Origin of the sequence: Marinobacter sp. MBR-99, assembly GCF_040547575.1 — a bacterium.
Classification (GTDB): domain Bacteria; phylum Pseudomonadota; class Gammaproteobacteria; order Pseudomonadales; family Oleiphilaceae; genus Marinobacter.
Window position 1 is genome coordinate 1 of the sequence record NZ_JBEPPY010000022.1, and the last position, 81,813, is coordinate 81,813.

73 protein-coding genes and 2 tRNA genes are annotated in these 81,813 nt (G+C 57.2%); 35 read left to right on the plus strand and 40 right to left on the minus strand.

Annotation, left to right across the window (positions count from 1 at the left end; all coding sequences use genetic code 11):
• Positions 1-209: 209 nt before the first annotated feature.
• The 3 genes from bla (at position 210) to ABIE59_RS16580 (ending at position 2,966) form a co-directional block, all read left to right on the plus strand.
• A complete protein-coding gene (bla, locus tag ABIE59_RS16570) occupies positions 210-1,103 on the plus strand; it encodes a class A beta-lactamase (protein WP_502915381.1) in 894 nt (297 codons plus the stop codon).
• Positions 1,104-1,178: 75 nt separating this feature from the next.
• Positions 1,179-2,081 (plus strand): glycosyltransferase family 2 protein, encoded by a 903-nt coding sequence (locus tag ABIE59_RS16575; protein WP_354448586.1) that lies wholly within the window; start codon positions 1,179-1,181, stop codon positions 2,079-2,081.
• A gap of 141 nt (positions 2,082-2,222) precedes the next feature.
• A complete protein-coding gene (locus ABIE59_RS16580; RefSeq protein WP_354448588.1) occupies positions 2,223-2,966 on the plus strand; it encodes a hypothetical protein in 744 nt (247 codons plus the stop codon).
• Positions 2,967-3,112: 146 nt separating this feature from the next.
• Here ABIE59_RS16580 and ABIE59_RS16585 read toward each other — a convergent pair whose 3' ends face one another.
• A complete protein-coding gene (locus tag ABIE59_RS16585; protein WP_354448590.1) occupies positions 3,113-4,495 on the minus strand; it encodes a PepSY-associated TM helix domain-containing protein in 1,383 nt (460 codons plus the stop codon).
• 40 nt (positions 4,496-4,535) lie between these two features.
• Positions 4,536-4,919, minus strand: coding sequence for a DUF2946 domain-containing protein (locus ABIE59_RS16590; protein WP_354448592.1), 384 nt, complete (start codon positions 4,917-4,919; stop codon positions 4,536-4,538).
• A gap of 201 nt (positions 4,920-5,120) precedes the next feature.
• On the opposite strand from ABIE59_RS16590, the gene ABIE59_RS16595 reads away from it, so the two are divergent.
• From ABIE59_RS16595 to ABIE59_RS16630, 8 genes are all read left to right on the plus strand, one after another.
• Positions 5,121-5,804 (plus strand): DUF899 domain-containing protein, encoded by a 684-nt coding sequence (locus ABIE59_RS16595; RefSeq protein WP_354448594.1) that lies wholly within the window; start codon positions 5,121-5,123, stop codon positions 5,802-5,804.
• A gap of 17 nt (positions 5,805-5,821) precedes the next feature.
• The gene (locus tag ABIE59_RS16600; RefSeq protein WP_354448596.1) at positions 5,822-6,433 is read left to right on the plus strand and encodes an HD domain-containing protein; all 612 of its coding nucleotides are present in this window, start codon (positions 5,822-5,824) and stop codon (positions 6,431-6,433) included.
• A gap of 196 nt (positions 6,434-6,629) precedes the next feature.
• Positions 6,630-7,073 (plus strand): hypothetical protein, encoded by a 444-nt coding sequence (locus tag ABIE59_RS16605; RefSeq protein WP_354448598.1) that lies wholly within the window; start codon positions 6,630-6,632, stop codon positions 7,071-7,073.
• Positions 7,074-7,228: 155 nt separating this feature from the next.
• On the plus strand, positions 7,229-8,227 hold the full coding sequence (locus ABIE59_RS16610; protein ID WP_354448600.1) for a serine hydrolase domain-containing protein: 999 nt from the start codon (positions 7,229-7,231) through the stop codon (positions 8,225-8,227).
• Positions 8,228-8,230: 3 nt separating this feature from the next.
• Positions 8,231-9,142: a histone deacetylase family protein gene (locus ABIE59_RS16615; protein ID WP_354448602.1), complete on the plus strand. Its 912-nt coding sequence runs from the start codon at positions 8,231-8,233 to the stop codon at positions 9,140-9,142.
• 139 nt (positions 9,143-9,281) lie between these two features.
• Positions 9,282-10,619 (plus strand): NTP/NDP exchange transporter, encoded by a 1,338-nt coding sequence (locus ABIE59_RS16620; RefSeq protein ID WP_354448604.1) that lies wholly within the window; start codon positions 9,282-9,284, stop codon positions 10,617-10,619.
• Positions 10,606-11,553 (plus strand): aldo/keto reductase, encoded by a 948-nt coding sequence (locus ABIE59_RS16625; protein ID WP_354448606.1) that lies wholly within the window; start codon positions 10,606-10,608, stop codon positions 11,551-11,553. Before ABIE59_RS16620 ends, ABIE59_RS16625 begins: the two co-directional genes overlap by 14 nt.
• A 123-nt stretch (positions 11,554-11,676) precedes the next feature.
• Positions 11,677-12,162 (plus strand): GNAT family N-acetyltransferase, encoded by a 486-nt coding sequence (locus tag ABIE59_RS16630; protein WP_354448608.1) that lies wholly within the window; start codon positions 11,677-11,679, stop codon positions 12,160-12,162.
• Positions 12,163-12,210: 48 nt separating this feature from the next.
• On the opposite strand, the gene ABIE59_RS16635 is transcribed toward ABIE59_RS16630, so the two are convergent.
• Positions 12,211-13,089: a metal-dependent hydrolase gene (locus ABIE59_RS16635; RefSeq protein ID WP_354448610.1), complete on the minus strand. Its 879-nt coding sequence runs from the start codon at positions 13,087-13,089 to the stop codon at positions 12,211-12,213.
• Positions 13,090-13,215: 126 nt separating this feature from the next.
• Positions 13,216-15,270, minus strand: coding sequence for a DUF8754 domain-containing protein (locus ABIE59_RS16640; RefSeq protein ID WP_354448612.1), 2,055 nt, complete (start codon positions 15,268-15,270; stop codon positions 13,216-13,218).
• A 147-nt stretch (positions 15,271-15,417) separates the two neighbouring features.
• Here ABIE59_RS16640 and ABIE59_RS16645 point away from each other — a divergent pair, with 147 nt between their 5' ends.
• Complete coding sequence (locus ABIE59_RS16645; protein ID WP_354448614.1) at positions 15,418-16,437, plus strand: class I fructose-bisphosphate aldolase; 1,020 nt, start codon at positions 15,418-15,420, stop codon at positions 16,435-16,437.
• Between the two features lie 6 nt (positions 16,438-16,443).
• On the opposite strand, the gene ABIE59_RS16650 is transcribed toward ABIE59_RS16645, so the two are convergent.
• From ABIE59_RS16650 to ABIE59_RS16685, 8 genes are all read right to left on the minus strand, one after another.
• The gene (locus tag ABIE59_RS16650; protein ID WP_354448616.1) at positions 16,444-17,427 is read right to left on the minus strand and encodes an MBL fold metallo-hydrolase; all 984 of its coding nucleotides are present in this window, start codon (positions 17,425-17,427) and stop codon (positions 16,444-16,446) included.
• Between the two features lie 94 nt (positions 17,428-17,521).
• Complete coding sequence (locus ABIE59_RS16655; protein ID WP_354448618.1) at positions 17,522-18,499, minus strand: tRNA dihydrouridine synthase; 978 nt, start codon at positions 18,497-18,499, stop codon at positions 17,522-17,524.
• A 132-nt stretch (positions 18,500-18,631) separates the two neighbouring features.
• On the minus strand, positions 18,632-20,803 hold the full coding sequence (katG, locus tag ABIE59_RS16660) for a catalase/peroxidase HPI (protein WP_354448620.1): 2,172 nt from the start codon (positions 20,801-20,803) through the stop codon (positions 18,632-18,634).
• A 387-nt stretch (positions 20,804-21,190) separates the two neighbouring features.
• Entirely contained in the window at positions 21,191-21,409 is a 219-nt protein-coding gene (locus ABIE59_RS16665) for a DUF2835 domain-containing protein (protein WP_061332772.1), read from the minus strand.
• Between the two features lie 13 nt (positions 21,410-21,422).
• Positions 21,423-23,315 carry a molecular chaperone HtpG gene (htpG, locus tag ABIE59_RS16670; protein ID WP_354448622.1) on the minus strand — a complete coding sequence of 631 codons (1,893 nt, stop codon included), beginning with the start codon at positions 23,313-23,315 and terminating at the stop codon, positions 21,423-21,425.
• 463 nt (positions 23,316-23,778) lie between these two features.
• The gene (locus tag ABIE59_RS16675) at positions 23,779-24,213 is read right to left on the minus strand and encodes a PaaI family thioesterase (protein ID WP_354448624.1); all 435 of its coding nucleotides are present in this window, start codon (positions 24,211-24,213) and stop codon (positions 23,779-23,781) included.
• A complete protein-coding gene (locus ABIE59_RS16680) occupies positions 24,210-24,680 on the minus strand; it encodes a PaaI family thioesterase (RefSeq protein ID WP_354448626.1) in 471 nt (156 codons plus the stop codon). Before ABIE59_RS16680 ends, ABIE59_RS16675 begins: the two co-directional genes overlap by 4 nt.
• Before the next feature lie 18 nt (positions 24,681-24,698).
• A complete protein-coding gene (locus ABIE59_RS16685) occupies positions 24,699-25,439 on the minus strand; it encodes a DUF599 domain-containing protein (RefSeq protein ID WP_354448628.1) in 741 nt (246 codons plus the stop codon).
• A gap of 187 nt (positions 25,440-25,626) precedes the next feature.
• On the opposite strand from ABIE59_RS16685, the gene ABIE59_RS16690 reads away from it, so the two are divergent.
• The 4 genes from ABIE59_RS16690 to ABIE59_RS16705 all read left to right on the plus strand — a co-directional run bounded on the left by ABIE59_RS16690 (position 25,627) and on the right by ABIE59_RS16705 (position 29,752).
• Entirely contained in the window at positions 25,627-26,904 is a 1,278-nt protein-coding gene (locus ABIE59_RS16690) for a M48 family metalloprotease (protein WP_354448630.1), read from the plus strand.
• Between the two features lie 161 nt (positions 26,905-27,065).
• Positions 27,066-27,611 (plus strand): hypothetical protein, encoded by a 546-nt coding sequence (locus ABIE59_RS16695; RefSeq protein WP_058090560.1) that lies wholly within the window; start codon positions 27,066-27,068, stop codon positions 27,609-27,611.
• Positions 27,611-28,798, plus strand: coding sequence for an iron-containing alcohol dehydrogenase (locus ABIE59_RS16700; RefSeq protein WP_354448632.1), 1,188 nt, complete (start codon positions 27,611-27,613; stop codon positions 28,796-28,798). The genes ABIE59_RS16695 and ABIE59_RS16700 overlap by 1 nt, the downstream gene beginning before the upstream one ends.
• A 174-nt stretch (positions 28,799-28,972) precedes the next feature.
• Positions 28,973-29,752 carry a substrate-binding periplasmic protein gene (locus tag ABIE59_RS16705; protein ID WP_354448634.1) on the plus strand — a complete coding sequence of 260 codons (780 nt, stop codon included), beginning with the start codon at positions 28,973-28,975 and terminating at the stop codon, positions 29,750-29,752.
• 4 nt (positions 29,753-29,756) lie between these two features.
• On the opposite strand, the gene ABIE59_RS16710 is transcribed toward ABIE59_RS16705, so the two are convergent.
• Positions 29,757-32,243: an ABC transporter permease gene (locus ABIE59_RS16710; RefSeq protein WP_354448636.1), complete on the minus strand. Its 2,487-nt coding sequence runs from the start codon at positions 32,241-32,243 to the stop codon at positions 29,757-29,759.
• Positions 32,243-32,962 carry an ABC transporter ATP-binding protein gene (locus ABIE59_RS16715; RefSeq protein WP_354448690.1) on the minus strand — a complete coding sequence of 240 codons (720 nt, stop codon included), beginning with the start codon at positions 32,960-32,962 and terminating at the stop codon, positions 32,243-32,245. Before ABIE59_RS16715 ends, ABIE59_RS16710 begins: the two co-directional genes overlap by 1 nt.
• A 68-nt stretch (positions 32,963-33,030) precedes the next feature.
• Between ABIE59_RS16715 and ABIE59_RS16720 the strand changes: the two genes are divergently transcribed.
• Complete coding sequence (locus ABIE59_RS16720; protein ID WP_354448638.1) at positions 33,031-33,690, plus strand: arylesterase; 660 nt, start codon at positions 33,031-33,033, stop codon at positions 33,688-33,690.
• On the opposite strand, the gene ABIE59_RS16725 is transcribed toward ABIE59_RS16720, so the two are convergent.
• Entirely contained in the window at positions 33,633-34,511 is an 879-nt protein-coding gene (locus ABIE59_RS16725; protein WP_354448640.1) for a YheT family hydrolase, read from the minus strand. The genes ABIE59_RS16720 and ABIE59_RS16725 overlap by 58 nt on opposite strands.
• A gap of 168 nt (positions 34,512-34,679) precedes the next feature.
• Between ABIE59_RS16725 and ABIE59_RS16730 the strand changes: the two genes are divergently transcribed.
• Positions 34,680-34,755 (plus strand) — tRNA-Asn (locus tag ABIE59_RS16730).
• Between the two features lie 52 nt (positions 34,756-34,807).
• On the opposite strand, the gene ABIE59_RS16735 is transcribed toward ABIE59_RS16730, so the two are convergent.
• The gene (locus ABIE59_RS16735; RefSeq protein WP_354448642.1) at positions 34,808-36,097 is read right to left on the minus strand and encodes a M18 family aminopeptidase; all 1,290 of its coding nucleotides are present in this window, start codon (positions 36,095-36,097) and stop codon (positions 34,808-34,810) included.
• A 115-nt stretch (positions 36,098-36,212) separates the two neighbouring features.
• On the opposite strand from ABIE59_RS16735, the gene ABIE59_RS16740 reads away from it, so the two are divergent.
• Together ABIE59_RS16740 and ABIE59_RS16745 are read left to right on the plus strand one after the other, a co-directional pair.
• A complete protein-coding gene (locus ABIE59_RS16740; RefSeq protein WP_354448644.1) occupies positions 36,213-36,698 on the plus strand; it encodes a hypothetical protein in 486 nt (161 codons plus the stop codon).
• Between the two features lie 105 nt (positions 36,699-36,803).
• Positions 36,804-37,409: an outer membrane beta-barrel protein gene (locus ABIE59_RS16745; protein ID WP_354448646.1), complete on the plus strand. Its 606-nt coding sequence runs from the start codon at positions 36,804-36,806 to the stop codon at positions 37,407-37,409.
• Positions 37,410-37,571: 162 nt separating this feature from the next.
• Here ABIE59_RS16745 and rlmKL read toward each other — a convergent pair whose 3' ends face one another.
• Positions 37,572-39,749, minus strand: coding sequence for a bifunctional 23S rRNA (guanine(2069)-N(7))-methyltransferase RlmK/23S rRNA (guanine(2445)-N(2))-methyltransferase RlmL (rlmKL, locus tag ABIE59_RS16750; protein WP_502915383.1), 2,178 nt, complete (start codon positions 39,747-39,749; stop codon positions 37,572-37,574).
• Positions 39,750-40,071: 322 nt separating this feature from the next.
• Here rlmKL and rmf point away from each other — a divergent pair, with 322 nt between their 5' ends.
• Positions 40,072-40,284, plus strand: coding sequence for a ribosome modulation factor (gene rmf / locus ABIE59_RS16755; RefSeq protein ID WP_058090550.1), 213 nt, complete (start codon positions 40,072-40,074; stop codon positions 40,282-40,284).
• 179 nt (positions 40,285-40,463) lie between these two features.
• Here the strand turns inward: rmf and ABIE59_RS16760 are convergent, their stop codons facing one another.
• A complete protein-coding gene (locus ABIE59_RS16760) occupies positions 40,464-41,489 on the minus strand; it encodes a quinone-dependent dihydroorotate dehydrogenase (RefSeq protein WP_354448650.1) in 1,026 nt (341 codons plus the stop codon).
• Positions 41,490-41,892: 403 nt separating this feature from the next.
• Here ABIE59_RS16760 and ABIE59_RS16765 point away from each other — a divergent pair, with 403 nt between their 5' ends.
• Positions 41,893-43,056 carry a cation diffusion facilitator family transporter gene (locus tag ABIE59_RS16765; RefSeq protein WP_286922091.1) on the plus strand — a complete coding sequence of 388 codons (1,164 nt, stop codon included), beginning with the start codon at positions 41,893-41,895 and terminating at the stop codon, positions 43,054-43,056.
• Positions 43,057-43,069: 13 nt separating this feature from the next.
• Here the strand turns inward: ABIE59_RS16765 and ABIE59_RS16770 are convergent, their stop codons facing one another.
• On the minus strand, positions 43,070-44,569 hold the full coding sequence (locus ABIE59_RS16770) for a RimK family ATP-grasp domain-containing protein (protein ID WP_138437592.1): 1,500 nt from the start codon (positions 44,567-44,569) through the stop codon (positions 43,070-43,072).
• A gap of 198 nt (positions 44,570-44,767) precedes the next feature.
• Here ABIE59_RS16770 and rimI point away from each other — a divergent pair, with 198 nt between their 5' ends.
• On the plus strand, positions 44,768-45,883 hold the full coding sequence (rimI, locus tag ABIE59_RS16775; protein ID WP_286250254.1) for a ribosomal protein S18-alanine N-acetyltransferase: 1,116 nt from the start codon (positions 44,768-44,770) through the stop codon (positions 45,881-45,883).
• On the opposite strand, the gene uvrB is transcribed toward rimI, so the two are convergent.
• Positions 45,884-47,941: an excinuclease ABC subunit UvrB gene (gene uvrB, locus ABIE59_RS16780; protein WP_058090546.1), complete on the minus strand. Its 2,058-nt coding sequence runs from the start codon at positions 47,939-47,941 to the stop codon at positions 45,884-45,886.
• A 191-nt stretch (positions 47,942-48,132) separates the two neighbouring features.
• On the opposite strand from uvrB, the gene ABIE59_RS16785 reads away from it, so the two are divergent.
• Positions 48,133-49,317 (plus strand): pyridoxal phosphate-dependent aminotransferase, encoded by a 1,185-nt coding sequence (locus ABIE59_RS16785; protein ID WP_286250257.1) that lies wholly within the window; start codon positions 48,133-48,135, stop codon positions 49,315-49,317.
• A 71-nt stretch (positions 49,318-49,388) separates the two neighbouring features.
• Positions 49,389-49,464: transfer RNA gene (locus ABIE59_RS16790), tRNA-Asn, on the plus strand.
• A 514-nt stretch (positions 49,465-49,978) separates the two neighbouring features.
• On the opposite strand, the gene pyrF is transcribed toward ABIE59_RS16790, so the two are convergent.
• The 12 genes from pyrF to purU form a co-directional block, all read right to left on the minus strand.
• The gene (gene pyrF, locus ABIE59_RS16795) at positions 49,979-50,689 is read right to left on the minus strand and encodes an orotidine-5'-phosphate decarboxylase (RefSeq protein ID WP_354448654.1); all 711 of its coding nucleotides are present in this window, start codon (positions 50,687-50,689) and stop codon (positions 49,979-49,981) included.
• A gap of 30 nt (positions 50,690-50,719) precedes the next feature.
• Entirely contained in the window at positions 50,720-51,889 is a 1,170-nt protein-coding gene (lapB, locus tag ABIE59_RS16800) for a lipopolysaccharide assembly protein LapB (protein WP_061332744.1), read from the minus strand.
• On the minus strand, positions 51,889-52,191 hold the full coding sequence (locus ABIE59_RS16805; RefSeq protein ID WP_061332743.1) for a LapA family protein: 303 nt from the start codon (positions 52,189-52,191) through the stop codon (positions 51,889-51,891). Before ABIE59_RS16805 ends, lapB begins: the two co-directional genes overlap by 1 nt.
• 70 nt (positions 52,192-52,261) lie before the next feature.
• Positions 52,262-52,558, minus strand: coding sequence for an integration host factor subunit beta (locus ABIE59_RS16810; protein WP_058090541.1), 297 nt, complete (start codon positions 52,556-52,558; stop codon positions 52,262-52,264).
• Positions 52,559-52,690: 132 nt separating this feature from the next.
• A complete protein-coding gene (gene rpsA / locus ABIE59_RS16815; protein WP_058090540.1) occupies positions 52,691-54,382 on the minus strand; it encodes a 30S ribosomal protein S1 in 1,692 nt (563 codons plus the stop codon).
• A 131-nt stretch (positions 54,383-54,513) separates the two neighbouring features.
• Positions 54,514-55,194: a (d)CMP kinase gene (gene cmk, locus ABIE59_RS16820; RefSeq protein WP_061332741.1), complete on the minus strand. Its 681-nt coding sequence runs from the start codon at positions 55,192-55,194 to the stop codon at positions 54,514-54,516.
• Positions 55,194-57,422 (minus strand): bifunctional prephenate dehydrogenase/3-phosphoshikimate 1-carboxyvinyltransferase, encoded by a 2,229-nt coding sequence (locus tag ABIE59_RS16825; RefSeq protein ID WP_286250267.1) that lies wholly within the window; start codon positions 57,420-57,422, stop codon positions 55,194-55,196. Before ABIE59_RS16825 ends, cmk begins: the two co-directional genes overlap by 1 nt.
• A 1-nt stretch (position 57,423) precedes the next feature.
• A complete protein-coding gene (gene hisC / locus ABIE59_RS16830; protein ID WP_286250269.1) occupies positions 57,424-58,548 on the minus strand; it encodes a histidinol-phosphate transaminase in 1,125 nt (374 codons plus the stop codon).
• Positions 58,549-58,581: 33 nt separating this feature from the next.
• Positions 58,582-59,679 (minus strand): prephenate dehydratase, encoded by a 1,098-nt coding sequence (gene pheA / locus ABIE59_RS16835; RefSeq protein ID WP_354448658.1) that lies wholly within the window; start codon positions 59,677-59,679, stop codon positions 58,582-58,584.
• A 2-nt stretch (positions 59,680-59,681) separates the two neighbouring features.
• Complete coding sequence (gene serC, locus ABIE59_RS16840; RefSeq protein ID WP_354448660.1) at positions 59,682-60,764, minus strand: 3-phosphoserine/phosphohydroxythreonine transaminase; 1,083 nt, start codon at positions 60,762-60,764, stop codon at positions 59,682-59,684.
• Positions 60,761-63,334, minus strand: a complete 2,574-nt coding sequence (gyrA, locus tag ABIE59_RS16845; protein WP_138437600.1) for a DNA gyrase subunit A — start codon at positions 63,332-63,334, stop codon at positions 60,761-60,763. Before gyrA ends, serC begins: the two co-directional genes overlap by 4 nt.
• 126 nt (positions 63,335-63,460) lie before the next feature.
• Entirely contained in the window at positions 63,461-64,315 is an 855-nt protein-coding gene (gene purU / locus ABIE59_RS16850; RefSeq protein WP_058090533.1) for a formyltetrahydrofolate deformylase, read from the minus strand.
• A 140-nt stretch (positions 64,316-64,455) separates the two neighbouring features.
• On the opposite strand from purU, the gene ggt reads away from it, so the two are divergent.
• From ggt to ftsH, 3 genes are read left to right on the plus strand one after another with little or no spacing between them, the layout of a single operon-like run.
• Complete coding sequence (gene ggt / locus ABIE59_RS16855) at positions 64,456-66,219, plus strand: gamma-glutamyltransferase (protein WP_354448663.1); 1,764 nt, start codon at positions 64,456-64,458, stop codon at positions 66,217-66,219.
• 44 nt (positions 66,220-66,263) lie between these two features.
• Positions 66,264-66,512: a YkoF family thiamine/hydroxymethylpyrimidine-binding protein gene (locus ABIE59_RS16860; protein ID WP_058090531.1), complete on the plus strand. Its 249-nt coding sequence runs from the start codon at positions 66,264-66,266 to the stop codon at positions 66,510-66,512.
• Positions 66,509-68,410, plus strand: coding sequence for an ATP-dependent zinc metalloprotease FtsH (gene ftsH / locus ABIE59_RS16865; RefSeq protein WP_061332733.1), 1,902 nt, complete (start codon positions 66,509-66,511; stop codon positions 68,408-68,410). The genes ABIE59_RS16860 and ftsH overlap by 4 nt, the downstream gene beginning before the upstream one ends.
• A 13-nt stretch (positions 68,411-68,423) precedes the next feature.
• Here the strand turns inward: ftsH and ABIE59_RS16870 are convergent, their stop codons facing one another.
• From ABIE59_RS16870 to yghU, 3 genes are read right to left on the minus strand one after another with little or no spacing between them, the layout of a single operon-like run.
• Entirely contained in the window at positions 68,424-69,281 is an 858-nt protein-coding gene (locus ABIE59_RS16870; protein WP_354448666.1) for a universal stress protein, read from the minus strand.
• On the minus strand, positions 69,271-71,670 hold the full coding sequence (locus ABIE59_RS16875; RefSeq protein WP_354448668.1) for a Lon protease family protein: 2,400 nt from the start codon (positions 71,668-71,670) through the stop codon (positions 69,271-69,273). The genes ABIE59_RS16870 and ABIE59_RS16875 overlap by 11 nt, the downstream gene beginning before the upstream one ends.
• Before the next feature lie 9 nt (positions 71,671-71,679).
• Positions 71,680-72,552: a glutathione-dependent disulfide-bond oxidoreductase gene (gene yghU / locus ABIE59_RS16880; RefSeq protein WP_354448670.1), complete on the minus strand. Its 873-nt coding sequence runs from the start codon at positions 72,550-72,552 to the stop codon at positions 71,680-71,682.
• A 161-nt stretch (positions 72,553-72,713) separates the two neighbouring features.
• On the opposite strand from yghU, the gene ABIE59_RS16885 reads away from it, so the two are divergent.
• The 4 genes from ABIE59_RS16885 (at position 72,714) to ABIE59_RS16900 (ending at position 78,496) form a co-directional block, all read left to right on the plus strand.
• Entirely contained in the window at positions 72,714-73,439 is a 726-nt protein-coding gene (locus ABIE59_RS16885) for an ABC transporter ATP-binding protein (RefSeq protein WP_061332728.1), read from the plus strand.
• Positions 73,440-73,443: 4 nt separating this feature from the next.
• Entirely contained in the window at positions 73,444-75,822 is a 2,379-nt protein-coding gene (locus ABIE59_RS16890; RefSeq protein ID WP_354448672.1) for an ABC transporter permease, read from the plus strand.
• Between the two features lie 23 nt (positions 75,823-75,845).
• Positions 75,846-77,054 (plus strand): efflux RND transporter periplasmic adaptor subunit, encoded by a 1,209-nt coding sequence (locus ABIE59_RS16895; protein WP_354448674.1) that lies wholly within the window; start codon positions 75,846-75,848, stop codon positions 77,052-77,054.
• A 131-nt stretch (positions 77,055-77,185) separates the two neighbouring features.
• Positions 77,186-78,496, plus strand: a complete 1,311-nt coding sequence (locus ABIE59_RS16900) for a methyl-accepting chemotaxis protein (protein WP_354448676.1) — start codon at positions 77,186-77,188, stop codon at positions 78,494-78,496.
• A gap of 43 nt (positions 78,497-78,539) precedes the next feature.
• On the opposite strand, the gene ABIE59_RS16905 is transcribed toward ABIE59_RS16900, so the two are convergent.
• Entirely contained in the window at positions 78,540-79,262 is a 723-nt protein-coding gene (locus ABIE59_RS16905; protein ID WP_354448678.1) for a type II toxin-antitoxin system CcdA family antitoxin, read from the minus strand.
• 247 nt (positions 79,263-79,509) lie between these two features.
• On the opposite strand from ABIE59_RS16905, the gene ABIE59_RS16910 reads away from it, so the two are divergent.
• From ABIE59_RS16910 to ABIE59_RS16920, 3 genes are read left to right on the plus strand one after another with little or no spacing between them, the layout of a single operon-like run.
• A complete protein-coding gene (locus ABIE59_RS16910) occupies positions 79,510-79,704 on the plus strand; it encodes a type II toxin-antitoxin system VapB family antitoxin (RefSeq protein WP_354448680.1) in 195 nt (64 codons plus the stop codon).
• A complete protein-coding gene (gene vapC, locus ABIE59_RS16915; RefSeq protein WP_354448682.1) occupies positions 79,701-80,102 on the plus strand; it encodes a type II toxin-antitoxin system VapC family toxin in 402 nt (133 codons plus the stop codon). Before ABIE59_RS16910 ends, vapC begins: the two co-directional genes overlap by 4 nt.
• 51 nt (positions 80,103-80,153) lie before the next feature.
• Entirely contained in the window at positions 80,154-80,354 is a 201-nt protein-coding gene (locus ABIE59_RS16920; RefSeq protein WP_061332720.1) for a BrnA antitoxin family protein, read from the plus strand.
• 67 nt (positions 80,355-80,421) lie between these two features.
• Here the strand turns inward: ABIE59_RS16920 and ABIE59_RS16925 are convergent, their stop codons facing one another.
• The 4 genes from ABIE59_RS16925 to ABIE59_RS16940 form a co-directional block, all read right to left on the minus strand.
• Positions 80,422-80,715, minus strand: a complete 294-nt coding sequence (locus ABIE59_RS16925) for a HigA family addiction module antitoxin (protein WP_061332719.1) — start codon at positions 80,713-80,715, stop codon at positions 80,422-80,424.
• The gene (locus ABIE59_RS16930) at positions 80,715-80,993 is read right to left on the minus strand and encodes a type II toxin-antitoxin system RelE/ParE family toxin (protein WP_354448685.1); all 279 of its coding nucleotides are present in this window, start codon (positions 80,991-80,993) and stop codon (positions 80,715-80,717) included. The genes ABIE59_RS16925 and ABIE59_RS16930 overlap by 1 nt, the downstream gene beginning before the upstream one ends.
• 112 nt (positions 80,994-81,105) lie before the next feature.
• Positions 81,106-81,408 carry a type II toxin-antitoxin system RelE/ParE family toxin gene (locus ABIE59_RS16935; RefSeq protein WP_106695975.1) on the minus strand — a complete coding sequence of 101 codons (303 nt, stop codon included), beginning with the start codon at positions 81,406-81,408 and terminating at the stop codon, positions 81,106-81,108.
• Positions 81,396-81,653, minus strand: coding sequence for a type II toxin-antitoxin system Phd/YefM family antitoxin (locus ABIE59_RS16940; protein ID WP_022992576.1), 258 nt, complete (start codon positions 81,651-81,653; stop codon positions 81,396-81,398). The genes ABIE59_RS16935 and ABIE59_RS16940 overlap by 13 nt, the downstream gene beginning before the upstream one ends.
• Positions 81,654-81,813: the final 160 nt, after the last annotated feature.

The window sequence follows — 81,813 nt, forward strand, 5'->3', positions numbered from 1 at the left end:
TTGAGTTTTTCTTGGTCCACTTGTGTACCCACGATGGTATCCTTTTGAAAAGATTACTCAGTCGTGGGCAGTTACACAATTTGGTTTACAGGCTCTTTCATAACCGACCGGTGCGGGTGTATCGAATGGCCTGCGAAGATTGGACATTGCATAACCGATTGTCGTAGTGCGTCCTGGAGCTCCCTCACTTTAGTGCCTACGCATAGCCTATGATGAAGGTTGAACCGTTGATGATATTTCAAAAGCTTATCGCCGCTACTTTACTTACCTTATTCACCTCAGTTGCCGCTGCCGACCAACATAACACCCTGATTAAAACTGTCGAGAAAGTCGCTGACGACATAGAGGCCCTTGTGGGCTTTGCTGCCTATGATCTGGAATCGGATCAGCGTTGGGAGTATCACGCTGATCAGCGTTTTGCGATGTCCAGCACGTTTAAAACCCTGGCTTGTGCCGCCCTGCTCCATCGGGTCGATACCGGGCAGGCGAACCTCGCGAGAAAAGTGAATGTTTCAGAATCCGACCTTGTGACCTACTCCCCCATCACAGAGAAGCACGCTGGTGGTGAGGCGATGACCCTTTCAGATCTTTGCGAAGCAACACTGACAACCAGCGACAATACAGCCGCAAATCTGGTTTTACGAGCATTGGGCGGGCCGGAGGCCGTAACCTCGTTTGCTAGGCATTTGGGAGACGATGTAACACGTCTCGACCGCTGGGAAACGGAACTGAATGAAGCTGTACCAGGCGATAACCGGGATACCACAACGCCAAATGCGATGGTCAGGAACCTTCAGACCTTGCTGTTGGGCGACGCCTTATCCGAACCGTCCAGAGAGCAATTGCGTGATTGGCTTGAGGGCAACCAGGTTGCGGACGGACTTTTTCGGGCTGCGGTACCAGAAGACTGGATTGTCGCAGATCGAACCGGGGCTGGTGGTTTCGGGTCGAGGTCTATTACGGCCGTCATCTGGCCACCTGAACGGCAACCTATCGTTGTGGCGCTGTACCTGACTCAAACGGACGCTTCTTTCGAAGAGCGGAATGCGGCAATTGCTGAGATCGGTGAAGCCATCGTGTTGACGGCGAACGCAGGCCGGTAGATTAAAACCCAATAACTGCCGCTGGACGTCGTTCTTCGCGGCACAACCGTTCATTGGCACAAAAAAGGACTCTTTGTGGCTGCTTTGGAACCGCTGGTCAGTGTCATCACCCCCACCTTCAACCGTGAGCGAACCATCACACAGGCTGTCGAGTCTGTGTTGGCCCAGTCGTATCCCCACTGGGAGCTGATCATCGTTGATGATGGCTCCCAGGATGGTACCCACGAGAAGCTGGCCGGCTACCTGGATGACCCACGTATTCAGTACCATTTTCAGGAGAATCAGGGCCAGAGCATCGCCCGGAATCTGGCGCTTCAGTACGCCCGAGGAGAGCTAGTATGCTTTCTCGATTCTGATGACCTGTGGGTGCCAGAAAAGCTGGAACGGCAAGTGGCGCTCATGAAGGCCCATCCGGAGGTGGATGTTCTTCACAGTGATGAAATCATGATCGATGAACAGGGCCGCGAGTTGTCCCGCAAGAATATGCGCCGGTACTCGGGCCGGATTGCCCGGCAGATGTTGGTGGACAACAGCGTGAGCATCAACACGGTCATGGCGCGGCGGAGGTGTTTCGATGCCATGGGCGGGTTTTCCGGCCGTTACGGCGTTGCCGACGACTACGATATCTGGCTGCGTTTTTCAGCCCGTTTTACGTTCCTGTATGTGCCCGAGTATTGGGGCTATTACCGGGTGATGGCAGATCAAATTTCCAGCGACAAGAACCGCCGATTTGCCGCTAACGAAGCGATAATTCGTGATTTTATCAAAGAATACGGAAGCACACTCACCCCCGGTGACATCCGTTGGGGCCTGGCACGCTTCTATTGCCGTAAAGCCCGCCATTTTGCCTCAGTTGGAGACTCCGCGACGGCCTGGAGCGCGATTACTCAGGCGTTGCGGTATGCTCCCCTGGATTCGGTGGTATGGCGCGCCGTTTATCGAGTGATCCTTCCCCGCCGTGGGGTGAAACAGAACTAATATTGGTAGTCTCTCAAAACTGGCTTTCATCAAAAAAAGGAATGGCCATGAAATTCCCATGAGCTCCAATCACCTTCTATAGTTAAGTTTGCCACCAGCGCGGAGATTGACCACCACAAAATATCTGATCAAGGATTGATAATGGACAGCGTTATTGACCTTCTTAACGAACGAGCAACAGAACTTCTAGAAGGTGCGCGCGCATTAGACACTGACCTTAGCGACAGTGACAGCGAACCAAGCATTGAAGTCGCCGCCGAACAGCTCCGACACCTCTGTGAAAATCTGACTTTCATCGTATCCCAACTTGAACAAAGGGATTCACCGCTCCATCAATTGGTTCGCACGATCGACGGTGTGAAACTAAGTCATTCAGTCGAGAAGCTATCAAAATATCTCGCGGATCATCGCGCGACACTCATTCGCCTTCAAGTTCCGGAACATCTCGTTTCAGGAACTATTGATGCGCTTTCATTCGAAGCCTCCAATGGGGAAAACGCCCTCGACCATCCGCAATCACTCGGAATTGATGATGCACTGGAGCCACTACGACAGCTCCGCAATTTGGTTTGCGAGATCGCGAACTCAGCCGAAGTCGCAACGATAGTTGCAGATCACCGTATTCTCAAACAAGTGGCTGCTGGCTGTATTGGAGCCGCAACCGTCATATTGGATATTACGGCGGCGATCACCGCCGCACCAAGCGACCCAAGCGCTTGGGTTCTATTCAAGGCTGTTAAGTCCATTTGGGGCGGTGGCAATTCCATTTATAAAGCCGTTCGTGAGTTGCGCGGAATGTTGACAACAATCCTTCAGCATTCAAAGTCTGCAAGTAATCACGAGAAGCTCAGGCGTATCAGGCCCAAAAGACTCAAGAAGGAATGATGAAGTTAACTGTATCCGGCGGGCAGAGGAACCGTATCGATCGATGCGGATTCTGTAATGACGACGGGCTGAATGGCAGCGATTGATCATTGCACAACTCATTGGCTCGGAATAACGGTGGCGCGGTTGTCGCGCCACCGTGAGGATCAACTCGCTGACTTCGTCGCTGAACCGGTCAGGCTCAGGATTGCATCCACCATCAGGAAGACCAGCAAACTAACGCCCATCACAGGCGCAAACAGCCCCAGGGCAACTGCGATACCTGCCATGGTTACCAGCGCCAGTGGCGATGCCTTTCTGAGTTCAGCGAATACCCGCCGTGGGTTTGGCCTGGTATCGGCGGAGCGTATGGGGCGGCGCAGCCACCACATGCGGTAACCCAGTACGATCAGCACACACAAACCCAGCGCACAGGCAGCCACAAGTAATTGGTTTGGTAATCCAAAGAGAATCCCCATGTGGGCATCAATGCCCCATCGTGTGAGTTTCGCGGCCAGCGGAAAGTTCTCGAATTTCACATGATCAGTCACGGCCATCGATCGGGGATCAACAGCCACCATATCCACCTGGGTTGGCCAGCTACGATCAATTTCCCTGACGACCCAAGCCCGCTCAGGGGTAGTGCCCGGCCGGATTTCGAGAATGCTGGCGTCAATCCCTGCTCGTCGCGCGCGCTCCAGTACGGCATCGTAAGTGGAGGCGTTATCACCACTGCCCCGCACCGGTCCCGCCACCTCGTGCCCTGCGTGTTCACCGTGGGCATGGCTTACCTCGCTGGAAACCGCTTCAAGCTGGGTATCCAGTCTTGGTGTGGCCCAATCCAGCTGGGTGCGTAGCTCGGCGATGTTGGCTCCGGCCCATTTCGACCAGGTAAGCCCGGTGACGGAAAAGAACAGGAATGCGACCAATAACACCAGTCCAATTCGGCTGTGCCAGTTGCGGAGGCTGCTATGCCTGGTGGTCTGTCCGTTTTTAACCACTGCACGCCTTCGCCACCACAGCACCAGTCCGCCCAGTGCCACAAGCCACAGCCAAGACGCAGCCAGCTCACTGTAATACCTGCCGGGTTCTCCGAGGTGTAAGTGTCTGTGGAAGTAGTCAATCCAGATGCGAAAAGGCAGCGTGCCGCTCGTTCCATAGACCACCAGTTCGCCATGGATACCCAAGTTGACCGGGTCAACAAACACCGCTTTGTGTTCAAAGGGCTGAAGGCCGTCAACCAGAAACATAACCCGTGTGGTCTGCCCTTCCGCAGGGGCAGGTCGAACGGCCGCCAGTGTGGCGTCGGCGCCTATATGCGCCCGGGCCGCGTTAATCTGATTGGCCAGGGGCTGAGGGTTACCGGTGGTGTGGGTGGTCAATTCAGTTTGATAAAGCCAGTTCTCTATCTGGGGTGTCATCGCAAACAACGCGCCGGAGAGCGCTGCCACAAAAATAAACGGCCCAACAAGAAGGCCTGCGTAGAAATGTAGACGCAAAAGCAAAGCATAACCCCAGCGCGGTGCGCCGGTGGACGGGGAATCGTTCATGGTCTTCCTCAATACAGAGTTTTAAGGGAATGTGTAACGTTCAGACCATGATCGGTGGTGCGCGTACCGGCGCGTTCGGGAAACGGGGTATACCACGGGGAAATGAATTCAGGCGACCCAGGACAGCATGGGGACTGGCAATACTCCCGGAAGATAATGGCGCACCCTGTGGAGACAGCGCAGGTAACTTGCTGAGGAGCACACAGTAGCCACACTCTCCGTGGGCCATATGCTGTAGCGGGTCAGAATGATCAGCTTCTTCTGACGGCGGCGAACTGTTGTGGTGGTCGTGGTGGCCGGAGTGAGCATTGGGCGCTTCGTGCTGTCCTGACTGCGCTTGAGTAAGCAGGGGCCCTAAATAGATCAGCACCATGGACAATAAAGCAATCCATGCAGGCCATCGATTGTGGCGTTGTGCTGTCAAATGTCACCTGTTTACCAATGTGAATGGCTAACTATTCTAGCAAGGCTCAAAGCCGGTGCCAGCAGAACATGCATTTCCACAGTAATGGCAGTGGGTGCTATGGTAAAGGTTCATCAGGCCTACTTCCTTTCAGTGCTTAGTCGCCAGCGGGCAACCGGCAGGTTGTGGGGGCAGGCTCATCCAGCAAGAGGGACCTTACATATGCCGGACGCCAAACAACAATTACCGCCAATTGTCTCGAATAAGGAATGGGAAGCCGCCCTCAGCCAGTTACTGGTTAAAGAAAAAGAGGCCACCAGAGCGCGGGATGCCTTGAGCGCTGAACGCCGAAGGCTGCCGATGGTAAAGGTAAAGAATGATTACCTGTTCCAGGGTGAAGAAGGCAGTGTGTCATTTCTTGACCTGTTCGGCGGGCGCCGCCAGCTCATTGTTTATCATTTTATGTTCGCACCCGACTGGAAGGCCGGTTGCGACGGATGCTCCTGGCTCGCCGACGCCATGACTCACCCTGCCCATCTGCATGCCCGCGATACGTCGCTTGTGATGGTGTCACGCGCACCATACGAGAAGCTTGCGCAGTACAAAAAGCGTATGGGCTGGTCGATGCCCTGGTATTCATCTTTCGAAAGTGACTTCAACTATGATTTTGGCGTAACGACAGCTGACGGAGAAAGACACGGCGCAAGCGTATTTCTCCGTGACGGGAATGATGTATACCGGACTTACTTTACCGGTGCCCGTGGCGTCGAGTATCTGGGTAGCCTCTGGACGTATCTGGATTTGACGCCGTATGGTCGCCAGGAAACCTGGGAAGATTCGCCGGAGGGTTGGCCACAGACAAAGCCGTATGTGTGGAATCGCCGACACGATGAATATGACGTCTAACGATGCGTGGGCTGAACATGATGAACCAAAACAGATGGCAAACCCTGATGAGCGCTATGGGGCTTCCGCCTTCAAAATTGTGTTATGACGCGCTCCACGCCGCCTACTCAGAGAAGCGCCGGTTCTACCATACGGTCGACCACATTGATGCCATGCTCACCCACTTTGACGGCGTAAAGGACATCGCTGAAAGACCGGAAGAGCTGGAACTGGCGATCTGGTTCCACGATGCCATCTACAAGCCCCTGTCAAAGACCAACGAGCTGGACAGCGCAAACTGGGCACAGGAGTTTCTTGCCTCCCGTGGTTACGGTGAGGCGGGTATTGAGCGCGTGCACAACCTGATCATGGCCACACTGCACAACGGCAGTGTAAAGGGCCAGGATGAACAGATCATTGTCGATATCGATCTGGCCATTCTCGGCGCCTCGCCCGGTGTGTACGATCAATTTGAACGAAACGTTCGCAAGGAATATCGGCTTGTGCCCTGGTTCATCTACCGAAAGAAGCGAAAGGAGCTACTACAGTCCTTCCTGGACAGGTCCGGTATTTACAATCTAGGGTCATTCAAGGATAGGTTTGAGCGGGTGGCGAGGGACAACCTTAACAGAACCATCGGCACTTTGTAGACAGCACACTCTCTCTGCGAAGCAGATACTTCGAAGAATACGGCGCCCAACCTGTGGTAAAGTCCGCTACACAAATTGGAAAGGGAATTTTCAATGACGTATGGATTAATACTGCTCACGATATTCTCGTTCTTTGTCATCCGCTCCATTCAGTAGCCTGCCGCTGCCGGTTTCGTATACATCAGGGATAGATACTATGAAAACTCAAGTTCTTCGAGGTCTTTCTTCAGCGACATGTGTAGTTGGCGTAATCCTCTCGGTCTCAACGTTCGTTGGGCTTCCCGATACCCTCCCGGAGTTCGCCACCGGGCTCATCATGATGGTCGCGGGTTATGGCAGCTTCAGGTGGGTTTCCAACACCCAGTCACATAATGAACAGCCAAGCGCTAAACCGTCTGCCATCCTTCGCTTTGTTGGGTTGCTGTTTATTATTGTCGGCAGTTTGCTTTTACTACGCGGTATGTTCGGCGTTTTGAGTTCTGCTTTTCTGGTAATGCAAGGAGGACTTGATCAGGAGGGTATAATCATCCTGTTGAAGGTTCTCGTTATTGGCCCTGTTCCGGGTTTATTGCTTGTCTTCGCGGGTCGCAAACTTCGTATGGCGAGCCTGGGGCATTTGGCTGGAGCCAGCCCAAATTAGGTCCCAAACAGCAAGAGCAGGCGGAGCATGATGAATCCTGCGAGTTCCAGTCGGATCAACTCTCTGTGCATGTGAGCCTGTAAGAGTTTCTTGGCGTATCGTGGTTATAGGTTGAATGCGCCTACTTCCGCACGGCCACGAATAAAGGGAACTCTATGCAGCGTTTTTTCAAATTGCATCTCGCACTTCTACTCCTTTTCGTACCTATGCTTTCCCAGGCACAGCCCACAGATTGGCAAGCCCAGGTCGAGCAAGAAGCCGCACAACTTGATCGCCTGCACACCCTGCTCGTTGCCCATCAGGGCGAGGAAATTCTGGCACTGGATTTACGGGGCCAGGGCCTGGATACGCCCGTCAATATCAAGTCTTTGTCTAAAACGGTGCTGGCCGCACTGGTGGGCATGGGCATAAAAAACGAGGTATTCGAAGGCACCGATCAGCCTGTGGTAGAGGCTCTGGGCAATCGGGTGCCAGCATCGGCCACCGAGGGTGTTGAGCACATTACGCTCGGGCATCTGTTGTCCTTGCAGGCGGGGTTACAGCGTACCTCTGGTGGCAACTATGGGCCCTGGGTGGCCAGTAACAACTGGGTCAGCCATGTGCTTACCCGACCCTTTGTAGATGAGCCAGGCGGGCGCATGCTGTATTCCTCTGGCAGCAGCCACCTGCTCTCTGCCGCACTCACCGAAAGTTCTGGTCGCAGCACACTATCCCTGGCGCGGGAGTGGCTGGGGGAAACTCTGGACATAGATATTCCTCCTTGGGACCAAGACCCGCAAGGGGTTTATTTCGGCGGTAACAACATGCTGCTCTCACCCCGAGATCTGGTTAAAGTCGGTGAGCTGTATCGCAATAACGGCCGTGTGGGCGGCCAACAATTATTCCCGGAGAACTGGGTGACTGAATCCTGGAACGGTCGCGGCGAATCCGCTTACACTGATGATCCCTATGGCTACGGCTGGTTCCTGCGGCCCATGGCGGGTGAGATGGGGTACTACGGGCGCGGTTTTGGCGGTCAGGTACTCTACGTGGTGCCAACACTTGAACTGACCGTGGTGATGACCTCAGACCCTACCCCACCTTCGCCGGGTTCGCGTTACCTGCGCCAACAGTTTCAGTTAATTGAAGACCACATTATCCCGGCACTGCCCTAGCGAATGACCATACCCATTGTTCATCACCCGGATTACAGCTTTCCTTTCCCGCAGAAACACCGTTTCCCCATGGAGAAGTTCGGTCTTCTGGCGGAATACATGCGTTCCACGGGGCTGCTTACACGCAGCAACAGCTTTCGCCCAGCGCCTTGCCGCCAGGGCTGGCTCACACAAACCCATTGCCCGGACTACCTGTCCCGTTTCGCCCAGGGCCGGTTGACCCCGCAGGAACAGAAGCAAGTGAACCTGCCCTGGAGCCCGGGCCTGGTGCGACGTACGTTTCTGGCGCCCTCCGGCACTGTGCTTGCGGCACAACTGGCGTTACAACACGGCATTGCCTGCCACCTTGCCGGCGGTACCCATCACGCCCATTTCGATTATGCCTCCGGGTTCTGCATCCTCAATGACCTGGCGATTGCCGCCAACGTGCTGCTTGGGCAGGAAGGCATCAGCAGAGTGCTGATCTTTGATGTGGATGTGCATCAGGGGGATGGCACCGCAGCCCTGCTCGCCAACACACCAGGGGCATTCACCTGTTCCATCCACTGCGAACGTAATTTCCCCTTTGAAAAACAAATCAGTGATCTGGACGTAGCGCTGCCCGACGGCCTGGGTGATGAAGACTATCTGGAGGTTGTTCACGAAACCCTGCAACAGGCCCTGGCGCAATCCAGGCCAGACATCGTGCTCTACGACGCCGGCGTGGATGTCTACCAGGGCGATCCGCTCGGCAAGCTCAATATATCGGAGCAAGGTATTCGGCAGCGGGACCGGCTAGTGCTGGGCGAACTCAAGCGCCGGGGTATTCCCGTGGCCACGGTGATTGGTGGTGGCTACGATGACAACCGGGCCAATCTCGCGAAACGGCATGGGATTGTGGTGGAAGAGGCCTGTGATGTATTTGCCGCCAGCTAATGAGTCAGGACTTCTCCCAACTCATCCAGCGGAGCTTTGGCCTATGATTAACATCAAAGTTTTTTCAACGCGATAACAAGAATTCACAGCCGCAGGGAGCACCACCTCGCATTTCCCCGGCTCAATCGGGAGCCAGCACGTGCGCCACCCGTTTCAGGAAGCGTTCAACATTCGCCGCCACGAGATCATTCCGGTGTTCCTGGCGGTGTTCTATTTCTTCTGTGTGCTGACAGCCCTGATGGTGTTGCGCCCGGCCCGGGAAGCGTTGGGCATGCAAGGCGGCATTGATGCGGTGCGCTGGCTGTTTATTGGCACCGCTGTGATCACCCTGGCCATTAACCCGGTCTTTGGCTGGCTGGTCAGCCGCCTGCCCCGCCGCCTGTTTATTACCGCCACTTACCTGTTTTTTAGTTTTACGCTGCTGGTGTTCTATAGCCTGATGACACTAACCCCGGAAGTGATCGGGGTGACCACCGGGCAGGTGTTCTATGTGTGGTTCAGCGTGTTCAACCTGTTTGTCACCATGGTGTTCTGGGCACTGATGGCCGACCGCTTTTCGTTTGACCAGGGTAAGCGCTTCTTTGGTTTGATTGCGGTAGGGGGAACCCTGGGCGCCATCTTTGGCCCCTGGTTGGCCGGGCGCCTGGCGCAGCCGCTGGGCACCCCGGCGTTGTTGCTGGTCTCGGCCGGTTTTCTGGTGCTGGCGCTGATTGCGGCCTGGGTGCTCACTGGCCTGCAACCCCATAATCCTGCAGAGCGCAAAGACCCCGAAGACCCACCCGCGGTGGATGAGCATGAGCGCATTGGCGGCAGTGCCTGGGAAGGCTTCCGGGCGGTGTTCAAATCCCGGTATTTGATAGGGATTGCCGCCTATGTGGTGATCCTGGCCATTATGGCAACGTTTATCTATTTCACCCGCCTGCATATGGTGGCGGCGATGGAAGACAGCACAGACCTGCGCACCACTCTGTTTGCCCGTATCGACCTGATTACCCAGGTGGCTACCCTGGTGATGCAGGCACTGGTGGCCGGCCACCTGATGAAGCGTTTGGGCGTTTCTCTAACGCTGGCCTTGCTACCGCTGACCGCCGCACTGGGGTTTATCGGGCTGGCCATTGTTGGCTCCTTTGCGGCCCTGGTGGTGCTGGAAGCCTCATTCCGGGCGGTTCAGAGGGCACTGATGCGGCCGGCTCGGGAAACCCTGTTTACCGTGACTACCCGAGAAGAAAAGTACAAGGCAAAGGCTTTTATCGACACCTTTGTTTACCGGGCCGGCGATGTGGTCGGCGCCCAGACCGAAGGCCTGCTGGCCCGGCTGGGCATGGGCCTGGCGGCCATTGCCACCGTGGCAGTGCCGCTGGCCCTGGTTTGGGCTGGCCTGGCGCTGTGGCTGGGTAAAAACCAGCAGCAGAAAGCCGCTACGGCTTCACCAATGATCCAAGGAACACGAGGAGAACCACGCCATGATATCCCGTAGAGCTTATCTGAAACTGGCCATGGCCGCCGGCGTTACCCTGGCCGCCAGGCCCGGCTTGCTGTGGGCGGAGGCAGACCGCAAACTGGAGCTGATTACCCGCCCTATCCCTTCCTCGGGTGAGCGTTTGCCTGGGATTGGCCTTGGCAGTTCCGCAACCTTTTCCAGCACCGCCCGCAGTGAAGACCTGGATGCACTCCGGGAAGTGCTGGAAGCCCTGGTGAAGGAAGGCGGCACCGTGTTTGATACCGCCCCCAGCTATGGTGCTTCAGAGGCAGTCGCTGCGCGTATCGCCAATGAGCAGGGCATAGCCAACGAACTGTTCTGGGCCACCAAACTCAATGTGGCCGGGCGCGGTGGCGGCAAGGCCGACCCGGAACAGGCACGGGCACAACTGGAAACGTCATTCGAGCGGATCGGCAAAGACCCGATCGACCTTATCCAGGTGCACAACATGGCGGACATTCCCACACAGTTGGGCATGCTTAAGGAATACCGGGCCGAAGGCCGGGTGCGCTATATCGGCGTGACCACCACCTTCCCTCAACAGTACGAGGGCCTGGAACGGGTGATGGAGCAAGAGCCGATTGACTTTATCGGTGTCGACTACGCCATCGATAACCGCACCATGGAGGAGCGAATTCTACCCCTGGCGCGGGATAAGGGTATTGCCGTACTGATCTATGCGCCCTTTGGTCGCACCAGGCTATGGGACAAGGTACGGGGCAAAGAGGTGCCGGGTTGGGCGGCAGAGTTCGATGCCCATACCTGGGGCCAGTTCTTCCTCAAGTTTGTGCTGGCACACCCGGTGGTGACCGCCGCCACACCCGCCACCAGCCGGGCCCGCCACATGATCGACAACATGGGCGCGGCCATGGGTGGGCTGCCGGATGATGAGATGCGACAACGGATGATTGCCCATATTGAAAACCTGTGATCACGGCAATGACTCAGGTGCAGTCAAAGGCTGGATTTTCCTGCGGTTGTCGGTATGCTGACTGGAGTAGCGGGCATCAGGGTTGTGAGCCCGCGCTCCAACACAGGTACACACTGAGTCATCATGAGCACAATCACGTCGATCACTATTCGCAAGTACCGTATTCAGGATTTGAGCCCGGTGGTTCGCCTGTTTACCGATTCCGTGCATGAACTCACGGCGGGCGCCTATGATGAAACCCAGCGGTTCGCCTGGGCCTCCCGCACGCCGCATCTGGATACCTGGCGGCAAAGGCTGGAATCGCTGGAAACCCTGGTGGCGGAAGAAGGCCAGGACCTGGCCGGGTTTATCTCCTACGATGACGACGGGACCATTGATCTGGTGTTTACTGCCCCAAACTATGCCCGGCGCGGCATCGCCTCCACTCTGTATCATGAGGCGGAACAGCAGTTGATCGCCAAGGGCGTGAAAGAGCTGAAAACCGAGGCCAGCGTGGTGGCCAAGCCGTTCTTTGAGCGCCACGGTTTTGAGGTGGTGGATGAACAGCGGGTGACGGTTCGCGGTGCCCAGTTCCTGCGCTACAACATGCGCAAAGACCTGACAGCGTAATCAGGCGGGCAGCCTTTGCGGCTGCCCTTCGAATGTAAATGGTGCTGCTCAGCCTTGGAGCGAGGCCGGCAACCAACGCTTCTTGGCCTTCTCCACCAGATCCCGGGCATCGTTGTCCCAGGGGTGGAAGTTCGGGCTGTAAAACTTCAGGTAGGACGGAATCAGTTTGCGGAAGACCCCCGGTTTGCCCCACATGTAGTTCAGGCCTTTGGCCCAGGATTTCAGGTTGCCGAGCTGGCCATCGGCTTTCATCAACTGTACCAGGTGAACGGTGCTGAACAGCGGGAACATCACGCTGACAAACATCATTTCCGTTACACGAATAAACTCGCTGCCGCCCACGCTCTTGTACACATCAAATGCCACGGCCTTGTGCTCGGATTCCTCAATCGCATGCCAGGCCCAGACCGGCGCTATGCGCGGGTCCATTTCTTCCAGGGCATCATATTTAAGCAGGAATTCTTCCGCCATCAGCGCGGTAAAGTGTTCCACCGCCACGGTGTGGGCCAGCTGGCGCTCCGGGGTGAAGCGCTTGCGCATCCAGTTCATAAACCACTGCACTTCCCGCTCAAGCCGGCCAAGATCCACGCCCCGCTCTTCCAGAAAGCCGTTCATCAGTTTGTGTTCTTTGGAGTGATGGGCTTCCTGGCCAATGAACGCACGGATAGCTTTCTTCAGTTCCGGGTCGGTTATCTGGCCCTGATAATGCCGCACGGTATCAATGAAGAACCTCTCTCCGGGCGGGAAGCTGGCAGACAAAGCCGCCAGCAGGAGGGTTTTTGCCGGGTCGTTGTCCCACCAGTACCTGGGCAGATCCTCCGGAAACTCGAAATCCGGGCTGCGCACTACCGGCATAAACCCGGCCGGGGTTGCTGTACGGTACTCGGCTTTGCTGGTTTTCTTGATCTGTGTCGCTGGCGCGTTCATGGCAGAGTTCTCCCGAAGCCTTTGGTGATGTCATGGCTAACAGGCTACGCTGCTCCGGGAGTGGGCGGCAGGTGTTTGTAGGCCAAAATCCGCAGGCAACCGACCACATCGGGCCTGTTTCAGGCATCAGGCTGGCTCGGTAACCCCGGCTGCCAGGGTTCTCACCCTCTCGAAATCTTCCTCGGTGAACACGCCGTTAACACCGGATACGGCCGCCAGCTCCATACCGTGTTTCAGGCCTAGTTTGTAGATTTCCCGCACCTTCTCCCATTCAATGTTCCGGCCCAGGGTAAAGTTCTCAAACCGGGCTTCGAGCGCCAGCACAATGGTTTCTGCCAGGCAGGCATACGCGATGCCCTTGGGCAGGCCGATGTCTTTCATTTTCACGATGCCAGGCAGTTTGATCTCGCCGGATTCGATTACCAGTACATCTGGCCGTTTGGCCACGTCTTCCGCCGGTATATCCAGGGGCCGGGCCACATCTGTGATCACACAGCCAGGCTTTACCTGCATGATGTCGAGAATGCGCTTACCGGCGCCAGAGGTGGCGGTGACCACCATGTCCATATCAGGCAAGTCTCGGTTGGTGGTGGCGGCCACATGCACGATGGCGCCTGGGGTTTCCTGTTCGATGCTTTCCTTGAGGGACAACAGTTTGGCCGCTTCCGGCGCCACCAGATAGATTTCATCCACGGCCTTGGCCAACAGCCGGGCACACACAGAGCCGATAGCACCTGTGGCACCTACAACCATGGCTTTGCCTGCCATCTTCCCGCTCTTGCCAATGCCAACACGGCCGATCTTCTTCGCCGCATCGTGGGCCGCCCAGAGCGCGCCAGAGGCGCTGTAGCTGTTGCCGGTGGTAATAGGCAACGGCGCCCGCTTGGCCACGGTGATCCCAGCATCACCCACTACCTTGGTGAACGCCCCCAGCCCCATGATCTGGGCGCCCAATTTCTTCGCCAGGTTGGCCGCCGCCAGCAAGCGGCTGTAGGTAAATTTCGGGTCGTGGGCCATGATTTCCTTCGGTGTTCCGCCTACGGTGATCAGCCAGCCTTCCACTTCATCCCCGGTGGGCGACTGAATACCGGACACCTTGGAGTAAACAAACGGCGGGGTGTAGGCAATGGCCTTTTCCACCAGGTTCATCACCGCCGGTGGCGACACACTGGCCACCCAATCCAGGGGCGGGGTTTTGGTCAGGTATTGCTGGGACAGCGGATGAATCACAAAGGCAAATCGGTTAATCCGGCGGTAGCCGTTGGGATACAAGATGCGAGGCTCTACCCCCAACTGTTCAATCACATCGAGAAAATCGTCCGCACCCAGTTGCTCCGGTGTCCGAGACAGAGCCGCACTGATCATCGCTTCCATCACATTCACACCCACCGGCCGGCCTTCCAGCCAGGGGCTGTAATCCACCACCATGGCCACGCGCCGGGAGCGGAACCAGTCCAAAGCGGACGCAGTGACCCTCGAGGTAATCACGGTTTTGCCATCCAGCTCTTTCTCGGAAAAGACCTCAAGATCACCTATGGCGCCAACAATCACGTGGCAGTTTTTCACCGCGTCATGCAGCGTACCGCTGATCAGCTTCTCCCCCATTCGGTACAGCGGCGTGCGATGCAAGCGCTCGATCACCTTGACCGCATTGGGGCTGAACATTACCGGGGCTGTCAGCTTTGTATAGGCTTCGAGCTGGTTCAGTGAATTGAGCAGCCGGGGCACACCAAAATCCAGGTATGGGTCGGCGAAGAACAGGTTGTCGGTGTGCTCAGACAAAGCCCTGGCAATACGGAATCCTGCCTGGCCGTTCAGGAACAACACCCGGGCGTTGTCAAAGAAATGGCCCAGCTCGGTTTGTGTGTGGCGAACCGCCCATTCCTGGAGAATGCCCCGCAAGCCCGCCCCTGTCGTAACCGGCTTGTCTGGCACACAGGCTTCAAGCCTGGCGGTGTCCGGGTGCTCAAGTTGCTCACGGCCTACCTGGTAGTGGTCGTGGATCATGCTCAGGCCAATGGCATCTGCCTGGGAACGGATGGAATCGAGAACGGCTTCAGCCCGATCAAGGTTGCCATCGGTGCCCACTCGCACCACGCGAAACCTATGCCCCAGAAACTCGGTTTCCAGCTCGTAGTCGTATTCGGACGATCCCTGGCTGACGCTGACAACGGTTTTCATGGTGGACTCCAGTTTGATCTTGTTATACCTCAAGTCTAGAAGCTGCGATGGGTTCCCGCCTTAGCCCAGATCAAATAACACGCGGGCTTTTTGAAGCTACACTGAATAAAACTCGACCACGACAGAATCAGCAACCAAGGAGGAACCATGAGCCTTCAACAGGAGCTTTTAGCCACCATTGCCGACCTTGTTCAGCCGGGCAAAGGCATTCTCGCGGCTGATGAAAGCACCCCAACCATTGCCAAGCGTTTCAAGGCGGTGGGCGTTGAATCTACCGAAGCAACCCGCCGCGAATACCGCAGCATTATCTTTTCCACCCCGCGGCTAGGGGAACACGTAAGCGGCGTTATTCTGTATGAGGAAACGCTGGAGCAGCTGAGTCTGGAAGACGTGGCCATTCCAAAATTGCTGGCCAGCCAGGGCATTGTTCCCGGAATCAAGGTGGACCAGGGCAAAGGCCCGCTGGTGAACGCCCCGGGCGATGAAATTACCTATGGGCTGGATGGTCTTGGCGCGCGGCTGGAACACTACAAATCCATGGGTGCGCGCTTTGCCAAGTGGCGGGATGTGTTCCACATTTCCGACACCCTGCCCTCTTTCCAGGCGATCAAGTCGAACGCCGAAGTGCTGGCCCGCTACGCCGCGGTCTGTCAGTCCATGGGCATTGTGCCGATTGTCGAGCCAGAAGTTCTGATTGATGGCAACCACAGCATCGAACGCGCGGCGGAAGTCAGTGAAGATGTGCTGCTGGAAGTGTTCAAGGCGCTGCACCGCCACCGGGTTGATCTGGAAACCATGGTGCTGAAACCCAGTATGGTGACACCGGGCAAAGAAACTGGCAAAGCCAGCCCTGAGCAAATCGCCGAAGCCACCCTGAGCGTGTTCCGCCGGGTGGTGCCAGCGGCCGTACCGGGCATATTTTTCCTGTCCGGTGGCCAAACCCCGGAGGAATCCACGGAGAACCTGAACGCTCTGAACAGCATGGGTTACCACCCCTGGGAACTCAGCTTTTCCTATGGCAGGGCCCTGCAGGAACCGGCTCAGAAAGCCTGGGCCGGCAAGCTGGAGAATGCCGGCAACGCCCAGGCGGCCATGAAAAAAAGGGCCAGGCTTAATGGCCTGGCCCGTTCCGGGAGTTATTCACCAGAGATGGAGAACACCGGCTAAGCCACGTCAATTACAGCCACTGATGCAACCGGCCGCACCGTTGAACGCCATGGTCCGGCCACTGAGAGGCACGTGCACGGGCACAGACACCAGTTCACTGAACCGGGCCGTGCGCGTGCCGGCAACCACCTTGCCCTTCTCGGTAGCGGCTTCGTTGGCGTGTGAGGCAATCACCGCAGCAGGGTTGATCAGATCGTTGATCACATAGGCTGCTTCTGTCGGCCCGGTCGTGAAGGTGTCGCCGATGTTCATAACCACCAGCTGAGCGCCATAGTGTCCGTTTACCACCAGCTTCTGTTCTGCGGTAATGCCGGTATCACCAGACAGGTAGACCACCAGCCCGTTAGAGAATGTCAGTACATAGCCAGTGGGCGGCCCAACACTGGCACTGACGCCGGCAGCGGCCAGGTAATCCGCCAGCGGGCCAGTCAGAAACGAGGGTGAAACCCCGTTGCTGTGCACAGCAGGGACCGTGGTAATGGACACTCCGCCGACATCCCGACTCCCCCCAAAGCGAACCAGAAGAGACTTGCCAGGATCACCACCACCCTCTTTCAGCTTTGCGGCGAAGAACGCCGGCATCTCGCTGCCGGTGACAATGGTTGCGTTCTTTTTCAGGGCGATGTCAACGGTATTGGATTGGGGCAGGCTGGAAACGGAAGTATCCGGGTTGCCACAACTGCCCTGATTGGTTTTGTTGATTCGCTGGTCGCCGACGTGGTCCCCGTGCATGTGGGATACCAGGATAACGTCGATATTACCCAGGCGTGGGTCGTTCGGGCCGGCGACGGTGCGGCCGGCATCATAGAGAATGCGGGTACCGTTGGGGTCTTCAAAAATCAGCGCACGGTCGCGACTGCAGAACTCCCCGTCGTGGCTGCCCAGCGGCGTTACCTTGACCACGGCGTCCTCAGCGTGGGCTGACGTTGCCGCAGCAAGCCCTGCCGCCAAAGCCAGGCCAAGGGCCATCTGGCGTTTCATTGTTTTCATCGTGCCATCCCTCTCGTTTATCAAAGCCGCAAAGATTTACGACAACCACACCGATTCGTACCAGTGTAGTCGAGAGGGAAAGCGCAGGAGGGCGTCAGGCAGCGTTGGTACGTTGGGCGGGCAAATCAACTGGCTGATCCAGGCAGGCCAGCATGGGGGCAACATCTCGAATTTTACGGGCCTGGGGCCACAGGGCCTCGGCTTCGACAAACCCCTGGCGCAGGTAGTTTAGCCACTGTTTGATGCGGCCGGTTACGTATTTGTCTTCCAGGCGGGTTTGCAGGGCTGCCGCATATTCACGCACAAGGGCCACCGCTTCCGGCCAGGCCATGGGTTCTATGGATTCGCCCTGCTGCGAGGCTTTAATCTGTGCTGCCAGGTCTGGCCGGGCAATCAGGCCACGGCCGATCATCACATCCTCGCAACCAGAGACTTTTCGGCAACGCCAGTAGTCCTCTACCGTCCAGATTTCGCCGTTGGCGATGACATGGCTTTTGACCGCTTCGCGTACCTTGGCGATTTCTTCCCAGTAGGCCGGCGGTTTATAGCCGTCTACTTTACTGCGGGCGTGAATCACGATCTCCGAGGCCCCGGCGGCTTCCAGGGCCTGACCGCAGGCTACGCCCATGGAGCGGTCGTCGTAGCCCAGTCGCATCTTGGCGGTCACGGGAATGTTGGCCGGCACCGCGCTGCGCACCGCTGCAGTGATTTCATGCATCAGCTCCGGCTCCCGCATCAGCACACAACCGCCTTTGTGCTTGTTCACCGTTTTGGCGGGGCAGCCAAAATTGATATCCACCTGCCCCGCGCCCAGTTCTGCGGCCTTGGCACCATGACGGCCCATCATTTCGGCGTTTGAACCCAGCAACTGCACGGCCACGGGTGTGCCCACTTCGGTCAGCGCGTTGTTGTGAAGTTCCGGGGCGTACTTGTAGAAAATCCGGGGCGGCAGCATGCCGTGAGTCACGCGAATAAATTCCGTCACGCACCGGTCAATTCCGCCGACCTTGGTCAGGGTTTCACGGATAGGTGCGTCGACCAGCCCTTCCATCGGGGCAAGGATGATTCGCATGAAGGCTCCAGATACTGAGAAAAAAGATCAAAGACAGCTGATCAAAAATCAGGCGGAGCGGATTGTAAGGAATTCGGGGGCAAATAGGTAGCCGGGCATCCCGAAACAGGATGCCCGGCTGGTTACTGCAGCTTACTTCTTAACGTCGAAGCGGTCTGCGTTCATAACCTTGGTCCAGGCGGCCACGAAGTCTTTCACGAACTTGGCTTCGTTGTCGTCCTGGGCGTACAGCTCTGCGTAGGCACGCAGGATGGAGTTGGAACCGAACACCAGGTCAACACGGGTCGCGGTGAACTTGGTGTTGCCGCTCTTGCGATCCACGATGTTGTAGGAGTTCTTGCCAGTGGGCTCCCAACGGTTGGCCATGTCGGTCAGGTTCACGAAGAAGTCGTTGGTCAGCTGACCAACGCGATCTGTGAACACGCCGTGCTTGGTGCCACCGTAGTTGGTACCGAGCACTCGCATACCACCGAGCAGAACGGTCATCTCCGGCGCAGTCAGGCCCATCAGCTGGGCACGGTCCAGAAGCATTTCTTCCGGCTTGACCACGTAATCCTTCTTCTGCCAGTTGCGGAAGCCATCAGACAGCGGCTCCAGCGGCTCGAACGATGCCGCATCGGTCATCGCGTCGGTGGCATCGCCACGGCCTTTGAGGAACGGCACGTGTACGTCATGGCCTGCGGCCTTGGCAGCTTTCTCGATACCCAGGTTACCGCCCAGCACAATCACGTCAGCGATACTGGCGCCGGTATCGGCTGAGATCTTCTCGTACACCTTGAGCACCTTGGCCAGACGCTGCGGCTCGTTGCCTTCCCAGTCTTTCTGGGGAGCCAGGCGAATACGGGCACCGTTAGCACCACCGCGCATGTCGGAGCCCCGGAAGGTACGGGCGCTGTCCCATGCGGTTGTGATCAGCTCGTTCAGGCTCAGGCCAGCTTCATCGATCTTCTCTTTGACCACTTCCTCGATGTAGTTGGTCTCACCCTGGGGAACCGGGTCTTGCCAGATCAGGTCTTCAGCGGGAACGTCCGGGCCGATATAACGGGACTTCGGACCCATATCCCGGTGTGTCAGCTTGAACCAGGCACGGGCGAAGCAGTCTTTGAAGTACTCCGGATCTGCCATGAACTTCTCACAGATGGCGCGGTACTTCGGGTCCATTTTCATGGCCATGTCGGCGTCGGTCATCATCGGCTTGACGCGTGTGGTCATGTCGGTCGGGTCAACCGGCATATGCTCTTCTTTGATGTCGACGGGCTCCCACTGGTTTGCGCCAGCCGGGCTCTTGGTCAACTGCCAGTCGTAACCAAACAGCAGGTCGAAGTAACCCATGTCGAATTTTGTCGGATTGCTTGTCCAGGCGCCTTCAATGCCGGAGGTGACCGCATTGGTGGCCTTGCCGCCCATGTTCGGGTTAATCCAGCCAAAGCCCTGGTTTTCAACATCTGATGCTTCGGGCTCTGGCCCAAGCGCATCCGCATCACCGTTACCGTGCGCTTTACCCACGGTATGGCCACCGGCGGTCAGCGCGGCCGTTTCCTCATCGTTCATCGCCATACGGGCGAAGGTTTCACGCACCTGCTCACCGGTCTTGAGCGGGTCAGACTTGCCGTTCACACCTTCCGGGTTCACGTAAATCAGACCCATCTGTACCGCGGCAAGAGGGTTTTCCATCGTGCTTGGCTTGTCTACGTCTTCGTAACGGCTGTCGGAGGGCGCCAGCCACTCTTTTTCTGCGCCCCAGTAGATGTCTTTCTCGGGGTGCCAAATGTCCTGACGGCCGTAGGAGAAGCCAAAGGTTTTGAAGCCCATGGACTCATAGGCAATGTTACCGGCAAGGATAAACAGATCGGCCCAGCTTATCTTGTTGCCGTACTTTTTCTTGATCGGCCACAGCAGGCGGCGGGCCTTATCAAGGTTGCCGTTATCGGGCCAGGAATTCAGCGGAGCAAAACGCTGGTTGCCGGTGCCACCGCCACCACGGCCATCGGCCAGCCGGTAGGTGCCTGCCGCGTGCCACGCCATACGAATCATCAGACCGCCATAGTGACCCCAATCTGCCGGCCACCAATCCTGGCTGTTGGTCAGCAGCTCATGCATGTCCTTTTCGAGCGCTTCGTAATCGAGTTTTTTGACTTCTTCGCGGTAGTCAAAGTCTTCGCCCATCGGGTTTGTCTTGCTGTCGTGCTGGTGCAGGATGTCCAGATTCAGGTTCTCCGGCCACCAGGCCGCTACACTGCCCTGCTCCTGCGTATTCGACCCGTGCATCACCGGGCACTTACCACCACTATTATTCTCAGACATCGTATTCTCCTGTTTCTGCGTCATTGGCAAAAAAACATTTCACGATCAAGGGCATCACTAAATATAGATCATTCACAGGCCGCTGCTTGAATGTTTACTACCGCCTGTATAGTGAATCCCTATGGACTTCCCGCAGCCCGGGCAAAGCGTCAGAGCAATCACTGGGCGATTGCGTAATCCTGATAGTAATCCGCAAGAATCCCGAGCAGGTCCTTCCATGCTCCCGGTGCAAATTCGATTGACACTGACATGGCGCAACTCCTTGATTGCGAGAATACCTTCACCTTATCGCGGGGCAGCAACCAACAGACAATTAATTAAAAATAAACTTTCGAGAGTTTTTATTTATCGATAGAGGCGCAGGAAGCTCAATATTGGAAGCGTCTATTACAAACGCTCGATAGAGGCAAACTTGCCCTGATCGTCAAACAGGATGCGAAAACTGCCCTGAATGCCGTCTTTGAGGAAGAATCTGGAAAGGATACGGGCCGGGAAACGGACAGAGCGTCCGTCCCGGGCCGTGGTGCGAACATCGGTGGCAACGCCCTGATAGAGTTTGATCCACTCGTCAGGGCTGATGCTGATGTCCACAATAATCTGCTGCATGGTCAGGGCCGGCTCAGTTAGCCAGCTCCAGCAGCAGACGGTTCAGGCGGCTAACGTAGGCGCCGGGGTCTTTCAGTTGCTCGCCACTGGCCAGGGTGGCCTGGTCGAACAACACCGCAGACAGCTCGCCGAAGCGGTCTTCTTTGGCTTCCTGCTCCAGACGCTGTACCAGAGGATGGTCTACATTGATTTCAAAGATCGGCTTGCTGTCTGGCACCTTCTGGCCGGCAGCTTCCATGATCTTCTTCATCTGCGCGCCCATATCGAACTGGCCAGTGACCAGGCAGGCGGGTGAATCGGTCAGGCGATTGGTTACCCGCACTTCCTGAACCCGGTCTTCCAGCGCCTTCTGGATGCGCTCGATCAGATCTTTATGCTCCTTGGCGGCCTCTTCCTGGTGCTTCTTGTCTTCCTCGGTTTCCACTTCACCGAGATCCAGATCACCACGGGCTACGTCCTGGAACTGCTTGCCGTCGTACTCGTTGAGGTAGCCCATCATCCACTCGTCGATGCGGTCAGACAGGATCAGAACCTCAATGCCCTTCTTGCGGAACACTTCCAGGTGCGGGCTGCTCTTGGCCGCCATGAAGTTGTCGGCGGTGATGTAATAGATCTTGCTCTGCCCTTCTTTCATCCGGGCGATGTAGTCATCCAGCGACACATTCTGGGTGGACTCACCGGTATGGGTGGAGGCAAAACGCAACAGGCCGGCAATTTTCTCGCGATTGCTGAAGTCTTCCGCCGGGCCCTCTTTCAGAACAGTGCCAAACTCGTCCCAGAAGCCCTGGTATTCGTCGCCGTCTTTCTTGGCCAGCTTGGACAGCATATCCAGAACCCGCTTGGTCAAGGCCGTGCGGATGCTTTCTACGGTGCTGTCGTTCTGCAGAATCTCCCGCGACACGTTCAGAGACAGATCGTTGGAATCGATCACGCCCTTGGTGAAGCGCAGGTACAACGGCAGGAACTGCTCGGCGTCGTCCATGATGAACACACGCTGAACGTACAGCTTCAGGCCACGGGGCGCTTCCCGGTTGTACAGATCAAACGGGGCACGCTTGGGGATGTACAGCAGGCTGGTGTAGTCCAGCTTGCCTTCCACTTTGTTGTGGGACCAGGTCAGCGGGTCTTCGAAGTCGTGGCCGATGTGCTTGTAAAATTCTTTGTACTCTTCGTCCTTGATCTCGTTACGGGGCAAGGTCCACAGGGCGGTGGCGTCGTTAACGGTTTCCTCCTCGCCCTTCTTGTCCTCTTCCTCAGACTCGGCCTTCATGACCACCGGGAATGAGATGTGGTCGGAGTACTTCTTGACCAGGCTGCGCAGTTTCCAGCCATCGGCGAATTCCTTGGCGTCGGATTTCAGGTGCAGAACAATCTCGGTGCCACGCTGCTCTCGGGTCACCGGCTCGATGGTGAACTCGCCATCGCCCTTGGACTCCCAGTGCACACCTTCTTCTGCCGGTGCGCCGGCACGACGGGTGAATACGTCTACCTTGTCGGCAACGATAAAGGCTGAATAAAAGCCCACACCAAACTGGCCAATCAGCTTGCTGTCTTTCTTCTCATCACCAGACAACTGCTTGAGAAATTCGGCGGTGCCAGAACGGGCGATGGTACCCAGGTTAGCGATAACGTCGTCACGGGTCATGCCGATGCCGTTGTCGGCCAGGGTAATGGTGCCGGCGTCTTTGTCGTAATCCAGGCGGATTTTGAGGTCGGAGTCGCCTTCGTAGAGTTTGTCGTCTTTCAGGGCGGCGAAGCGGAGTTTGTCTTCGGCGTCTGAGGCGTTTGAGATAAGCTCACGAAGGAAGATTTCCTTGTTCGAGTACAGAGAGTGGATCATCAGGTGAAGCAGTTGCTTCACTTCGGTCTGGAATCCTAGCGTCTCTTTGTTTGTTTCTACCGTCATGGCTGTGTTTTTCTCCTGCTCGGGTTTTAACTTTTTGTGGAGCGGCCTGGGCCGGTAGGTTCTTCCAAAACACGCTGTGAATACATCCATGTACGCTCTGCTCCGCCATCCATGGCTCCGCAAGGTTTTGGAAGAACCTACCGGCCCAGCCCACCCGACGTTTGAGTTAGGCCAGTTCAAGCACGATGTCTGGGCGAGCGGGTGGGGATGGCTTTCCGGAACCGTGCGGAGCCATGGGTGAAGAGCGAAAGCTCTTCACGGGCTGGCCATGGACGGCCAGCCCAGGACCCGCAGTGCGCCGCAGGAGCAATAAGCCCTGCGGGGCGGAGCCCGAGCCGCACAGGGACGTCTCGAGGCGTGTTTCGGAAAGCCATCCCCACCCGCTTGCCTGCACCAATGCTGAAATTTCTTGAACCAGAGATGGGGGGTCGACCAGGGCATTTCAACCCCAGTCAGAACCAATTCAGTCTTCGAGGAGAAAGTGTGCCCGGGCCGTGGCGATGGGTTGGGAACGGGACTTTTGCCAGGCGGAGATCATCACATTGGCAACCCGGTTGCCCTGGCGGGTCAGGCGGCATTCGGCGTAGGTCTCGCGGTTAAGGCCGGCACGCAGGTAATCCAGGGAAAAGTCGACGATTCTCGGCATCCGCAGGGTGTCCTGGGACATGATCAGGTAGATCGCTGCCGACATTTCCATGAAGCCACCAATCACCCCACCGTGAATCGCCGGCAAAATCGGATTGCCCAGGTTCTCTTCCTTTTTTGGCAACCGGAAAATCAGATCATCCCCGAACCGGTCGCATTGCAAGCCAATCCAGGTGGCGTAGGGAATGCTCTCCATCATTCGGGAGAAGTCGCCGGTTTGCTGAGTGTATTTGAGGATTTCCGGGTCGGTCATTCCTCGCCTCCGGTGATCAGGTCTCGATAGGATTTCGGGGTAGCTTCTTTGCCGATTCTCATGAACGTGCCCACGCAGTTGGCAATCGTCTCACCGCCCTCCTGATAGGCTTCGCAGCGGGTAAAGATGATGTTCTTGGTGATCTTGTAGGTCTCGGCACGGGCATAGACGGGCTTGTGGGGCACCGCCGGGCGCATGTAGTCCACTCGCAGGTCCAGGGTTGGGCAGAGCTCGAATTCTTCCAGGGCGCAGATCATAACGGAGCCAGAGGCGGTATCCATAAGAGTGGTGATGGCACCACCATGAATCACGCCGGTGTCCGGGTTGCCGATGATCTTGTCGCTGTATGGCAGTTCCATCACCAGGTAACCCTCGCCCGCGTCCTTTGCACTCAGGCCCAGTTCACGGGCCTGGTTGAGGGTATTCACAAACCGGTTAACCCGGTTGATTCGGGTTTCGTCGTTCATTCAGGAAGGTCCTGCAGTTCAGCTTTTCGGAGTGGTATCCGCGGTTTGCTTTCCGGGCACGGGTTCTTCGAACACTTTTCCGGCCCGCAGGGCGGATAACGCATCAGACTGGAATTCCCGGCGGTACAGCACAACAACCACCAGTGTGGAAGCCGCTATAAACACCAGGGGATGGATAAACCAGGCCACCACGGCCAGGGCGTAATAGTAGGAACGCAACCCAAGGTTGAAGGCATCGCCCGCCAGATTGCAAATGTTGCCGGCACTGCGGGCAAAGGCCTCCCGGGCGGCGGGGCTGGTTTTGGTGTCGTCCGGCAAGGGCGCGCTGCCAATCATCACCGCCACAAAGTTATACATGCGCATAGACCAGGTAAACTTGAAGAAGGCGTAAACGAACACAACCAGCAACACCACTAACCGGAGCTCCCAGATTTCCCGGCTTGGGACCGCACTGAACGGCATGGTGGCAAACACTTCCATGGCTTCACGGGTATAGCCAAGGGCGGTAATGATACCAGCCAGGATCAGCAGGCAGCTGGAAGCGAAGAAGGCGCCATTGCGCTCGAGGTTACCGACCACGGAAGCGTCCGATATCCGGTTCTCCCGCTTGAGCATTACCCGCATCCAGTCTTCGCGGTACATATCCAGGGTGTTAGACAGGCAGGCGCGGCTGTTGGCTCTGTTTCGGGAATACCAGGTGTAGCCCACCCAGCACACCAAAAACCAGAACAAAGCGATGAGTTCCAGGTAATAGCCCATGCGTGGTTATCGATCCGTTGTAACGTCTAATGCAGAAAGGTTGAGGGACAATGATACGCGAAGGTGCAAGAACCAGCCATAACCGGGGTGGTCTGACACCAAAACACCGGTCGTACTGTGCTATATAATGAAGCACCCAAATCAACAATTGCGCGCCCACGGAACCGGTCGCCCAAAGGAGTCGGATGTGAACCCCGGACAAATTCTGAGACTGACGTTACTCTCGGTGATTTTTCTTGCCATTGCGGGATGTGCCGTAAACCCTGTTACCGGCAAGAAGCAGCTGTCTTTGATACCTGAAAGCCAGGAATTGGCCCTTGGGGCCGAGCACTACACCCCAACCCAGCAAACTCAGGGTGGGCAGTTTTATCTGGACCCGGAATTGACCGTCTATGTCCGTGAAGTCGGCATGAAGCTGGCGCGGGTAAGCGATCGCCCCGATTTGCCATATGAGTTTGTGGTACTCAATAGCAGCGTTCCCAACGCCTGGGCCTTGCCAGGCGGCAAAATCGCCATCAACCGGGGCCTGCTGGTCAAGTTTGAGGATGAAGCTCAGTTGGCCGCGGTGATGGGGCATGAGATTGTCCATGCTGCGGCGCGGCACAGCGTGCAACGTATGCAACAGGGCATGCTGATCAGCGCTGGTGTGGCCGGCCTTGGTTTTGCGTTATCCGATAACGAATGGGCCGGCCTGATCATGGGCGGTGCGGCCGTGGGCGCCCAGCTGGCCCTGGCACAGTACAGCCAGGGTGATGAACTGGAATCCGACCACTACGGCATTCGTTACATGAAAGCCGCCGGTTACGACCCTCAGGCAGCGGTTGAGCTGCAAGAGCTATTTCTGGAATTATCCCAGGGCCGGCAGACAAGTTGGCTGGACGGCATGTTCGCCACCCACCCGCCTTCAGCCAGGCGGGTTCGGGAGAACCAGGCCCTGGCCTCAGAGCTGGGAACCGGTGGCTTCCGGGGCCGCGACATTTACCAACGGCGCATTGCCTTGCTGAAAGAACTCCAGCCCGCCTATGACGCCCACGACAAAGCCATGGAACTGGCATCCAACGGCGATATGAACGCGGCCCTTGATTCCATCAACAAGGCAATCGAGCAGGAACCGCGCGAGGCCATGTTCTTCGCCCTCAGAGGGCGTATCTATAAAGAGCAGAAGCAGATGGAGAAAGCCCAGGCGGATTTCGACAAGGCGGTGTCGCTGTACCCTGAGATGTTCCAGTACCAGCTCTACAACGGCCTGAACTCACTGGCCATGAATAATCTGGACAAAGCCCGTGGACACCTTGAGCGTGCCAATCAGGTAGTGCCTACGTCCATTGCCTATCTGCGGCTTGGCGATATTGCCAGCCGTCAGAACCGTCGGAATGACGCCATTGGGCATTACTCGAAAGCCGCCGAAGCCGGTGGCGATGTGGGTGAGGAAGCCAAAAGGAAACTAGCCGACCTATCCCAATAACAAACACCTGGCGGGGATAAAAACCGGGGGCTTAACGCTCCCGGTTTTTTTATGGCTAAAGCATTTGCCACGCTGACGCAAAAAAGCCGTCACAGATTGCATTGACATTTAGAGCAATAACTCTAAAAATCAGTCAAACAAACAACAATCGGATGGCGATCATGCTCGTAAAGCGACTTCAACCGATGATTTCCCACGCAAGGCGGTCCTATGTGGAACTGATGTTCCAGGTAATGGGCCGGGCCCTGCAGGCGATCAGCGAAGTAGACGAACAAACCCGAAACGAAACTCGCGCCCTGCCCGAAGGATTTCTGTTCGAGATGCAGGTGATGCCCAATGGCCCCAAGCTGATCGTTGAGCACACCGGAGATGGCAAACTGCATTTCCACGGCGACAGTGCTCCCCGGCCGGTGGACCTTTCCATTCAGTTCAAGCATATGGCCCATGCGTTCCTGGTACTGTCCTTCCAGGAAAAGACCTCGGTGGCCTTTGCCAACGACCGCATGCTGGTAGATGGTGATGTCAGTTACGCCGTGCGTATGACCCGTGTGCTCAACCGCCTGGAGTCATTCATCCTACCCAAGCTGGTCGCGCAGCGAGCGGTCAAGGAATACCCGGCCAACCTGCATCTGCCTGAAAAACTGATCAGCGGAGCCCGCATCTACCTGAAAGTCGCCACCAACTTTGTCGAGACAGTGAGAGCATAATGACCAACAAATACTACGAGTTCTTCTGCCCGGTAAAAGTGATTGCCGGCAAAGCCGCCCTGGAACACATTCCGTTTGAATTGACCGGGCTGGCAGCCAAGCGCCCGATGATTGTTACCGATAAGGGTGTTCGGGCGGCAGGCCTGCTTGACCCGGTGATTGCCGCTTGCGAAGAAAGCGGACTGGAAATCGTCTCTATTTATGACGACGTACCCCCGGATTCATCCACAACGGTGGTTCGCGATATCGCCACGGTTTACCGCAAGGAAAAGTGCGATTCCATTATTGCCGTGGGCGGCGGTTCCGCCATTGATACCGGCAAAGCCGTCAACATTCTGGTCTCCGAAGGTGGCGATGACATCGCCAAGTACAGTGGCGCAGGTATTCTGAAGCATCCCCTGAAGCCCTTCTTCGTGGTACCAACCACAGCCGGAACGGGCTCTGAAGTCACATCCGTTGCCGTGATTACCGATGAGAAAAAAGGCGTGAAGCTGCCGTTCACCTCATCGTTCCTGTTGCCGAATGCGGCGATCATCGACCCACGGATGACGCTGACCCTGCCTCCCCATATCACCGCCGCAACCGCCATGGATGCCATGACTCACGCGGTCGAAGCGTTTACCTGCATGGCCAAGAATCCGCTGAGCGATGCCTACGCCACGGCTGCCATCAAAAAGGTGAGCCAGTCACTTCTGGCGGTGATGGACAACCCCAAAGACGAGAACGGGCGGCTTGAACTGGCCCAGGCCTCTACCATGGCCGGCATTGCCTTCTCCAACTCCATGGTTGGGCTGGTACACTCCCTGGGCCATGCCACCGGTGCCATCTGCCACCTGCCCCACGGCCTGTGCATGAGCCTGTACCTGCCGTATGTACTGGAATTCAACATTGACAGCATCCGTGAACCCCTCGGTGAGCTACTGCTCTACCTGGAAGGCCCGGAAGTGTACTCAGCAACCCCGGCTGCCCGCCGTGCTGAGGCCAGCATCTCCGCCATCCGTAAGCTCAGGGACGCACTGTACAAGCGTTGTGAACTGCCCCGCACGCTGAAAGAGACCGGCAAAGTGTTGGAGAGCCAGCTGGAGGCCATCGCTGAGATGGCGTTAGACGACGGTTCTATCATGTTCAACCCTCGGGAAGTCACCAAGGAAGACGCCCTCTCGGTTCTGCGTAGGGCCTGGGCCTGACCCCGGCAGCAGTCAAGGCTAACCCATTGTTCAATGGGTTAGCCTAAAGTCAGATTCACAATGATTGATTTATAGGAGGAAGTCGTTACTATCTACCAACGTTCTGGCAGGGAGTTGGCCGGGTAAGTTTGATCGATGTACCGCAGTGGCCTGCAACAACCTGAGTTTCTTGTAATGAAAGATCTATTGTCCAGAGCATCGCTTTTTTCGCGCCGCAGCCTCGCCATTCTGACGGCAGGCCTGTGCCTGTCCATGGCGGCATACAGTGGCGAAGACCAAACAGAGACCTTCCGCTTCAACGTATCTCCCAACGGCTACCCCCCATACCTCATCGTTGACGGTGAAACGCCGTCCGGCATCATGTGGGACGTGGTCGAATTGATTGTTCCGCGCCTGGGCTACGATCTGGAGTTCATGAAGATTCCGCGAAAGCGGGTGGACCAGATGCTGACCGAAGGTTACCTGGACGGCACCCCCCGCGCCATTGAATGGACGGAAGTACCAGAGCAGTTTCTATTCACCGACCCGGTTGTCCATGTCGAGGAAGTGTTGTTTTTCGCAAATGGCGCCGAATTCGAATACAACCACCCGAGCGACCTGTTCGGCAAAACCGTCGTGACTCACCTGGGCTACCTGTACCCCGCCCTCGATTCCTATTTCGAGAGCGAGCAGATCCGACGCTTTGATGTCTCCCGCGACCGGGATATGTTCCGGTTTCTGTTGCACGGTGACCGCTTTGACACTGCACTGGCCGACCGGCTTGTGGGGCAGTGGATTTTGAAAACCGAGGGAATGACAGAACACTTCAGCAGCTCAGAGACGGCCATCAGCCAGTACGGATTCCGGATAATGGTCCGTCCAGAATGGACCGAGTTCGCCGAAGCCTTCAACACAGAGTTGCAAAAGATTCGTGCGAACGGCGAACTGCAGTCCATTCTCGCAAACTATCGCTGATCACTCATTCCAGCCGCCGCAACAGCAGCATGGGTGACACGCTGAGAACCGGGCGCAACTGCCAGCGCCCGAACAAGGCCAACAGCGCCGCGCTGATGAAAGGAATCGGTAATATCACTTGCCAGTGCCAGCGGAACGTCCCCTCGAACATTCTGACCTGAAGCGCATAGACCGCCGCTTCTGCCGCCAGCACACCCATAACACCCGCGACGAACCCCAGCACGGCGAACTCCAGCATGGTGCTTCGAGCAAGCAGCGACTGCTGACCACCCAGTGTACGCAGCAAAGCGCCCTCCCGTTGACGGTCCCTAAGCGTGGCACTGACCACCGCTGCCATCACCACCAGAGCCGCCGCGAGTATCAGCGCAAGAATGGCTTCAATGGCCTGGGTCACCTGGCGCACAATCTGTTGGATACGCTCGATGATATGGTCAATTTCAAGAACTGAAACCGTCGGGAACTGGCGGGAAAACTCGTTGAGCGCCACCTTGTTGCCCTCATCCAGATGGAAACTGGTAATCCAGGTACCGGGCATATCCTTCAGCCCACCGCCGGGTGGGAACGCCATGTAGAAATTGGGTTTCATGCTGTCCCACTGCACAGTACGGATGCTGGTAACCGGTTCTGTGACCGACTCCGACCCAATGGTGAACGTCAGGCGGTCCCCCATGACAAGCCCCATGCGTTCTGCCAAGTCAGCCTCTACCGACACGCCGGCGGTATCACCGGCTACAAACCACTCGCCGGCGATAATCTCATTATCCTCGGGCAGTTCTGCCATCCAGGTCAGATTCAGCTCACGGTTCAGTGCTCCAATCCGCTCATCCTTACTGACAGCCTCCAGTACCGGTTGACCGTTCAGTTCCGTCAATCGCCCCCGAACCATCGGGTATAACGCCTCCAGAGGAGCGTCACGCTCTGCCCAGAAGGCTTCCACATCGTCCACAGCGTCCGGTGCTATGTTAATCAGAAAGTGATTAGGCGCGTTATCCGGCAACTGGGCCTGCCAGTCATCCAGCAACGACGTACGCACCAGAATCAGCGTTGCTGCCAGCATCAGAGTCATCGCAAACACGGCCATTTGCGCAATGCTGGCCTGCCGATGGCGGTACAACCCCACCAGTGCCAGGCGCCAGGCATTGCCGCCTCCACGCACACGGCGCAAAACCGCCACCATCAGGCCGCCAACCAGTGCCAACACGACCAACAGCAATGCCAGGCCGCCTAACAAGGCGAATACCAGGGCAACCTCGCCTGCGTACAGCCAGACCAGGCCAAACACAGCCAGAATCGCGATGATCACATCGGGTATGGCGTCTCGCCCGCTTTCCCCGGGCTGCGCCCGCAGTACCCGCATAGCAGCCACATTACGCAGCCGGCGAATGGGCGGATAGGCAAACGCAAACAGGGAAACCAGGGCAGTGAGCAAAGCCGGCACCAGAGCCGAAGGCGCCAGATAAAAATCAACCGGTTGCTCCAGTACGTCACTCAACAGGCGCACCAGAACCCAGAACAGCGGTAGCGCCACCAACAGGCCACCGATCACACCAGCGATGCCCCAGAGCGCCAACCGGCGCAGGTAAAGACCACCGATGCTCCGGCTCGACAAGCCCAGGGTTTTCAACAGAGCCACGGTGTCGCGCTGAGACAAGGCGTACTGCCGGCTGGCGACAGCCACAGCCACCGCCGCCAGCAGAACCGCCAGGCTGCCACCGAGTAACAGGAAGCGTTCCGCACGCTCCAGGGACCGGGAAAAAGTTTCACCGTCGCGCACGCTTTCCCATTCATGGCTCGGTTCCAGGCGCGGCTCCAGCCATTGATAGTAATCGTCAAGCAGGTTGTCCGGGCCGGCGAACAGGTATACATATTCAACACGGCTGCCTTCCTGAATCACGCCGGTGCCGGGCACATCATCCACGTGAATCATCACGCGGGGTGCCAGGGAAGATAGCCTGAAACCGCCATCTGGCTCGCGAATCAACAGGCTGGTGATCTCAAGTGCAAGATTGCCCACCTCCAGCGTTTCACCAATCTCCAGCTCCAGCAATCGCAGCAGTCTGGGGTTAACCCAGATCTCGCCCCGTGCCGGGCCAGCGCCCACTGTCTGTCGCGCGGCGTTCTCGCCGGGCTGAATTTCGATCTCTCCACGCAGCGGGTATTCGTCGCTCGCTGCTTTAACCGACACCAGCTGGAATCCTCCCTCTCCAAACACCATGGTAGAGAATTCGATCATCTGGCCGGTTTCCAATCCCCGCTCCCGGGCTTCGTCAATCCATTCATCAGGTACCGGCCGACCGTTTTCAGCCTCAAGCTGACGGTCCGCCGCCAGAAAGGAGCTGGCCGAAGACACCAGAGTTCGCTGTAACTGGTTGGCGAACAGGGCAATGGTTGCCACGGTGGCAACGGCAATCACCAGGGCGACCAGCACAACCCGCACATCACGCTCGCGCCAGTCCCGGCGCACCGACATCAGTTTTTTTGCAGCCGCCATCAGTCAGCCAGCTCCCGGGCCGCTTCCGGCTCTGTCAGTACACCGGCTTCAATGTGCAATTGCCGGCCACACCGGGCTGCCAGGTGTTCATCGTGAGTCACCATGACCAATGTGGTGCCCTGCTCCCGGTTCAGATCCATCAGCAGATCAGACACCGCCTGCCCGGTCCGGTTATCCAGATTACCGGTAGGCTCATCGGCAAACAGAATGACTGGATCCGAAGCGAAAGCCCGGGCAATGGCCACCCGCTGCTGCTCACCCCCAGACAACTGCCGAGGTGTGTGGTTAAGACGCTCGCCCAACCCTACCCGCTCAAGCAGCTCTTTGGCCCGCGCCTCCGGAGCTTCCATTCCTGCCAGTTCAAGGGGTAACATGACGTTTTCCAGTGCACTCAATGCCGGCAACAACTGGAACGACTGGAACACAAAGCCAACCCGGCTCGCCCTGAGCTGGGCGCGCTTATCTTCCGTCAGGCTACTGATTTCAGCACCATCCAGCTCAACTTTGCCTTCTGTCGGTGTGTCGAGGCCAGCAAGTAATCCCAGCAACGTGGTTTTACCGGAACCTGAGCGGCCAACGATGGCTACGGACTCTCCCCGATTGATTTCCAGACTGACCCCCTGCAAGATCGTCAACGTATCAGTTTCCAGTCTCACCCGGTGGGTAAGATCGGTCACCCGTAACATGGGTTTTGTGGCGGCTGGCTTGGGGTCCGTCATCTGGTTCACGGTGGCTCCGTTGTCTGGTGCTGTGTTTATTGAATCTGTAAAGGGTATACGAATTTATTATGCATACGGTATCGGCGTTGGTCAGATCATTAGTCCTCTCAGCACTGATGTTGCTGTCGCTCTCTGCCATGGCCAGCCAGAACACCCTGCTGGTGGTAGGCGACAGCCTTAGCGCTGCCTACGGTGTGCCGTCCGAAACCGCCTGGGTGCAACTGCTGAGGGACAGGCTGGATGAACGAGGCCTCAACTGGGAAGTTGTGAACGCCAGCATCAGCGGCGAAACCACAGATGGCGGCCTTCGGCGGCTGCCGGACCTGCTGCAAAAAAACCAGCCCGATGTCGTAATCATAGAGCTTGGAGGTAACGACGGCCTGCGCGGCTTCCCGCCCGATGTGATCGAAGCCAACCTGGCCGACATGATCGAGCAGGTGCGGGATATCGGCGCCATCCCGGTGCTGGTGGGCATGCAGATTCCACCCAACTACGGCCAGCGTTACACCCGCATGTTTGCAGACATCTTCCCGAACCTGTCTGACCGCTACGACACCCCGCTGGTTCCCTTCTTTCTTGAGGGCATCTACAACGCCGATGGATTAATGCAGGAAGACGGCATTCACCCCACCGAGGCTGCCCAGCCGGTGCTGCTGGATAACGTTTGGCCTCAGTTAGAGCCGTTAATTCTGGACAGGAACCCGAGCGCCCTGCGCTCTGACCAGTAGTAACCATCACGGGCGTGTTCAACAAACCCTACATGCCCGCCCCACCTCGGTGCTTCGACGGTGACATGGGCTCCCAGAACGCTGCGTGCTTCCGGGAAACACCGGGCTGACAGGAACGGATCATCCACCGCATTGACCATGAGCGCGGGTACCCGTATGTCCTTCAACCGGTACAGGGCTGAGCAACTGGCCCAGTAATCCTGGGCATCCCTGAAACCATGCAAGGGCGCGGTATAGCGATTATCAAATTCGTGGAAGTTGCGAATGCTCTCGAACCCGGTCACGTCAATCACATCAGGGAACCGGCGGGCCTTTTCCTGCATTTTCCCGTGCAGATCCCTGAGAAAGCGCTGCATGTAAATCTTGCGACTGGGAAGCGCCAGCATATCCGCGCTGCCTGCCAGATCTGCGGGTACAGAATAGGCGATGGCACCACTGATACGGCTATCAACCTGCTCGCCCTGCTGGCCGAGGTATAACAGGGTGAGGTTGCCGCCCATGCTGAAGCCAGACAGGAACAGGTTGCTGTAGTTGCCTTCCAGCGCGTGGCAGACCACCGTATGCAGGTCTTCCGTGGCGCCGCTGTGATAGAACCGGGGTTGATGGTTCATCACCCCGCCGCAGGATCGGAAGTTCCAGGCCAGCACATCCCAACCATCCGCCATTAATGCCCTCGCCAGCCCGAGCACATAGGGGCGCCGGCTGTGGCCTTCCAGACCATGGGACACGATGGCCAGGCGGCCACTGCCCTGACGGTACCAGTCCAGGTGCAGTTCGTCGTTATCCGGCGTGGCCAGAACAGCGGTTTCCGGCTGTGGCATGGTCACGTTCCGGAACAGCGTTGGCCACACAGACTGGATGTGCCCGTTACGTAACCAGACCGGTGGGCGGTAGCCCGATTGACTGCGCTTGTGCAAATTTTGACCTTTCTTTTCAGGGGGTTGACGAACACTATTAAAGAACTTAATATGCCCGCCACTTGATGCTGTTCCCCGATAGCTCAGTTGGTAGAGCAACGGACTGTTAATCCGTTTGTCCCTGGTTCGAGCCCAGGTCGGGGAGCCACTTATTCCGAGAAAGCCGCTGATTCAACATCAGCGGCTTTTTCATTTCTACCTCAGAAAACCTCTTCCCGCTGCATGAATTCCCTCAGGACCTGATACAGGGTATAGCCATCCTGGCTACCGATCATTTCCCGAATAGAATGCATGGCAAACTGCGGCACACCGATATCCAGCGTGGTCACGCCCAGATTACCGGCGGTCAGCGGCCCGATGGTGCTGCCACAACCCATATCACTGCGCACCACAAAGGTCTGGTGCGGCAAGCCAAGCTCATCACTGATATGCCGGTACAAAGCGGCCGAACGGCTGTTGGTGGCATAGCGCTGGTTGTGGTTAACCTTGATGACCGGCCCCTGGTTCAGGATTGGGCCGTGGTTTTCATCGTGTTTGTCCATGAAATTCGGGTGCACGCCGTGGGCGTTATCTGCAGAAATCATCATGGAACGGGCAATCGCCCTGCCCTTGCCGGCGCCACACCAGCGCTCCAGAACGGCTCCCAGGAATGGCCCCTGGGCGCCTTCCGCCGACATGCTACCCACTTCTTCGTGGTCATTGCACACCAGAAGTGCGGCTTCATCTCCAGAAGTATTCAGCAGGGACTGCAGGCCAATGTAACAACTGAGCAGGTTATCGAGACGGGCCGACGCCAGAAACTCCTGACGCAAACCAACGAAAGACGCGCCCTGGGCATCGTAGAAACTCAGTTCATAGCCCAACACTTTACGAATCTTCAGGCCGGATTCACTGATCAACTGCTCACGCAGCAAGTCAGCAAATGACGTTGTATCCGTTTCCGGCAGTTGCATAACCACCGGAGGCAAGTCTGTCTGGGCATTGACCGAACGATTGCTGTTGGCTTCCCGGTCCAGGTGAATGGCCAGGCTGGGAATAATCGCCACCGGCTTACGGAAGTCCACCAGAGTGTCCCGAACCTTACCGTCCTCGTCCAGAACGGTGACGCGGCCGGCCAGCGACAGATCCCGGTCAAACCACGGGTTCAGCAACACGCCGCCGTACACTTCCACGCCCAGCTGGAAAAAGCCCTTGCGGCGGATTTCCGGGTTTGGCTTTACCTTCAGGCAGGGGCTGTCGGTATGGGCACCCACCATCCGGATGCCGGAAGTCACTACGTCATTCGTGCCGGTGCGGAAGGCAATAATGGAGGAGCCATTGCGAATGGCGTAATAGCCCCGGCCCTGCTCCAGCGCCCACTCTTCCCGCTCATCCAGTTGCTGAAAACCTGCGGCATCAAGCCGGGATTTCATGGTACTGACTGCATGCCACGGTGTTGGAGAGGCATTCAGAAATTCAATCAAGTCATTATTAAATTCAGTGTGTTCCATGATCTTCCTGATTGCATGATAATGGCTGCTACAGTATGGCATGAAGCCGGCCCAGCTCCTACCAGGCTGCCGGTTAGTCCCTATACGCACCCACTGATCAACGCCGGAGCCCACTGTGTCGATACCCCGATTCCTGGACATCGAATACTGTCAGACTGACGACGCCCTGTTTCCCGTCGCCATGGCCTGGTCGCTGGCAGACGGCCAGATGAAAACCGTGGTTATTGCCCCGGAGGAAGCCTGGTTGCCAGATGACGGCGATCTGGGGGACTTTGACCTGCTATACCTCGAAGAACAGGGCGTGCCACTGCTCGAACTGGTTCAGGAACTCCATCAGGACTTGCCGGACCAGACCGTTTACGTGGATGGCATGGACCCGGATGAAGTCCTTATCGACCTGATTTTCAGTGCCGTCAGCCAGGACGCCCCCTTCGAGATTGCACCAATTTCCGAACTGATTGCCAGCCTGGACAGCGACTCCCTTGAAGACCGCCGTCGGCAACTGATGTTCGACGAAGGCCTGGACCCCCAACTACCAGAGAACGGCGTTTATGCTCTGCTCAGACTGGCGCAGGAAGAAGGCCTTCTGGCTGACTTGTAAGTCAGAGAGCTGACACAGGGAAGTGTGACCGGTGTCTGCGTAACAAAGCGTTACACAAGGCAGAATCTGGCGTCAGCACCGTTACTGACAGGAAGCCAGATAATAATGAACAAGGTCGCACTACGTTTCCTCAGCTCCAGCCTGATGGCCATCAGCCTCGCCCCATTGGCGGCACAGGCACAAGATACTCCTCGTTCTGACAAACACTACATTGGCCTTCTGGTGACCGCGTTGGAGCACCGCTCAATCGGCGACCGCACCAAGGAGGATGCCTGGGGCCAAGCCGGTACGCTGGTTATCGGTGGTCACCTGAACGACCTGATTCACGCCGAGATCCGCCTGGGTGGCGGGTTCAATGATGCCGATGTCTCCGGTGGCGACCTGACCCTTGCCGTTGATTATTTCGCCAGCTGGTACATGGGCCTGCACTACCCGATTACCGATTATGCCAACGTCTACGCCCAGGCGGGTTTCACTCACGTAAAAGGCGAGGCAACCCTGGCCAACCGTGAGGAAGGCTACAACGCCCAGTTCCGGGACATTGAAGGCGATTACCCGGACAGCAGTTTCAGCATCAGCTGGCTTGCCGGAGTGGATTTTGAGGTGTTGGATAACACCTTCCTGGTGTTTGAGGGTGGGCGTTTGTTTAAAGACACTGGCAGTAGTGCCAATACGTTTCAGTTTTCTACCGGGCTGCGTTACGAATTCTGACCCGCTTTCGTTTTCCAACGAATCCAGCGCCAGAGTCTGGCGAGGCAGGCGGGGCCTTCTTTCCTGGAATCTCGGAGGCCATGGATGGCCGGAGCGAAGCGCACAGGGAAGTGCTCGTAGCGTTTCCAGGAAAGAAGGCCCCGCCTGCCTCCTCCCCCCATATCAGACGCGGTGCTGGATATGCCAGCAGCGGTGAATCTTCTGGTTGCGTTGAAAATCCTTGTCCAGAGTGCTTGCCGTTACCTCTTTGACTTCAAACTCTGCTTCAAGATCTTCGTCCAGTTTGAACTTTCGGAAATTGTTGGAGAATATCAACAGGCCGTCGCTGGATAACCGTTCCATACACTGACGAACCATGTTGCCGTGATCCCGCTGGATATCCAGAACACCAGCCATTCTTGCTGAGTTCGAGAACGTGGGCGGGTCCATGAAGATCAAGTCGAAGGTCTGGTTCGCGGTTTTGCGATCGGCCAGCCAGGACAGGCAATCCGCCTGCTCTACCACGTGCTTCCTCAGATCGGCGCCGTTCAGGGCCAGGTTGTCCTGGGCCCAGCTCACGTAGGTTTTCGACATATCCAGACTCAGGGACCGGCTGGCGCCGCCAACGGCGGCATGTACCGTGGCTGCGCCGGTGTAGCAGAACAGATTCAGGAAGCGCTTGCCACGGGCGTGCTGCTGTATCCAGTGGCGCACCGGGCGGTGGTCCAGGAACAGGCCGGTGTCCAGGTAGTCCTTCAGATTCACTTTTAGCACGCAACCGTGTTCGCGAACGTTGAAGTACTCTCCACTGGCCGCCTGTTTTTCGTACTGCCGGGTGCCACTCTGACGTTGGCGCTGTTTGCACACCATGTTCTCCGGCTTGGTTTCCAGCACCTCGGCAATCACCGCCAGGGCCTCAGCCCAGCGTTCTCGGGCGGCTTTGTCGTCAATGGACTTTGGTGCGGCGTATTCCTGAACGTGCACCCTGCCCTCGTAGAGATCGATGGCCAGGGCGTATTCGGGCATATCGGCGTCGTACAGGCGATAACAATCAATCCCCTGCTTACGCGCCCACTGGCCGATGGTTTTGAGATTCTTCTTCAACCGGTTACGCAGCATGGCCGCACGTTCCGGGTTGGCGATGCGGGGCATCACGCCCCCTGCGGCGTCCGGGTCACGGGGTACCCGGACGTTGTCCGGGTGCACCTCAAACAGCAAAAGCTGGGCTGGCAGCTTGCCATTGAACAGGTTGTACTGTTTGAAACTGCGCAAGCCAACGGATTTGCCAAACTCCGGCGCACCGGTGAACAGCCCCAGCCGCCAGCCGGAGAGCTCCCTGAGCACCACTTCACCCAGGTTTTGATACAAGCCCGCCAGCTCTTTGCGCTCGCTCAGTCGCTCACCGTAAGGCGGGTTGGTCAGAACCAGACCTTGCTCTGCCCAGGCAGGATCACGCTGGAACTGAGAGATTGGGCGCACATCCACCTGCACAATGCCATCGAGCCCCGCCCGCTGGATGTTCTTTCTGGCGGTATCAATCACCCGGCCATCCTGGTCAAAACCGGCAAACACCGGTATCCGGCGCTGTTTGCCTTCATGGGCCCGGCGCTCGGCTTCCTGACGGAGCCCCATCCACAGTTCAGGCTGGTGTCCTGGCCATTTTTCAAATCCAAAACGCTCTGTTTTCCGGCCCGGCGCAATGTCCAGCGCCATCAACGCTGCTTCAATCACCAGAGTTCCGGAACCACACATGGGATCAACAAAGGCGCCGCCGGCGTCTGAGATTTCCGGCCATCCGGCCCGCAGCAGCAACGCGGCCGCGAGATTTTCCTTCAACGGCGCAAGGCCCTGTTCAGTGCGGTATCCCCGCATGTGCAGACTATGCCCGCTAAGGTCCAGCCCAACCGACAGCCGTCCCCGGTTCAGGCGGGCAGAGATGGTGACATCCGGATCTTTTGGCGCGACCGAGGGCCGTGGCAGGCCTGCGCCCCGAATGCTGTCTACGATACCGTCTTTGACTTTCTGGGCACCGAACTGTGTGTTCCGAATTTCTTCGTTCTGCCCCAGGAAAGTCACTCGAAAGCTGCCGTTGACGGGAATGTGCGATTGCCAGTCCAGAGACACCACGCCCTCATAAAGTTCGTCAGCACTACGGGCATCCACCTCAGCAATGTGCAGGATGACCCGATTGGCCAGCCGGGACCACAAACAGGCGCGATATCCGGCTTCCAGCTCCCCTTCTACCCAGACGCCCGCCGGCGCGTTGCGCACTTGAGCCAGGCCAAAGCTTTCCAGCTCATCGGCCAGGAGATACTCAACACCCTTGGGGCAGGTTACGAAAAAGACATGCTTGGACAAAATCAACTCCTGGTTTTCTGGATAGAGCCGGTAAGCCGCCGGAATAGCAGCAAAACCCGAATTCGGGCCGTCATCGTTATTTCACAAACCTATAAGAAAAGCTTCATATAGATGAAATAAATAGTGTACATCCGCGCAAGGTTCGTCTTACCTTGTAGTTGACGCGTCGTTCTGGAAGCCAACATAACCGTGCTTCCGTTAACAGGATCCTGACTGCTCTGGCCGGAACTGGCAATAGTGGGTTATCCCGGATGGGTGCCTTCTTTACCATGGCCACGGCAGATGTGTACACGCTTGTTCTGTTAATCCATCAGTGAGGAACGGCATGAAAAGACAGAAGAGAGACATGTACGCTCGTGCATTCAAGCGGGGTTATCTCGCTGGCGTGTCCGGCAAATCCAAAGACAGCTGCCCGTTAGACCAAGCAGAGGTACGCCAGGAATGGCTGAACGGGTGGCGAGAAGGCCGCACAGATAACTGGGAGGGCATGACCGGCGTCTCCGGCATCCACAAACTTGCCAACGTAACCGCAACGTGACCGCGGTGTTGGCATACCCCGTTTAACCTGATCTCTTTTAGTTGTAGCTACACCACAATCTGACGCAGTAACCAGAGCAACCAAAACGGGGCCTCCCGCCCCGTACCATGCGAAGAAGCGCTACGGGGTTCGTTCCCCGCAAGGGCCCGCTCAGCGGGCCCACCTTCTTTCTGGCCTCACTACTTATGCTGTTCTTTCCTGATCGCTTCTACTGCTTCGTTAATCAAAGCTGGGCCTTTGTAAATAAAGCCGGTGTAGATTTGCACCAGTTTCGCCCCTGCCCGGATTTTCTCGGCCGCACTCTCGCCATCAGTGATACCGCCAACGCCAATAATCGGTATTCTGTCCCCCAACTCGGCGTACAACCCCTGAATAACCCGTAAAGACGCCTCGCGCACCGGTGCACCACTCAAACCGCCAGCTTCCTGCTCGTGCTTGTGTCCTTGAACCGCTTCCCGGCTGATAGTGGTGTTTGTGGCAATCACACCATCCAGGCCCGCCTCGAGTAATGCCCCGGCGACAAAGCGAATGCCTGCATCATCCATATCCGGGGCAATCTTCACAGCCACCGGTACATAACGACCAATATTTTTCTCGCAGATCGCCTGTTCGTCTTTGATCGCGTGCAGTAGCTGCTTCAACGAGTCGCCGAACTGCAGATCACGCAGCCCCGGGGTATTTGGCGACGACACGTTTACCGTGATGTAGTCGGCATGGGGGTAAACTGCGGCGATACCCTTACGGTAGTCCTGTTCGGACTGCTCGTTCGGGGTATCTTTGTTCTTGCCCACGTTAATGCCCAGGATACCGCGATAACGACGCTTCTCAACATTGCTCACCAGATGACCAAGGCCTTCATTATTAAAGCCCATGCGGTTGATGATGGCCTGGTGTTCGGGCAGGCGGAACATCCGCGGCTTGGGGTTGCCCGGCTGTGCCAGGGGTGTGACGGTGCCCACTTCAATGAACCCGAAACCCAGGGTTCCCAGGGCATCCAGGTGGTCAGCATTTTTGTCCAGGCCGGCGGCCAGGCCTACCGGATTGGGGAACTCCAGCCCCATGACATTAACCGGGCACGGCTCCGGGCGCTTTGAAACAATATTTATAATGCCGGTTTTGTAGGCCAGATCCAGCCCCCTGAGGGCAGCATTATGGGCCTGTTCCGGGGGCAGCCGGAAAAGTAAATTACGTAGCATGCTGTACATCTTGGAGCTCCTTGCCGAGGGGTGGCCGGAGTATACCGGAAGTTTTCCACACCATCCTCCCGAACCTTCAATACAACGTAAAAGCCCATGCCTCAGCGGCTGGCGGGGCTTTTCCACGGAATCTGTGGATAACTCTGTTGAAAATGTCGGGGCAAGCGTCTCGACCCCTTGATAACTGCGCCAGCCTACAAATTGATCATTTTTTGATCAGTTAAATTTCAACTAAAAATCAATGACTTAAAAAGACAAAATAACCATTTGACGACTTTAGTTACAAAGTGGTAGTGGGTAACGACTTTGTCATCATGTGCATAAATCGACCTGCGTTTCCCGATTAATTCTCCCCAAATTTTCCATTCCTGCCGCTATACTGGCTACCAACAGAATGATCGGAGCCTGAGCCATGGATCAGCCCCCAAAGGCCCATCTACGGACTGACAAGGACTTGCAACAGGAAAAACACGCCGCCTCCCGGGTCACCATTATTGGCATGGTCCTGGATGCAGTCCTTGGTGTGATAAAAATTATTGGCGGCACTCTTTTTCATTCCCACGCCCTGGTGGTGGATGGCATCCACTCTTTTACCGACGTTGTCTCCGACTGGGTTGTTCTCGCAGTGATGCGACTGTCCCGTAAAGGTCCGGATGATGACCACCCCTACGGACATCAGCGCATCGAGACGCTCGGCACACTTTTGCTGGGGAGCATACTGATTGCCGTGGGCGCAGCCCTTGCCTGGGAGAACATTCTGCGCCTGGTCTCCGGAGAGGATCTCGCGGTACCGGGCTGGCCGGTTCTGGTTGCTGCGGGGATATCGGTCGCCTCCAAGGAATGGATCTACCGTTATACCCGCCATGTGGGCATCAAAATTCGATCCGACCTGCTGATCGCAAACGCCTGGCACAGCCGGACAGACGCATTTTCATCGGTCGTTGTTCTGGTTTCCACTGTCGGTGCAATGGTCGGATATGTTTGGCTGGATACCCTTGCCGCTGTGGTTATCTCCGGCATCATTATTCATATTGGCTGGAAATTCACCTGGGACAGCGTCAAGGAACTCGTCGACACCGGACTGTCTGCGGAAGATACCCGGGTGTTGCGAGCCATTGCCATGGACACAGACGGCGTGCGTAATGTTCACGAGCTACGCAGCCGGCGTATGGGTCACGACATACTACTGGATGTCCACCTGGTTGTTCGGCCTGAGATAAGCGTTTCTGAGGGACACCAGATCGGCATGAAGGTGGTTTCCGGCATGAGGGACGCCATCGATAATATCCGGGACATCAACTTTCATATCGATGCCGAGAACGACGAACACACACCGCATCAGACCGACCCACACTTACCCAGCCGCGAGGATATCCGCCACCTGCTGTCGCAGCAGCTCGGTGAGCTGCCACCACATAGCCGGCTGAGACTGCATTACCTCAAAAACCGGGTTCATATCGAAGTCTTCCTGGACGAACAGCATCCCGCACCCGCGTTGACCACCGAAAGCGTCCGGGAGGTGCTGGCACCCTATCCCTGGTTTGGTTCAGTCCGGGTTTGGGTGTCTGCAAGCTGATCAAGCGCCGGTATTACCGGCGCCGGTTTTCTTCCATGCGGGACAGGAACTCCTGCATTACCAGGGTATAAAGCTCGCCGCCCAGGAATTTGTCTTCCACACCGGAATCGATGCTGGGGTTGTCGTTTACCTCAATGACGGCCACCCGGTTGCCGGCCTGTTTGATGTCCACCCCATACAGTCCATTACCGATCAGTCGGGTGGAGTTCAGCGCCGCCTGGATGACATTCCGGGGCACCTCATAGGTGGGCATGGTTTCAAACCCGCCGCTTTCCACCGCCGCGCCACCGTGTTGGTAGATCTGCCAATGCCCCTTCACCATCATGTATTTGCAGGCATAGATGGCGCGGCCGCCCAACACACCAATGCGCCAGTCGTAATCGGTGTAGAAATACTCCTGGGCCAACACCAGTGCTGATTGCTTGAACAGCTCTTTAAGGCCCGCCCTCAGCTCTTTCTCATCCTTGGCTTTGGCCACGCCCCTTGAGAAGGCGCCGTCCGGAATCTTGATGACCACCGGGAAACCCAGCTCACTGACCACCTGATCAACCGCATCTTTCTGATCTTTGGACAGGATCAGTGTTTTTGGGGTTGGCACCTTGTTGTTCTTCAGCAGGTCCGCCAGGAACACCTTGTTGGTGCAACGCAGTATCGAGACCGGGTCATCAATAACCACCATACCTTCCGCCTCTGCCTTGCGGGCAAACCGGTAGGTGTGATGATCAATCGCGGTGGTTTCCCGAATGAACAGGCCATCGTATTCCGGCAACCGCATGTAGTCCCGACGGGTAATTCTTTCTACATTGATACCCAGCTTTCGCCCTGCCCGCTCAAATCTTTTTAGGGCGGCCTCATCACTCGGGGGCATTTCCTCTTCCGGGTTCACCAGCATGGCCAGATCAAAACGATAGCGCCGACGCGTTCTCGGCTTGCGCCAGATCATGCTACTGAAACGGTCGAGCGCCGCCGCAAACACATCCTGTTCGCGCTCATCCAGATCCGCCGGGGCGGCCGGTTTCATGGATTCGATCTGCCATTGCTTGCGGTGGCGGAACACCACTTCCAGAATTGGGCAGGGAAAGCGCTCAAACAAGGCCCGGGCTACCGGCTTGAGATCCGCATGCTCTGCCTGGCCAAAATAGGTGCGAATGCGCACTTCGTGGGTGGCATCCCGCTCATCAGTGGCCGGGTCAATTTCCCGGGCTTCCTGCTCCAGCCACTGAATGACACTGTGATCCAGCTCCTCCAGCTCCAGCGAGAACAAGCCCTTGCGGCTCAAATCGTTCAAGGTCATCACCGAGGGCACCACATGGTGGCCCCGGGCCTCTGCCAACAAAGAACAGTAATAACCCCGGCTCAGGTATTTCGCGCTCTGGCAAAGGTTGATCACACGCACCCGGCTATTGGCGGGGGCGGAAAAATTCAGATACTGATCAAAGGTCAGTACATCCTCGCTGGGGTAATAGGGTGACCAGTCTTTGGCACGGTCCACAACGATTAACAAACGGGACATTAAAGGCATTCCTCCCTGGAAGGTTCAGCCGGGTAATGGGCGCAACAATACGCCGCTGTGACGTCTGGTACAATCCAGGCTGGATGCGTGCTTTTACGCATGATCGCCTGCTATCGAAACCAACCTGTCTCTACCATAATAGCTGCGGTGGAAGTGCTCGCCAGCTTCTGCGATTTTCGCGACCGGGATTTGTTAACCATGCATGATGTTTTGCTTCGACAAGCAGTCGCCGACGATCTGACTGCCCTGGTGCAGTTGGAAAATCGTTGTTTTACCGATGACCGTATTTCCCGACGCAGTTTCCGACGGTTTTTGGAAATGCCACGGGACCGCCTGATAGTGGCGGAGCAAGGCTCCGAGCTGGTGGGCTATTGCCTGGTGTTGATGAATGCCGCCACCCGTCTGGCACGGATTTATTCAATCGCGGTATCGCCAACCGTGCGCGGCAGGGGCGTGGGCGAGCAATTGGTGCGGGAGGCAGAGAAGGAAGCCGTAGAAGCAGACCGCATCATCATGCGCCTGGAGGTTCGGGAAGATAACGCCGGTGCCATCAATCTATACAAACGATTGGGCTATCGCCAATTCGGTACCTACCGGGACTATTACGAAGACCATGGCGATGCCCTGCGCTTCGAACGGCGTATTCTTTATTACGAGCCTTCCCGGGAGTATCTCCCGGTACCCTATTACCCCCAAACCACCGAGTTTACCTGCGGCCCCTCTGCCCTGATCATGGCCATGGCTGCCCTGGACGAAGATCAGCAGCTGAACACCCTGGAAGAATTGAAGATATGGCGGGAGGCCACTACCATTTTCATGCTCGCCGGTCACGGTGGCTGCGGGCCCCATGGCCTGGCCTTGTCAGCCTGGCACCGAGGCTTTGAGGCCAGCGCCTGGATCAGTCAGGAAGGCGCCCTGTTTAAGGATACCGTGCGCAACGACGATAAAAAGCGGGTATTGGAACTGGTGCACGAAGGCTTCCTGCACGATATTGGCCAGACCGGCATCCAGCTGCACCATGACCCACTGACCCTGGAAGCCATGGAAGCCGCCCTGCACGAGGGCCGCATCCCGGTAATCCTGATCAGTACCTGGCAGCTCAACCGCAGTCGTGTACCCCACTGGGTGACCGTGTGCGCCATGGATGAAGAGTTTGTGTACCTGCACGACCCGGAGATCGATACTGACGTGGGCGAGACCGTCGCCGACAAACAATATTTGCCTGTCGACAAACGGGTATTTGGCAAGATGTCCAGCTACGGCCGCAACCAACCCTTGCAGGCGGCCGTGATCGTCGGGCCGAAACGGCCCTGATCAGCCGGTACGAATCGCCGCTTCCTTGAGTTCGGAGATCTGGTCCCGCAATCGCGCTGCAGTTTCGAAATCCAGGTCGGCGGCGGCCTTGTACATGTCATCCTCCAGGCGCGTCACTTCCTTGAGCAACTCTTCCGGAGAGCGCTTGCCTGCCTTGACCATATAGCCTTCCGCCTCTTCCGCGGCCTTCTGGCCCGGGCGTTCCGCCTTACGGCGACCGCGTCCACCGCCGGTGGCTCCCTCCATGACATCGGCGATCTTCTTGTTCAGGCCTTTCGGGGTAATACCGTGCTCTTCGTTATGGGCCGTCTGCTTCGCTCGCCGGCGTTCGGTTTCGTCAATGGCCCGCTGCATGGAACCGGTAATGCGGTCCCCGTACAAAATGGCTTTACCATTGAGGTTACGGGCGGCACGGCCAATGGTCTGGATTAACGAGCGTTCACTGCGCAGGAAGCCTTCCTTGTCTGCGTCCAGAATCGCCACCAGAGATACTTCCGGCATATCCAGGCCTTCCCGCAACAGGTTGATGCCCACCAGCACATCAAACTCGCCCCGGCGTAAATCCCGGATAATCTCAACACGCTCTACGGTGTCGATGTCTGAGTGCAGATACCGAACGCGAATGTCGTGTTCCATAAGGAAATCGGTAAGGTCTTCGGCCATGCGCTTGGTCAGGGTAGTGACCAGCACCCGCTCCTCCACCGCCACCCGTGCGTGGATTTCCGAGAGCAGGTCATCCACCTGGGTAGACGCTGGCCGCACCTCGATCACCGGGTCCAGCAGGCCGGTCGGCCGAACCACCTGCTCTACCACCTGGCCGGCGTGCTCCGCCTCATAGTTACCCGGCGTGGCCGACACGAAGATCATCTGGGGGGCAATCCGCTCCCACTCCTCAAACCGCATGGGCCGGTTATCCAGTGCCGACGGCAGCCTAAAACCATACTCAACCAGCGTTTCCTTCCGGGAACGGTCGCCCTTGTACATGGCGCCGATTTGCGGAATGGTCACGTGGGATTCGTCCACCACCAGCAAGGCGTTCGGCGGCAGATAATCAAACAGGGTGGGTGGCGGCTCACCGGGCGCCCGGCCGGACAGATAGCGGGAGTAGTTCTCGATGCCGTTGCAGTAACCCAGCTCCATCATCATTTCCATGTCGTAGCGGGTGCGCTCCTCAAGGCGCTGGGCCTCCACCAGCCGGTGGTTATCCCGCAACTGCTGCAAACGCACGTCCAGCTCCGCCCGGATATTCTCGACCGCATCCAGCACCTTCTGCCGGGGCGTCACATAGTGAGACTTCGGATAGATGGTTACCCGTGGCACACGGCGCAGTACCTCGCCGGTCAGCGGATCGAAGTAGCTGAGGTTCTCCACTTCATCGTCAAACAACTCGATACGAATGGCTTCCCGCTCCGATTCCGCCGGGAACACATCAATCACATCGCCCCGAACCCGGTAGTTGGCGCGGTGGAACTCTATGTCGTTACGGGTGTACTGGAGCTCTGCCAGTCGGCGCAGAATCGAGCGCTGGTCTATCTGATCACCCCGGTCCAGGTGCAGCATCATCTTCAGGTAGGATTCCGGGTCACCCAAACCGTAGATGGACGACACCGTCGCCACGATGATCGCATCCGGCCGTTCCAACAACGCCTTGGTGGCAGACAAACGCATTTGTTCAATGTGTTCGTTGATGGAGGCATCTTTCTCGATGAAGGTATCAGACGACGGCACATAGGCTTCCGGCTGGTAGTAATCGTAGTAAGACACGAAATACTCCACCGCGTTATCCGGAAAGAACTCCTTGAACTCGCCGTACAGCTGCGCCGCCAGGGTCTTGTTATGGGCCATGATGATGGTGGGCCGCTGCACGTCCTGGATCACATTGGCAATGGTGAACGTCTTGCCTGAGCCGGTCACCCCCAGCAACGTCTGGTGTGCCAGCCCGGAATGAATGCCATCCACCAGGCCGGCGATGGCCTTGGGCTGGTCACCGGCCGGCTGATATGGGGAATCAACTCGGAACACACCTTCACGGGAAGCGCTGGATGCTTTACTGGCCATAACTGGCGATTAACCTCCGGGTTCGGCGCCGGCCGCTATACGGCACAACCCCTACAAGAAATTTAGTGTTCTGGCTGCTTCATGATACCATCTGTGCGATCGACGGCTGGGAGAAAAACAGCCAGCACCTTTGGCTCCATAGTTGCCCGGCCGATCGCAGCCCATAAGACGCAGCTTTAAGGAGCTCAAGTTTGGACCTTCAACTTTCCAGCCGAGTACAGGCGATCAAGCCTTCCCCCACCCTCGCAGTCACCAACAAAGCCGCAGAACTCCGCGCGGCCGGCCAGGATATCATTGGCCTGGGTGCTGGCGAGCCGGACTTCGACACCCCCGAGCACATCAAACAGGCAGCCATTGAAGCCATTAACAACGGCCAGACCAAGTACACCGCCGTTGATGGTACGCCGGCCCTGAAGAAAGCGATTATTGCGAAGTTCAAACGGGACAACGGCCTGGAATATGAAGCCAACCAGATCCTGGTAAGCAGTGGTGGCAAACAGAGCTTTTTCAACCTTGCCCTGGCCACATTGAACCCGGGGGACGAAGCCATTATCCCTGCGCCTTACTGGGTTTCCTACCCGGACATGGTGCTGGTGGCTGAAGGCAAGCCGGTGATTATCGAAACCTCTGCCGAGACCCGCTTCAAGATCACCCCCGAGCAGCTGGAAAGCGCTATTACCGAGCGTACCCGCCTGTTTGTGATCAACAGCCCGTCCAACCCCAGCGGCATGGCTTACACCCTGGAAGAGCTGCAGGCGATTGGCGAGGTGCTGAAAAAGCACCCGAATATCATGATTGCCACCGACGACATGTACGAGCCGATCCTGTGGACTGGCAAACCGTTCTGCAACATCCTGAACGCCTGCCCGGAGCTGTATGACCGTACCTTCGTACTGAACGGTGTGTCCAAGGCCTACTCCATGACTGGCTGGCGCATCGGCTACGCCGCAGGCCCGGCGAAGATCATCGGCGCCATGAAGAAAATCCAGTCCCAGAGCACCTCCAACCCGGCCTCTATCTCCCAGGCCGCCGCCCAGGCAGCCCTGGACGGCCCGCAGGAGTGTGTGGGCGAGATGGTCAAGGCGTTCAAGGAACGCCACGACTGGCTGGTAGCCGCCCTGAACAAGTTGCCTGGCGTTGAATGCCTGAATGGTGACGGCACCTTCTATGTGTTCCCAAGCTTCCAGGGCGCAATCGATGCCACTGACGGCGTGAACACAGACGTTGAGTTTGCCGAGAAGCTGCTGACCGAAGCGGGCGTTGCCCTGGTTCCGGGTTCTGCCTTCGGCAGCCCGGGCCACATGCGTCTGAGCTTTGCGACCAGCATGGATAACCTGCAGAAGGCGGTTGAGCGTTTGCAGAAGGCGCTTGGCTAAAAATTTTTAGTCAGAGGGTTGACGAGGCGGTATAGCCAACTTAATATACGCGCCTCGTCACATGACGACGTTCCCCGATAGCTCAGTTGGTAGAGCAACGGACTGTTAATCCGTTTGTCCCTGGTTCGAGCCCAGGTCGGGGAGCCACTATTCCGAAAGCCCGCTAGTTCTTTGAATTAGCGGGCTTTTTCGTTTGCTCTCGCTTGTTTCTATTGCCTGCAACTTTTGGCGGTTTGCCTGACTCCTGCCCCAGCCTTTGAGTTTAGCGGGTGGGAACGGATGGATACCCCTCCCGAAAAACGCTACGAGCACATCCATGTGCGCTTCGCTCCGGCCATCCATGGCCTACGAGATTTTCGGGAGGGGTATCCATCCGTTCCTTTTTATGCTCGGTGGCATAGTCCGGTTGTTTAGTGACTGTCCAGTCGAAATCTTATGAGCTCTGACAGGCTGCATTCCACAGTGCTAGGCATCTACGTGACTATTCTTGCGCTGCCTGAACGGCAGTGTGGGACGGCCTTTCCAAAAATCTCGGAGGCCATGGATGGCCGGAGCGAAGCGCACATGGATGTGCTCGTAGCGTTTTTTGGAAAGGCCGTCCCACACTGCAGCCCCGCCAAAACAAGCAGGCTAGGGCCACAGCTCAACCACCCGAACAAGGTCAGACCGAGATCACCTCAGCGTGAATGGCCTCAAGGGCAGCCAGAGGGTCGGGCGCCTGGGTGATGGGACGGCCGATGACGAGGTAGTCAGAGCCGGCTTTGAGGGCATCGGTTGGGGTCATGATGCGCTGTTGGTCACCTTTATCGGCGGTCAACGGGCGGATTCCCGGGGTGATTAGCTGGAACTCGGCGCCCTGCTCTGTTTTCAGTCTGGGGGCCTCCTGGGCGGAGCAGACGACGCCGTCCAGGCCGCAGTTTCTGGTCAGGGTGGCCAAGCGGGAAACGTGGGCCTCTGCGGAACCGGTGATGCCGATACCGGCCAGATCCGCATCGGACATACTGGTCAGCACCGTGACGGCGATCAGCAGCGGCTTATCTGCCCCGAACGACTCCAGGCGCTCGCGGCAGGCAACCATCATTTTCTCACCACCCGAGGCATGCACATTCACCATCCACACACCCAGATCCGCCGCTGCGGCAACCGCCGCGGAAGTGGTGTTCGGGATGTCGTGGAATTTCAAATCCAGGAACACGTCAAAGCCCCTGCCCTGCAGTGATTTGACCAATTCCGGGCCGGAACGGGTGAACAACTCTTTGCCTACTTTCAACCGGCATTTGGCCGGGTCCAGCTGATCAGCCAGCGCCAGGGCCGGGTTCTGGGAGGGGAAGTCCAGGGCAACGATGATTTTCGGGTCATTAAGGTTTTGCACGGTCAGGTTCCGGTTAAAAAGGTTAAAACATTATTCGGCTTCAACGCCCTGGATGGGACGCACCGTTTCCCACTGCTTACAGCTGGGGCAAAGCCAGTGAAGCTGCTGGCCTGAGAAACCGCAACTGACGCAACGGTAAACCGGCCGGTTGGCGAGAATCAGGTGGCCAATACGGCTGACAAGGCGGCCTTCGTCTGTGGTCATGCCTTTTTCATAGCCGGCCATTTCCACAAGCCGGAGCAGGCCACGAACAGAAGGCCGAATTTCCAGCTCCTGCCGGAGCAGATCAATAGCAGCGGGGCGACCAAAGGAACGCTCCACCGACTCCACCAGCGCCAGCAACAAACTGGTACTCGGATACTGTTCATAGAGTTTGCGGAGTTTTTTGACCAGCCTGCCTACATCACCGTGTTCCCGCTCGAGCTTCATCAGGCGGTCGATGGCCTCCGGACCAAACTCCGGGTTCTGTTCAAACACCTTCAGGCTTTGATTGCCGGCTTCGCGGAAGTTGCCCTGGCGGATCTGCTGTTTCATCAGCAACAAGGTTGCGCGAACACAGGAGCGGTCGTAGTCGAGGGCTTCCTTGGCCAGTTTCTGGGCAGTCCAGCGATCGTCTTTGGCCAGGGCCGCATCGGACAACTCGCAAGTAATGTACGCCAGTGTTTTGACCATCGCAGGATCTGCGTCGCTACGGGTAAGGGTCTGTGCCACCTGGGCAGCCTTTTCCCACTCCCGCTCCTGCTGATACAGCTCGATCAAGGCCGTAGCAGCGCGGCGGCCGTACTCCCGGTCTCCCATCAACTGATGCAGCAGGGCTTCCGCCCGATCGTGCAGGCCGGCATTGAGATAATCCATTGCCAGTTCCAGGGTAACCTGGGGCGTATAGCGCGCCGGCAGTTCGGGCCGGGCCAGCAGGTTTTGGTGGATCAGAATGGCGCGATCGGTTTCGCCCTTATTGCGAAAATGGCTCCCGATGGACAGATGCAGGCTAACGGTATCTTTATTGACGGCCAGGGACTGCACAAAGTTGTCGACGGCCTGGTCAGAGTAGTTGGTAAACAGGAATTGCAGACGGTCGCGAACGGAATCTTCATCGGAAATGGCCCGGGAGCGGCGCTTGCCCTGGCTACCAAACCTGCCGACCACCCAGCCGGCAGCGACCGCTACCGTCAGAAGCAGCCACTGTAGAACTATTTCCATCAAATTGCCCGGTCGTTCTGTGCCCTGGATTTCTCTAATGCGTGCTCAGCACGCTCGAGTCTTTTCTTGAGAGTCCGCCGGGACACCGACGTACGGAATGTAGCAAGTAAGGTAATCAACACCCCCACAAGGGCGCCAATCACAAACGACATGATAATCCAGACGGCAACACCATGGGGCTGCGTTTCAAACAACAGGAAGTTGAGCGAAACGGCCATCTGATTGTTCAGAGAAAACACCAGCGCCAGGAGTATCAGAACCAGAACCAGAACGGTGATTAGGATCTTCTGCAGTCCTGCCATGTCAATATCTCTCCAGACGGGCGCCAGGCCCGATAGTGCGGTGTTCCATCAGCATTGCCTGGAACCGGGTTTAAAAACCCTTCTTCAAGCTGTCATTCACCTGCTCACGCAATTCTTTGCCGGGCTTGAAGTGCGGAACATACTTGGCAGGCAGTTGCACCGCTTCACCAGTTTTCGGATTACGCCCGGTTCGGGCTGCCCGGTGGTGCAGGGAAAAGCTGCCAAATCCCCTGATTTCAATACGCTGACCATCGGCAAGGGCCTGAGACATATGCTCGATGATGGTCTTAACCGCTAACTCCACATCCTTGACGGAGAGCTGTGTTTGCTTTGAGGCAATCAGTTCAACCAGTTCGGACTTCGTCATGAGGCGTTTCCCTCTGTCATTATTATTCCGCAGTCAATTACCGGGTCCCAGTGCCTCTAGTTTAGCCAAACCAGAAAAAAACACAAAAAAAACGGGCTCTTAGAGCCCGTTTTTTTGATGCCAACCGGAAAATTAATCCTTATTGGCGTTTTGCTGCTGCATCTGCTCTTTGATCAGATCACCGATGGTGGTCGCACCAGAGGATTCTGCAGTTTTGCTACGTACGTTTTCCAGAGCCTGCTTGTCGTCTTCAACGTCTTTGGACTTGACAGACAGGTTGATTACGCGGTTCTTGCGATCGATGCTGATGATCTTCGCTTCAACTTCTTCGCCTTCTTTCAGAACGTTACGCGCGTCTTCAACGCGGTCACGGCTGATTTCAGAAGCCTTCAGTACCGCCTCAACTTCCTCGTTCAGGGCAATGGTAGCGCCTTTGGCGTCTACTGCAGAAACAGTACCCTTAACGATGGAGCCCTTGTCGTTCAGTTGAACGAACTCGGCGAACGGATCGCTTTCCAGTTGCTTGATACCCAGGGAGATGCGCTCGCGCTCTGGATCAACAGACAGGATAACGGTTTCAACTTCGTCGCCTTTCTTGTACTCGCGAACGGCTTCTTCGCCAGTCTCGTTCCAGCTGATGTCAGACAGGTGAACCAGACCGTCGATGCCACCGTCCAGGCCGATGAAGATACCGAAGTCAGTGATTGACTTGATCTTACCGGAGATACGGTCGCCCTTGTTGAACTTGCCGGAGAAGTCTTCCCACGGGTTGGCAACGCACTGCTTGATGCCCAGGGAAATACGACGACGCTCTTCGTCGATATCCAGGATCATCACTTCAACTTCGTCGCCTACCTGAACAACCTTGGACGGATGGATGTTCTTGTTGGTCCAATCCATTTCGGATACGTGAACCAGACCTTCAACACCCTCTTCCAGCTCGGCAAAGCAGCCGTAGTCAGTCAGGTTGGTGACGCGTGCAGTAACCTTGGCACCTTCAGGGTAACGGGCCTTGATTTCTACCCACGGATCTTCACCCAGCTGCTTCAGACCCAGAGATACGCGGTTACGCTCGCGATCAAACTTCAGGACCTTAACATTGATTTCGTCGCCCACATTCACGATTTCGCTCGGATGCTTGATGCGCTTCCAGGCCATATCGGTGATGTGCAGCAGGCCGTCAACACCGCCCAGATCTACGAACGCGCCGTAGTCGGTCAGGTTCTTGACGATACCCTTGATTTCCAGACCTTCGGTCAGGGTTTCCAGCAGAGCTTCGCGCTGCTCGCTGTTTTCAGCTTCCAGAACGGCGCGGCGGGAAACAACCACGTTGTTACGCTTCTGGTCCAGCTTGATAACCTTGAATTCGAGTTCTTTGTTCTCCAGGTGCGCAGTGTCGCGAACCGGACGAACGTCTACCAGGGAACCCGGCAGGAAGGCACGGATGCCAGCCAGATCAACAGTGAAACCACCCTTGACCTTGCCATTGATAATACCCTTGACCACTTCTTCCGCTTCGAAGGACTTCTCAAGTACCTTCCAGGCTTCAGCGCGCTTGGCCTTCTCACGGGACAGACGGGTTTCACCGAAACCGTCTTCAACTGCATCGAGAGCCACATCGACAACGTCGCCGATAGCTACTTCCAACTCGCCTTTTTCGTTCAGGAACTGGGAGGCGGGGATAACGCCTTCGGACTTCAGTCCGGCGTTAACGGTGACCCAGTCGTTATCGACGTCTACAACGGTTCCCTGAACAATGGAACCTGGTTGCATATCGATTTCTTTCAAACTTTCTTCGAAAAGATCCGCAAAGCTCTCGCTCATTATGTGCCCTATATGATCAACGCAAGTGTGCTCCGTGCCGCCAGCAACACGGTCTGTTAACGATTTCCGGAATCAGCCAGCGGCTGGCAATTTAGCGCTGTTTCCGGCATTCCAACAACAAAAAGGTGTAGTCAGGCCTGACCTGCTGCGGCCATACACCTGTCTAACACCTCTTCTATACTCAAACCCGTAGAATCAATGACTTGCGCATCATCTGCAGGCTTGAGAGGGGCCGCTGACCGGTTCATATCCCGATCGTCACGCACCCGTATCTCTTCCAAAAGGGCGTCAATGTTAACATCGACCCCTGCTTGCTTCAACTGATTATAACGGCGCCGCGCCCGCTCCTCGGCACTGGCGGTCAGGAATATCTTTACCGGCGCATCGGGGAAAACCACCGTTCCCATATCCCGACCATCTGCCACCAGCCCGGGCAGCTGCCGAAAATCCCGCTGGCGTTGCAACAGCGCATCCCGCACCGGCTGTATCACCGCCACCTTTGAGGCATTGTCGCCACAGGTTTCAGTGCGGATTTCCGAGGTTACGTCCTCACCTGCCAGCACCACCTTTACCGGGTGGCCTTCGCCGGTGGGCTCGAAAGCCACATCCAGGGTGGCCGCCACCTTTACCAGACCGGCTTCGTCATTCAATGCCACGCCCTGTCGCATAGCCGCCAATGCCGTCAACCGATAAAGCGCCCCGCTGTCGAGCAGATGCCAGCCAAGCTTTCTGGCCAGCATCTGAGTGATGGTACCTTTACCGGAACCTCCGGGACCATCAACGGCGATTACCGGTGCCTTGCTTTGGGTCATTAAAACTCGCCTTCTGTACTGATTTGAATGCCAGTCTGTTTGGCCAGGTCAACAAAGCCCGGGAACGACGTAGCCACATTTGCACAATCGTTGATGCGGATAGGGCCAGTGGCTCGCAGAGAGGCAACGGCGAACGACATGGAGATCCGGTGATCTTCATGGCTTTCAACCGTGCCGCCACCAATGGTCTGGCCGCCCTCGATGACAATACCATCCGGAGTAACCGTGGTTTCAACGCCCAGAGCCGCAAGCCCGTCCGCCATGACCTGAATCCGGTCACTTTCTTTTACCCGAAGCTCTTCTGCCCCACGCAACACGGTGCGGCCCTTGGCGCAGGTTGCAGCAATAAACAGCACCGGGAATTCGTCGATCGCCAGCGGCACCTGGTCTTCCGGAATATCAATCCCGCGCAGCTCTGCGGACCGAACGCGCAGGTCAGCCACAGGCTCACCGCCAATCACCCGCTCTTCGAGTACCTCAATGTTGGCACCCATCTGGCGAAGGATATTGATCACCCCTACCCGTGTCGGGTTCATGCCAACATGGCGCAGGGTCAGGTCGGAATCCGGTGCGATACTCGCCGCCACCAGGAAGAATGCCGCCGAGGAAATATCCGCCGGCACGTCAATGGCGCAGGCAGTCAGCTTGCCACCACCGGTGACGCTGGCTGTGGCTCCATCACGGTGAACGTGGTAACCGAAGCCCTCCAGCATTCGTTCGGTATGGTCACGGGTCGGTGCGGGTTCAGTTACCGACGTCACGCCTTCGGCGTACAGGCCCGCCAGTAGCAGGCAGGACTTGACCTGGGCACTGGCAACCGGCATTTCATAGTGGATACCGGTCAACGGGTTACCGCCGCGGATCCTGAGCGGTGGGCGACCACCCTCGGCGGTATCAATCACCGCACCCATCGCACGCAGCGGGTCAGCAACCCGGCCCATTGGGCGCTTGGACAAGCTGGCATCGCCGGTTAACTCGGAGTCAAACGGCTGCGCCGCCAGCAGGCCAGAGAACAGGCGCATAGCCGTACCGGAGTTACCCAGGTACAGAGGGCCGCGCGGTGCCTGGAGCCCGTGCATACCCACGCCATGAATGCGCACGAAGCCGTCTTCCGGGCCCTCAATGGTTACGCCCATATCCCTGAATGCCTGCAAGGTGGCCAGGCTGTCCTCACCTTCCAGAAAGCCCTTCACCTCGGTAATACCTTCGGCCAGGGCACCCAGCATGATCGACCGGTGCGACATGGATTTGTCACCCGGAACCCGAATGTCACCCCGAACGGAACCGCCGGGCTGCATAGAAAAAATAACCTGCTTGTCGGTATTGTTAGTCACGTAAGCCTGTCCTGAAAGCATCTTCGAAAAATGTTCCCGCGCCGCTTTGGCGCGACTGAAAACCCGCAGCAGGGTTGCGCCATCGCCATTGGCAATGGCCGCCCTGAGCTGATCCAGGTCTTGGGTAAAATGGTCAATCACGCGCAACACGGCATCGCGGTTTGACAAAAAAATGTCATGCCACATTACCGGATCACTGGCGGCAATGCGGGTGAAGTCCCGGAAGCCACCGGCGGCGTACCGGAAAATGTCCATATTCTCGTCTTCGCCCGCCAGGGTGTCCACCAGGGAAAAAGCAATGAGATGGGGCAAATGACTGGTGGCCGCCAACACTTCGTCGTGATACGCCACCGACATGGTCAGGACCGTTGCACCGGTGCCCTCCCACAGCGCCGTAAGCCCTGAAAGCGCCGCCGCATCGGCATCGTCGGCCGGGGTCAGAATGACTTTGTGATTGGCGAACAGGTCCGGGTTGGCCGCCCGGATACCACTTTTCTCCGAGCCGGCAATCGGATGCCCAGGGATCACTCTTGGCGACAGGCTGCCGAATACGGCTTTAACATCTGCGACGAAACTGGACTTGGTGCTGCCGACATCGGTCAACACTGCGTCACTCGCCAGCCAGGGTCTTATCTGTTCAAGCACCACCCGCGTTGCCCGCACCGGCACGGCCAGGACCACCAGATCACTGCCTCGCACCGCCTGTTCCAGGGTGGTCGCTGCCTGGTCAATAACACCGAGGTCCACGCCCAGTGCCGCGTCTTCCGGTTTTTGATCAAAGCCCACGACAACCCGCGCCAGGTTGTGGCTGCGAATGGCGCTGGCGAGGGAACCACCTATCAGCCCAAGGCCAATGACAGCAACACGCTGAAAAAGAGGCTGGTTATCAGCCACCTCAGCCCCCCTGCCCGGCAGCCGCCAGGGACTGGGACAAGGCATCCAGGAATCGCTCGTTTTCCTCTGGGAGCCCCACCGACACCCGCAGGTGAAGAGGCATGCCATAGCCGGCAATCGGGCGAACAATCACACCATGAGACAGCAGCGACTGATAGATTCCCTGGGCCTGATCACCCACTTCAACGGCAATAAAATTACCCGCAGATGGGATATAAGGCAGGCCTATTAATTCAAAGGCTTCCGATAGCTGACGCAGGCCAGCCGCATTCACTTCCCGGGAACGATTCAGATAGGCTTCATCCTGCAAAACCGCCGTGGCCGCCGCAAGGGCGACCGAGTCAACATTAAACGGCTGCCGCACCCGGTTCAGGATATCAGCAATGGCGGGCGAGCTTACGGCATAGCCAACCCGTAACGCGGCCAGACCCCAGGCTTTGGAGAAGGTGCGACAGACGATCAGGTTCGGATAACGTTCAAGTAGCTTGATGCCATCCGGGTATTCCTCGCCGGTCAGGTACTCGCAGTAGGCTTCATCCAAAACCACCAGCACCCGCTCCGGGATTTTATCCAGAAACGACTCAATGGCTCTGGCGGTATGTACGGTTCCGGTAGGATTGTTGGGGTTGGCCACGAACACCAACTTGGTACGTTCGGTCACCGCCGCCGCCATGGCATCCAGATCGTGCCCCCACTCTTTGGCGGGAACCGGCACCCCTTTGGCACCAATGGCCTGGGTAACGATGGGATAAACCGCAAAGGCATATTGGGAAAACACCACTTCACTCTCGGTGTCGGCAAAACAGCGGGCAATCACCTCGAGCACATCATTAGAGCCGTTACCCAAGGTAATCTGATCCATACCCACGCCGAACCGGTTGGCCAGTGCCTGTTTCAGCTCAAAGCCATTGCCATCAGGGTACAGGCAAAGTTCTTCCAGCGCTTTACGAGCGGCCGCCAGGGCCTTCTCACTGGGCCCCAGAGGGTTCTCGTTGCTGGCCAGCTTGATGATCTCCGCGGGATTCAACCCCAGTTCCCGGGCAAGCTCCTCAATGGGCTTACCGGGCTGATACGGAGACAGAGCCTGAACACCTTTTACCGCAAGACTCTGGTAATCCACTGCCATTCAACTTTCCTCCCGTTGAGGTCTGTTCAGGAATCAAAGCACGCCGATGGGATAGGAGCCCAGGCGCTTCAGCTCCACGGCTTCCTGGTCGATTTCTGACAACACTTTCTTTACCTGCTCATCTTCCACGTGCCCCTCGAAATCGATGTAGAACACATAGGCCCAGGTACCACTGGGCGACGGCCGGGTTTCGATGCGAGTCAAGCTGATGCCATGGCGATGGAAAGGCTCCAGCACCGCATACAGGGCGCCAGGTTTGTTGCGCATGGAAACCAGTACGGATGACTTGTCCTGGCCGCTGGCCGGCACCTCTTCGCGCCCGATAGTAAGGAAGCGGGTGGTGTTGTCCGGGCGGTCCTCAATGCTGCTGGACAGCTTTTCGAGGCCGTACAGCTCGGCGGCCATATCGCCGGCAATCGCGGCGGAGCCGGGCTCTTCCGCCGCACGGCGGGCTGCTTCCGCATTGCTGGAAACGGTGATGCGCTCAATGCCGTAGCGGTGCGTATCCAGCCACTGGCGGCACTGGGCAAACGACTGCTGATGGGAATAGATGCGGGTAATGTCCTGGTCTTTGTGTTTGGGCGAGACCAGCAAATGGTGGTGTATGCGCAGCTGCACTTCACCGCAAATCTTCAACGGCGAGGAAATAAACATATCCAGCGTGTGGTTGACCATGCCTTCGGTGGAGTTCTCCACCGGCACCACACCGTATTGGGCCGCACCGGATTCCACCTCACGGAACACTGCGTCAATGGCTGGCAGTGGAACGCTGATAACCGAATGGCCAAAGTGTTTGAGCGCCGCCGCCTGGGTAAAGGTGCCCAAGGGCCCCAGGAACGCGATGTGCATCGGTTTTTCCAGCGCCAGGCAGGCAGACATGATCTCTCGGAACAATCGGGCCATCTCTTCGGCCGGCAACGGCCCCGGGTTCTGCTCCTTGATGCGGCGCAGCACCTGGGCTTCCCGTTCGGGACGGTAGAAGAACACGTTCTGGCCAGGATTGGCAGCCATCTTCACATTGGCCACTTCCTGGGCACACTTGGCGCGAGCGCTGATCAACTGCATGATCTGTTGATCAAGGCTGTCTATTTCGTCCCGCAGTTCGCCCAGGCGGGTCTTCTCATCCGTCATGATCAGCCCCGCTCCTTCGCAAATTCCGCCATATAGTCAATCAACGCATCCACGCCCTCTTCCGGCATGGCGTTGTAGATACTGGCGCGCATACCACCCACAGAGCGGTGCCCCTGCAAGTTGAGCAACCGGCGCGCTTCTGCACCTTTCAGGAACTCACCATTGAGAGTATCGTCCGCCAGGGTAAACGGTATGTTCATCCAGGAACGGAAGCGCGGCTCAATGGGGTTGGCGTAGAAATCATTGGTGTCGATAAAGTCATACAACTTCCGGGCTTTACGGGCGTTGATTTCGCCCATGGCTTTCACGCCACCCTGCTCTTTCAGCCACTTGAACACCAGGCCAGACAGATACCAGGAATAGGTGGCCGGGGTGTTGTACATGGAGCCGTTATCCGCGATGACCTGATAGTTCATCATGGTCGGCGTTTCCTTACGAGCCTTACCCAGCAAGTCTTTGCGGATAATGACCACCACCAGGCCCGACGGCCCGATGTTCTTCTGGGCGCCAGCGTAAATCAGCCCGAACTTGTTGATATCCACCGGGCGTGACAGCATGGTGGACGACATATCCGCCACCAGCGGCACCCTGCCGCTGTCCGGAACGAAGTCGTATTCCAGGCCACCGATGGTTTCATTGGGGGTGTAGTGCAGGTAAGCGGCGTCGGCACTGGCATTCCAGCTAGACTGATCTGGAATGGTGGTAAACCCGCCATCCTCGGAGCTGGCCACCACATTCACATTACCGTAGCGCTTGGCCTCAGCAATGGCCTTTTTGGACCAGATACCGGTGTTCACGTAATCGGCCGAGGACTTGTCACCAAGCAGGTTCAGCGGAATGGTGGAGAACTGACTGGAAGCTCCACCCTGCATGAAGAGTACGGCGTAATCATCTGAAATGCCTGCAAGTTCCCGAAGGTCCTTTTCAGCCGCATCGGCAATGGCCACAAACTCGTCACTACGATGGCTCATTTCCATAACCGACATACCGGTGCCACGCCAATCCAGCATCTCGTCACGAGCCTGCTTCAGCACGGCTTCCGGCAAGGTGGCCGGACCGGCACAGAAATTAAACGCCCTGCTCATTCTTCGGTTTCCTCGCCTTCTACTTCGACGTCGTCGTCATCAGACTCTGCAATACGCTCCACACCCACCAGGCGCTCATCTTCCTGAGACAGGCGAATCAGGCGCACACCCTGGGTGTTGCGGCTGAGCACCGAAACCTCATCAGTGCGGGTACGCACCAGGGTGCCCTTGTCGGAGATCAGCATCATCTCGTCGCCTTCAAACAGCTGAAGCGCCGTCACCAGGTTGCCGTTACGCTCTGAACACTGCATGGCGATAACGCCCTGACTGCCACGGCTGTATGCCGGGAACTCATCAATGGCGGTACGCTTGCCATAGCCGTGCTCACTGGCAGTAAGAATCACACCGCCTTCCTGCGGGATGATCAGGGACACAACATGGTGGCCTTCCGGCATCTTGATACCACGTACACCACGGGCTGTCCGGCTCATCGGGCGTACCTGTTCCTCCTGGAACCGCACGGCTTTACCGGCGGTGGAAAACAGCATCACTTCGGCGGAACCATCGGTAATGGCCGCGCCAATCAGGGTATCGCCTTCGTCCAGGTTCAAAGCAATCAGACCACTGCTGCGCGGACGGGAGAAGTTCGGCAGCGGGGTTTTCTTGACCACACCGGCAGAGGTGGCCATCAGCACAAACTGATCTTCCGGGTAATCCCGCACCGGCAGGAACGTAGTGATACGTTCATCTTCTTCCAGCGGCAGAATGTTGACCATCGGCCGACCACGGGAACCACGGCTGCCCCGGGGAATCTCGAACACCCGCAACCAATACACTTTGCCACGGTTAGAGAAACACAAAATCGTATCGTGGGAGTTGGCCACCAGCAGCTTCTCGATGAAGTCTTCGTCTTTCATCGAGGTTGCTGCCTTACCCCGGCCACCGCGGCGCTGGGCCTGGTAATCTTCCACCGCCTGGGTCTTGGCATAACCACTGTGGGAAATGGTGACCACCAGGTCTTCTTCATCAATCAGGTCCGCAATGGTCAGGTCGCGCTGCGAACTGGTGATCTCGGTGCGGCGTTCGTCACCGAACTCGGCTACCACGGCTTCCAGCTCTTCACGGATCACCTGCATCAGGCGGTCCGGGTCTGCGAGAATTTCCAGCAGGCCGGCGATCTTCTCGAGGATATCCTTGTACTCGTTCTGGAGTTTTTCGGTTTCCAGACCGGTCAGGCGGTGCAGACGCATATCCAGAATCGCCTGGGTCTGCTCCGGAGACAGGTAATACAGGCCATCGCGCAGGCCGTAGATCTCCGGCAGATCGTCCGGGCGGCAGGCGTCTTCACCGGCGCGCTCCAGCATAGCCAGAACATCACCCGGCACCCAGCCCTTGGACATCAGCTTTTCTTTGGCTTCCACAGAGCTCGGTGATGCCTTGATCAGCTCGATCATTTCATCGATGTTGGCCAGGGCAACCGTCAGACCTTCCAGGATATGGCCGCGTTCGCGGGCCTTGCGCAGCTCATAGATGGTCCGGCGCGTCACCACTTCACGGCGGTGGCGAACGAACGCATCGAGCATTTCCTTCAGGTTCAGAATCTTCGGCTCGCCGTTGATCAGCGCCACCATGTTGATACCGAACACGGTTTGCAGCTGAGTGTGGGCAAACAGATTGTTCACGATCACTTCGGGGTTTTCACCACGGCGAAGCTCGATCACCACCCGAATGCCTTCCTTGTTGGATTCATCACGCAGCTCGGTGATGCCCTCCAGGCGCTTCTCTTTAACCAGTTCAGCAATCTTTTCAATCAACCGGGCCTTGTTCAGCTGGTAAGGCAGCTCGGTGATGATGATGGCGTCGCGATTGGTTTTCTTGTCGTGCTCAATCTCGTGGCGGGCGCGGATGTAAATCCGACCACGGCCAGTGCGGTAGGCCTCAACGATACCGGCACGGCCGTTAATGATGCCCTGGGTCGGGAAATCCGGACCGGGAATGAATTCCATCAGCTCGTCGATGGACAGGTCTGGATTATCAATCAGCGCCAGACAACCATTGACCACTTCGGTCAGGTTGTGGGGCGGAATATTGGTCGCCATACCCACGGCAATACCGGAAGAACCATTGACCAGCAGGTTCGGTACACGGGTAGGCAGGACTTCCGGAATACGCTCGGTGCCGTCGTAGTTGTCGACGAAATCCACGGTTTCCTTGTCCAGGTCCGCCAGCAGCGAATGGGCAATTTTCTCCATGCGGATTTCGGTGTAACGCATCGCGGCGGCGTTGTCGCCGTCGATGGACCCGAAGTTACCCTGACCATCCACCAGCGGGTAGCGTAAGGAGAACGGCTGGGCCATACGAACAATGGTGTCGTAAACGGCTGAGTCACCATGGGGGTGATATTTACCGATAACGTCACCCACCACACGGGCGGATTTCTTGTATGCCTTGTTCCAGTCGTTACCCAACTCGGACATGGCGAACAGCACCCGACGGTGCACCGGCTTGAGGCCGTCACGCACGTCTGGCAGAGCCCGGCCGACGATAACGCTCATGGCGTAATCTAGGTAGGACTGCTTCAATTCGTCTTCAATATTGACCGGCAGGATCTCTTTGGCTAACTCACCCATCGAGAAAGGTTCCTTTGCGTTATCTGGAAGTCGTACCGGGGCCGTTTCCGGGCCCCGTCTTTATTCTTCAACAAGCCGCCAAGCATACCACAGTCCACTGCCCCGAGGGGCGACTGTGGCACAGCCTTAATCGAACACTACGGTCTTGTTTTCGTAGGTAATCACGCGGTCTTCGATATGAGACCGAAGGCCGCGGGCCAGCACGTTCTTTTCAACGTCTTTGCCCAGGCGAACCATATCTTCAATGGAATCGCTGTGGCTGATGCGAATCACGTCTTGCTCGATGATCGGGCCTTCGTCCAGGTCCTGGGTCACGTAGTGGCAGGTGGCCCCGATCAGCTTCACACCCCGGCTGTAGGCCTGGTGATATGGGCGGGCCCCGGCAAACGACGGCAGGAAGCTGTGGTGAATGTTGATCACCTTGCCAGCGTACTTTTCGCACAGCTCAGCCGGCAGAATCTGCATGTAACGGGCCAGCACCACCACGTCGGCATCGTACTTCTGGAAAAGCTCTTCAATGTGAGCAAAAGCTTCTGCCTTGTTTTCCTTACTGACCGGTATATGGTGATAGGGAATATCGTGCCATTCCACCATCCGGCGCAGGTCATCGTGGTTGGAAATAACCGCCACCATTTCGGCGTTCAATTCCTTGCTGTGCCAGCGGTGCAGGAGGTCCGCCAGACAGTGTGATTCTTTGCTGCACATCAGGATGACGCGTTTGGGCCGGGCGGAATCGGCGATGTGCCAGCGCATGTTGAATTCGCGGGCAATCGGTTCGAACGCGGCGCGGAACTGATCAAGCCCGAAGGGGATCGACTCAGCCTTGATCTCGTGACGCATAAAGAACCAGCCAGACTGAGTGTCTGAATGGTGGCTCGCCTCGGTAATCCAGCCGTTGTAGGTGGACAGAAAATTACTCACCTTGGCAACAATCCCTACCCGGTCAGGGCAGGAAATAACAAGACGATAGGTATGCTCCATTAAGCCTTTCCTTAACTTGAATCCGGGAAAGCGGGTGCGCCGGAAAACCACAGACATCCGCCTGCGGTGGCGTGCCTGAGCGCACCGGTAAAAATGACCGGCTATGATAGCCTATCTGGCAGCCAGAAACGAGGAATCCAATGACACACAGAGTGATCCACAGCCCCCGGCCAAGAATTCCACTGAGGCGCCTGTGGGGCCTGACAGCCGCATTGATAGCGTTACTGGTACTGAATGCCGCCTACGCCAGCAATCAGGCCATCCTTGAGGGCGAGCGATTCCACCCCGTTCAGGCCACTCAGGGCATGGTAGCCACCAGCCACACCCTGGCCAGCGAGGTGGCCCTGCAGGTTCTCAAAGACGGCGGCAACGCTATGGATGCCGCGGTCGCCGCCGGTTTTGCTTTGGCGGTGACCCAGCCCCGCTCCGGCAACATCGGTGGTGGCGGCTTTCTTTTATATGCGCCCGGTGACGGCAGCGCGCCAGAAGCCATCGACTACCGGGAAACCGCCCCGGCCGGCGCCAGCGAAACCATGTTCCAGGATGACGAGGGCAACGTCATCAGCCAACGCAGCCGGTTTAGCCACCAGGCCGCTGGCGTTCCCGGCACGGTCGCCGGCCTGGCCCTGGCATTGGAACGACACGGCACTCTCTCATTAAAGGAAGCCTTGGCCCCGGCCATCCAGCTTGCGCAAGAGGGCTTCGTGGTTCCCCATCGTTTCACCGAAGGCCTGGAACAAGCCAGAGAACGCCTGCAACGCTGGCCCGCTACCAAGGCGACCTTTTATAAGGAGGACGGTTCGGCACCGCAACCAGGCGAGCTATTCAGACAACCCGACCTGGCTGACACCCTTAAACGCATTGCAGAGCATGGCCCAGCGGGTTTTTACCAGGGGAAGACCGCCCAGTTGATTGTTGATGAGATGCAACGCCACGACGGCCTGATCACCCTGGATGACCTCAAAGCCTATCGGCCCGCCGTCCGGCAACCGGTGCATGGCCAATATCGTGGTTACGACATCTACTCCATGTCGCCACCCTCCTCCGGCGGCACCCATATCATCCAGATCCTCAACATCCTTGAGGGCTTCCCTATCTCAGATATGGGCCACAATTCCGCCGCAACCATTCATCATATGGCCGAGGCCATGAAACTGGCCTACGCCGACCGGGCTGAATACCTGGGCGATACCGATTTCGTGGATGTCCCCCTGAACGGGCTGACCAGCAAGGCCTATGCGGCAGAGCTGAGAAAAGGCATCAACCCCAAAAAAGCACGGCCCGCCAGCGACATTAAACCCGGCCAGCCGGCTGCCTTCGAAAGCCCCGAGACAACGCATTTTTCCGTAGTCGACCGCTGGGGCAATGCGGCATCCAACACCTACACCATCAACTTCAGCTATGGGTCCGGCATTACCGTGGCCGGAGCCGGCTTCCTGTTGAACAATGAAATGGACGACTTCAGCGCCAAGCCCGGAGAACCCAATGCCTACGGCCTGATCGGCGGCGAGGCCAACAAGATCGAACCGGGCAAACGCATGCTCAGCTCCATGTCTCCGACCGTGGTGCGCAAAAACAACCGCAACTTCCTGGTAACCGGCAGCCCGGGCGGCTCCCGCATTATCACCACCACTCTGCAGGTTCTGATGAATGTGATAGACCACAACATGAACATCCAGACCGCCGTTGCCGCGCCGCGCATCCACCATCAGTGGCTGCCCGATGAAATCCGCATGGAACAGGGCATCAGCCCGGACACCGTGCGCCTGCTCGAGGCCAAAGGCCATGAGGTCACCACCAGCACCGCCATGGGCGCTATCCAGAGTATTATGATTGGAGAGGATGGCACCCTCTACGGCGGTGCCGATCCACGCCGGAGCACGTCATCGGCGATGGGCTTTTAACCGGGCGGGAATTGACCCGCCTCAGACTGTTTGGGAGGCAAATCATGTATCTTTCTGTACAGCTGAGCTGTTATCCGCTTAAAGACGATTACAAGCAACCGATCTGGGATCTGATTGATCGCCTGAAACAAACCGGCCTGGAAGTCTATCCTGGGCGTATGAGCACCGAAATTTTCGGCGACTATGATGAAGTAATGAACGTGCTGTCCGATACCATGAAGTGGTCGTTCGAAACCTACGGAAAATCGGTGTTCGTGGCCAAGATCATGGAGGGCGACCGGAGGCCGAGATGACCAACCCGAACGAACCAGGCAAACCCGATAACAACGACAAGCCTCAACCAGCCATACCAAACCAGTATTCATTCCTGTGGCTGAGCGCTGCCTTTTTCCTGATGTTTTTGTGGCTACAGGACACCGGTCGCTCGCAGCAGCAGGAACTGGCCTATTCCGAGTTTAAAGAAGCGGTACTGAACGGGCAGGTGCAGGAAGTCACCCTGCGCAACGAGGAAATCCGTGGCCGGTTTACCGAGGCCGGTGCCGCCCGGTTCAGTTCCGATACCGGGCGCAGCACAGAGAATTTCCTGACGTTACGCCCACCGGTCGACGATCCGGATCTGCTGTCATTGCTGGAGCGGCAAGAGGTTGTCATTCGCGGCGCGCCTTCGGGCCGGCCCTGGTGGCAGGATCTGATTCTTGGCTTCCTGCCCTGGATACTGTTGCTGGCACTGATGTTCTGGTTCTGGGGAGCGGCACAAAAACGAATGACCCAAGGCGGCGGACCATTCGACTATGCCAAGTCCCGGGCCCGCCGGGCTCGCAAGGAAACCTCAACTACCACCCTGGATGACGTGGCAGGCATAGAATCCGCCAAGCGCGACATTGCGGAGATCATCGACTTCCTGAAATCGCCCGAGAAATACCGGCGCCTCGGGGCGGTCATGCCCAAAGGCGTGCTGCTGGTGGGGCCGCCTGGAACCGGTAAAACCCTGTTGGCGAGGGCCATTGCTGGCGAGGCGGAAGTACCCTTCTTCAGCATCAGCGCCTCGGAATTTATCGAGATGTTTGTTGGCGTGGGTGCCGCACGGGTTCGGGACATGTTCCAGAATGCCCGCAAGGAGGCACCCGCACTGATCTTCATCGACGAGCTGGATGCCATTGGTCGTTCAAGAGGTGCAGGCCTGGGCGGCGGACACGATGAACGGGAACAGACCCTGAACCAGATCCTGACCGAGATGGATGGCTTCGAAGCCCACGAGAATGTTTTGGTGCTGGCAGCCACCAACCGCCCGGACGTACTGGACAGCGCCCTGCTCCGCCCCGGCCGGTTCGACCGCAAGATCACCCTGGATCGCCCGCACAAAGAGGCCCGGGAAGCCATCCTCAAAGTGCACGTGCGCAAAGTGCCGCTGGCCGCCGATGTGGACCTTGCGCAGTTATCGGCCCGCACCACCGGTTTCTCCGGCGCAGACCTGAAAAACCTGGTCAACGAAGCGGCCCTGACCGCCGCCAGGGAAAATCTGGACGAGGTTAACGCCCACTGCTTTGAGCAGGCCCGGGACCGACTGATTCTGGGCGAGGAGCGGGATGCCCAGCTAACGCCGGAAGAACGGGAAGTGGTGGCCTACCACGAGTGCGGACACGCCATCATGGCCTATTACATGCCCAAGGCCGACCCACTCACCAAGATCACCATTATCCCCCATGGCATGGCCATGGGCGTAACCGAACAAACTCCTCGGGAAGACAAATACAACTACACCGAAAGCTACCTGCGGGATCGCATCAAAGTGATGCTGGGCGGCCGCTCCGCCGAGAAAATCATCTATGGCGAAGTCAGCACCGGTGCCCAGAACGATCTTAAAGAAGCCACAAAATTGCTGCGCCGAATGATCGGCCAGTGGGGCATGAGTGAGAAAGTGGGCCCACTGGGACTGGGTATCGGTGAGGAGCATGTATTCCTGGGACGGGAGATGGGTGCCCCCCGGGAGTACAGTGAAAAGCTGGCCGACCTGATTGATTCGGAAATCCAGTCGCAACTCATGGACCTGGAATCCTACACCGTCAACTTCCTCAAGGAACACCGCAAGGAGTTGGACGCCTTGGCCAAGGCGGTGATGAAACACGAAACCCTGTCAACCGAGGAAATCACCGAGGTGTTGAGCAAAGCCGGCGACCGGAAAATCGCATGATTCTCCTCTGGCTTCAGGGTGTTACCGTCACCGGCAGGTTCATTTCAATCAGCAGGGTATCTGCACCCTGCTCACGGAACAGGCTGCACTGCCGGCTAAGCACCAGTTGCGAGGCGCCTTCCTCCCTGATCACCCGTGCAACAGCTCCGGCACTGGCCATGGGCAAGAAACTGACCCGGGCGGTAATACCCTCACTTTCCATATAGGCCAGCAAATCCTCGGCGATACGCTCATCACGGCCGGTTTCGGTTCGCACCAGGATCGTCAACGGCTGCCGGTTACGCCTTGCCAGCTCAGCGCCAACCCTGACAGCCCGATGGTTCGCCCCTTGATCGTGATTCAGCAACACCACAATGCGATTTCGGGACCGCATGGGCGGATCGGCCCACAACAACACATCCCCGAGCGCCTGGCTCACCAGAACCCTGGCCGTGGACCCAAGGCGAGAGCCCGGACTGCCAGACCAGCCCACGCGGCCTAACACCAGCAAATCCCCCGGCCGCGCCAGATTCAGTACTTCATCTGCCACACGGCCACGACACAAGGTGAGCGCCTGGGCAAGCCCCCGTTGCGCCATGGCACGCTCCAGCGATCTTCTCGCCTGCTCCGCCAACGAGCGCATCCGGGCCTCAATAGCCGCAAGGTCCATTGGCCGGGCGACTCCGGAACTTCTGCCCACTTCCCTTGTGAACCCGTAACCCGCGCAGCGCAACAGGTTCACCTCTTCCACGAACACCCCCAGCACTTCGGCTTTGCGGGCATGGGCAATGTCCGCCGCGGCTTCCAGAGCCGCCAAACTTAACCTTGAACCATCCAACAAAATCAGCACCCGGCCCACTGGCTCAACCGGTAGCTGTTGCTCAGCGGTCACCGTTCTTGCCTCCGCTGTCGTTATCCTGGGCGTCTTCCTTCTTTTGCCCTACCTTTGCATACTCAGCCAAACGATCAGCCACGCGACGGTTGAAGCTCCCTTCCGGATAACCGCCCTCATCGTCAGGCGAGCCTGGCGCCATGCCAGTCATCAGCTCAATGGCCTGGTCAATGTGGGTCATCGGGTAAATGGCAAACACGCCCTCCCGAACCGCCGTGCGCACCTCTTCGTTCAACATCAGGTGCTCAACGTTACTGGCGGGTAGCAACACGCCGTGGCCATTTACCCCACCGTTTTTCTTGCAGACATTGAAGAAGCCCTCGATTTTCTCATTCACCCCTCCCACTGCCTGAACCTCACCGTGCTGGTTCATGGAGCCGGTCACCGCCAACGACTGTTTCAGCGGCACGCCGGTAATGGCAGACAACAGCACACAGGTTTCCGCTACCGAGGCTGAATCCCCTTCCACGCCACCGTAGGATTGCTCGAAGGCCAGGCTCGCAGACAGGGACAAATCACCCATGGGCGCATAGCGGCCTGCCAGGAAGCGGGACAAGATCATCACCGCCTTACTGTGAATGGGCCCGCCAAGTTTGGCCTCACGCTCAATATCCACCACCTGGCCTTTGCCGGGCCGGGCGGTGGCCGTGATGCGGGTAGGCTGACCAAAACGGGTGGCACCTATCTGCAACACAGACAAGCCGTTCACCTGCCCCGCCTGCTCACCGTCTGTGGCAATCATCACCACACCCCGGTAGATCTGCTCCAGGCTACGTTCCCGAATGCGGCTGGCGCGGAACTCCCGCTCATCAATCGCCTGTTGAATATGCCCGATGCCAATGTGCTTGCTGTCAGCACGGGCAGCCCAGTGATTTGCCTCGCTGAGCAGGTCTTTCAATACCCGGTCATGGGCGGTCAATTTTTTCTGGTCACCAGCCAGGCGACTGGCATGCTCAATCAAACGCCCCACGGCAGGCTTGTCCATTGGCCGGGCCTTTACAGATTTGGCCATGGTGGCAAGCATTCTGGCGTAGAGCTGATAGCTCTCACCGTCCCGGTCCAGATCATCCTCGAAATCTGCCTCAACCTTGAACAGGTCCAGGAAGTCCGGGTCGTAGTGTGCCAACAGGTAATACAGGGTCCGGTCGCCCACCAGCACCACTTTCACTTTCAGCGGGATCGGTTCAGGCTGCTGACTGACGGTAGTGGCAAGGCCGTACAGGCGCTCGAGGGATTCAATACGAATTTCATTGGAAAACAGAATACGCTTCAGGCTTTCCCAGGCCATGGGCTGGGTCAGAATGCGGCGGGCATCCAGGATCAGAAAACCGCCGTTGGCCCGATGCAGCGAACCGGCCCGGATCAATGTGAAATCCGTGTACAGGTTACCCTGGTGAGCACGATGCTCAATCTGACCAGTCAGGTGCTGGTGATTGGGCAGATCCTCATACACCACCGGGGCGCCCTGCGTTTCCGAATTATCCACCAACAGGTTCACCCGGTAACGATTGAGCAACCCGGCGGGGGCGCCGTTTTCACTATCCTGGAAGGCTTCCGCGTGTTCTACCACGTCTTCCCGAACCGCATCCAGGTAGGCAACCACCTCCGGCAGGTGAGACCACTTCTCGCGCAATTCGCCAATGGGGCCGCCCAGGGTCAGCTGAACCATCTCTTCGTTCAGAGCGTGGATACGCTCCCGCACTTCCTTGCGCAGCCGCGGCACTTGCTGGATAGCCTGCTGCAGTTTCTTCTGCAGGTCTTCAACCTTGGCCTCCACCAGCGCCTTCTCATCATCAGAGAAGGTCTTGTATTCCTCCGGCTCAATCACTTCGCCGTTACGCATGGGCGCAAAGGTAAAACCGGCCGGAGTTGTGATCATGGCAATGTTGTTGGCGTTGGCTTCTTCCTGAATGGCGAACAGGCCTTTCTGCTGGCGACGGGTCACCTCTTCCTGAAGCTCCTGAATGCGAGCCTGATACTCCTCACTTTCAAAGGTAGCCGGAATAGCCGTTTTAAGTTCTGCCGCCAGGTCACTCATATCACGCTTGAACATCCGGCCTTCACCCGGCGGCAACTCAATGGCGTTCGGCTTGTCGGATTGCTGGAAGTTGAAAACATGGCACCAATCAGAAGGCACCGGCTGTCCTGAGGCATGTTTATCGAGGAACTGCCTGACCAGTTCATGCTTGCCGGCCCCGGACGGGCCGAGCACAAACAGGTTAAAACCATTGGCCTCCATGCTGGCGCCAAACTCCATCGCGCGCAGCAGGCGCTCCTGCCCAAAAGGAAGTTCCAGTTCCTCCAGCGTTGCCGTTGTCTCAAAGTTCAACTTGTCCAACGGGCAACGGTGGTAAATCTGGTCTTCGGTTAACGCCGCAGGTAGCGCCATTGTTCCTCCTTACTTTTCGCCGTCCAGCTTGTCCTGGGTACGCAAATCAAAGTCACTGGCATCATGCCGCTCGTGCAGCTGGGAAGACAGCTCACCCCAGGCCCGGTTTACCATGCGGCCACGTTGCACCGCGGGGCGCTTGGCCAGCTCATCTGTCCAACGCAAAATGTTCGTGTAGGTGTGGGCCTCCAGGAACTCCGCCGCCTCGTACACCGTGTTCTTCACCAGCGAGCCATACCAGGGCCAGATTGCCATGTCGGCAATGGTGTATTCATCACCGGCGATGTACTGGTTGTCCGCCAACTGGCGATCCAGCACATCCAGTTGCCGCTTCACCTCCATGGTGTAACGGTTGATCGGGTACTCGTATTTTTCCGGGGCATAGGCATAAAAATGCCCGAAACCACCACCCAAAATCGGTGCGCTGGCCATCTGCCAGAACAGCCAGTTCATCGTCTCTGTGCGCCGGGTCCGGTCTGTTGGTAAAAAGGCACCGAACTTTTCCGCCAGATAGAAAAGAATAGATCCGGATTCAAACACCCGCACGGCCGGGTTCTCGCTGCGGTCCAGCAACGCCGGAATCTTGGAATTCGGGTTTACCTCAACAAACCCGCTGCTGAACTGATCTCCTTCCATGATGTTGATCAGCCAGGCATCGTACTCTGCCTCTTTGATACCCTTCTCCAGCAACTCCTCAAACATCACCGTCGCTTTCACGCCATTGGGCGTGGCCAGGGAATACAGCTGGAATGGATGCTCCCCCACCGGCAACGCTTTGTCGTGGGTAGGCCCGGCAACGGGACGATTAATGTTGGCAAACCTGCCACCGTTACTGCTGTCCCATTTCCAGACCTTTGGAGGCGTATAGGTTGAATCACTCATGTTTGGTCTCCGATTGACGGTGAGTAAGCTATTGACCGACTTTACCTGATTGCCCCTGCCGTTAGCACCTGTGTTCGCATTGAGAATGCGCCGGATCAAATCCGGGAGTTCCCAACAGGCTATACTGGTCGGGATCTGTTGTTTACGAAGGGAGTCGTATTATGGCTGCATCCGCGCTATCAGGCGCTCCGGTATTCCACACCCGCGGCCTAACCAAAACCTACCAGCAGGGTGAAGTACAGGTGCACGCCCTGCGCGGAGTGGATCTCGACCTTTACGCCGGTGAACTGGTGGTCATGCTGGGTGCCTCCGGCTCTGGCAAATCGACACTGCTGAATATTCTCGGCGGCCTGGATATACCGACCAGCGGTGAAGTCCGGTACCTGGAAACGGATCTTGCCCGGGCCACCGACAAGGAACTCACCCGCTACCGCCGGGATTACGTGGGCTTTGTTTTCCAGTTCTACAACCTCATCCCAAGCCTGACCGCCCGGGAGAACGTCGTCGCTGTTACCGAAATCGCCCGCAACCCCATGGCGCCGGACCAGGCACTGGAACTGGTCGGGCTTGCCAACCGGGCCGATCATTTCCCGGCCCAGTTGTCTGGCGGCGAACAGCAACGGGTTGCCATTGCCCGGGCCATAGCCAAACAGCCTAACGTGTTGCTGTGTGATGAGCCCACAGGCGCCCTCGATTCCGCTACAGGTGTTCTGGTACTCGAGGCTCTGGAGAAAGCCAATCGGGAAACTGGCACCACCACGGTGATCATCACCCACAACGCCTCTATTGCCCTGATGGCAGACCGGGTGATCACCCTATCAGATGGTCTGATCAGCGGTGAGCAGCACAATGCCCACCGGCAAGACCCGAAAACCCTGAGCTGGTAGCGCCATGGCTCTCTTCGGTACCAGCATCCTCCACACCAAGCTGCGCCGCGAAATCTGGCAGATGCGCGGCCAGATGCTGGCCATTGCCTTTGTGATTGCCGGCGGCATCGCGGTTTGCCTGTTGTCGCTGGTGAATTACGCGTCGCTCACCGCAACGCGTGACCAGTACTACCAGGAACACCAGTTTGCCGACGTGTTCGTAAACCTCAAACGAGCCCCTACACAGGTACTGACGCAAGTTTCTGAAGTCCCCGGTGTCACGCGCCTGAGCGCCCGGGTAGAAGGCGTTGCCAAACTCGACGTGGCCGGTTTTCAAGACCCTGTATCCGCACGGCTGGTTTCAGTGCCTGCCACCGGACAACCTGCCGTCAATCAACTCTATCTGCGACAAGGGCGGTTACCAGATGCCAACCGCACCGACGAAGTGGCGATTATCGGAAGCTTTGCCGATGCCCACAACCTGCAACTGGATGATCGGATAACCGGCATTATCAACGGCCGACAACAACGGCTGACCATCGTGGGCATCGCGGAATCACCGGAATTCATCTATATCATTCCACCCGGTGGGATGTTGCCGGACTACGAGCGATACGGCGTCATCTGGATGCCCGAGGAGGCACTGGCCTCCGCCATGGACATGCGAGGGGCCTTTAACAGCCTGGTACTGCAAACAGCCCCTGATCACCCGGTTGAGGATGTGATCGACCGCCTGGATCGGTTACTTGACCGCTACGGCAGTGCCGGCGCCTTCAGCCGTGAAGACCAATTCTCTCATCGTTTTTTGAGTGATGAGCTTGAGCAGCTCAAAGCCATGGCCACCATCTTCCCTGCTATTTTCCTGGGCGTTGCCATGTTCCTGCTGAACGTGGTGGTCAGCCGGTTGATCAGCACTCAGCGAGAAATCATCGCGGTGCTCAAGGCCTTTGGGTACAGCAATCAACAGATTGGCTGGCATTACAGCCAACTGGTACTCGTTATTGCCCTGATTGGACTGGCCATTGGCACATTAGCCGGGCTTTGGCTCGGGCGGGCGCTGGGTGAACTCTATATGGACTTTTACCGCTTTCCCGAGCTGCTGTTCCGAATCAACCCAATATGGGTGTTGCTGCTCGCCGCCACCAGTTTGGGCGTCGCGTGGCTTGGCGGGTGGCGCGCTATTCGCGCGGCTGCCATGCTGCCTCCAGCCCAGGCCATGCAACCGGAAGGCCCGGCCCGCTTTCAAATCAGTACACCGGAACGCCTGCTGGGCTGGGTCCGGTTTACCCAGCCTTCTCGCATTATCGTACGGCACCTGTCACGGCGACCCGGCCGAACCCTGCTCTCGATCACCGGGATTGCCATGGCCACCGCGATTGTGGTGGTGGGCAATTTTCAGTTCAGTTCGGTCTCGCTGATGGTGCACACCCAATTTGCCAAGGTTCAGAAACAGGACCTCACCGTCAGCCTGACAGACCCGGTAAGCCAGTCGGCCATGCACGGCTTAGCCCGGCTTCCCGGCATCTGGTACACCGAAGGCCGGCGGGTAACGGCGGTAGAGCTGATTCACGGCCACCGGCGCTGGCGAACCGCGCTGACAGGCATCCCTGACGACGCCAAACTGCAATTTGTGGTCGACCACCAGCTTCAGGACGTCAGCATCCCCCAGGCCGGCATACTGCTGACCGATTTCCTGGCAGACTCATTAGGCTTGCGCCCCGGCGACACGGTGACCGTGCGTGTACTGGAAGGCCAGCGCCCTACCCTGAACCTGCCCGTTTCCGGTGTCACCAGCGAATTTCTGGGCGTGGGTGCCTATATGAACCTGGACGCCATGAATCGGGCGTTGAGAGAAGGCCCCGTCATCAACCAGATACTGATGAACCTGGACCCAGACCTCACCGAAACGGTCTACCAGGAACTACGCGACACGCCCAAAGTAATGGCCCTGAATCTACGCCAGGCCATGCTCGACAGCTTCTTTGAAACCCTGGCCAAAACCTTCCTGACCTACACCTTCATTATCAGCTTGCTAGGCGGCACCATCGCGTTTGGCGTGATCTACAACACCGCCCGAATCTCACTGGCAGAGCGAGCGCGAGATCTGGCCAGCCTGCGTGTGCTGGGATACAGCCATAACGAAGTGTCCCACATACTATTGGGGGAGCTTGCGGTATTGTTGATATTGGGCATACCACTGGGCTGGGCCATCGGCACTGGGCTTGGCCAGCTCGTGGTAACTGCCATGCAAACCGAATTATACCGGGTGCCACTGATCATCACCGGTAAAACCCTGGCACTGGCAGCCAACGTAGTGATCGCCTCTGCCCTGATCTCCGGCTTCATCACCTGGCGCAGGCTCCGTAAACTGGACCTGGTGGCCGTACTGAAAACCCGTGAATAAACTCAACTTGCAGGGAACACCTCATGGCCGTGCGTAACCACATAACCGGCAAAAGACTTTTCTGGTCACTGATGGCAGCACTGACCGTGGTGACTTTCGCCTTTATCCTGAGGCCGGAGCCGGTATGGGTAGATCTGTCTACTGCCCAACGTGGCCCGCTGGAGGTAACCGTGCGGGAAGAAGGTAAAACCCGGGTAAAAGACCGCTATCTGGTGTCATCACCGGTAACCGGCTTTGTACACCGGCTTGAGCTGGACGTGGGAGACACGGTTATCCCCGGGGAGTTACTCACCCTGATCGACCCCATGCCCGCCAGCATTCTTGATGCCCGCAGCCGCGCTGAAGCAGAAGCCCGAGTCGCTGCCGCCCGCTCTGCGCTCCAGTCCATCCGCCAGAAGGCCGCCGCGGCGGAGGCCGACGCAGACTTCAGCCAACAGGAATACCAGCGATTACTGGCACTCAAACCGTCCAGCTTTGTCTCGGACGACCAGTTGCAACAGGCCAGAACCACCGCCGCCCGTGCCCAGGCTATCTTGCGCTCTGCCAGGTTTGATGAAGAAGTCGCCAGCCATGAACTCGCTGCTGCGCAAACCCGGCTGCAGGTGTCCAGCGCCACCGCCAACGGAGGCAAACCGGCAGAGCGCGTAGCGGTTCGTTCCCCCATTCATGGTGCTGTGCTCGGGCTGGTCAGGAAAAGCGAAGGCATTGTCCAGGCCGGAGAGCCATTACTGGAATTGGGAGACCCGGGCACCCTGGAAGTGGTGGTAGACGTACTGAGTTTCGATGCCGTGAAACTGGAGCCTGGCCTGGCCACCCGCCTGACAGGATGGGGCGGCCCCACCCTCAATGCGGTTATCCGGCGAGTGGAGCCCGTTGGCTTCCAGGATGTCTCAGCACTTGGTGTTGAAGAACAACGGGTAAAAGTTATTGCCGATATGCTCAGCCCCCACGAACACTGGCAGCTTCTGGGCGATGGCTACCGAGTGGATGCCGAGTTTATTCTTTGGCAAGCCGAAGACGCCCTGCAAGTGCCAGCCTCCGCCCTGTTCCGCCACAACAACGGGTATGCGGTTTTCAAGGTTACCGGAGACCGCGCCAATATCCAGCCAGTGGAGGCAGGCCCCGGTAACGGGCTAAGCACCGTCATCCTGTCGGGGCTCAATGAAGGCGACCGCGTTGTGCGGCACCCGGGGCGAGGGCTGAATGATGGAGATCGAATCCGGGTTCGTTGAGCCTCTCTGGTAACGGAGTGTCCTTGCACTGAGCAGAACTAACCGATGCCGTTTAATTTCCTTCCAGACTGACCTCAAGAGTCAGCCGCCCCGGCCGTTAACAAGGAACTCTCTCTTGTTGGGGTTTCCCGATGTTTAATAGCCAGCTCAAAAAAGAACTCGAAGACCAACGTGCAGAATTGGCCATGCTGCGCCAGCTGACGCACCAGATGGACCGAGGCATGCTGTCTATAAGGCTCGATTCCAACTTCTGCGTCTGCGCGGTAAACCAGGACTTCGCCGACACTCTGGGCTACCAGTCAGACCAGCTTCTTGGCCGACCGCTGTCGGATCTTGTTCCGCCCTATGTCTCAAAGCTGCCCTGCTTCCATAACTTCAACAAGGCAATGGCAGAATTCGCGCCGGTTAGCGACAACTACCGCTACTTGAGCGCCAGTGGCCCACTGGTGTGGCTGAACATACACTGGTTTCCCGTGCGCGGGGCGGATGGCAAGCTCGCTTACGTTCAAGGCTATGCCCGCGACGTCACCGAAACCGTGGAAGGTGGAAAAGAAAGCGAGGCCTTCATTGATGCACTGATCCGTTCCACCGCGGTTATTCAATTCAACCTAGATGGCACGGTTATCACCGCAAACAATCAGTTTCAGCGGGCCATGGGCTATCAGCTCAACGAACTCGTTGGCCAGCATCACCGCAAATTCTGCACGCCAGAGGAAGCCAACTCCCCTGAATATGACGCCTTCTGGAAAAAACTTAATAACGGAGAGTACGTGGCAGACCGCTTCAAACGGATCGACAGCCGTGGCCACGAGGTATGGCTGGAGGCCACCTATAACCCGGTCTACGATGCCGAGGGTAACCTCTCCAAGGTGGTAAAGTTTGCCAGCGTGGTCACTGATCAGGTCGCACGGGAAGCCGAAGTACGGGAGGGCGCAAGCGTGGCCTACGACGTCTCACAGCAAACGGATATAAGCGCCCAAAAGGGCACGACCGTGGTCCAGGAGACCGTCGAAACGATGCAGAATATAGCAGTTCAAATGCAGGCCGCGACTGAAAGTATCGAGGCCCTGAGCAAACAATCACTGCAAATCAACTCGATCGTGCAAACCATTGGTGGTATCGCCGCGCAAACCAACCTGTTGGCGCTAAACGCAGCGATTGAAGCTGCCAGAGCGGGCGAACATGGGCGCGGATTTGCCGTGGTTGCTGACGAAGTGCGGCAATTGGCAGCCCGTACCAGTCAAGCCACGGATGAGATTGTGAGCGTCGTCGAGAAAAACCAGGTGCTCTCGGATGAAGTCATGCACCAGATGTTCCGCACCCGGGAGAATGCAGAGCAAGGGCTGGAACTGGCCAATCAGGCGGGTGAAGTGATTCTGGAAATCAAGGAAGGCGCCAAACAGGTTGTGGACGCTGTTGAGCGCTTTGCCAAAGAGTTGTAAACAGCTCCCGAAGTGTCATTTGAATATCAACTGAAACTACCGTTCAAAACCCGAATCCGAAACCAAGGCCCACGAGGGTACCATTGATTTCAGTGTTGCCCTCAAGCGTAAGGGCCGTATAGAAACGGCTGCCTCGCCCAACCACCTGGGCCGACCAGGCAACCCCGGTTTCCCTGCGCACCTGCTTCAATGCGGGATTTTGTTGACGCTGAGTTTCCTTGATCCAGCCCGGGCCGCCCCCAAGCCAAAACTCAGCGGCGCCCTGGCTATCACCCTTGCCCCAAACACGGTATTGATAAAGCACAGCGTGCTCACGAATGGTTCTGCCCTCGTTGTCGCTGGAATCGCAATCCGACCGCAGATCACACAGGGTTATGATGTCTTTGAAGGCTGACCAACCATTGGAAACATCGTTAGACACATCGGTATAGCGCGCTTGCCATCGGTGCCGCTCCGCCGGCCGAAACGCCAGGGATGCCTGATACCCTCCATGGTTGTCACCGCTGGTTCTCCAGTTGTTCAGAGACACCCCCAACTCAAAGCTGTGCCACTCGACCTCCCTCGGCTCCAAAGCAACTGCCTGGCCGGGCAACAGCAGGCATCCAAAGCAAAAAATTACAGCCCGAAGCCATTCGGGGGCACGTGCATTATCTTGCAACCACTTCTTCTGCTTGAGAACCTTCATAGCTTCCGTGATTCCTGCCTCGGTTGATCGTGAAACACTAATTCCCAGAGCTTTGGCCTCTTTGAGGTGGTTCTGCCGCATGCCTCTGCACTCAGGGTCTCGTTACTCATTTTCCAGTACCTCACGAATCGATTTCAGGATATGCGCGGGTATGTTTTCCTTAACGGCCTTTTGCAAGATGGATGACTGCAAGGGTTAACGCCCGGCTCACGCGCCGGTTTGGAGCCGCGAAGCGGCGTAAAATCGGTGGCTGTGCAGCCGATTGTTATGTTTTCCCCGAAGTGCTAGATTGTGTATAGAAACTGCAAACCATACACATAGGTGCACCATGAGAACGAACATTGTCATTGACGACGAGTTGATGGCCGAAGCCCTCAAAGCCTCTGGCTACGAAACCAAAAAAGAAGCCGTTGAGCAAGGCCTGAAACTGCTGGTCCAACGTAGCAAGCAGCAGGAGATTCGAAAGCTGCGAGGCAAGATCAAGTGGGAAGGCAATCTGGATGAAATGCGGAGCGCTGGATGACAGTGGTTGATACCAGTGTCTGGATCGACTATTTCAACGGCGTCAAAAACCCGCACACTGACCTGTTGGATGCCTCAATAATTCACGGATCCGTCGCTATAGGCGACCTCATATTTCTGGAAATCCTGCAAGGCATCCGCGACGACAAACACTATCGTCAGACCAAACAAAGCTTGCTCTCGCTGGAACAGTATGAAATGTTTGGCAAAGACATGGCAGTCGTTTGCGCTGACAATTATCGGGCACTCCGCAAAAAGGGCATCACAATCCGAAAAACTGCCGACGTGATCATCGCGACCTTCTGCATAGAGAAAGAGCTACCACTGCTGTTTCTAGATCGCGACTTTATCCCTTTTGTCGATCATCTTGGACTTGAGCCGGCCCTGAGAGAAACATAACGCCTGCAGCATGGGCGCCTATGGAATGGAGCCGAAGGCGAAATGTAAGGGGTGTCGCAGTGCCTGCATTGGAGTCAGGCCAAGCCGGCATCGTTCCCGAAGCTGAAACCCTCAACCAAGACGATCTCACTCCGGTTGCCGGAAACCTTGCTTGATCGGATCAAAATCGAAGCCAACAAGCGGGACATGCCCTATCAATCACTGATCAAGGCTTGGCTTGCGGACGACGTGAACGACAGCCGTCGGACCTGAGGTGCTAACGCTGAGCGAAGCAGCGTGCCGGAGCGCCAGCGTGGGCGCGTCCGACAGCAGCCACTGGTTAAGCTGCTTCGAAGTCCAGGGGATGAATGCCATCCAGATTGACCGTATTGCGGGCCACCCAAAGATCGTACATGTCCTGCATTGCCAACCAGCTCTCAGGAGTACGCCCGAGAACCTTGGATAGCCGCAATGACATTTCCGGGCTAATACCACTATTTCCTTTGAGCAACCGAGACAAAGTGGAAGGTGATACGCCCAGACTGGAAGCAAGCTGACGGGAACTGATACCGAAAGGCGCCAGGTACACCTCCCGAATGAATTCACCGGGATGTGGCGGATTATGCATGGTCATTAGTGATAATCCTCATAATCAAGTATGTAGGCGTTGCCGTCCCAAAATTCGAACGTCATGCGCCAGTTTCCGCTTACCCAAATCGACCACCGCCCTTTGTCTCGCCCCTTCAATGGGTGAAGCCGAAAACCAGGGATATCCATATCATCCACCGAAGTGGCGGTATCCAGAGCTGCTAGCTGCATGCGCAGTTTCTTGGCATGATCTGGCTGTATGCCAGACGTGCTGCCGGTCGAGTAGAACCGCTTCAGTCCTTTGTGACGGAATGATTTAATCATGAGGAAATGCTAGCATGTTGCGCACCACGCAACAACCAAGCTTAACGCCGAAGCGCACCGGTGACTTTGACGTAGCGAAGCGGAGACAAAGGCATCCGAGTCACGCGCCTGGTTAGCTGTTCCCAAGCATGTACGCCCGAAGCTGTCGCTCCTCTCGCATGACATAGAGAATGAGAACTCGCTTATCATCCTCACGATAAAAAATGCGACACGGTGGAACCACTACCTCCCTGTATACCGAATTAGGGAGCTCTGGAGGAATCCGTCCGGATTGGGGAAAATCTTCCAAACGCTCGGTCTTATCGAAAACTTCCTGGACCAGATGACTTGCGGCAACAGGATTATCCAGAGCAATGTACTCAGCTATGGCATCCAGTTCTTGAAGGGCAGGCTCCGTCCAGATTACTTCAGCCATTTACTCATTTTCTCCCTGGCCTCACTTTGGCTGTACGTTCTTCCCTCAAGTACAGCACGCTCTCCCCGTGAGAGCCCCTCAAGCAGCTCAAGTCGGCGCTGCATAAACTCGTAATCCTGCACATCGACAAGATATGCCGATGGCTGACCATGCTCCGTGATCAGTATCGGCTCCTTAGACAAGTGCAGATCTGCCAGAATCTTTGTGGCTTGGCGCTTGAGGTTCGTAACAAGCTCAACTTTCATGGGCTCACCCTAAATCAGACTAATAGTGACACTATAGTATCACTTTTCAGGTGGGGCAATCACAGCTAACGCCCGCCAACATGCGCGGCTACGAAATGAAGGCGAAGCCGCAATGCAGTAGGCGTCGCCGTGATTGGCCTTGTCAACCCCTGAGCTCGAG

Bases quoted from the DNA above. Each gene is read 5' to 3' on its own strand.
- ABIE59_RS16885 (WP_061332728.1), top strand. From the start codon at position 72,714: ATGGCTGCATCCGCGCTATCAGGCGCTCCGGTATTCCACACCCGCGGC.
- ABIE59_RS16890 (WP_354448672.1), top strand. From the start codon at position 73,444: ATGGCTCTCTTCGGTACCAGCATCCTCCACACCAAGCTGCGCCGCGAA.
- ABIE59_RS16630 (WP_354448608.1), top strand. From the start codon at position 11,677: ATGAGCACAATCACGTCGATCACTATTCGCAAGTACCGTATTCAGGAT.
- bla (WP_502915381.1), top strand. From the start codon at position 210: ATGATGAAGGTTGAACCGTTGATGATATTTCAAAAGCTTATCGCCGCT.
- ABIE59_RS16895 (WP_354448674.1), top strand. From the start codon at position 75,846: ATGGCCGTGCGTAACCACATAACCGGCAAAAGACTTTTCTGGTCACTG.
- hisC (WP_286250269.1), bottom strand. From the start codon at position 58,548: ATGGCAGTGGATTACCAGAGTCTTGCGGTAAAAGGTGTTCAGGCTCTG.
- ABIE59_RS16675 (WP_354448624.1), bottom strand. From the start codon at position 24,213: ATGACCGACCCGGAAATCCTCAAATACACTCAGCAAACCGGCGACTTC.
- purU (WP_058090533.1), bottom strand. From the start codon at position 64,315: ATGGAGCATACCTATCGTCTTGTTATTTCCTGCCCTGACCGGGTAGGG.
- ABIE59_RS16770 (WP_138437592.1), bottom strand. From the start codon at position 44,569: ATGTCCCGTTTGTTAATCGTTGTGGACCGTGCCAAAGACTGGTCACCC.
- ABIE59_RS16665 (WP_061332772.1), bottom strand. From the start codon at position 21,409: ATGCAGCAGATTATTGTGGACATCAGCATCAGCCCTGACGAGTGGATC.
- ABIE59_RS16680 (WP_354448626.1), bottom strand. From the start codon at position 24,680: ATGAACGACGAAACCCGAATCAACCGGGTTAACCGGTTTGTGAATACC.
- ABIE59_RS16635 (WP_354448610.1), bottom strand. From the start codon at position 13,089: ATGAACGCGCCAGCGACACAGATCAAGAAAACCAGCAAAGCCGAGTAC.
- vapC (WP_354448682.1), top strand. From the start codon at position 79,701: ATGACAGTGGTTGATACCAGTGTCTGGATCGACTATTTCAACGGCGTC.
- ABIE59_RS16940 (WP_022992576.1), bottom strand. From the start codon at position 81,653: ATGAAAGTTGAGCTTGTTACGAACCTCAAGCGCCAAGCCACAAAGATT.
- ABIE59_RS16875 (WP_354448668.1), bottom strand. From the start codon at position 71,670: ATGGCGCTACCTGCGGCGTTAACCGAAGACCAGATTTACCACCGTTGC.
- pheA (WP_354448658.1), bottom strand. From the start codon at position 59,679: ATGACGGATGAGAAGACCCGCCTGGGCGAACTGCGGGACGAAATAGAC.
- ABIE59_RS16610 (WP_354448600.1), top strand. From the start codon at position 7,229: ATGCAGCGTTTTTTCAAATTGCATCTCGCACTTCTACTCCTTTTCGTA.
- serC (WP_354448660.1), bottom strand. From the start codon at position 60,764: ATGAGCAGGGCGTTTAATTTCTGTGCCGGTCCGGCCACCTTGCCGGAA.
- ABIE59_RS16600 (WP_354448596.1), top strand. From the start codon at position 5,822: ATGATGAACCAAAACAGATGGCAAACCCTGATGAGCGCTATGGGGCTT.
- rimI (WP_286250254.1), top strand. From the start codon at position 44,768: ATGCATGATGTTTTGCTTCGACAAGCAGTCGCCGACGATCTGACTGCC.
- ABIE59_RS16605 (WP_354448598.1), top strand. From the start codon at position 6,630: ATGAAAACTCAAGTTCTTCGAGGTCTTTCTTCAGCGACATGTGTAGTT.
- ABIE59_RS16580 (WP_354448588.1), top strand. From the start codon at position 2,223: ATGGACAGCGTTATTGACCTTCTTAACGAACGAGCAACAGAACTTCTA.
- gyrA (WP_138437600.1), bottom strand. From the start codon at position 63,334: ATGGGTGAGTTAGCCAAAGAGATCCTGCCGGTCAATATTGAAGACGAA.
- cmk (WP_061332741.1), bottom strand. From the start codon at position 55,194: ATGACCCAAAGCAAGGCACCGGTAATCGCCGTTGATGGTCCCGGAGGT.
- katG (WP_354448620.1), bottom strand. From the start codon at position 20,803: ATGTCTGAGAATAATAGTGGTGGTAAGTGCCCGGTGATGCACGGGTCG.
- ABIE59_RS16615 (WP_354448602.1), top strand. From the start codon at position 8,231: ATGACCATACCCATTGTTCATCACCCGGATTACAGCTTTCCTTTCCCG.
- ABIE59_RS16805 (WP_061332743.1), bottom strand. From the start codon at position 52,191: ATGGCAGGACTGCAGAAGATCCTAATCACCGTTCTGGTTCTGGTTCTG.
- ABIE59_RS16625 (WP_354448606.1), top strand. From the start codon at position 10,606: ATGATATCCCGTAGAGCTTATCTGAAACTGGCCATGGCCGCCGGCGTT.
- rmf (WP_058090550.1), top strand. From the start codon at position 40,072: ATGAAAAGACAGAAGAGAGACATGTACGCTCGTGCATTCAAGCGGGGT.
- ABIE59_RS16910 (WP_354448680.1), top strand. From the start codon at position 79,510: ATGAGAACGAACATTGTCATTGACGACGAGTTGATGGCCGAAGCCCTC.
- ABIE59_RS16765 (WP_286922091.1), top strand. From the start codon at position 41,893: ATGGATCAGCCCCCAAAGGCCCATCTACGGACTGACAAGGACTTGCAA.
- rpsA (WP_058090540.1), bottom strand. From the start codon at position 54,382: ATGAGCGAGAGCTTTGCGGATCTTTTCGAAGAAAGTTTGAAAGAAATC.
- ABIE59_RS16650 (WP_354448616.1), bottom strand. From the start codon at position 17,427: ATGAAAACAATGAAACGCCAGATGGCCCTTGGCCTGGCTTTGGCGGCA.
- ABIE59_RS16905 (WP_354448678.1), bottom strand. From the start codon at position 79,262: ATGCGGCAGAACCACCTCAAAGAGGCCAAAGCTCTGGGAATTAGTGTT.
- ABIE59_RS16900 (WP_354448676.1), top strand. From the start codon at position 77,186: ATGTTTAATAGCCAGCTCAAAAAAGAACTCGAAGACCAACGTGCAGAA.
- ABIE59_RS16655 (WP_354448618.1), bottom strand. From the start codon at position 18,499: ATGCGAATCATCCTTGCCCCGATGGAAGGGCTGGTCGACGCACCTATC.
- ftsH (WP_061332733.1), top strand. From the start codon at position 66,509: ATGACCAACCCGAACGAACCAGGCAAACCCGATAACAACGACAAGCCT.
- ABIE59_RS16725 (WP_354448640.1), bottom strand. From the start codon at position 34,511: ATGCCACAGCCGGAAACCGCTGTTCTGGCCACGCCGGATAACGACGAA.
- ABIE59_RS16695 (WP_058090560.1), top strand. From the start codon at position 27,066: ATGCTCGTAAAGCGACTTCAACCGATGATTTCCCACGCAAGGCGGTCC.
- ABIE59_RS16700 (WP_354448632.1), top strand. From the start codon at position 27,611: ATGACCAACAAATACTACGAGTTCTTCTGCCCGGTAAAAGTGATTGCC.
- ABIE59_RS16860 (WP_058090531.1), top strand. From the start codon at position 66,264: ATGTATCTTTCTGTACAGCTGAGCTGTTATCCGCTTAAAGACGATTAC.
- ABIE59_RS16645 (WP_354448614.1), top strand. From the start codon at position 15,418: ATGAGCCTTCAACAGGAGCTTTTAGCCACCATTGCCGACCTTGTTCAG.
- ABIE59_RS16720 (WP_354448638.1), top strand. From the start codon at position 33,031: ATGCATACGGTATCGGCGTTGGTCAGATCATTAGTCCTCTCAGCACTG.
- ABIE59_RS16760 (WP_354448650.1), bottom strand. From the start codon at position 41,489: ATGTACAGCATGCTACGTAATTTACTTTTCCGGCTGCCCCCGGAACAG.
- uvrB (WP_058090546.1), bottom strand. From the start codon at position 47,941: ATGGCCAGTAAAGCATCCAGCGCTTCCCGTGAAGGTGTGTTCCGAGTT.
- ABIE59_RS16715 (WP_354448690.1), bottom strand. From the start codon at position 32,962: ATGACGGACCCCAAGCCAGCCGCCACAAAACCCATGTTACGGGTGACC.
- ABIE59_RS16745 (WP_354448646.1), top strand. From the start codon at position 36,804: ATGAACAAGGTCGCACTACGTTTCCTCAGCTCCAGCCTGATGGCCATC.
- ABIE59_RS16710 (WP_354448636.1), bottom strand. From the start codon at position 32,243: ATGGCGGCTGCAAAAAAACTGATGTCGGTGCGCCGGGACTGGCGCGAG.
- ABIE59_RS16585 (WP_354448590.1), bottom strand. From the start codon at position 4,495: ATGAACGATTCCCCGTCCACCGGCGCACCGCGCTGGGGTTATGCTTTG.
- ABIE59_RS16935 (WP_106695975.1), bottom strand. From the start codon at position 81,408: ATGGCTGAAGTAATCTGGACGGAGCCTGCCCTTCAAGAACTGGATGCC.
- ABIE59_RS16705 (WP_354448634.1), top strand. From the start codon at position 28,973: ATGAAAGATCTATTGTCCAGAGCATCGCTTTTTTCGCGCCGCAGCCTC.
- htpG (WP_354448622.1), bottom strand. From the start codon at position 23,315: ATGACGGTAGAAACAAACAAAGAGACGCTAGGATTCCAGACCGAAGTG.
- ABIE59_RS16595 (WP_354448594.1), top strand. From the start codon at position 5,121: ATGCCGGACGCCAAACAACAATTACCGCCAATTGTCTCGAATAAGGAA.
- ABIE59_RS16925 (WP_061332719.1), bottom strand. From the start codon at position 80,715: ATGACCATGCATAATCCGCCACATCCCGGTGAATTCATTCGGGAGGTG.
- yghU (WP_354448670.1), bottom strand. From the start codon at position 72,552: ATGAGTGATTCAACCTATACGCCTCCAAAGGTCTGGAAATGGGACAGC.
- ABIE59_RS16640 (WP_354448612.1), bottom strand. From the start codon at position 15,270: ATGAAAACCGTTGTCAGCGTCAGCCAGGGATCGTCCGAATACGACTAC.
- ABIE59_RS16685 (WP_354448628.1), bottom strand. From the start codon at position 25,439: ATGGGCTATTACCTGGAACTCATCGCTTTGTTCTGGTTTTTGGTGTGC.
- ggt (WP_354448663.1), top strand. From the start codon at position 64,456: ATGACACACAGAGTGATCCACAGCCCCCGGCCAAGAATTCCACTGAGG.
- ABIE59_RS16810 (WP_058090541.1), bottom strand. From the start codon at position 52,558: ATGACGAAGTCCGAACTGGTTGAACTGATTGCCTCAAAGCAAACACAG.
- ABIE59_RS16930 (WP_354448685.1), bottom strand. From the start codon at position 80,993: ATGATTAAATCATTCCGTCACAAAGGACTGAAGCGGTTCTACTCGACC.
- lapB (WP_061332744.1), bottom strand. From the start codon at position 51,889: ATGGAAATAGTTCTACAGTGGCTGCTTCTGACGGTAGCGGTCGCTGCC.
- ABIE59_RS16735 (WP_354448642.1), bottom strand. From the start codon at position 36,097: ATGGAACACACTGAATTTAATAATGACTTGATTGAATTTCTGAATGCC.